General features: G+C 61.9%; 107 protein-coding genes, 1 tRNA gene and 1 pseudogene (2 of these 109 only partly in view). 71 read left to right on the forward strand and 38 right to left on the reverse strand.

The window, feature by feature from the left end; all coding sequences use genetic code 11:
- A protein-coding gene (locus AC1D0N_RS10560; RefSeq protein WP_477243504.1) for an acyl-CoA dehydrogenase crosses the window boundary here: on the forward strand, window positions 1-149 show its final stretch. It extends 1,621 nt beyond the left edge of the window; the window shows 149 of its 1,770 coding nt (coding positions 1,622-1,770); its start codon lies beyond the left edge, outside the window; it ends in the stop codon at window positions 147-149.
- A gap of 35 nt (window positions 150-184) precedes the next feature.
- The gene (locus AC1D0N_RS10565; protein ID WP_477243506.1) at window positions 185-937 is read left to right on the forward strand and encodes a crotonase/enoyl-CoA hydratase family protein; all 753 of its coding nucleotides are present in this window, start codon (window positions 185-187) and stop codon (window positions 935-937) included.
- 32 nt (window positions 938-969) lie between these two features.
- Here AC1D0N_RS10565 and pdxH read toward each other — a convergent pair whose 3' ends face one another.
- The gene (gene pdxH, locus AC1D0N_RS10570; RefSeq protein WP_477243508.1) at window positions 970-1,587 is read right to left on the reverse strand and encodes a pyridoxamine 5'-phosphate oxidase; all 618 of its coding nucleotides are present in this window, start codon (window positions 1,585-1,587) and stop codon (window positions 970-972) included.
- 41 nt (window positions 1,588-1,628) lie between these two features.
- Here pdxH and AC1D0N_RS10575 point away from each other — a divergent pair, with 41 nt between their 5' ends.
- The 4 genes from AC1D0N_RS10575 (at window position 1,629) to AC1D0N_RS10590 (ending at window position 4,692) form a co-directional block, all read left to right on the forward strand.
- Window positions 1,629-2,105, forward strand: a complete 477-nt coding sequence (locus tag AC1D0N_RS10575) for an RT0821/Lpp0805 family surface protein (RefSeq protein ID WP_477243510.1) — start codon at window positions 1,629-1,631, stop codon at window positions 2,103-2,105.
- A 98-nt stretch (window positions 2,106-2,203) separates the two neighbouring features.
- A complete protein-coding gene (locus tag AC1D0N_RS10580; protein WP_477243512.1) occupies window positions 2,204-3,136 on the forward strand; it encodes a DnaJ C-terminal domain-containing protein in 933 nt (310 codons plus the stop codon).
- 108 nt (window positions 3,137-3,244) lie between these two features.
- Window positions 3,245-4,063: an enoyl-ACP reductase FabI gene (fabI, locus tag AC1D0N_RS10585; protein WP_477243514.1), complete on the forward strand. Its 819-nt coding sequence runs from the start codon at window positions 3,245-3,247 to the stop codon at window positions 4,061-4,063.
- Window positions 4,064-4,104: 41 nt separating this feature from the next.
- On the forward strand, window positions 4,105-4,692 hold the full coding sequence (locus AC1D0N_RS10590) for a histidine phosphatase family protein (protein ID WP_477243516.1): 588 nt from the start codon (window positions 4,105-4,107) through the stop codon (window positions 4,690-4,692).
- A gap of 3 nt (window positions 4,693-4,695) precedes the next feature.
- Here AC1D0N_RS10590 and AC1D0N_RS10595 read toward each other — a convergent pair whose 3' ends face one another.
- Both AC1D0N_RS10595 and AC1D0N_RS10600 read right to left on the reverse strand, forming a co-directional pair.
- Entirely contained in the window at window positions 4,696-5,412 is a 717-nt protein-coding gene (locus tag AC1D0N_RS10595; protein WP_477243518.1) for a carbonic anhydrase, read from the reverse strand.
- Window positions 5,413-5,623: 211 nt separating this feature from the next.
- Window positions 5,624-5,878, reverse strand: a complete 255-nt coding sequence (locus AC1D0N_RS10600; protein ID WP_477243520.1) for a DUF1344 domain-containing protein — start codon at window positions 5,876-5,878, stop codon at window positions 5,624-5,626.
- Between the two features lie 182 nt (window positions 5,879-6,060).
- Here AC1D0N_RS10600 and aroC point away from each other — a divergent pair, with 182 nt between their 5' ends.
- Window positions 6,061-7,161, forward strand: a complete 1,101-nt coding sequence (gene aroC / locus AC1D0N_RS10605) for a chorismate synthase (RefSeq protein WP_477243522.1) — start codon at window positions 6,061-6,063, stop codon at window positions 7,159-7,161.
- 36 nt (window positions 7,162-7,197) lie between these two features.
- On the forward strand, window positions 7,198-8,298 hold the full coding sequence (ribB, locus tag AC1D0N_RS10610; RefSeq protein ID WP_477243524.1) for a 3,4-dihydroxy-2-butanone-4-phosphate synthase: 1,101 nt from the start codon (window positions 7,198-7,200) through the stop codon (window positions 8,296-8,298).
- A 329-nt stretch (window positions 8,299-8,627) separates the two neighbouring features.
- Here ribB and AC1D0N_RS10615 read toward each other — a convergent pair whose 3' ends face one another.
- Entirely contained in the window at window positions 8,628-9,851 is a 1,224-nt protein-coding gene (locus AC1D0N_RS10615; RefSeq protein WP_477243525.1) for an MFS transporter, read from the reverse strand.
- A gap of 120 nt (window positions 9,852-9,971) precedes the next feature.
- On the opposite strand from AC1D0N_RS10615, the gene AC1D0N_RS10620 reads away from it, so the two are divergent.
- The 10 genes from AC1D0N_RS10620 (at window position 9,972) to AC1D0N_RS10665 (ending at window position 18,827) form a co-directional block, all read left to right on the forward strand.
- Window positions 9,972-10,577, forward strand: a complete 606-nt coding sequence (locus AC1D0N_RS10620) for a TetR/AcrR family transcriptional regulator (RefSeq protein ID WP_477243527.1) — start codon at window positions 9,972-9,974, stop codon at window positions 10,575-10,577.
- Window positions 10,578-10,661: 84 nt separating this feature from the next.
- The gene (locus AC1D0N_RS10625) at window positions 10,662-11,645 is read left to right on the forward strand and encodes a hypothetical protein (RefSeq protein WP_477243528.1); all 984 of its coding nucleotides are present in this window, start codon (window positions 10,662-10,664) and stop codon (window positions 11,643-11,645) included.
- 71 nt (window positions 11,646-11,716) lie between these two features.
- The gene (locus AC1D0N_RS10630; RefSeq protein WP_477243530.1) at window positions 11,717-12,643 is read left to right on the forward strand and encodes a histone deacetylase family protein; all 927 of its coding nucleotides are present in this window, start codon (window positions 11,717-11,719) and stop codon (window positions 12,641-12,643) included.
- 3 nt (window positions 12,644-12,646) lie between these two features.
- Complete coding sequence (locus AC1D0N_RS10635) at window positions 12,647-12,898, forward strand: exodeoxyribonuclease VII small subunit (protein WP_477243532.1); 252 nt, start codon at window positions 12,647-12,649, stop codon at window positions 12,896-12,898.
- 45 nt (window positions 12,899-12,943) lie between these two features.
- The gene (locus AC1D0N_RS10640; protein WP_477243533.1) at window positions 12,944-13,210 is read left to right on the forward strand and encodes a DUF2277 domain-containing protein; all 267 of its coding nucleotides are present in this window, start codon (window positions 12,944-12,946) and stop codon (window positions 13,208-13,210) included.
- Between the two features lie 9 nt (window positions 13,211-13,219).
- Complete coding sequence (locus AC1D0N_RS10645) at window positions 13,220-14,140, forward strand: pirin family protein (protein ID WP_477243535.1); 921 nt, start codon at window positions 13,220-13,222, stop codon at window positions 14,138-14,140.
- Between the two features lie 209 nt (window positions 14,141-14,349).
- Entirely contained in the window at window positions 14,350-16,263 is a 1,914-nt protein-coding gene (gene dxs, locus AC1D0N_RS10650; protein ID WP_477243537.1) for a 1-deoxy-D-xylulose-5-phosphate synthase, read from the forward strand.
- Between the two features lie 151 nt (window positions 16,264-16,414).
- Complete coding sequence (locus tag AC1D0N_RS10655; RefSeq protein ID WP_477243539.1) at window positions 16,415-16,708, forward strand: hypothetical protein; 294 nt, start codon at window positions 16,415-16,417, stop codon at window positions 16,706-16,708.
- Window positions 16,709-16,794: 86 nt separating this feature from the next.
- A complete protein-coding gene (locus tag AC1D0N_RS10660; protein ID WP_477243540.1) occupies window positions 16,795-17,589 on the forward strand; it encodes a TlyA family RNA methyltransferase in 795 nt (264 codons plus the stop codon).
- The gene (locus AC1D0N_RS10665) at window positions 17,586-18,827 is read left to right on the forward strand and encodes a class I SAM-dependent RNA methyltransferase (RefSeq protein ID WP_477243542.1); all 1,242 of its coding nucleotides are present in this window, start codon (window positions 17,586-17,588) and stop codon (window positions 18,825-18,827) included. The genes AC1D0N_RS10660 and AC1D0N_RS10665 overlap by 4 nt, the downstream gene beginning before the upstream one ends.
- Window positions 18,828-18,834: 7 nt before the next feature.
- Here AC1D0N_RS10665 and AC1D0N_RS10670 read toward each other — a convergent pair whose 3' ends face one another.
- From AC1D0N_RS10670 to AC1D0N_RS10690, 5 genes and pseudogenes are all read right to left on the reverse strand, one after another.
- The gene (locus tag AC1D0N_RS10670; RefSeq protein ID WP_477243544.1) at window positions 18,835-19,485 is read right to left on the reverse strand and encodes a transglutaminase-like cysteine peptidase; all 651 of its coding nucleotides are present in this window, start codon (window positions 19,483-19,485) and stop codon (window positions 18,835-18,837) included.
- Window positions 19,486-19,636: 151 nt separating this feature from the next.
- The gene (gene tldD / locus AC1D0N_RS10675) at window positions 19,637-21,049 is read right to left on the reverse strand and encodes a metalloprotease TldD (RefSeq protein WP_477244016.1); all 1,413 of its coding nucleotides are present in this window, start codon (window positions 21,047-21,049) and stop codon (window positions 19,637-19,639) included.
- Between the two features lie 318 nt (window positions 21,050-21,367).
- A pseudogene (locus AC1D0N_RS10680) lies at window positions 21,368-21,469 on the reverse strand (invasion associated locus B family protein); the annotation flags it as partial.
- Window positions 21,470-21,501: 32 nt separating this feature from the next.
- Window positions 21,502-21,993 (reverse strand): N-acetyltransferase family protein, encoded by a 492-nt coding sequence (locus AC1D0N_RS10685; RefSeq protein WP_477243546.1) that lies wholly within the window; start codon window positions 21,991-21,993, stop codon window positions 21,502-21,504.
- 7 nt (window positions 21,994-22,000) lie between these two features.
- Window positions 22,001-22,465 (reverse strand): invasion associated locus B family protein, encoded by a 465-nt coding sequence (locus AC1D0N_RS10690; protein ID WP_477244018.1) that lies wholly within the window; start codon window positions 22,463-22,465, stop codon window positions 22,001-22,003.
- On the opposite strand from AC1D0N_RS10690, the gene AC1D0N_RS10695 reads away from it, so the two are divergent.
- The 14 genes from AC1D0N_RS10695 to AC1D0N_RS10760 all read left to right on the forward strand — a co-directional run bounded on the left by AC1D0N_RS10695 (window position 22,389) and on the right by AC1D0N_RS10760 (window position 33,337).
- Window positions 22,389-22,592: a hypothetical protein gene (locus AC1D0N_RS10695; protein WP_477244040.1), complete on the forward strand. Its 204-nt coding sequence runs from the start codon at window positions 22,389-22,391 to the stop codon at window positions 22,590-22,592. The genes AC1D0N_RS10690 and AC1D0N_RS10695 overlap by 77 nt on opposite strands.
- Before the next feature lie 322 nt (window positions 22,593-22,914).
- On the forward strand, window positions 22,915-23,826 hold the full coding sequence (gene coxB / locus AC1D0N_RS10700; RefSeq protein WP_477243547.1) for a cytochrome c oxidase subunit II: 912 nt from the start codon (window positions 22,915-22,917) through the stop codon (window positions 23,824-23,826).
- Window positions 23,827-23,863: 37 nt separating this feature from the next.
- On the forward strand, window positions 23,864-25,516 hold the full coding sequence (gene ctaD / locus AC1D0N_RS10705; protein WP_477243549.1) for a cytochrome c oxidase subunit I: 1,653 nt from the start codon (window positions 23,864-23,866) through the stop codon (window positions 25,514-25,516).
- A 70-nt stretch (window positions 25,517-25,586) separates the two neighbouring features.
- The gene (locus tag AC1D0N_RS10710) at window positions 25,587-26,531 is read left to right on the forward strand and encodes a heme o synthase (protein WP_477243551.1); all 945 of its coding nucleotides are present in this window, start codon (window positions 25,587-25,589) and stop codon (window positions 26,529-26,531) included.
- A 2-nt stretch (window positions 26,532-26,533) separates the two neighbouring features.
- The gene (locus tag AC1D0N_RS10715; RefSeq protein ID WP_477244042.1) at window positions 26,534-26,689 is read left to right on the forward strand and encodes a hypothetical protein; all 156 of its coding nucleotides are present in this window, start codon (window positions 26,534-26,536) and stop codon (window positions 26,687-26,689) included.
- Window positions 26,690-26,697: 8 nt separating this feature from the next.
- Window positions 26,698-27,330, forward strand: a complete 633-nt coding sequence (locus AC1D0N_RS10720; RefSeq protein ID WP_477243553.1) for a cytochrome c oxidase assembly protein — start codon at window positions 26,698-26,700, stop codon at window positions 27,328-27,330.
- 1 nt (window position 27,331) lies between these two features.
- Window positions 27,332-28,213 (forward strand): cytochrome c oxidase subunit 3, encoded by an 882-nt coding sequence (locus AC1D0N_RS10725; protein ID WP_477243554.1) that lies wholly within the window; start codon window positions 27,332-27,334, stop codon window positions 28,211-28,213.
- 118 nt (window positions 28,214-28,331) lie between these two features.
- Window positions 28,332-28,823: a L,D-transpeptidase family protein gene (locus AC1D0N_RS10730; protein ID WP_477243555.1), complete on the forward strand. Its 492-nt coding sequence runs from the start codon at window positions 28,332-28,334 to the stop codon at window positions 28,821-28,823.
- Window positions 28,824-28,826: 3 nt separating this feature from the next.
- Entirely contained in the window at window positions 28,827-29,213 is a 387-nt protein-coding gene (locus AC1D0N_RS10735; RefSeq protein WP_477243557.1) for a DUF983 domain-containing protein, read from the forward strand.
- Window positions 29,210-29,965: an SURF1 family protein gene (locus tag AC1D0N_RS10740; RefSeq protein WP_477243559.1), complete on the forward strand. Its 756-nt coding sequence runs from the start codon at window positions 29,210-29,212 to the stop codon at window positions 29,963-29,965. Before AC1D0N_RS10735 ends, AC1D0N_RS10740 begins: the two co-directional genes overlap by 4 nt.
- A 67-nt stretch (window positions 29,966-30,032) precedes the next feature.
- Entirely contained in the window at window positions 30,033-31,043 is a 1,011-nt protein-coding gene (gene ispH, locus AC1D0N_RS10745; RefSeq protein WP_477243561.1) for a 4-hydroxy-3-methylbut-2-enyl diphosphate reductase, read from the forward strand.
- Between the two features lie 7 nt (window positions 31,044-31,050).
- Window positions 31,051-32,013, forward strand: a complete 963-nt coding sequence (locus AC1D0N_RS10750) for a homoserine kinase (protein ID WP_477243563.1) — start codon at window positions 31,051-31,053, stop codon at window positions 32,011-32,013.
- On the forward strand, window positions 32,010-32,549 hold the full coding sequence (gene rnhA / locus AC1D0N_RS10755) for a ribonuclease HI (RefSeq protein WP_477243565.1): 540 nt from the start codon (window positions 32,010-32,012) through the stop codon (window positions 32,547-32,549). The genes AC1D0N_RS10750 and rnhA overlap by 4 nt, the downstream gene beginning before the upstream one ends.
- 128 nt (window positions 32,550-32,677) lie before the next feature.
- Window positions 32,678-33,337, forward strand: coding sequence for a hypothetical protein (locus tag AC1D0N_RS10760; protein WP_477243567.1), 660 nt, complete (start codon window positions 32,678-32,680; stop codon window positions 33,335-33,337).
- Between the two features lie 6 nt (window positions 33,338-33,343).
- On the opposite strand, the gene AC1D0N_RS10765 is transcribed toward AC1D0N_RS10760, so the two are convergent.
- From AC1D0N_RS10765 to AC1D0N_RS10775, 3 genes are all read right to left on the reverse strand, one after another.
- Window positions 33,344-33,820, reverse strand: a complete 477-nt coding sequence (locus AC1D0N_RS10765) for a DUF2938 domain-containing protein (RefSeq protein ID WP_477243569.1) — start codon at window positions 33,818-33,820, stop codon at window positions 33,344-33,346.
- A 9-nt stretch (window positions 33,821-33,829) separates the two neighbouring features.
- Window positions 33,830-34,306, reverse strand: a complete 477-nt coding sequence (locus AC1D0N_RS10770; protein WP_477243571.1) for a redoxin family protein — start codon at window positions 34,304-34,306, stop codon at window positions 33,830-33,832.
- An 86-nt stretch (window positions 34,307-34,392) separates the two neighbouring features.
- Window positions 34,393-35,199 (reverse strand): protein-disulfide reductase DsbD domain-containing protein, encoded by an 807-nt coding sequence (locus AC1D0N_RS10775; protein ID WP_477243573.1) that lies wholly within the window; start codon window positions 35,197-35,199, stop codon window positions 34,393-34,395.
- 149 nt (window positions 35,200-35,348) lie between these two features.
- Between AC1D0N_RS10775 and AC1D0N_RS10780 the strand changes: the two genes are divergently transcribed.
- Window positions 35,349-35,957 carry a YqgE/AlgH family protein gene (locus AC1D0N_RS10780; RefSeq protein ID WP_477243574.1) on the forward strand — a complete coding sequence of 203 codons (609 nt, stop codon included), beginning with the start codon at window positions 35,349-35,351 and terminating at the stop codon, window positions 35,955-35,957.
- Between the two features lie 292 nt (window positions 35,958-36,249).
- Here AC1D0N_RS10780 and AC1D0N_RS10785 read toward each other — a convergent pair whose 3' ends face one another.
- Genes AC1D0N_RS10785 through thrC form a run of 4 tightly spaced genes read right to left on the reverse strand, consistent with a single transcriptional unit; the run spans window position 36,250 to window position 42,458 of the window.
- Window positions 36,250-39,138 carry an EAL domain-containing protein gene (locus tag AC1D0N_RS10785; protein WP_477243576.1) on the reverse strand — a complete coding sequence of 963 codons (2,889 nt, stop codon included), beginning with the start codon at window positions 39,136-39,138 and terminating at the stop codon, window positions 36,250-36,252.
- 3 nt (window positions 39,139-39,141) lie between these two features.
- Window positions 39,142-39,738 carry a GNAT family N-acetyltransferase gene (locus AC1D0N_RS10790; protein ID WP_477243578.1) on the reverse strand — a complete coding sequence of 199 codons (597 nt, stop codon included), beginning with the start codon at window positions 39,736-39,738 and terminating at the stop codon, window positions 39,142-39,144.
- Between the two features lie 15 nt (window positions 39,739-39,753).
- Complete coding sequence (locus AC1D0N_RS10795) at window positions 39,754-41,046, reverse strand: M16 family metallopeptidase (protein WP_477243579.1); 1,293 nt, start codon at window positions 41,044-41,046, stop codon at window positions 39,754-39,756.
- Window positions 41,047-41,060: 14 nt separating this feature from the next.
- Complete coding sequence (gene thrC / locus AC1D0N_RS10800; protein WP_477243581.1) at window positions 41,061-42,458, reverse strand: threonine synthase; 1,398 nt, start codon at window positions 42,456-42,458, stop codon at window positions 41,061-41,063.
- Window positions 42,459-42,586: 128 nt separating this feature from the next.
- On the opposite strand from thrC, the gene AC1D0N_RS10805 reads away from it, so the two are divergent.
- Window positions 42,587-43,354: a hypothetical protein gene (locus tag AC1D0N_RS10805; protein WP_477243582.1), complete on the forward strand. Its 768-nt coding sequence runs from the start codon at window positions 42,587-42,589 to the stop codon at window positions 43,352-43,354.
- Window positions 43,355-43,388: 34 nt separating this feature from the next.
- On the opposite strand, the gene AC1D0N_RS10810 is transcribed toward AC1D0N_RS10805, so the two are convergent.
- Complete coding sequence (locus tag AC1D0N_RS10810) at window positions 43,389-44,075, reverse strand: HAD family hydrolase (protein WP_477243584.1); 687 nt, start codon at window positions 44,073-44,075, stop codon at window positions 43,389-43,391.
- Window positions 44,076-44,268: 193 nt separating this feature from the next.
- Here AC1D0N_RS10810 and AC1D0N_RS10815 point away from each other — a divergent pair, with 193 nt between their 5' ends.
- Window positions 44,269-45,402: a DNA methyltransferase gene (locus AC1D0N_RS10815; protein ID WP_477243586.1), complete on the forward strand. Its 1,134-nt coding sequence runs from the start codon at window positions 44,269-44,271 to the stop codon at window positions 45,400-45,402.
- 25 nt (window positions 45,403-45,427) lie between these two features.
- Here the strand turns inward: AC1D0N_RS10815 and AC1D0N_RS10820 are convergent, their stop codons facing one another.
- A complete protein-coding gene (locus tag AC1D0N_RS10820) occupies window positions 45,428-46,039 on the reverse strand; it encodes an HAD family hydrolase (protein WP_477243587.1) in 612 nt (203 codons plus the stop codon).
- Window positions 46,036-47,166 carry an A/G-specific adenine glycosylase gene (mutY, locus tag AC1D0N_RS10825; RefSeq protein WP_477243589.1) on the reverse strand — a complete coding sequence of 377 codons (1,131 nt, stop codon included), beginning with the start codon at window positions 47,164-47,166 and terminating at the stop codon, window positions 46,036-46,038. Before mutY ends, AC1D0N_RS10820 begins: the two co-directional genes overlap by 4 nt.
- Window positions 47,167-47,217: 51 nt before the next feature.
- On the opposite strand from mutY, the gene AC1D0N_RS10830 reads away from it, so the two are divergent.
- The 6 genes from AC1D0N_RS10830 to AC1D0N_RS10855 all read left to right on the forward strand — a co-directional run bounded on the left by AC1D0N_RS10830 (window position 47,218) and on the right by AC1D0N_RS10855 (window position 54,627).
- Window positions 47,218-47,715 carry a DUF721 domain-containing protein gene (locus tag AC1D0N_RS10830; protein ID WP_477243591.1) on the forward strand — a complete coding sequence of 166 codons (498 nt, stop codon included), beginning with the start codon at window positions 47,218-47,220 and terminating at the stop codon, window positions 47,713-47,715.
- Window positions 47,716-47,848: 133 nt separating this feature from the next.
- Window positions 47,849-48,601, forward strand: coding sequence for a DsbA family protein (locus AC1D0N_RS10835; RefSeq protein ID WP_477243593.1), 753 nt, complete (start codon window positions 47,849-47,851; stop codon window positions 48,599-48,601).
- Window positions 48,602-48,718: 117 nt separating this feature from the next.
- Window positions 48,719-52,177 (forward strand): chromosome segregation protein SMC, encoded by a 3,459-nt coding sequence (smc, locus tag AC1D0N_RS10840; protein WP_477243595.1) that lies wholly within the window; start codon window positions 48,719-48,721, stop codon window positions 52,175-52,177.
- A gap of 111 nt (window positions 52,178-52,288) precedes the next feature.
- Window positions 52,289-53,263 carry an NAD-dependent epimerase/dehydratase family protein gene (locus AC1D0N_RS10845; RefSeq protein WP_477243597.1) on the forward strand — a complete coding sequence of 325 codons (975 nt, stop codon included), beginning with the start codon at window positions 52,289-52,291 and terminating at the stop codon, window positions 53,261-53,263.
- Window positions 53,264-53,723: 460 nt separating this feature from the next.
- The gene (locus tag AC1D0N_RS10850; protein WP_477243599.1) at window positions 53,724-54,071 is read left to right on the forward strand and encodes a hypothetical protein; all 348 of its coding nucleotides are present in this window, start codon (window positions 53,724-53,726) and stop codon (window positions 54,069-54,071) included.
- 268 nt (window positions 54,072-54,339) lie between these two features.
- A complete protein-coding gene (locus AC1D0N_RS10855; protein WP_477243601.1) occupies window positions 54,340-54,627 on the forward strand; it encodes a hypothetical protein in 288 nt (95 codons plus the stop codon).
- A gap of 133 nt (window positions 54,628-54,760) precedes the next feature.
- On the opposite strand, the gene AC1D0N_RS10860 is transcribed toward AC1D0N_RS10855, so the two are convergent.
- Window positions 54,761-54,835 (reverse strand) — tRNA-Gln (locus AC1D0N_RS10860).
- A gap of 121 nt (window positions 54,836-54,956) precedes the next feature.
- On the reverse strand, window positions 54,957-55,301 hold the full coding sequence (locus tag AC1D0N_RS10865; RefSeq protein ID WP_477243602.1) for a VOC family protein: 345 nt from the start codon (window positions 55,299-55,301) through the stop codon (window positions 54,957-54,959).
- 208 nt (window positions 55,302-55,509) lie between these two features.
- On the opposite strand from AC1D0N_RS10865, the gene ppdK reads away from it, so the two are divergent.
- The 3 genes from ppdK to AC1D0N_RS10880 all read left to right on the forward strand — a co-directional run bounded on the left by ppdK (window position 55,510) and on the right by AC1D0N_RS10880 (window position 60,289).
- Window positions 55,510-58,188, forward strand: coding sequence for a pyruvate, phosphate dikinase (ppdK, locus tag AC1D0N_RS10870; protein ID WP_477243604.1), 2,679 nt, complete (start codon window positions 55,510-55,512; stop codon window positions 58,186-58,188).
- Between the two features lie 130 nt (window positions 58,189-58,318).
- On the forward strand, window positions 58,319-59,422 hold the full coding sequence (locus AC1D0N_RS10875; protein WP_477243606.1) for a glycosyltransferase family 9 protein: 1,104 nt from the start codon (window positions 58,319-58,321) through the stop codon (window positions 59,420-59,422).
- 126 nt (window positions 59,423-59,548) lie between these two features.
- The gene (locus AC1D0N_RS10880; protein WP_477243608.1) at window positions 59,549-60,289 is read left to right on the forward strand and encodes a polysaccharide deacetylase family protein; all 741 of its coding nucleotides are present in this window, start codon (window positions 59,549-59,551) and stop codon (window positions 60,287-60,289) included.
- Between the two features lie 117 nt (window positions 60,290-60,406).
- On the opposite strand, the gene AC1D0N_RS10885 is transcribed toward AC1D0N_RS10880, so the two are convergent.
- Complete coding sequence (locus AC1D0N_RS10885) at window positions 60,407-60,796, reverse strand: DUF427 domain-containing protein (RefSeq protein WP_477243610.1); 390 nt, start codon at window positions 60,794-60,796, stop codon at window positions 60,407-60,409.
- 114 nt (window positions 60,797-60,910) lie between these two features.
- On the reverse strand, window positions 60,911-61,267 hold the full coding sequence (locus AC1D0N_RS10890; RefSeq protein ID WP_477243612.1) for a hypothetical protein: 357 nt from the start codon (window positions 61,265-61,267) through the stop codon (window positions 60,911-60,913).
- A 193-nt stretch (window positions 61,268-61,460) separates the two neighbouring features.
- Between AC1D0N_RS10890 and AC1D0N_RS10895 the strand changes: the two genes are divergently transcribed.
- Both AC1D0N_RS10895 and AC1D0N_RS10900 read left to right on the forward strand, forming a co-directional pair.
- Entirely contained in the window at window positions 61,461-63,089 is a 1,629-nt protein-coding gene (locus tag AC1D0N_RS10895) for a fatty-acid--CoA ligase (protein ID WP_477243614.1), read from the forward strand.
- 199 nt (window positions 63,090-63,288) lie between these two features.
- Window positions 63,289-64,074 carry a DUF1499 domain-containing protein gene (locus AC1D0N_RS10900; protein ID WP_477244020.1) on the forward strand — a complete coding sequence of 262 codons (786 nt, stop codon included), beginning with the start codon at window positions 63,289-63,291 and terminating at the stop codon, window positions 64,072-64,074.
- Window positions 64,075-64,140: 66 nt separating this feature from the next.
- On the opposite strand, the gene AC1D0N_RS10905 is transcribed toward AC1D0N_RS10900, so the two are convergent.
- Window positions 64,141-65,154 carry a LacI family DNA-binding transcriptional regulator gene (locus AC1D0N_RS10905; RefSeq protein ID WP_477243616.1) on the reverse strand — a complete coding sequence of 338 codons (1,014 nt, stop codon included), beginning with the start codon at window positions 65,152-65,154 and terminating at the stop codon, window positions 64,141-64,143.
- 201 nt (window positions 65,155-65,355) lie between these two features.
- On the opposite strand from AC1D0N_RS10905, the gene AC1D0N_RS10910 reads away from it, so the two are divergent.
- The 5 genes from AC1D0N_RS10910 to AC1D0N_RS10930 are packed head-to-tail and all read left to right on the forward strand — an operon-like array spanning window position 65,356 to window position 70,076.
- Window positions 65,356-66,399, forward strand: a complete 1,044-nt coding sequence (locus tag AC1D0N_RS10910; protein ID WP_477243618.1) for an ABC transporter substrate-binding protein — start codon at window positions 65,356-65,358, stop codon at window positions 66,397-66,399.
- Between the two features lie 36 nt (window positions 66,400-66,435).
- Window positions 66,436-67,473 (forward strand): ABC transporter ATP-binding protein, encoded by a 1,038-nt coding sequence (locus tag AC1D0N_RS10915; protein WP_477244022.1) that lies wholly within the window; start codon window positions 66,436-66,438, stop codon window positions 67,471-67,473.
- On the forward strand, window positions 67,470-68,357 hold the full coding sequence (locus tag AC1D0N_RS10920; protein ID WP_477243620.1) for an ABC transporter permease: 888 nt from the start codon (window positions 67,470-67,472) through the stop codon (window positions 68,355-68,357). The genes AC1D0N_RS10915 and AC1D0N_RS10920 overlap by 4 nt, the downstream gene beginning before the upstream one ends.
- Window positions 68,350-69,141, forward strand: a complete 792-nt coding sequence (locus AC1D0N_RS10925) for an ABC transporter permease (protein ID WP_477243622.1) — start codon at window positions 68,350-68,352, stop codon at window positions 69,139-69,141. The genes AC1D0N_RS10920 and AC1D0N_RS10925 overlap by 8 nt, the downstream gene beginning before the upstream one ends.
- Window positions 69,142-69,155: 14 nt before the next feature.
- On the forward strand, window positions 69,156-70,076 hold the full coding sequence (locus AC1D0N_RS10930) for a phosphorylase family protein (RefSeq protein WP_477243624.1): 921 nt from the start codon (window positions 69,156-69,158) through the stop codon (window positions 70,074-70,076).
- 36 nt (window positions 70,077-70,112) lie between these two features.
- Here AC1D0N_RS10930 and AC1D0N_RS10935 read toward each other — a convergent pair whose 3' ends face one another.
- A complete protein-coding gene (locus AC1D0N_RS10935) occupies window positions 70,113-71,021 on the reverse strand; it encodes an MBL fold metallo-hydrolase (protein ID WP_477244024.1) in 909 nt (302 codons plus the stop codon).
- 116 nt (window positions 71,022-71,137) lie between these two features.
- Between AC1D0N_RS10935 and AC1D0N_RS10940 the strand changes: the two genes are divergently transcribed.
- The 7 genes from AC1D0N_RS10940 (at window position 71,138) to AC1D0N_RS10970 (ending at window position 81,031) form a co-directional block, all read left to right on the forward strand.
- Window positions 71,138-71,731: a biotin transporter BioY gene (locus tag AC1D0N_RS10940; protein WP_477243626.1), complete on the forward strand. Its 594-nt coding sequence runs from the start codon at window positions 71,138-71,140 to the stop codon at window positions 71,729-71,731.
- 262 nt (window positions 71,732-71,993) lie between these two features.
- A complete protein-coding gene (gene rfbA, locus AC1D0N_RS10945; RefSeq protein WP_477243628.1) occupies window positions 71,994-72,875 on the forward strand; it encodes a glucose-1-phosphate thymidylyltransferase RfbA in 882 nt (293 codons plus the stop codon).
- Between the two features lies 1 nt (window position 72,876).
- Window positions 72,877-73,431 carry a dTDP-4-dehydrorhamnose 3,5-epimerase gene (gene rfbC, locus AC1D0N_RS10950; protein WP_477243630.1) on the forward strand — a complete coding sequence of 185 codons (555 nt, stop codon included), beginning with the start codon at window positions 72,877-72,879 and terminating at the stop codon, window positions 73,429-73,431.
- Window positions 73,432-73,456: 25 nt separating this feature from the next.
- Entirely contained in the window at window positions 73,457-74,539 is a 1,083-nt protein-coding gene (gene rfbB, locus AC1D0N_RS10955) for a dTDP-glucose 4,6-dehydratase (protein ID WP_477243632.1), read from the forward strand.
- The gene (gene rfbD / locus AC1D0N_RS10960; RefSeq protein ID WP_477243634.1) at window positions 74,536-75,510 is read left to right on the forward strand and encodes a dTDP-4-dehydrorhamnose reductase; all 975 of its coding nucleotides are present in this window, start codon (window positions 74,536-74,538) and stop codon (window positions 75,508-75,510) included. The genes rfbB and rfbD overlap by 4 nt, the downstream gene beginning before the upstream one ends.
- Window positions 75,507-80,054 carry a glycoside hydrolase family 99-like domain-containing protein gene (locus AC1D0N_RS10965; RefSeq protein WP_477243636.1) on the forward strand — a complete coding sequence of 1,516 codons (4,548 nt, stop codon included), beginning with the start codon at window positions 75,507-75,509 and terminating at the stop codon, window positions 80,052-80,054. The genes rfbD and AC1D0N_RS10965 overlap by 4 nt, the downstream gene beginning before the upstream one ends.
- Window positions 80,051-81,031 carry an NAD-dependent epimerase/dehydratase family protein gene (locus tag AC1D0N_RS10970; protein WP_477243638.1) on the forward strand — a complete coding sequence of 327 codons (981 nt, stop codon included), beginning with the start codon at window positions 80,051-80,053 and terminating at the stop codon, window positions 81,029-81,031. The genes AC1D0N_RS10965 and AC1D0N_RS10970 overlap by 4 nt, the downstream gene beginning before the upstream one ends.
- A 29-nt stretch (window positions 81,032-81,060) precedes the next feature.
- On the opposite strand, the gene AC1D0N_RS10975 is transcribed toward AC1D0N_RS10970, so the two are convergent.
- The 4 genes from AC1D0N_RS10975 to AC1D0N_RS10990 form a co-directional block, all read right to left on the reverse strand.
- Window positions 81,061-82,032, reverse strand: a complete 972-nt coding sequence (locus AC1D0N_RS10975) for a hypothetical protein (RefSeq protein ID WP_477243640.1) — start codon at window positions 82,030-82,032, stop codon at window positions 81,061-81,063.
- 299 nt (window positions 82,033-82,331) lie between these two features.
- Complete coding sequence (locus tag AC1D0N_RS10980; protein ID WP_477243642.1) at window positions 82,332-83,207, reverse strand: class I SAM-dependent methyltransferase; 876 nt, start codon at window positions 83,205-83,207, stop codon at window positions 82,332-82,334.
- 213 nt (window positions 83,208-83,420) lie between these two features.
- Complete coding sequence (locus AC1D0N_RS10985; RefSeq protein WP_477243644.1) at window positions 83,421-84,557, reverse strand: acyltransferase family protein; 1,137 nt, start codon at window positions 84,555-84,557, stop codon at window positions 83,421-83,423.
- Between the two features lie 144 nt (window positions 84,558-84,701).
- Window positions 84,702-85,685 carry a glycosyltransferase 61 family protein gene (locus AC1D0N_RS10990; protein ID WP_477243646.1) on the reverse strand — a complete coding sequence of 328 codons (984 nt, stop codon included), beginning with the start codon at window positions 85,683-85,685 and terminating at the stop codon, window positions 84,702-84,704.
- A 285-nt stretch (window positions 85,686-85,970) separates the two neighbouring features.
- Between AC1D0N_RS10990 and AC1D0N_RS10995 the strand changes: the two genes are divergently transcribed.
- Window positions 85,971-87,842: an acyltransferase family protein gene (locus AC1D0N_RS10995; RefSeq protein WP_477243648.1), complete on the forward strand. Its 1,872-nt coding sequence runs from the start codon at window positions 85,971-85,973 to the stop codon at window positions 87,840-87,842.
- 176 nt (window positions 87,843-88,018) lie between these two features.
- Here AC1D0N_RS10995 and AC1D0N_RS11000 read toward each other — a convergent pair whose 3' ends face one another.
- Window positions 88,019-88,759, reverse strand: a complete 741-nt coding sequence (locus AC1D0N_RS11000) for an ABC transporter ATP-binding protein (RefSeq protein WP_477243650.1) — start codon at window positions 88,757-88,759, stop codon at window positions 88,019-88,021.
- A gap of 7 nt (window positions 88,760-88,766) precedes the next feature.
- Window positions 88,767-89,975, reverse strand: a complete 1,209-nt coding sequence (locus AC1D0N_RS11005) for an ABC transporter permease (RefSeq protein ID WP_477243652.1) — start codon at window positions 89,973-89,975, stop codon at window positions 88,767-88,769.
- Between the two features lie 247 nt (window positions 89,976-90,222).
- Here AC1D0N_RS11005 and AC1D0N_RS11010 point away from each other — a divergent pair, with 247 nt between their 5' ends.
- The 3 genes from AC1D0N_RS11010 to AC1D0N_RS11020 all read left to right on the forward strand — a co-directional run bounded on the left by AC1D0N_RS11010 (window position 90,223) and on the right by AC1D0N_RS11020 (window position 94,010).
- A complete protein-coding gene (locus tag AC1D0N_RS11010) occupies window positions 90,223-92,211 on the forward strand; it encodes an SDR family NAD(P)-dependent oxidoreductase (RefSeq protein ID WP_477243654.1) in 1,989 nt (662 codons plus the stop codon).
- 201 nt (window positions 92,212-92,412) lie between these two features.
- On the forward strand, window positions 92,413-93,345 hold the full coding sequence (locus AC1D0N_RS11015; RefSeq protein WP_477243656.1) for a glycosyltransferase family 2 protein: 933 nt from the start codon (window positions 92,413-92,415) through the stop codon (window positions 93,343-93,345).
- 122 nt (window positions 93,346-93,467) lie between these two features.
- Window positions 93,468-94,010, forward strand: a complete 543-nt coding sequence (locus tag AC1D0N_RS11020; protein WP_477243658.1) for a sugar transferase — start codon at window positions 93,468-93,470, stop codon at window positions 94,008-94,010.
- Here the strand turns inward: AC1D0N_RS11020 and AC1D0N_RS11025 are convergent.
- From AC1D0N_RS11025 to AC1D0N_RS11035, 3 genes are all read right to left on the reverse strand, one after another.
- Complete coding sequence (locus AC1D0N_RS11025) at window positions 93,998-94,945, reverse strand: NAD-dependent epimerase/dehydratase family protein (RefSeq protein ID WP_477243659.1); 948 nt, start codon at window positions 94,943-94,945, stop codon at window positions 93,998-94,000. The genes AC1D0N_RS11020 and AC1D0N_RS11025 overlap by 13 nt on opposite strands.
- Entirely contained in the window at window positions 94,942-96,132 is a 1,191-nt protein-coding gene (locus AC1D0N_RS11030) for an O-antigen ligase family protein (protein ID WP_477243661.1), read from the reverse strand. Before AC1D0N_RS11030 ends, AC1D0N_RS11025 begins: the two co-directional genes overlap by 4 nt.
- Before the next feature lie 103 nt (window positions 96,133-96,235).
- The gene (locus AC1D0N_RS11035) at window positions 96,236-96,565 is read right to left on the reverse strand and encodes a hypothetical protein (protein WP_477243663.1); all 330 of its coding nucleotides are present in this window, start codon (window positions 96,563-96,565) and stop codon (window positions 96,236-96,238) included.
- A gap of 174 nt (window positions 96,566-96,739) precedes the next feature.
- Between AC1D0N_RS11035 and cysD the strand changes: the two genes are divergently transcribed.
- The 3 genes from cysD to cysQ are packed head-to-tail and all read left to right on the forward strand — an operon-like array spanning window position 96,740 to window position 100,384.
- Window positions 96,740-97,645 carry a sulfate adenylyltransferase subunit CysD gene (gene cysD / locus AC1D0N_RS11040; RefSeq protein ID WP_477243665.1) on the forward strand — a complete coding sequence of 302 codons (906 nt, stop codon included), beginning with the start codon at window positions 96,740-96,742 and terminating at the stop codon, window positions 97,643-97,645.
- Window positions 97,646-97,647: 2 nt separating this feature from the next.
- Window positions 97,648-99,585 (forward strand): sulfate adenylyltransferase subunit CysN, encoded by a 1,938-nt coding sequence (gene cysN, locus AC1D0N_RS11045; RefSeq protein WP_477243667.1) that lies wholly within the window; start codon window positions 97,648-97,650, stop codon window positions 99,583-99,585.
- 10 nt (window positions 99,586-99,595) lie between these two features.
- Complete coding sequence (gene cysQ / locus AC1D0N_RS11050) at window positions 99,596-100,384, forward strand: 3'(2'),5'-bisphosphate nucleotidase CysQ (protein ID WP_477244026.1); 789 nt, start codon at window positions 99,596-99,598, stop codon at window positions 100,382-100,384.
- Window positions 100,385-100,387: 3 nt separating this feature from the next.
- Here the strand turns inward: cysQ and AC1D0N_RS11055 are convergent, their stop codons facing one another.
- From AC1D0N_RS11055 to AC1D0N_RS11070, 4 genes are all read right to left on the reverse strand, one after another.
- The gene (locus AC1D0N_RS11055) at window positions 100,388-101,530 is read right to left on the reverse strand and encodes a DegT/DnrJ/EryC1/StrS family aminotransferase (RefSeq protein WP_477243669.1); all 1,143 of its coding nucleotides are present in this window, start codon (window positions 101,528-101,530) and stop codon (window positions 100,388-100,390) included.
- Between the two features lie 269 nt (window positions 101,531-101,799).
- Window positions 101,800-102,723: a carbohydrate kinase family protein gene (locus AC1D0N_RS11060; RefSeq protein WP_477243671.1), complete on the reverse strand. Its 924-nt coding sequence runs from the start codon at window positions 102,721-102,723 to the stop codon at window positions 101,800-101,802.
- The gene (locus AC1D0N_RS11065; protein ID WP_477243672.1) at window positions 102,720-103,166 is read right to left on the reverse strand and encodes an RbsD/FucU family protein; all 447 of its coding nucleotides are present in this window, start codon (window positions 103,164-103,166) and stop codon (window positions 102,720-102,722) included. Before AC1D0N_RS11065 ends, AC1D0N_RS11060 begins: the two co-directional genes overlap by 4 nt.
- Window positions 103,167-104,390 (reverse strand): ROK family transcriptional regulator, encoded by a 1,224-nt coding sequence (locus tag AC1D0N_RS11070; protein ID WP_477243674.1) that lies wholly within the window; start codon window positions 104,388-104,390, stop codon window positions 103,167-103,169.
- Between the two features lie 245 nt (window positions 104,391-104,635).
- Between AC1D0N_RS11070 and AC1D0N_RS11075 the strand changes: the two genes are divergently transcribed.
- The 6 genes from AC1D0N_RS11075 to glgC form a co-directional block, all read left to right on the forward strand.
- The gene (locus AC1D0N_RS11075; RefSeq protein WP_477244028.1) at window positions 104,636-105,640 is read left to right on the forward strand and encodes a substrate-binding domain-containing protein; all 1,005 of its coding nucleotides are present in this window, start codon (window positions 104,636-104,638) and stop codon (window positions 105,638-105,640) included.
- Window positions 105,641-105,800: 160 nt separating this feature from the next.
- A complete protein-coding gene (locus tag AC1D0N_RS11080; protein ID WP_477243676.1) occupies window positions 105,801-106,862 on the forward strand; it encodes an ABC transporter permease in 1,062 nt (353 codons plus the stop codon).
- A 2-nt stretch (window positions 106,863-106,864) separates the two neighbouring features.
- A complete protein-coding gene (locus AC1D0N_RS11085; protein ID WP_477243678.1) occupies window positions 106,865-107,647 on the forward strand; it encodes an ATP-binding cassette domain-containing protein in 783 nt (260 codons plus the stop codon).
- Between the two features lie 164 nt (window positions 107,648-107,811).
- A complete protein-coding gene (locus AC1D0N_RS11090) occupies window positions 107,812-110,280 on the forward strand; it encodes a glycogen/starch/alpha-glucan phosphorylase (protein WP_477243680.1) in 2,469 nt (822 codons plus the stop codon).
- A 159-nt stretch (window positions 110,281-110,439) separates the two neighbouring features.
- Window positions 110,440-112,653, forward strand: coding sequence for a 1,4-alpha-glucan branching protein GlgB (gene glgB, locus AC1D0N_RS11095; RefSeq protein ID WP_477243682.1), 2,214 nt, complete (start codon window positions 110,440-110,442; stop codon window positions 112,651-112,653).
- A 36-nt stretch (window positions 112,654-112,689) separates the two neighbouring features.
- Window positions 112,690-113,933 carry the 5' portion of a glucose-1-phosphate adenylyltransferase gene (gene glgC, locus AC1D0N_RS11100; protein WP_477243684.1) on the forward strand. 22 nt of this gene lie beyond the right edge of the window, so the window shows 1,244 of its 1,266 coding nt (coding positions 1-1,244); the start codon lies at window positions 112,690-112,692; its stop codon lies off the right edge, out of view.

Genomic DNA, 113,933 nt, shown 5'->3' on the forward strand with positions numbered 1-113,933 from the left:
CGCGGGGCGGGCTTGCCGACCAGAACCGCATCGCCCTTTGCCGCTTCTTCGCCGAAAACCTGCTCGGCGAGACACATGCTTTGAAGGCACGCATTCTCGACGGCGCCGAAAGCCTTGCTCTTGCCGGCCAGACGTTGATCTCCGCCTGAATTCTCCGCTTGACGTTCACCAGGGAAAAAAGACCGTGACAGACCATATTCTCGTCGAGCGCCAGGGCGCCATCCAGATCATCCGCATGAACCGTCCGGACAAGAAGAACGCGCTGACGCGCGCCATGTACGCGACGATGTCGGCGGCCCTGGCGTCGGGCGATGCCGATCCGGCGGTCCGCGTTCATGTCTTCCTCGGCGTTCCCGGTGCCTTCTCGGCCGGCAATGACCTCGCCGATTTCCTGGTCGTCGCCACTGGCGGCGACGGCGGCACCGAGGTCTGGGATTTCCTGATGGCGCTGGCCAAGGTGGAAAAACCTCTAGTCTCCGGCGTCGACGGCATCGCCGTCGGCATCGGCACCACGCTCAATCTTCATTGCGACCTCACCTTCGCCACGCCGCGCACGGTCTTCCGCACGCCCTTCGTCGATCTCGGCCTGGTGCCCGAGGCGGGATCCAGCCTGCTCGCCCCGCAGATACTGGGGCGCCAGGGCGCCTTCGCGCTGCTTGGGCTCGGCGAGGGTTTTTCGGCCGAACGGGCAAAAGCCGCCGGACTGATCTACGAAGTGGTCGAGGAAGACGCGCTCGAGGTTTCGGTTCTCGCCGCTGCCGGCCAGATCGCGGCCAAGCCGCCGCAGGCGCTGAAGATTGCCCGCGACCTGATGCGCGGTTCGCGTGAAGACCTTGTCGCCCGCATCGGCGAAGAGAGCGCCCATTTCCGCGAGCGGCTCAAATCCGACGAGGCGCGCGCTGCCCTAACCGCCTTCATGACGCGAAAAAAAGCCTGAGCCTGTTTTCTCAGGGATAAAGCCCCGTCTTCTCAGGGATAAAGCCTGGTCTTGTCCCAGCCGCCCCTGGCGTTGCGGGAAAAGACGACGCGGTCATGCAGCCGGAACGGCCGGTCGTGCCAGAACTCGATCGTCTGCGGCACGATGCGGAAGCCCGACCAGTGCTTTGGCCGAGGTATCTCGCCGATCGGATAGCGCGCCGTGTATTCGGCAACGGCCTTTTCCAGGGCGAAGCGGCTTTCCAGCGGCCGCGACTGTTTCGAGGCCCAGGCACCGATGCGGCTGCCGCGCGGACGCGTCGCGTAATAGGCATCGGCTTCCGCGTCGCTGACGATCTCCACCGGCCCGCGGATGCGCACCTGCCGGCGCAGCGATTTCCAGTGGAAACACATAGCCGCCTTCATGCTGCCAAGAATCTCGCGGCCCTTGGCGCTCTCGAAATTCGTGTAGAAGACAAACCCCTCCTCATCGAACCCCTTGAGCAGCACCATCCGCACATCCGGCATGCCATCGGCATCGACGGTCGCCAGCGCCACGCCGTTGGGGTCGTTGACTTCGCTCTTCGTCGCATCGTCCAGCCATGCGGCAAAGAGGCGGAAAGGTTCGCCGGCCTCGGTAAAGTCACCGCTTGTTAACTCTGAGTCGCTCATAGTTTTCCCAAATTCTGTCGCTGGCTGGGGGAGATTGCCGATTGTCGCGTATCGCGCAAGCTTTTGACAGCAGGCAATGGAGCGTTATCGCTTCGGCCAGCGTCAACGCTGCGATCATGAGGGTTGCGATCGTGGCGACTGCTTTGCCGCTCGCCGCTTGCGGGGCAGGCGGCTTCAGCCTCGAAAAGGCCGAGGTCGATCGTTCGCTCCTCACCTCAAGTGCGCCTGACCCGACCGCGCCGCTAGATCAGGATCGCGCCTCCGACCAGACCACGATCCGCAACGCCGTGTCTTCCGCCGACATCGAGGAACTTGCCGGACAGGCCGTGCCCTGGGCGAATTCCGGCACCGGGTCGCGCGGTTCGATCACCGAGCTGGTCGAACTCGAGGACAACGGCCAGACCTGCCGTCGTTTCAAAGCCTCGCGCGAAAGCTTCGATGGCGTCGCGATGTTCCAGGGCGAAGTGTGCCTGGCCGGCGCCGGCGCCTGGCGCGTGCAGGACTTCAAGGCGCTCTGATATTCACGTCGATATCAGGTTCACGGCACTGGAATTTCTTCCTATACAGACGCATATAAAAGGCGACTGTAAATTCACCCCTCTTGCAGGCAGGAATCATGCGCGACCCCTATGAGGTGCTGGGCGTTGCCAAGAACGCATCGGCCAAGGACATAAAATCAGCGTACCGCAAACTCGCCAAGAAGCATCATCCGGACCAGAATCCGAATGATCCCAAGGCGAAGGACCGTTTTGCCGCTGCCAACCAGGCTTACGAGATCGTCGGCGACGAGAAGAACCGCGCCGCTTTCGATCGCGGCGAGATCGACGGCGATGGCAAGCCGCGTTTTCAGGGCTTTGAGGGTGCGGCGGGCGGTGGCGGCGATCCCTTCGGCGGCTTTCGCCGGCAGCAAGGCGCCGGCGGCTCGCGATTCGAGTTTCGCTCGGGGCGTCCAGGCGGCGATCCGTTCGATGGCAACAGCGACATCTTCAGCCAGATCTTTGGCGATGCCTTCTCCGGGCAGCGCGGCGCCGGCGCGGGCGATCGCCGCCAGGCGCCGACCGGCGCCGACCTCAACGTGACGCTTGACGTCACCATCGAGGAAGCGGCGACTGCCGAGAAGGTGACGGCGATGTTCCCGGACGGCCGCAAGGTCGCGGTCAAGCTGCCCACCTATGTCGAGGACGGCCAGACCATCCGGCTGAAGGGGCAGGGCGAGCAAGGGCCTGGACAGCCGGGCGATGCGCTGGTCAAGATCCACATCCGTCGCCATCCACGCTACCGCGTCGAGGGCCGCGACCTGCATGCCGACCTGCCGGTGGCGCTGGCCGATGCGGTGCTGGGCGCCAAGGTGCCGGTCGAGACGCCGACCGGCAAGCTGGCGGTCAACGTTCCCGCCTGGTCGAGCTCGGACAAGGTTTTGCGGCTGAAGGGCCGTGGCCTGCCGGAAAAAGCCGGTGGTCACGGCGATCTCTATGCCCATGTGCGGCTGATGCTGCCGGAGGGCGGCGACAGCGAACTTGAGGCGCTGATGCGCGGCCGAAAAGGCTAGAGCCGGCGTTTTGTCCCCCGAACTGTCGGTTTTGTGCGCTTGAAGGGACTCTGTGCCTGTGCGATAGGCTCTCTCCACAAAGCAGAAAATCTTGCGGAGAGCGCTCACATGGCGGGTGGACAGGGCATTATGGCCGGCAAACGCGGGCTTATCCTTGGCGTCGCGAACAACAGGTCGATCGCCTATGGCATCGCCAAGGCCTGCGTCGACCATGGCGCTGAGATCGCGCTGACCTATCAGGGCGAGGCGTTCAAGAAGCGCGTCGAGCCGCTGGCAGCGGAACTCAACGCCCATGTCGCCGGCCATTGCGACGTCACCGATCCGGCAAGCCTCGATGCGGTGTTCGCCGACATCGCCAGGCACTGGGGCAAGCTCGATTTCCTCGTCCACGCCATCGCCTTTTCCGACAAGGACGAGCTGACCGGCCGCTATGTCGAGACGACGCGCGACAATTTCCTGCGCACCATGGACATCTCGGTGTTTTCCTTCACCACTATAGCCAAGCGCGCCGAGCCGCTGATGACCGATGGCGGCTCGCTGCTGACGCTGACCTACTATGGTGCCGAAAAAGTGATGCCGCATTACAACGTCATGGGCGTCGCCAAGGCGGCGCTGGAAGCCAGCGTGCGCTATCTCGCCGTCGACCTTGGCGGCAAGAAGATCCGCGTCAACGCCATCTCCGCCGGGCCGATCAAGACGCTTGCCGCGTCCGGCATCGGCGACTTCCGTTACATCCTGAAGTGGAACGAATACAATTCGCCGCTGAAGCAGACAGTGACGCAGGAGGAGGTCGGTGATTCCGGCGTCTATTTCCTGTCCGACCTGTCGCGCGGCGTCACCGGCGAGATCCATCATGTCGATTCCGGCTATCATGTCGTCGGCATGAAGGCGGTCGACGCACCGGATATTTCGACCGTCAAGGACTAGCCCTCCGCCTCCGCCTGAACGACGTATCTCCGAAAGACCTGATGTATCCGCTCGTCTACATCGTGCGCCACGGCCAGACGCAGTGGAACGCTGACTTCCGGCTACAAGGGCAGGCCGATACAGACATCAACGCGCTCGGCCGCGAGCAGGCGACTGAAAATGGCCGACATCTGGCTGAATTTGTCCATAACCCCGAAGATTTCGACTTTGTCGCCAGCCCGATGCGCCGCACGCGCGAGACGATGGAGCGCATCCGTGCGGCGATGCATCTCGATCCGCACGGCTACCGCACCGATCCGCGGCTGGTCGAGGTGCACTTTGGCGACTGGCAGGGTTTCACCTTTGCCGAACTCGAGGCCAGGAATCCCGGCTCGACCAAGGCGCGCCGTCGGGACAAATGGAATTTTCAGCCGCCGGGCGAGGGCGCTGAGAGCTACCAGATGCTGCTCGAACGGATAAGGCCGTGGCTCTATGCGCTCGACCGCCAGACGGTCTGCGTCACCCATGGCGGCGTCATACGGACCTTGTTTCGTCTGGTGGAAGGTGTTTCCGAACGAGAGGCGGCGCGCCTAGAAGTGCCTCAGGATCGGCTGCTCCGGCTGGATGGCCGGAGCCTGGAGTGGCTGTAGCTGTCAATCGATGTAGGTCACCTCACCCGTTTGTAGGTCATAGATCGCCGCGACGATCTTTAGCGTCCCCGCCGCGGTGAGACCGGCCAACAGCTTGCTCGAAACGGTCAGCCGCCGCGCGGTCCTGCGCGCGCTCTCTTTGGCGGCGTTGTCGACGAAATCGCCCTTTTCGCTTTGCACGGCGATCGCCGCCGGCAGGATTGGTTCGATCATTGGGCCGATCGCGCCCGGATAGGTGGCGTTCTTGGCGACCACGTCGCAAGCCGCCTTGACGGCGCCGCAGCTTGTGTGCGCGAGGACGACGATCAACGGCGAGCCGAGCACCGCCGCGCCGTATTCGACCGTGCCGAGCGTGGCTGTGTCGACGAGATTGCCGGCATTGCGGGCGACGAACAGTTCTCCAATGCCGTGGCCGCCGAAGATCAACTCCGGCGGAACGCGACTGTCGGCGCAACTGATGATCGTGGCCCAGGGCGCCTGATGTGCGGCGACTGCGTTCCGCTGCGCGGCAAGGTCGATCGAGCAGAGTTCCGGGTGGCTGACGTAGCGTTCGTTGCCGGATTTCAGCGCAGCAAGCGCTTCATCGGGGGGCAGTGCGGGCGCAGCTTCTGCGGCGCGTGCCGACCAGGAAACCCCACCAAAACCGATCGCGACGAGCCCCGCGCCGACCTTGAGAAAATTCCTCCGGTCGACCCCTTTGCGCTTGCAGTCGCTGCACATTGTTCGGCTCCATCGCCGATCTTCTGATGGTGGTCGAAATCCACCGTGGCTTTATCTGCGAACTGAGATTGCGCCCAAGAAACGGCGCTGGCAAGGGTCAGCCTTTACCCAAGCGCTTCAGCGCCGGGAGTCGAAACGGGGTGATGACAGACGAAGGCTCAGCCGTTCCAAAATGGCGCAAGCGCCTTGCAAAGGCTGGTGTCGGAAAATCTTACTCGGTATCCGGCAGTTCCATGTCGGTGACGACATTCTCGCCATTGCTCACGTCATAGGCGATGACGATATCCATGCCCGGCTTCAGTGCATCGAGATCGGTTTCAGCGTTCAGCTTGTAGGATTTGCCGTCCTCCAGCGTCAGCGTCAGCGCGTCCTTGTCGATCGTCTTGATCAGGCCTTCGGTCTGGCCGGCATAGGCGGCGGTGGAAATCAGCAACACGGCGGCAACAGCGCCAATCAGGCTACGCATCATCGTCCTCTTGTCATTGCGCCGGCACGATGGCGGCGAGTGTCCAACGGGTGAATGGAACAGAGCAGAAACCAACCGAATGTGTCAAAACTAAATCCGCCAGATCACAGTTTGACCCCTGTGGAAAACGCCAATAGAAGGCAGGCTTGAGCCGGCTCCGATGCCGGGCAGGGCTGTCTTCCATGTCTCACAACACGTTTGGCCATCTTTTCCGTGTCACCACCTGGGGCGAAAGCCATGGCCCGGCGCTCGGCTGCGTCGTCGACGGCTGTCCGCCCGGCATCCGCTTCACCCGTGCCGAAATCCAGGCCGATCTCGACAAGCGCCGCCCGGGCCAGTCGCGTTTCGTCACCCAACGTCGTGAACCCGACGAGGTGAAAATCCTGTCCGGCTTCATCCTCGATGAGGATGGCGAGACGATGATCACCACCGGCACGCCGGTGTCGATGCAGATCGACAATGTCGACCAGCGCTCCAAGGACTATGGCGAGATCGCCCGCCAGTACCGGCCGGGCCATGCCGACTACACCTACGACACCAAATATGGTGTGCGCGATTATCGCGGCGGCGGCCGCTCCTCGGCCCGCGAGACGGCGGCGCGGGTGGCAGCCGGCGCGCTTGCTCGCAAGGTGGTGCCCGGCATGGTGGTGCGCGGCGCGCTGGTGTCGATGGGCGTCAAATCGATCGACCGCGCCAACTGGAACTGGAATTTCATCGGCGACGCCGAAAACCCGTTCTTCACCCCCGATCCGGCCTCGGTCGCAGTCTTCACCCAATATCTCGACGGTATTCGCAAGGCTGGTTCCTCGGTCGGCGCGGTCATCGAGATCGTCGCCGACGGCGTTCCGGCCGGCCTCGGCGCGCCGATCTATGCCAAGCTCGACCAGGACATCGCCTCCGGCCTGATGTCGATCAACGCCGTCAAGGGCGTCGAGATCGGCAACGGTTTTGAGGCCGCCCGCATCACCGGCGAAGAGAATGCCGACGAGATGCGCATGGGCAATGACGGCAAGCCGGTCTTCCTGTCCAACAATGCCGGCGGCATCCTTGGCGGCATCTCGACCGGCCAGGCGATCATCGCGCGTTTCGCGGTCAAGCCGACCTCGTCGATCCTGACGCCGCGAAAGTCGATCGACAAGGACGGAAACGACGTCGATATCATGACCAAGGGCCGCCACGATCCCTGCGTCGGCATCCGCGCCGTGCCGATCGGCGAGGCGATGGTTGCCTGCGCCATTGCCGATCACTATCTGCGTCATCGCGGCCAGACCGGCCGCGTGTGACCTTCAACCTTGCAATTCGAGCGGAAGCGGGACGACATGCCTTACGACCAGAAGAAAATTGTCGAAGCCCTGCGCGCCTTCGAACGCGGCGAGATCGTCGTCGTCATGGATGATGACGGGCGCGAGAACGAGGGTGACCTGATCGTCGCCGCCGTCCACTGCACGCCGGAAAAGATGGCCTTCATCGTCCGCAACACTTCTGGCATCGTCTGCACGCCGATGCCGCGCGAGGAGGCCAAGCGGCTGAACCTGTCGCCGATGGTCGCCGACAATGATTCAGCCCACACCACAGCCTTCACCGTGAGCGTCGATTTCAAGCACGGCACCACGACCGGCATTTCGGCCGACGACCGCACGCTGACCGTGCGCAATCTCGCCAACGGCAACGTCGGCGCCTCCGATTTCGTCCGCCCCGGCCATATCTTCCCGCTGATCGCCCGCGAAGGCGGCGTGCTGATGCGTTCTGGCCATACCGAAGCCGCGGTCGACCTATGCAAGCTCGCCGGCTTGCCGCCTGTCGGCGTCATCTCCGAACTGGTCAACGATGACGGCACCGTCATGCGCGGGCCGCAGGTGCAGGCCTTCGCCGAAAAGCACAGTTTGAAGCAGATTTCGGTCGCCGACCTCATCGCCTATCGCCAGCGCAAGGAAACGCTGGTCGAGCGTGTCGCCTGTTCCGACATCGACACGCCCGGTGGCAAGGCGCAGGTCTTCACCTACACGCTGCCCTGGGATTCGATGCACCATGTGGCGATCGTCTTCGGCGATATCCGCGACGGCGAGGATGTGCCGGTGCGGCTGCATTCCGAGGACGTGGTCAGCGACGTGTTCGGCACCAGCCACAAGCTCGACGGCATCATGCAAGCGATGGGCGACCGCAAGCGCGGCGTCATCGTCTATCTCCGCGAGGGTTCTGTTGGTGTTGCGCATCAGGAGCGCAAGCGTCCCGCTCCCGCCGATCGCGAGGATCACGAAGAGGCGCGCCGCCGCGAAAACGAATGGCGCGAGATCGGACTGGGCGCGCAGATCCTGAAGGATCTCGGCATTTCCTCGATCAACCTGATCGCCTCGCGCGAGCGCCACTATGTCGGCCTCGAGGGCTTTGGCATCCATATCGCCAAGACCGAGATTTTGTAGTTCGTGCAAGAGTGACGCATCGGAAGGATTGCGGGCAGGTCGCATGCGTTGGCGATTGGCTGAAGCCTCCGTGCAGTCGTCATCCTATGGCGAAGCAAGGAGCGCAGCGACGCGGCGCAGACCATAGGATCCATGCCGTGAACTCGACACGCTGCGACGGTTCAGAATTCTGCTCCGCTGCACTCTACGGCAAAGTTCGCGGCATGGATCCCAGGGTCTCCGCGACGGAGCTTCGCTCCTGCTTCGCCCTGGGATGACGACGTCCCGGAGGCCGCTGCCAATTCTGAACGTCGGCACTATCGAGACAAACGGCTGGATGCTTGTCTACGTTATTCCGCAGGAACGGCGGCCGCGTTGCATTCGTCCAGATCGCATGTGTGGGTTGCCAAGCTGTGCTGGCCCGCGAGCACTGTGACCAATGCGATGACCCCCGACGCCACCGAGACCCAGAACCCGTTCTGGGCGCCATACGCATCCACCACCGCGCCGGCGGCGAAGGAACCGAGCGCCATGCCGATGCCAATGCCGGTGGTGACCCAGGTGATGCCCTCGGTCAGCATCGCCTCCGGCACGTGCCGCTCGATCAGGCCGAATGCCGTGATGAAGGTCGGCGAGATTGCTAAGCCGCTGGCGAAGACCGCCAGCGCCAGCAGCGGCACCGTGTCGGCAACCAGCAGCGGCAGCGTGGTGAGCGCGATGACGGCGACGGCAAAGGCAAGCTGGTGCTGCAGCGGCGTTCTCAGGCTCAGCGTGCCGATGATGATGCCGACGACGAACGATCCCAGCGCGTAGACGCCGATGACGAGGCTGGCGGCGCCCGGCAGGCCAAGCGCCTTGGTGATCGCCACGGTGCTCACTTCCGTGGTCGCGAAGGTGGCGCCGATGAAGATCAGGGCGAAGGTGATGATCTGAACCGCGCGCAGGCGGATTGCCGAGCCGCGCGAACCTTGTCCCACCGGTCGCACCCGTGGCTCGGTCGAGCGCTGCAGGATGAAGGCCATCGAGCCGAAGGCGAGGAACAATGTGCTCGCCAGCATGCCCGCTTCCGGAAACAGGGCGACACTCAGACCCACCGATAGCGATGCCCCTGCGACATAGACCAGTTCGTCCGCCGCCGACTCGAAGGCGAAGGCGGTGTTCATCTCGGGGCGATCGCGAAAAATCTCGGTCCAGCGCGCGCGCACCATTGCCGGGATGCTGGGCATGGCGGCGGCGAGCAGCCCCGACACGAACAGCGTCCATATCGGCCAGTGCTGATTGGCGGCCGCAATCAGGATCACGAAAGCGAGCACGGAAAGGACCGTGGTCGGCACGACAATGCGGGTCTGGCCAAGGCGATCCACCAGCCTTGATATCTGCGGCGCGAGAAATGCGTTGGCCAGTGCGTATGTCGCCGAGACGGCGCCGGCCAGCCAGTATTCGCCATGTGTCTGCGACAGCATGGCGACGATCCCGATCGGCGCCATGGCGATCGGCAGTCGGGCAACGAAGCCAGCGGCGGCGAAGCCTTTGGCGCCAGGGGCGCGAAAGATTTCCGAATAGGGGTTTTGCATGGTCTGGCTCCTCGACAAAGGCAGGTTCGACAATTACATACGTGGCGTATGATTGTTAAATAGAGCATACGCCACGTATGTCAATTGGCATACGCAGTGTATGTCAGTAGGGCCAGAACCATGCACAGACCCCGCAAGGAGATGATCGCAGAGACGCGTGCCAAGCTGGTGGCGGCCGCGCGCCAGGCTTTTGGCACCGTCGGCTATGCCGAGGCCTCGATGGATGATTTCACCGCATCGGCCGGGCTGACGCGCGGCGCGCTCTATCATCATTTCGGCGACAAGAAGGGACTGCTGCAGGCGGTGATCGCCGAGATCGACGCTGAAATGTTCGCCCGGCTGAAAGTCGTTTCAGCCAAAGCGGACACGCTCTGGAGCGGCTTTGTCGATGAATGCACGGCCTATATCGAAATGGCCCTGGAGCCGGAAATCCAGCGCATCGTGTTGCGCGACGGGCCGGCGGTGCTTGGCGATCCTTCGCAATGGCCGAGCCAGAACGAATGCATCCGCTTGATGACGGAGAACCTTCAAAGGCTGAGCGACGAGGGAACCATCGTCGGCGTCGATGCCGAAGCTGCGGCAAGGCTGATCAGTGGCGCCTCGCTGCATGCGGCGCAGTGGATCGCAAATTCGGACGATCCCGAAGCCACGTCGAAAAAGGCGGTGAAGGCCTTCAACATCCTTCTGGAAGGGCTGCTCAAGCGAACTGGCGATTTGCCGGGATAATTGGCAGTCGCCGGTCGGCCCGAGATTGACAATCGCCCGCCTGAGTTCATCCTCTGCGACCATCTCTGAGGGGAGATTCGGGACATGTGGGATTTCGAGATCGGCAGGTCGGTGTCCATCATGATCAGGACATGGCCCTTCATCGTCTTTCGCATGATCGTCTATTTCGGCATCACGCTGGCCTACATCGTGGCGACCGGTACTGGTGCCAGCGTCGGCTATGGCGTCGGCCATATCTCGACGGATCCTGACGGGCCGATGTCGTTTGCCCTGTGGGGCGGCGTGGTCGGTATCGGCGTCGTTTCGATCGCCGTCTACTGGATCCGCGAATACATCCTCTACATCGTCAAGGCCGGCCATATCGCGGTGATGGTCCACCTGATCGACGGCCGCGACGTCCCCGGCGGCCAGAGCCAGATCGCCTATGCCAGGGAAGTCGTGACTCAGCGTTTTGCCGAAGCCAACATCCTTTTCGTGCTCGACCAGTTGGTCAAGGGCGCCATCCGCGCCATCACCGGCCTGATCGGCGGCATTGCCGCCTTCCTGCCCATTCCCGGCTTGAGCGGCCTGGTCAGTTTCATCAACACCGTCATCCGCCTGTCGCTGACCTATGTCGACGAGATCATCCTCGGCTACAACATCCGCATCAATTCCGCCTCACCCTTTGAGACGGCGCGGCAAGGGGTCGTGCTCTACGCGCAGAACGGCAAGACCATGGTCAAGAACGCCGTCTGGCTGGCGGTGATCATGTGGGGTGTGTCCCTGGTCATCTTCCTGCTGATGCTGGCACCGGCCGGCGCCATTCTGTACCTCATGCCGGGGCAACTCGCAGGCTGGGCCTTCGTGCTCGCCATCGTCTTCGCCTGGGCCTTCAAGGCCGCCTTCATCGAACCCTTTGCCATCGCTTGCCTGATGCAGGTCTATTTCAAGACCATCCAGGGCCAGGTGCCGAACCCCGACTGGGACCGGCGGCTGGCCGAGGCGTCGTCGAAGTTCAGGGAACTGAAGGACAAGGCACTGGCCTCGTTCGGCGGCTCGCGCTGGACCCAGCCGACGCCCAACAGCTAAACCCTGTTGACCGTCGCCCTTTCCGGGCGTGAAAACATGGTCAAAGCGGCCGGGCGCGCCTATATCGGGACATGGTCACACGGCTCTACACCCACCCGATCTTTCTCGAACACCTGACACCGCCCGGTCATCCCGAGCGGCCCGACCGTTTGCGCGCCATCGAGCGCGTGCTCGACGACGAGGCCTTTGCCGCCCTCGATCGCGTCGAGGCGCCGGAAGGCGACGAGGCAACCATCCTCTATGCCCACCCGCAGGATTTCGTCGCCCGCGTCCGCGCCGCGATCCCCGAGACCGGCATCGTCTCGATCGATGCCGACACCAGCGCCAGCCCGAAAAGCTGGCAGGCCGCGGTGACGGCCATCGGTGCCGCCAACGCCGCCGTCGACGATGTCTTCCAGGGCCGTGCCGACAACGTCTTTGTCGCCGCGCGGCCTCCCGGCCACCATGCCGAAAAGACCACGGCCATGGGCTTTTGCCTGTTCAACACCGCGGCGATTGCCGCCCGCTATGCGCAGAACAAACACGGCGTCGAGCGCGTCGCCGTCGTCGACTGGGACGTGCATCACGGCAACGGCACGCAGGATATTTTCTGGGACGATCCGTCGGTGCTCTACTGTTCGACGCACCAGATGCCGCTTTACCCCGGCACCGGCGCCAAGGGCGAAACCGGCGCCGGCAACATCGTCAACGCGCCGCTGGCGCCGGAGACTGGCTCGGAGGTGTTCCGCGATGCCTTCCTGTCGCGGGTTTTGCCGGCGCTCGACAATTTCGCGCCCGACCTGATCATAATTTCCGCCGGCTTCGACGCGCACCATCGCGATCCGCTGGCACAGATCAACCTGACCGAGGACGATTTCGACTGGGCGACCGGCCAGTTGCTCGAGCGCGCTGCACGTCACAGCGGCAACCGCCTCGTCAGCCTGCTCGAGGGCGGCTACGATCTGCAGGGACTGGCATTTTCGGTCGCCGCCCACGTCGGGCGACTGATGAAAGGATAGAGGATGGCTGGCGAAGTGAACGAAGACGTCAAGGCGATGAGCTTCGAGCAGGCACTCGACGCGTTGGAAAAGATCGTCGATGATCTGGAACGCGGCGACGTGCCGCTCGACCAGTCGATCAAGATCTATGAGCGCGGCGAGGCGCTGAAGCTGCATTGCGACCGGTTGCTGAAGGCGGCCGAGGACAAGGTCGAGAAGATCAGGCTGTCGCGCGACGGCAAGCCGGTTGGCACCGAGCCACTCGACGCGGAATAGGTTGCAAAACGGGGCGGGCAGAGAAAGCAGGTAAGGAGTTCAAGCATGTGCAGAAACATCAAGACCCTGTTCAATTTCGATCCGCCGGCAACCCATGACGAGATCCGCGACGCCGCGCTTCAGTTCGTGCGCAAACTAAGCGGAACGACGCGGCCCTCGCAGCGCAATCAGGCGGCCTTCGACCGTGCCGTCGAGGCGATTGCCGAGTCGGCGCACGAACTGCTGCATTCCATGGAAACCAATCATCATCCGCGCAATCGCGAGGAGGTGGCGGCCAAGGCAAAGGCCAAATCGGCACTGCGCTTTGCCTGAGGACATCCGATGAGCTTCTTCCCCGGCAACGACCCGCAGCCTGGTGACGCCTTCGCCAGCGACCAGATCGAGCTGATGGTCATTCCGAACGCCAAGGACATTGGCGGTTTTCAGGTTCGCCGTGCCTTGCCGACTGCCAAGCGCCGGCTGGTCGGGCCGTTCATCTTCTTCGACCGCATGGGACCGGCCATCCTGCGCGCCGGCCAGGCGCTCGATGTCCGTCCGCATCCACATATCGGCCTGTCGACCGTCACCTATCTGTTCGACGGCAAGATCAGGCATCGCGATTCGCTCGGCACCGAAATGGTGATCCAGCCCGGCGACGTGAATTTGATGACCGCCGGCCGCGGCATCGTCCATTCCGAGCGCACCCCGGAAGAGTTGCGCGGCGCGCCGATGTCGGTCTCCGGCCTGCAGACCTGGCTGGCACTGCCGGATGGCAAGGAAGAGGTCGACCCGGTGTTCGAGAACACGGCGGCGCTCCGTCTGCCCGAAATCGACGCCGAGGGCGTCAACGGCCGCGTCGTCATCGGCGCGTTTTCCGGGCTGCGGTCGCCGGTAAGAGCCGACTCCGAGACGCTCTACGCCGATCTGAGGCTGGCGCCTGGCGCCAGTGTGAAGATCCCGGCCGACGCCGAGGAGCGCGCCATCTACACGCTGGAAGGCGAGGTTTCGATTTCCGGCGATCGCTTCCCGGCCGAGCGGCTATTGGTATTCAAGCCCGGCGACGAGATCATTGTCTCGTCGGAAACTGGTGCCCATTTCATGCTGTTCGGCGGCGCTTCGCTCGGCTCGCCGCGCTACATCTGGTGGAATTTCGTCTCCTCGTCGAAAGAACGCATCGAACAGGCCAAACAAGAATGGAAGACAGGCCGCTTCGATATCGTTCCTGGAGATGAGGAAGAGTTCATTCCGTTGCCGGACAATTAAGACCATGATCCCGAAAAGTGGGACCCGGTTTTCGGAAAAGATCATGGTCAAACAGGAGGACAGAGCCCCATCCCGGCTCTGTTGGGATGGATCAGGCTCTGGATCAGAACCATCCGCGTCACTGACACGCATTTACATTCGCTGGGCGGAGGCATATTTCGCCCATGATCGACGTGCATGAACATCATATCTGAGCAGGCCCCTTAACAGTGAACGCAACGCTGCACACACCGCTTCTCGACAAGGTCCGCATTCCGGCCGACCTGCGCACGCTTGCCGAAAGCGAGCTGCCGCAGCTGGCTGCGGAGCTTCGTGCCGAGCTGATCGATGCGGTGTCCCACACCGGTGGACATCTCGGCGCCGGCCTTGGCGTGGTCGAACTGACGGTGGCGCTGCACTACGTTTTCAACACACCGGACGACCGGCTGATCTGGGATGTCGGCCACCAGGCCTATCCGCACAAGATCCTCACCGGCCGCCGCGACCGCATCCGCACGCTGCGCCAGGAGGGGGGCCTGTCCGGCTTCACCCGCCGCGCCGAGAGCGAATACGATCCGTTCGGCGCCGCGCATTCGTCGACCTCGATTTCCGCCGGCCTCGGCATGGCGGCGGCGCGCGATCTGTCCGGCGGCCGCAACAATGTCATCGCCGTCATCGGCGACGGCGCCATGTCGGCCGGCATGGCCTATGAGGCGATGAACAATGCCGGCGCGCTTGATGCGCGCCTCATCGTCATCCTCAACGACAACGACATGTCGATCGCGCCGCCGACCGGCGCAATGAGCGCCTATCTGGCGCGTCTGGCCTCCGGCAAGACCTATCTGGGACTGCGTGATTTCGGCAAGAAGCTGACCTCCTATCTCGGCAAGCGCGCCGATCGCGCCATCACCCGGGCGGTCGAGCATGCACGCGGTTACGTCACCGGCGGCACGCTGTTCGAGGAGCTTGGCTTCTATCACATCGGCCCGATCGACGGGCACAATCTCGAGCATTTGATCCCGGTGTTGAAGAACGTCCGCGACAATGGCGACGGCCCGGTGCTGATCCATGTCGTGACCCAGAAGGGCAAGGGCTACGGGCCTGCCGAGGCCGCGCCCGACAAATATCACGGCGTCAACAAGTTCGATGTCATCACCGGCGCGCAGGCCAAGGCGCCGGCCAACGCCCCGAGCTACACCAAGGTCTTCGCCGAAAGCCTGGTCCAGGAAGCCCGTGTAGACGACCGCATCGTCGCCGTCACCGCCGCCATGCCGAACGGCACCGGCCTTGACCTGTTCGGCGAGGCGTTCCCGACAAGGGTTTTCGATGTCGGTATCGCCGAGCAGCATGCGGTGACCTTCGCCGCTGGCCTCGCCACCGAAGGCTTCAAGCCGTTCGCGGCGATCTATTCGACCTTCCTGCAGCGCGCCTACGACCAGGTCGTCCACGACGTGGCGATCCAGAAATTGCCGGTGCGCTTTCCCATCGATCGCGCCGGTTTCGTCGGCGCCGATGGCGCCACCCATTGCGGCGCCTTCGACACCACTTTCCTGGCGACGCTGCCCGGCTTTGTCGTCATGGCGGCGGCCGACGAGGCGGAACTGCGCCACATGGTGCGCACCGCGGCAAGCTACGATGATGGCCCCATCGCCTTCCGCTATCCGCGCGGCAATGGCGTCGGTGTCGACATGCCGGAACGCGGCTCGATCCTCGAAATCGGCAAGGGTCGCATCGTCAGGGAAGGCACCAAGGTTGCGCTGCTGTCCTTCGGCACGCGGCTGCAGGATTGCTTGGCTGCGGCTGAGGAGCTTGGCGCGGCCGGGCTTTCGACCACGGTTGCCGACGCCCGCTTCGCCAAGCCGCTCGACGAAGATCTGATCCGGCGGCTGGCCCGCTCGCACGAAGTGCTGGTGACGGTGGAAGAGGGCGCGGTCGGCGGCTTTGCCAGTCACGTGCTGCAGTTCCTCGCCCATGAAGGGCTGCTGGAAAGCGGCCTGAAGGTGCGCCCGCTGGTGCTGCCCGACGCGTTCACCGATCACGCCAAGCCTGAAAAAATGTATGCCGATGCCGGGCTGGATGCGGCCGGCATCGTGCGCACCGTTTTCGTCGCCTTGGGCCACACCGCTCGCGCCCAGCGCGCCTGAATCAAAATCTTAAAGCCCTGAATCGGTTTGTCGGCTGGCGATCGTAACGCGCTGTTTACGTTGCCGTTTGTTGTTTTGCTTACCGTGTCTCTTGGCCGTTTTTCAACGGCGCCCTGCTATAGAACGTGCCCAAGGCAGGGAGTTAAGAACAATGAGAACGCTTCTGTGCGGCGTGGCCCTTTTGGCCGCTATCGCTGCGCCGGCTATGGCCGAAACGCGCTATGATCGCAACCTCGAAAAGGCGGTGATGGGCATCGTCGCCGGCAAGATCGGCGGCATCCGTGGCGGCTTTTCCTACAAGCAAAGGCTACAATTCGTCGTCATTCCGGACGCCGTATCAGTGGCACCCGGCCCCGCTGAGCCCCCGCGCAAGCAGGCTTCTGGCGACAGCAATGACAGTCTGACGCCGGCCGTCGAACGGCAGGTCTCGCGCACCATCTTCTGACACTCATCGACAGCTACGGTCGACCGATGATTGCCGATCGGCCCCAAGGTGCTTGCCATCATCGCCGGCTTTCGCCATGAAGGCCGATGAATTCCCCTCTGCCAACCAGCACACGCCAGCGGCTCGACGAACTGCTCGTCGCTCGCGGCCTGTTCGCCAGCCGTTCGCGCGCCCGTGACGCGGTCGAGCGCGGCACGGTGACGGTCGACGGCACCGTCGCCCGCAAGCCTGGCCAAGCCGTCTTGCCGCAGTGCCAGATCGCTATCGACGATCAGGCGCGGGGCTATGTTTCGCGCGCGGCGCTGAAGCTGATTGCCGGGCTCGATCATTTCGGCCTCGATCCAGCCGGCAGCGAAGCGCTCGACATCGGCGCCTCGACCGGCGGCTTCACCCAGGTGCTGCTCGAACGCGGTGCGGCCCATGTCACCGCGATCGATGTCGGACATGGCCAGATGCATCCCGACATATCAGGCGATCCGCGCGTGACGGCGATCGAAGGGCTGAACGCTCGCGAGCTTTCCGTCGCCGATCTGGCCGGTCGCATTCCGGATTTCATCGTTTCCGACGTCAGCTTCATCTCGCTAAAGCTGGCGCTGCCGCCGGCGCTCGCCTTGGCCCGAAGCGGCGCGAAAGCCGTGTTCCTGGTCAAGCCGCAATTCGAGGCCGGCCGCGAGGCGATCGGCAAGGGTGGGCTGCTGAAAGATCCTTACGATGCCGCGCGTGTTGCCGGCCTGCTGCAGGAGTGGCTCGAAGGCGTCGCCGGCTGGCGCACGCTGGGACTGCATCTGTCGCCGATCGAAGGTGGTGACGGCAATCGCGAATTCCTGCTTGCCGGTATCAAGGACGCCAAGGGCAGCGATCCCAAGGGGCGCGACCAATGAGCGCGCGCTTCACCATCGCGAGACTGGGCTTCCAGGGCGACGGCGTCGCCGAGGCCGAAACCGGCGAGGTGTTCATTCCCTTCGCCCTGCCTGGCGAAATCGTCACCGCCGCACGCGAAAAGGACCGTGCCACGCTGATGGCGGTGCTGGAAACGTCGCCATTGAGGATCGATCCCGCCTGCCGGCATTTCACCGAATGCGGCGGCTGCGCCCTTCAGCATCTGGAAGCCGAAGCCTATCACCAGTGGAAGCGCGAAAAGGTCGTGCAGGCGCTGAAGAGCAAGGGCATAGCCAGCGATGTAGGCGCGCTGGTGCCATGCGCGCCGCATACGCGCCGCCGCGTCGTCTTCACGGCCCGGCGCAGCGAGGCCGGCATGAAGCTGGGTTTCGTTCGCGCGCTGTCGTCGGAAATCATTCCCATCGAGGAATGTCCGATCTCCTTGCCCGAGATCGTCGCAGCGCTCGATCGTCTGAGGGCACTCGCAGAACTCGTATGCGCAACCACCAAATCGTTCCGCATGACGGTGACGTTGACCGGCTCGGGCCTCGACATCGCGGTCCACGAGTCCGGCAAGCTCGGCGAAAACCAGCGCCGCGTCGCTTCCAATTTTGTCATCGGCGAAGGACTGGCCCGGCTTTCGGTCGATGACGAGATCGTCGTCGAGCCGAAGAAGCCGGTGGTCATGTTTGGCGGCATCGCCGTCGCGGTGCCGCCGGGTGCCTTCCTGCAGGCGACGCAGGCCGCCGAGCAGGCGATGGCCGATATGGTCGGCAAGCATCTGTCGCGGGCCAAGAAGGTCACCGATCTTTTCGCCGGCTGCGGCAGCTTTGCCTTGCGCCTGGCGGCGAAATCGGAAGTCCATGCGGTGGAAGGCGATGCGGCAGCCCTTGCGGCGCTCGACCGGGGATTTCGTTTCGCCTCTGGGCTGAAGCGGGTGACCGCCGAACGCCGCGACCTGTTCCGCCGGCCGCTCACCTTCAAGGAGTTGAATGCCTTCGACGGCCTCGTCTTCGATCCGCCGCGCGCCGGTGCCGAGGACCAGTCGAAGCAGATCGCCCGTTCCGACGTGCCGCTGGTCGTCGCCGTCTCCTGCAATCCGGTGACGCTGGCGCGCGACCTGCGCATCCTGATCGATGGTGGCTATACGCTGAAGAGCGTCACCCCGATCGACCAGTTCCTGTGGTCGTCGCATGTCGAGGCGGTGGCGCTGCTGGAGAAGCCGAAACGGCGGCGTTAGCCGTAGGCTAGCTTGGCGACATCCGTTTCGGCGTGCCGCCCCGTTGGTTGATCGATACCCAGGTGTTTGGGTTCTGCTGCGACTGGCGTTTCAGGAAGTAATAGCCCGTCGCGTTCCACGGCCTGATCTCATCGACCAGATTGTCCAAGACAAGATCGCCCTTGTCGGTTTTCACCGTCAGGATGGTGTGGCCTTCATTGTTCAGGTCGCGCACGACCGTCATCAGCAGCGCCTGCCGCGGGAATCCTGCCTGCAGAAGCAGCTTGCGCTTGTAGAGCGCGTAGATCTTGCAGTCGCCCTTGCCGTCCACCGGATAGTCCCAGTGGTCCATCATCGTGCCCCAATGATCGAAATTGCTGACCGGTTTGATGGAGCTGTTCGCCTTCTGATTGACCCGCTTGAGGGTGCGCAGGTTCTGCGCGGTCAGCTTGATATCAGCGGCCGGCAGGGCAGGCACCTTGCACTCTTTTGGCCGGCGATGGCAGAAATCGATCCAGCCGTAGGGGACACTGGTGCTTCCGCCAACGACGGCAGATTGCGTCGGTCGCGACTTGAACCATGTCGACTGTGCTGACGCCGGATTGGCTTGCAGTGATGTCGCGCCAATCAATGAAACCAAGCCAAGCAGGAAAGCCAGGACGCCGGGGGAACGCTGCATTGCCAACACCACCGCAACGAGAAGGCTGGTACAGCGTTTGCGCGGAAACGTGGCCCAGGCGGTTAAACAGTTACCAATTTCCTAACGCCGATTGTGTTCACTTCAAGGTATGGCTGAGATTTAGGCTTGTTGCCGGAACACGGCGGCATCCTCAAACCCTGGTGCCGCCGACCGTCATCTGGTTCATCCTCAGATGCGGCTGGCCGACGCCGACCGGTACGCCCTGTCCGGCCTTGCCGCACATGCCGATGCCGTTGTCGAGCTTCATGTCGTTGCCGATCATCGACACCCGATGCATGGCGTCCGGCCCGTTGCCGATCAGCATGGCGCCCTTGATCGGCTGCGTCACCTTGCCGTTTTCGATCATGTAGGCCTCGGTGCAGCCGAACACGAATTTGCCCGAGGTGATGTCGACCTGGCCGCCGCCGAAGGACACGGCATAGATGCCGTTCTTGACCGAGGCGATGATCTCGTCCGGCTCCATGTCGCCCGAGGTCATGTAGGTGTTGGTCATGCGCGGCATCGGCTGGTGCGCATAGCCTTCGCGCCGCCCGTTGCCGGTGGCCTTCATGCCCATCAGCCGGGCGTTCTGGCGGTCCTGCATGTAGCCGACGAGCTTGCCGTCATCGATCAGCACGTTGCGGGCCGAAGGCGTGCCTTCGTCATCGACGGTCAGCGAACCGCGCCGCTCGGGCATGGTGCCGTCGTCGACGACGGTGACGCCTTTGGCGGCGACCTGCTGGCCCAGCAGGCCGGCGAAGGCCGATGTCTTCTTGCGGTTGAAGTCGCCTTCCAGCCCGTGGCCGACGGCTTCGTGCAGCATGACGCCTGGCCAGCCGCTGGACAGCACGATGTCGAAGGTGCCGGCGGGCGCCGGAATGGCGTCGAGATTGACCAGCGCTTGCCGCAGTGCCTCCTTGGCCGCGAGCTTCCAGCTGTCCTCGGCCAGGAATTCACCAAAGGCCTTGCGTCCGCCCATGCCGTAGGAGCCGCTCTCCTGGCGGTCGCCATTGCCGACGATGACGGACACGTTGATCCTGACCAGCGGCCGGATATCACGCACCATCTGGCCGTCGGCACGCACGATCTCGACATGCTGCCAGGAAGCAGCGAGCGAGGCCGTCACCTGGCGCACGCGCGGGTCCTCGGCGCGCAGCCAGGCATCGATTTCCTGCAGCAGCTTTGCCTTGACCTCGAATGAAGGCGAGGGGATCGGGTTGTCGTCGCCGTAGAGATGGCGGTTGGTGCGCGCGGGTGCCGCGGCGAGCGTGCCGGAATAGCCGCCCTTGACCGTTGCAACGGCGTCGGCGGCGCGCAGCAACGAGTCTTCCGAGAGGTCGCTGGAATGCGCGTAGCCGCTGGCTTCGCCGGCGACAGCGCGCAGGCCAAAGCCTTGGTCGGTGTTGAAATTGGCGGTCTTCAGCCGGCCATTGTCGAACATCAGCGCTTCGCTTTCGCTGTATTCGAGGAACAGCTCGCCATCGTCGGCGCCGTTGAGGGTCTCGGCGACGATCTGCTTGATGCGATCGTCGGAAATGTCGAATTGGCCGATCAGGCTGTTCATGGCAGGCCCGTTCGTGGGAAGAAGAATTGTCTCCCACGATGTAGGCGCGAAGCCGCGCCCAGACAATCGGCAAGATCGATATTGCCGATTGCCGGCGGCCGGCCAGGGCCGCGCTACTTCTGGTTCACGAAATCCTTGATATCGCTGGTCAGCGAATCCCAGGTCGAGAACTGTTTCCTCGAGATTGCCCTTGGTGATGCCGCCGACGAAGCTGACATCCATCTTGAAGTTGGATCCGTTGCCGGAATAGGCCTTGATCCAGCGATATTTCTTGTTCCATTCGTTGGCCTGGTCGGCCGTGAACGCATCTTCCGGCGTCTGGAAGACGATGAACGTGGCCGACGTGCCGGTCTTCAGCGTGTCGAGCAGCGGCTTTTGGAGAATGACCTTGGCATAGCAGCCATCCCGGAAACAGCGCACGAAATAGGCGCGGCCGATGAACGCGGTGGATGCTAAATCAGGCGCCGCGCCATCATGATTTCGTCGATCTCCCGGCCCTGGTGAAGAAAGCCGGCAGGGATGCGACCGATTTCATGAAAACCTTCGCGTTGATAAAATCGTATGGCGGCGGGATTTTCCGCGCTTACGGCCAGTTCAACCTGCCTGATGCCCAGTGCGCGGGCGTGTTCGAGCAAAAGATTGAGCATTGCGATGGCGCGTCCGTCGCCGCGCTCGGTGTCGCGCAAGTAAACCATGATGATGGTGGCGCGGTGCGCCATCTTGCTGGCCTGCTGTCGCATCAGGCCCATTATGCCGACAGGTTCATCGCCGCTAAAGCTGACGACAACCGGGTTGTTCGTCAGGCGCCGACGCCACTCCTCGTCCGGCAGACCTTCCCAATCCGCGAGGCTGCTGGCGAAGGCTTCGGGAGCGGCGCGCAACGCCTCCAGGCGAATTCGCTTGAAGATCTCGAAGTCGTTGGGATGGAGCAGTTTCTGGGCCAAAACAGTCTCAGGGCAGGGCGGCGAAACCGTCGGCGAACCCCTTGAGGTCGACGGGAATGCCGATGCCTTCTTCCGGTGTCTGGAAGACGATGAAGGTGGCCGAGGTGCCGGTCTTCAGCGTGTCGAGCAGCGGCTTTTCGAGAATGACCTCGGCATAGCAGCCATCCTGGAAGCAGCGCACGAAGTAGGCACGGCCGATGTCCTTGCCGTCGACATTGAGGCCAAGTCCGTTGGGCAAAAGCACGCCGAGCGGCGCCAGCACGCGCAGGATCTCGGCCTTGTTGTCGGCGGTGCGCAGCACGACGACGGAAAGCCCCATCTCGGGACGGTCCTCGGCGACGACGTTCTGCATCATCACGCATTGTTCCGACGTGGCGCCTGCTGGTGTGTCGCAGATGATCGACCACGCCCCATGCGTTGACCGCACCGTGCCGCTTGGCTGCGCGGCATTGGCCTGGCTGATGCCGGACAAGCCACCAGACAGCCCGATGCTAAACAGCGCGGCGACAAAGATGACCTTCGCCAAGTTTCTCGAAAGCCCAAAATCTGCCGAAAGCCAAGCGTTCATGACGGCTCCATTGCGAATCACGGCACTTTAAGCCGCGCCAAAGCCAAGTAAAGGATGAGACCGCCGCTGGTCTGCCCCGATAGCGGCCACAATCCGCTTTTCCCTAGCAAATTCGCCCGAATTGCGACCGTCAGGCGCATTCTGCCCGCATGCCTGCGCCGCCCGTCCATCCCCGATCCGCGCAAGGCAAAAAAGCCGCTATGGCACTTGCGCGCAAAAATGCCGCACGGTTTCCTCCGCTCCTTTCTTGCGGAGGCAAATAGAGTATGGTTTGAACCAGCCTTGGGACTGTCCGGGATTCCCATCCCGGCTTTATCAGATATTCTTGCGCTCCGATCGCGAGGAACCGGGAGATGATGAGGGCGATGAGAAAATTCCTAGCTAGCGCCAATTTTCTAGCAAGCGCCAAATCTCTGGCTGGCGCCGCCGCCGCCACAGTCTTTGCCGGTGCGTCCGCCCATGCGGCCCAGCCCCAGCCGTGGGAGACAGGTTTTCAGCCTCCGGCGACCGATATGATGCGGCAGATCGAGTGGTTCGGGAACTACACGCTTTGGTTCATCGTCATCATCACCGCCGTGGTGCTTTTCCTTCTCGCCTATTGCATCTGGAAGTTCCGTGCGAGCGTGAATCCCATCCCTTCGAAGACCAGCCACAACACGTTGATCGAAGTGATCTGGACCATCGGGCCTGTCATCGTCCTGCTCTTGATCGCCATACCGTCGTTCCAGCTGCTGACCGCGCAATACACGCCGCCGGAAGAAGCCAAGCTGACCATCAAGGCGACGGGAAATCAGTGGAACTGGGACTACGAATACCAGGTCGACAAGGCGCTTACCTTCAACTCGGCGATCCTCCAGGACGCTGACCGCGCCGCCGCCGGCAAGGACGATCGCAAGGTCTACCCACGCCTGCTCGCCGTCGACAATGAGATGGTGGTGCCGGTCAACACCATGACCCGCGTGCTGGTCACCGCAACCGACGTCATCCACTCCTTTGCCATGCCTGCGTTTGGCATCAAGATGGACGCGGTTCCCGGACGCACCAACGAGACCTGGTTCAAGGCGGAAAAGGAAGGCCTCTATTACGGCCAGTGCTCGCAGCTCTGCGGCAAGGACCATGCCTTCATGCCGATCGCGATCCGCGTCGTCTCCGATGCGCAGTACACGACCTGGCTGGCAGCAGCCAAGACCGACCTGCCCGGCGCCAACAAGGCGCTGATGGCCGAGGTCGATGGCACAAACAAGGTAGCGGCCGCCGGCAACTGACGCCGCGACCATAAGAGATCAGGGAACGGAGCGGAACATGGCAGACGCTGCAGCTCACGACGATCACGACCACAAGCCGTATCACGGCTGGGTCCGGTGGGTGTATTCGACCAACCACAAGGATATCGGTACGCTCTATCTGATCTTCGCGATCTTCGCGGGCATCGTCGGCGGGGCGCTTTCTGTCGTCATCCGCATGGAGCTGCAGGAGCCGGGCATCCAGATATTCACCGGCCTGGCGCAGATGGTCTACGGCATGAACGGCGATGCCGCCATCGATGGCGGCAAGAGCATGTACAATGCCTTCGGCACTGCGCACGCCCTGATCATGATCTTTTTCATGGTCATGCCCGCGCTGATCGGCGGCTTTGCCAACTGGATGGTGCCGATCATGATCGGCGCGCCGGACATGGCGTTCCCGCGCATGAACAACATCTCTTTCTGGCTGCTGCCGCCGGCTTTCATCCTGCTGATCACCTCGGCCTTCATGCCGAGCGCGCCTGGCGCCTACGGCGTCGGCGGCGGCTGGACGCTCTATCCGCCGCTGTCGACCTCGGGCCAGCCCGGGCCGGCGATGGATCTGGCGATCCTGTCGATCCACATTGCCGGCGCCTCGTCCATCCTCGGCGCAATCAACTTCATCACCACGATCTTCAACATGCGCGCGCCTGGCATGACCATGCACAAGATGCCGCTGTTTGCCTGGTCGGTGCTGATCACCGCCTTCCTGCTGCTTTTGTCGCTGCCGGTTCTGGCCGGCGGCATCACCATGCTGCTCACCGACCGCAACTTCGGCACCACCTTCTTTGCCCCGGATGGCGGCGGTGACCCGATCCTGTTCCAGCATCTGTTCTGGTTCTTCGGTCACCCGGAAGTCTACATCCTGATCCTGCCGGGCTTTGGCATCATCAGCCATATCGTCTCCACCTTCTCGAAGAAGCCGGTGTTCGGCTATCTCGGCATGGCCTATGCCATGGTGGCGATCGGCGCGGTCGGGTTCATCGTCTGGGCCCACCACATGTACACGACCGGCCTGTCGCTCGACACGCAGCGCTATTTCGTCTTCGCCACCATGGTCATTGCCGTGCCGACGGGCGTGAAGATCTTCTCCTGGATAGCGACGATGTGGGGCGGCTCGATTTCGCTGAAGCCGCCGATGCTGTGGGCGCTCGGCTTCATCTTCCTGTTTACGATTGGCGGCGTGACCGGCGTTCAGCTCGCCAATGCCGGTCTCGACCGGTCGTTGCACGACACCTATTTCGTCATCGCCCACTTCCACTACGTGCTGTCGCTCGGCGCGGTGTTCGCCATCTTCGCCGGCTGGTACTACTGGTTCCCGAAGATGACCGGGTACATGTATTCCTTCGCCATCGCCAACACCCACTTCTGGGTCACCTTCATCGGCGTCAACCTGATCTTCTTCCCGCAGCATTTCCTCGGCCTTGCCGGCATGCCGCGCCGCACCATCGACTACCCGGATGCGTTTGCCGGCTGGAACATGGTGTCGTCCTACGGCTCGTATATCTCGGCCGTCGGCGTGGCGATCTTCCTCTATGGCGTGTTCGAGGCTTTCCAGAAGAAGCGGGTGGCCGGCGCCAATCCATGGGGCGAGGGTGCCACGACGCTTGAATGGCAGCTGCCTTCGCCGCCGCCTTTCCACCAGTGGGAACAGCTGCCGAAGATCAAGTAAGGCAGCTTGAATACGAAACCGCCGGCGCGTCCGGCGGTTTTGGCCAACGGAATGATGGACTTAAGTACGCATGGCCCTAGTCGACGACCCATTGATTGACGAAGCGGGCTTTCGCATGTCGGAAGCCACGGCGGGCGATTTCTTCGCCCTGCTGAAGCCGCGCGTCATGTCGCTGGTGGTGTTTACCGCCTTTGTCGGCCTGGTTGCCGCACCGGTGACCATCAATCCGTTGCTGGCGGTGATCGCCATCCTGGCCATTGCCATCGGTGCCGGCGCGTCGGGCGCGCTCAACATGTGGTACGACGCCGACATCGATGCGGTGATGACCAGAACCGCCGGACGTCCGGTCCCGGCCGGCCGCATCCGGCCCGGTGAAGCCCTGAGTTTCGGCCTCGTGCTTTCGGTGCTGTCGGTGATGACGCTCGGCGTCCTGGTCAACTGGCTGTCGGCGACGCTGCTGGCCTTCACCATCTTCTTCTACGCCGTCGTCTACACGATGTGGCTGAAGCGCTCGACGCCGCAGAACATCGTCATCGGTGGCGCCGCAGGGGCCATTCCGCCTGTCATCGGCTGGGCCGCGGCCACCGGAGCGGTCAGCCTCGAAAGCCTCATCCTGTTCCTGATCATCTTCCTGTGGACGCCGCCGCATTTCTGGGCGCTGGCGCTGTTCAAGTCCGAGGACTATGCGAAAGCCGGCATCCCGATGATGCCGAACGTTGCCGGCCAGGCATCGACCCGGCGCCAGATCTTCGCCTACGCGCTGATCCTTGCACCGGTTGGCGTGCTGCCATGGATCCTCGGCTTCACCACATCGGCCTATGGCATCGCCGCATTACTGCTTGGCGCCGGCTTCGTCTGGTATGCCTGGAAGGTGCTGCAGATGACGGACGACGACCGCGTCATGAAGCCGGCCAAGGCCCTGTTCGGCTACTCGCTGCTGTATCTGTTCGCCATCTTCGCGATCTACCTTGCCGACTGCGTCGTCGGTCGCGCGCTCGCCATCGGTGGAGCATGACCATGGTCGACAAGAAGCTTGACCTAGTTACGTTGACGGATCGCCAGCAGAAAGCCCGGCGCAACCGTTCGGCCGCCATCGGCCTGGCGCTGGCCGTGCTTGTCGTCATTTTCTATGTCGCGACCATCGTGAAGTTCGGTCATTCCGGATCGATGTGAGGCTGACGATGAACCGCCAGACAGTCACCGATCCCGGGAAGAAGAACACCAACCGCATCGTCGCCGGCGTCTGCATCGCCTTTTTCGGCGGCATGATCGGCATGGCTTATGCCGCGGTGCCGCTCTATGCGATGTTCTGCAAGGCGACCGGCTATGGCGGCACCACAAGGCGCGCCACGCAGCAATATGCCGATCGTGTGCTCGACCGCGACGTCACCATCCGCTTCGACGCCAACACAGCCGGCGTTCCATGGCAGTTCGAGCCCGTGGCCCGCTCCATCGTCATCAAGATCGGCGAGACGGTTCAGGCGCACTATAGCGCGACCAACAAGTTTGACCGCGCCGTCACCGGCCGCGCCACCTTCAACGTGCAGCCGGAGCTGGCCGGCCCGTACTTCAACAAGGTTGAGTGTTTCTGCTTCACCGACACGACGCTGAAGCCCGGCGAGACGCTGGACATGCCGGTCATGTTCTATGTCGATCCCGACATCGTCAACGTGCCGGAACTGAAGGACTTGAAGACGATCACTCTATCCTACACGATGTTCCCGGTCGAAAAGAGCAGGCCGGTTGCGTCATCAGCGCCGATCGAAGGCAGCAGTAACAAAGTTCCAGATACCGAAGCAAATCTCGGGGGTTGATATGGCAGACGCGCACGCAAAACCACAACATGACTACCATCTCGTCAACCCGAGCCCGTGGCCCTTCCTGGGGGCCATCGGTGCACTGGTCATGGCCATAGGCGGCGTCGCCTGGATGCAGTATCTCAAGGGTGGCGATTTTCCGCTTTTCGGCCACAACATTGCCAATCCGTGGTTGTTCTTCATCGGCCTGGTCATCGTCCTTTACACCATGTTCGCCTGGTGGTCCGACACCATCAAGGAAGCGCATGAGGGGCATCACACGCGCGTCGTGTCGCTGCATCTGCGCTACGGCATGATCATGTTCATCGCCTCTGAAGTGATGTTCTTCGTCGCCTGGTTCTGGGCCTATTTCGACGCCAGCCTGTTTCCGGGCGAGGTCCAGAATTATGCGCGCACGGCGTTTACTGGTGGCGTCTGGCCGCCGAAGGGCCTCGAAGTCCTCGATCCCTTCCATTTGCCGCTCTACAACACCATCATCCTGCTTCTGTCGGGCACCACGGTCACCTGGGCGCACCACTCGCTCCTGCATGGCGACCGCAAGGGGCTGATCAACGGCCTGGTGCTGACCGTTGGCCTCGGCATGCTGTTCACCATGGTGCAGGCCTACGAGTACATACACGCTCCGTTCGGCTTCAAGGACTCCATCTATGGCGCCACCTTCTTCATGGCGACCGGCTTCCATGGCTTCCACGTCATCATCGGCACCATCTTCCTGCTGGTCTGCCTGGTCCGCGCGATGAAGGGCGATTTCACCCCCAAGCAGCATTTCGGCTTCGAGGCCGCCGCCTGGTATTGGCACTTCGTCGACGTGGTCTGGTTGTTCCTGTTCAGCGCGATCTATGTCTGGGGATCGTCCGGCGCTCTGATCGAAGGCCATTGACCGACTTCGCCGGGAGAATCGACCCGAGAAATCAGAAAGGCGGTTGCGACAACGCAGCCGCCTTTCTTCTTTTCGGCGCCATCTTCTTTCCGGCGCAATGATCGCCGATCGGTAGCCAATGCGGCTGACGATTTTCTGGACGATCTGCACATTTCTGTTCGCCGCCTTCCCGGCCTTTGCCATCGAACGCATCGACCTCGTGCGTGTCGACAAGTCGGAACGGCGGCTCCATCTGATCGGAGGAGGCAAGGTCCTCCGCAGCTACAGCATTGCACTGGGTGGCGACCCTGTCGGGCAAAAAAACCGGGAAGGCGACGAGCGCACGCCCGAGGGGCGCTACATTCTCGACTGGCGCAATCCCGGTAGCGTCGCCTACAAGTCGATCCACATCTCCTATCCCAACGCCGCACAAATCGAGGCCGCGAAGGCCGCCGGCATCGACCCCGGCGGCATGATCATGATCCATGGCCAGCCCAACGGCTTCGGCTGGTGGGGCTGGCTGCTTCAATTGGTCGACTGGACGGACGGCTGCATTGGGGTTACCGACTCGGACATGGATGAAATCTGGACTAGGGTGCCGGATGGAACGCCGATCGAAATCGAGCCGTAAAGCATGAGCGAAGACAAGGCTATCTGGCCACCGATCGATCCGATTTCGGCCGGCCTGCACGGCCGCTGTCCGCGCTGCGGCGAGGGAAAGCTGTTTTCCGGATTCCTCACCGTCGGCAAGCGCTGCAGCAATTGCGGCCTCGACTATTCTTATGCCGATGCCGGCGATGGGCCGGCGGTGTTCGTCATCCTGATCATCGGCTTTATCGTCGTTGGGCTGGCGCTGTGGATGGAAGTCACGCTGAATCCGCCGCTCTGGCTGCATTTCCTGCTGTGGATACCGCTGGCGCTGGTTCTGTGCCTGACGGCGCTGCGGCTGATCAAGGGCGTGCTTTTGACGCTGCAATACGCCAACAAGGCGGCCGAGGGCCGGCTGGACAGCGGGCAATGAGCCAGGCATCCGGTTTGGTCGCCGGCCGTTCGCGGCCAAAGACGGTATTGCTGCTCGGCCTTGGCCTGGTGCTGTTCTGTATCCTGCTTGCGCTCGGCACCTGGCAGATCCAGCGCCTGCATTGGAAGGAAGTTCTTCTGCAGACCATCGACCAGCGCACGCATTCCGCGCCGCTGCCGCTGGCGGAGGTCGAGAGACAGTTCACCGCCACCGGCGATGTCGACTACACCCCGGTGACGGTGACCGGCACGTTCCTGCATCAAGGCGAGCGCCACTTTTTCTCGACCTGGGAGGGCGCGTCCGGCTTCGACGTCGTCACGCCGCTGCAGCTGGACGACGGCCGCTTCGTGCTGGTCAACCGCGGTTTCGTTCCCTACGACCTGAAGGACGCGGCCAAGCGCACGCAGGGCCAGGTGGCGGGCAAGGTGACGGTGACCGGGCTCGCCCGCAATCCGCTGTTGGCCAAGCCGTCGATGATGCTTCCCGACAATGATGTGCAAAAGAACATCTTCTACTGGAAGGACCGCGACGCCATGGCCTCGAGCGCCGGCCTGCCGGCTGGTGCTGCGCTGGTGCCGTTCTTCGTCGACGCCAACGCCGCGCCGAACCCCGGCGGGCTGCCGGTCGGCGGCGTCACCATCATCGATTTGCCGAACAGCCACCTGCAATATGCCCTCACCTGGTATGGCCTGGCGGCTGCTCTGGCGGCGGTTCTCATCATCAGGTTGCGCCGTCCGGCGAAAGAGGAATGATCGTCGCCGCCCTTGACAGGGCAGGGGTGCACACCTCATTTCGGCTCTGAACAACGGCCCCGGATTCATGCTTCACACCAAGACCAAGCCACCGCTGACGATCAGGCTCTGCCAGCCGCGCGGTTTTTGCGCCGGCGTCGACCGCGCCATTCAGATCGTGGTGCTGGCGCTGAAGAAATACGGCGCCCCGGTCTATGTCCGCCACGAGATCGTGCACAATCGCTATGTCGTCGAGGGCCTGCAAAGCCTCGGCGCGGTGTTCATCGAGGAGCTGTCCGAGATCCCGGCTCAGCATCGCCAGTGCCCGGTGGTGTTCTCGGCGCATGGCGTGCCGAAATCGGTGCCGGCGGACGCCCAGGCGCGCAACCTCTTCTATCTCGACGCCACCTGCCCGCTGGTGTCGAAGGTCCACAAGCAGGCGATGCGCCATCAGCGCCTTGGCCGCCATGTGCTGTTGATCGGTCATGCCGGGCATCCCGAGGTGATCGGCACCATGGGCCAGTTGCCGGAGGGCGCCGTCACCCTGATCGAAACCGAGGCCGACGCCGCAACCTTTACCCCGGCCGACCCGCAGGCGCTGGGCTTCGTCACCCAGACGACGCTGTCGGTCGAGGATACCGCCGGCATCATCCGCGCCTTGCAGGACCGCTTTCCGCAGTTGCATGCCGCTGCGGCGGAATCGATCTGCTATGCCACCACCAACCGCCAGGAAGCGGTCAAGGAGACCGCTGCCGGTGCCGATCTCTTCCTGATCGTCGGCGCCCCCAACTCCTCCAACTCGCGCCGTCTTGTCGAAGTGGCGGAGCGTGCCGGCGCGACGATGTCGCTTCTCGTACAGCGCGCCTCCGAGATTCCATGGGATGACATCACCGGCATCTCGACGCTCGGCCTGTCGGCCGGCGCGTCGGCGCCGGAAATCATCGTCGACGAGATCATCGATGCCTTCCGGCAGCGCTTCGAGGTGACGATCGATCTGGCGGTCACGGCGACCGAAACGGAGGATTTTCCGGTAATGCGGGTTCTGCGCGATGTCGAACTGACGAAGGCCGACATGGCCTTCGTCAACGGAGCCGCGTGAACAGCCCATGGCGGTCTATACCGATGTCAGCGAAGGCGAGCTTGGCGCGTTCCTGAAGGCCTATCCGGTCGGCGATCTCCTGTCCTACAAGGGCATCGCCGAAGGCACCGAGAATTCGAATTTCCTGCTGCACACCACCAGCGGCGCCTACATACTGACGCTCTACGAAAAGCGCGTCGACAGGGCGGATCTGCCGTTCTTCCTCGGTCTGATGGGCCATCTCGCCAGGAAGGGGATTTCGTGCCCGCTGCCGGTCACCGCGCATGATGGCGGCGTCATCGGCGAGCTGGCCGGCCGTCCCGCGGTCATCATCACCTTCCTCGAAGGCCTTTCGCTGCGGCGGCCAACGGCAGGGCATTGCGGCGAGGTCGGCAAGGCACTGGCTGCACTGCACCTTGCCGGCCAGGACTTCGCCATGACCCGTCCCAACGCCTTGGCCATCGACGGCTGGCGCAAGCTGTGGAACGCGGCCCGCAACCGCGCCGACGAGGTCGAGCCGGGGCTGGCGGCCGAGGTCGATGCCGATTTCGCCGATTTCGAACGGAACTGGCCGACGGGCCTGCCGGAAGGCATCATCCATGCCGACCTTTTTCCAGACAATGTCTTCTTCCTCGGCGAGAAATTGTCGGGGCTGATCGATTTCTATTTCGCCTGCGACGATCTCTACGCCTACGATGTCGCCACCTGCCTCAACGCCTGGTGTTTCGAGAAGGACTTTTCCTTCAACCTGACCAAGGGCACGGCGCTGCTTGCCGGCTATCAGAGCGTGCGCCCGTTGAGCGGCGACGAGAAAGCGGCGCTGCCGATGCTGGCGCGCGGCTCGGCACTGCGCTTCATGCTGACCCGGCTCTATGACTGGCTGAACGTTCCCGATGGCGGGCTGGTGATGAAGCGCGATCCGACCGAGTATATCCGCAGGATGCGATTCCACCGGGCGATCCAATTTCCCTCCGAATATGGGCTGACATGAGCAAGCGCGTTGAAATCTTCACCGACGGTGCCTGTTCGGGCAATCCGGGTCCGGGCGGCTGGGGCGCGATCCTGCGCTTCAACGGCAAAACCAAGGAGCTGTCGGGCGGCGAGGCCGAGACCACCAACAACCGCATGGAATTGCTCGCCGCCATCTCGGCGCTGAATGCGCTGAAGGAGCCTTGCGCGGTCGACCTGCACACCGACAGCAAATACGTCATGGATGGTATTTCCAAGTGGATCCATGGCTGGAAGAAGAACGGCTGGAAAACCGCCGACAAGAAGCCGGTCAAGAACGGCGAGCTGTGGCAGGCGCTGGACGAGGCCAACAGACGCCATCAGGTGACCTGGAATTGGGTCAAGGGCCATGCCGGTCATCCCGAGAACGAACGCGCCGACGAGTTGGCGCGGGAAGGCATGGCGCCGTTCAAGAAAGGCTCGGCGAAGCTTGCGCCGGCTGCTGCCGCGCCGAAGGAAAGCGCGCCGGCCGGGAAGCCTTCGCCAAAGACCGTCAGGCGTTCGACCCAGAGCTACTAGGCCGGTCATGCCGGCTTTGCGCCGCGTCATCTTGCTGAGAAGCATGCAAGTCTAGGCTTTGGCTTAAATCAATCTTACACCCTGCGTGATAGACAGCCGCAATCGACCTGGTGTGAGGTATTGCGGCAATGTTCGGGCGCAGGACTTTCGGCAAGCAGCAGCACAGCTTTGCCGATCTGAAGAAAATGATGCGTCCGACGCCGGATACTGATGGCGTGACGCGCGTTTTCTCAAAAGAGCTTTGGGACGATCCGAAGATCGGCTCACTCCTGCGCGAAGTCGGCTTCGCGCCGGACGATGCGCGCAACATCATGCGAACGGCAGACGACTACATCGCTCTTTTCGCCGCGGCCAAATACCGGCTTCAGCAGCGCACCGAGGCCTTCAACAGCGAGATGGCGGCACGCCACGGCTATTGCCGTGCCACGCCCTTCCTGGTCATCGACGGCACGATCTGGGACGGCGAGCATGGCGCATTCCTCTATGCCCAGATGGATCTCGTCAGCTTCGACGACTGGAACGTCGTCATGTTGGCGGCGGATGCACGGACCACGCAATCATGCGGCCTGCCGGCCCATCCGGGCTCGGTTCCGGCGCTCAACCAGGCAATGACCGGGCACGTGATCCGGTGGAAGGCGCGCTACGAATCAGCACTCGAGGAATTCGGCGTCACCGCCACCGGCGGCCGGAGCATCACGCGGGAGCAATTCGAGGCGGAGAAAGACGCGCTGCGTCAGGAAATCATCGATACCGTCGCCTCGATGAAGCCGCGCACGGTCAGCGAATAGAGTGCCTCAGCGGATCAGTAGGGCCGTGCCGTAGAGGCCGAGCGCAAACACCGTGTGCGACACCAGGTTGAGGGCGCGGATCTGCATCGGATTGGGACGCTTGGATGCGGCCCAGCCGGCGCCCATGCCAGGGGCTAGCAGGAACCAGCCGGCGCCGACCGTGACCATGCCGAGGATGAAGGCGGGCAGGAAGGTCGGCGCGGCCAGCCACGCCGTCCCGGCCAACGCCACCAGGATAATGCCGTAGACGATGCCGACGAGATAGTGGAAGGCCCAGCCGAGCGCCGATTCATGCGCGTAAGGTGCGGCGTCACCGATGTCGTCGTGAAAAACCTTGCTCCTGAGATGCCAGACCCAGCGGCCGACCGGCCCCCAGTTCGGCCGCGGCTGAGCGAACGCCAAGTGCAGGAACATCGCCCAGATATCCATCAGCACCGTGGCGCCGATGCCGATCGCTATCGCGCGCCAAAGGACATCGGCCATGATTGATCCCTAGAGCTGTCCCAGAATGTGGGCCGCACCGGACTCGTCGACACCGGGCTTGGTCTCGACATTGACCGCGGTGACCTTGCCGTCATCCACGATCATCGAGAAGCGCTTCGAACGCAGCCCCATATCGGCGCTGATGTAGTCGAGGCCGATCGACTTGGCGAAATCGCCGGTGCCGTCGGCGAGGTAGAGGATCTTGCCTTCACCGCCGCTGAAGCGCGCCCAGGCGCCCATCACGTGCACGTCGTTGACCGAGACGACAGCGATGGTGTCGACGCCGCGCGCCAGGATGGCGTCATGGTTTTCGAGATAGCCGGGCAGATGGTTGTTACTGCAGGTCGGCGTGAAAGCGCCGGGAACACCAAACAGCACGACCTTCTTGCCCGAGAAAATCTCGGCGCTGGTGATGACCTTGGCGCCATCGGCGGTCATTTCCTTGAAAGTCGCATCGGGTAGTTTGTCGCCAACGGCAATCGTCATGAAATTCCTCGTTCGAAAAGCTGGAAGGACTTGGTCTTCGAGATAGCGAACTCAGGCGTTTCCCGCAACCGCTGACAAAGCCTGGATCAAGGGAAAGGCAAGAGGCCTTCGACGGCACCCTCGGCACTGGTCAGCGTGTAGTGAAGGCCGCCATCCGTCGGCGTCGTCGACGGCCGGTCGAGGATCGGCACCGTAAACACCAGCCTGCCGTCCTTCTCGCTGCGCACCGGGGCGCCGAACATGTAGTCGCGCTCGCCGGCGACGAAGAAATCGGCAGCGTCCGGATTGCCCGGAAAACTTGCCTCAACAACCAGCGTCTCATGGTCGCCCGGCAAAACAACGATGCCGAAATCGGGCTTTGCCTGGGTGGGCAGGGCTGCAAGCGCTGCCGCCACCTGCGCCGCGTCCTCGGCATTGTCCGGGTCAGAGGCAGGATCGACGCTCAGCCTGGTCTGCACCGGAATGCAGATCGTCTCGCAAATACCGAGAAAAATATCGGCGTCGATGACGGTCGCCTCTTTTGGCGCCGACAGCGTGAACGTCACCGGCAACGAAACCGGATGGTCGTAGCCGGCCCATTTGCCGTAGCCGTCATCGTGGCGCTGCGGCGGCGGAAACGACAGCGCGGCGTCGGCAATGTTGGTGCTGGCCGAGATGTCGAGTTGCGGCGGCACGCCGGCGTCACCCGGATCGCGCCAATAGGTCTTCCAGCCGGGCTTCAGCGCAATGTCGAGGACGCCATGGATGCGGCCGGCTTCGTCGGGTTTGCCTGATGTCACCAGCCGCACCTTGCCGCCTTCGCTGTCGTACCAGGCTGACGACGAGGCAGCGGCGGGCAAGCCGGTTCCGCATCCAATGACCGCAGCGAGCAGCATGATTTTCAAGCGTTGCATGGCGGTGATTTGATCGTCCGTTCGTGTCTGCGCAATGGCGTCATGGGATCGCCCGTATCATATTTGCGTGACCTGCGGCAGGGCGGCCAAATCCGAATCGCGCGTGTCGCATCTTTTCGGCGCTTTGGAAACGCGTTACGCTCCTGTCCATGGACTTGTTGCGGCACAAGAAGACGGCGGCCCAGCGCGGCTTTCTCGACGACCAGTTCCTGATTGCCATGCCTGGCATGAAGGACGACCGCTTCACGCGCTCCGTCATCTACATTTGCGCGCACAGCGACGAAGGCGCGATGGGCCTGATCATCAACCAGACGCAGCAGATGCTGTTTCCGGACCTCCTGGTGCAGCTCGGCATCATGAACGAGCAGGAGGCGATCCGCCTGCCCGCGCAGGCCCGCGATTTCGTCGTGCGCAATGGCGGCCCGGTTGACCGCAGCCGCGGCTTCGTCCTGCATTCGGGCGACTACCGGGTGGAATCGTCGCTCACCGTCTCCGACGACATCTGCCTGACGGCGACCGTCGACATATTGCGTGCCATCTCGTCGGGCCGCGGTCCCAGGCATGCGCTGATGGCGCTTGGCTATTCAGGCTGGGGCGCCGGCCAACTGGAAACCGAGATCGCCGAGAATGGCTGGCTGACCTGCCCGGCAAATGCCGAGCTTCTGTTCGACACCGATATCGAGCGCAAATACGACCGCATCCTCGCCTCGATCGGCATCGATCTGGCGCATCTCAGCCTGGCTGCCGGTCACGCTTGAAGTCTCGCTTTCGTCAAACCTCCGAGATTGGCCGAAGCCTCCCCAACTTCGTCATCCTAGGGCGAAGCAGGAGCGAAGCTCCGTCGCGGAGACCCTAGGATCCATTCCGTGAACTCGATCGAAGAGCGCAGCGGAGCAGAATTTCTGAACCGTTGCAACGCCTTAACCTCCCGGCATGGATCCTAGGGTCTGCGCCGCGTCGCTGCGCTCCTTGCTCCGCCCTAGGATGACGAAGGGATAGGCGTCTCGGCCAATCGCCGAACTCCGCGCCCAGGCAACGCGCCTGAACGCGTCACGCCTGCGTCATCGGATACTGTTCCTTCAGCGTCTTCAGCACCTGGTCGGCGGGCATCGGGGCGCCGAACATGAAGCTCTGCACATATTCGCAGCCCATCTGGCGCAGCTCCAGCGCATCGCTTTCGTCTGAAATGCCCTCGGCCACCACCGACAGGCCGAGTTCATGCGCCATGTTGACCATGGACTTGAGCAGCACGGCGCGCTTCGGCGTCGCGTCGTCGACAAAACTCTTGTCAATCTTGATGGTGTCGAAGGGGAAGCGCGTCAGATAGGCCAGCGACGAATAGCCGGTGCCGAAATCGTCCAGCGACAGGCCGATGCCGAGCTGCTTCAGCTTGGTCAGCACATGCGAGGTCTGCTCGGGATTGTCCATCACCAGCGATTCGGTGAGTTCGAGGCGGAAGCAGCGCGGCTTCAGATTGGCGCGCGCGATGACGGAGCGCACATCGCTGACCAGATCGCGGCGGATCAGCTGGCGGCTGGACAGGTTGACCGAAACCGACAGCGGCGTGTCGCCGATCTGTTTTTGCCAGCCGGCGAGGTCTTCCGCCGCCTGCTGCATGGCGAACAGCCCAAGCTGCACGATCAGGCCGCAGCTTTCTGCGACCGGGATGAAATCGCCCGGCGGGATCATGCCGCGGCGTGGATGGTCCCAGCGCAGCAACGCCTCGAAGCCGGCCGTGCTGCCGTCCTCCAGCCGCACGATCGGCTGGTAGGCAAGCGTGAATTCGCGCCGCTCGATGGCGCGGCGCAAATCGGACTCGAATTGCAGCCGGTCTGTGCCGACGGTGCGGAAGGCCGGCCGGAACGGCTCGATCCTGTCGCCGCCGAAACGCTTGGCCTGGTGCATGGCAAGCTCGGCATCCTTGACCATGTCCTCGGCCGAGGTCTGCGCCGAGGTCCAGGTGATCAGCCCGATCGAGGCGGTCAGCACGATCTCGCGCTTGGCGAAGGTGATCGGGTTGTTGATCGCATGCTTGATGGCGTCGGCAACGCCGGCGATGCGGGCCGGGTCCTGTTCGGACAGCAGCATCAGCGCGAACTGGTCGCCGGCAAAGCGCGACAGCGAATCCTTCGGCTTGAGCAGCCGGTGCAGCCGGCGCGCAATGGTCAAAAGGATGGTGTCGCCAGCCGAGATGCCGAGCCCGTCATTGACCTGCTTGAAGCGGTCGATGTCGATGACGAAGACGGTTGGCCGCACCTTCTCTTCGGTGCGGGCGATCGAGATGATCGCCTCCAGCCGGTTCATCAAAAGTTCGCGGTTGGGCAGCCCGGTGAGATTGTCGTGCACGGCGTCGTGCAGCAGCCTTTCCTCGGACTTCTTCTGCTCGGTTACGTCGATCATCGTGCCGACGCAGCGAATCACCTCGCCGTCCGAGCCGATCACCGGCCGGGCGCGCAGCGAAAACCAGTGATAATGGCCGTCGGCGCCGCGCAGGCGGAAATTCTGCGACACCCGGCCGCGCCGGTGTTCGAGCACCACGTCGAGCGTGGTGCGGAACGTGTCGCGGTCGTCGGCATGCAGCACCGGCAGCCAGTTGCGGGCAGCGCCGCCAAGGCTGTTGGGTGCCAGGCCAAGCTGGATGCTGACGTCGGGCTTGGTGACGACGCGGTCGCGCAGCACGTCCCAGTCCCACACCGTGTCGCCCGAGCCGGCAACGGCCAGCGCCTGCCTCTCCAGGTCGGAAAACAGGCCCTGATGCAGCGCGCCACCGGCAAAGGCGTGCTGCATGACGGTGAAGCCGATCAAAAGGATGATCAGGATCAGCCCGCCGCCAAGTGCGGGCTGGGCGATATCATTGTCGAGCATGCCGGTGATCGCCATCCACGACCCGCACAGCCACAACAGCACCATCACCCAACTGGGCACCAGCATGATCGCACGATCGTAACCACGAATACCGAGGAAGATGATCAGGCCAAGTCCGGTCAGCGCGGTGGCGGCAAACGAGATGCGGGCGATGCCGGCGGCAACCGCCGGGTCCACGATGGCCACACCGGCGATCAGCACCAGCCCGAGGATCCAGACCAGTGCACCGTAGCTGAAATGGCCGTGCCATCGGTTGAGGTTGAGATAAGCAAACAGGAACACCACGAAGGTCGCCGCCAGCGCCACCTCCGTTCCCGCCCGCCACATCTGCTCATTTCCGGGTGATATCTCTATGATCTTGTTTAGAAAGCCGAAATCGACGCAGATATAGGCCAGCACCGCCCAGGCAAGGGCCGCGGTTGCCGGGAACATCGAGGTTCCCTTGACGACGAAAAGGATGGTCAGGAACAGCGCCAGCAGGCCGGCGATGCCGATGACGATGCCGCGAAACAGCGTGTAGGAATTGACCGAGTCCTTGTATTTTTCCGGGTCCCACAGATAGACCTGCGGCAGCTTGGGGGAGGCGAGTTCCGCGATGAAGGTGATCACCGTTCCGGGGTTCAGCGTCACCCGGAACACGTCGGCGTCGGGGCTGGTCTGGCGGTCGAGCGCGAAGCCTTCGCTGGGCGTGATCGCGGCGATGCGGGTCGAACCGAGATCCGGCCAGAAGATGCCGGAATTCACCAGCCGGAAATGCGGCGCGACGATCAGCCGGTCGAGCTGCTGGTCGGTGGTGTTGGCCAGCGCGAACACCGCCCAGTCGCCGGTCGAGCGCGCATCATTGGCCTCGACCTCGATGCGTCGCACGATGCCGTCCGGCCCAGGCGCGGTCGAGACCTGGAAATTCTCGCCCTGGTTCCGGTAGATCTCGACGGCGCCCGAAAGGTCGAGCGCCACGTCGTCGCGGGCAATCTTGATCGGTTCGACGGCGAAGGCCGAGACCGCCGCACACAGCGTGACGATTGCCGCCAGGGCGAAGGCCAACAGCGACCTGTTTCGCAGGATATTCGTCAAAAATCAGCCCTTCGTTCCAGCGCCCGGCGGATCGTCCGCGATCCGGGCGTAGAGGTAGTGGTCCTGCCAGATGCCGTTGATCCTGAGATAGGATCGAAGAAGTCCTTCGCGCCGGAATCCGGCTTTTTCAAGCACGCGGATCGACCGGGCGTTGTCGGGAATACAGGCAGCTTCGATCCGGTGCAACCTCAGCGTATCGAAGGCAAAGCGCGACACCACCTTGACCGCGTCGGTCATCAGGCCACGGCCGCCAAAGCGCTCGCCGATCCAGTAGCCGATATGGCCGCTTTGCGAAACGCCGTGGCGGATGTTGCCGAGGGTTATGCCGCCGGCCAGCTTGCCGCTGCTCTTCTCGAAGATGAAGAAGGCGATCGCGGTTCCCTGCGCATAGTCTTCGCGGTAGCGGCTGATGCGAAGCCGCCATGCCGTGCGGTCGAGCTCGTCAGGCGTCCAGCGCGGCTCCCACGGTTCGAGGAAGCCGCGGCTTTCGCCGCGCAGTGCCGACCACTCGCGGTAGTCGTTGGTGAACGGCACGCGCAGCGTGACGTGGTCACCTTTCAGCGCCGGCAGGTCTCGGCGAAAGAAAGGGAGCGCGAACACAACGCCTGGACTGATTTAGACGGCGAGCTTGCGGGCCGTGGTCTGCGTGCCCGAGAGCGAGTCGAGGATAGACTCGTAGGGTGCAAGCGTACCCACCGGTCCGACAGCGGTAAGCGTCGGCTTGGTCGAAAACAGCCGCGACGAGAGATCAGTCAGTCGCTCGATGGTCAGCGCCGACAGCCGCTCCATCAGCTCCTCCTTGGCGATCGGCCGGCCGAACAAAAGCAGCTGCCGGGCGATCTGCGAGGCACGGCTGGCCGGACTTTCGGCCGACATGATCAGCCCGGCGCGGTATTGCGCGCGCGCCCGGTCGAGTTCCTCCTGCAGGATGTTTTCACCGGCTTTCTGCAACTCGTCGATGATCACAGGCACCAGTTCGGCAATGTCGCTCTGCCCGGTCGCGGCGTGGACGCCGAATATGCCGGTATCGGAAAAGCCCCAGTGGAAGGCATAGACCGAATAGCACAGGCCGCGTTTTTCGCGGACTTCCTGGAAAAGCCTGGACGACATGCCGCCGCCAAGGATCATCGACAGAACCTGCGAGGCGTAGAAGTCGCGCACATGATAGGCGCGGCCCTCGAAGCCGAGCACGATCTGCGCGTCCATCAGGTCGCGATCCTCGCGGAAATCGCCGCCGACATACTGCGCATATTGCGGCATTGTGCTGTCGGCCTTGCTGCGGAAGCCGCCGAGATGCTTCTCGACCTCGCGCACGAAATTGTCGTGCTTGATGTCGCCGGCAGCGACGACCACCATACGCTCGGCGCCGTATTGCCGCTCGATAAAATCGTGCAACTGCTTGGAGGTGAAGGATTTGACGGTTTCCGGCGTGCCGAGGATGGAGCGGCCGATCGTCTGATGGCGGAAGGCGGTCTCGGTGAAGCGGTCGAAGACGATGTCGTCGGGCGTGTCGTGCGCGGCGCCGATCTCCTGCAGGATCACATGCTGCTCGCGTTCCAGCTCCTGCGGGTCGAACTCGGATTCCTGCAGGATGTCGGAGAGGATATCGACCGCCAGCGGCACGTCGTCGGAGAGCACCCTGGCATAATAGGAGGTGGTCTCGACGCTGGTCGCGGCATTGATCTCGCCGCCGACATCCTCGATTTCCGAGGCAATCTCGAATGCGGTTCGCCGCTTCGTTCCCTTGAACGCCATGTGCTCGAGCAGATGGGCCATTCCGTGCTCGTCGTCACGCTCATTGCGTGCGCCTGACTTGACCCAGGCACCAAGGGCAACGGATTCAAGACTTGGAAGGGTTTCGGTGGCGACTGTCAGGCCGTTCGACAGACGGCTTACCTCAACACCCATATGGCTAGTACTCCCTAACGCGCCGCCCGCGTGTGGCGGCCGACATAATCTTCCACCATTTTCAGGTCGGATGGAAGTACCGTGTATTTTTCCTCCGCTGTCATCAACCCGCCTAGCCATGCGGGCAGGGCGGGCGATACGCCGCAGGCGGCTTCGACGGCGGCCGGGAACTTGGCCGGATGGGCGGTGCCAAGCACCACCATCGGCACCGCGCCGTCGGCCTTGCCGGCGGCAACATGCATGGCCGCGGCCGTGTGCGGGTCGAGCAGATAGTTGCTGGCGCCAAGCGTCGAGCGGATCGTGGCGGCGACTTCGTCCATGGTCGAACGGCCGGCGTCGAATTCGGCGCGGATTTTTGCGATCTCGCCGTCTTCGATGGTGAAGGCGCCGGACTGCTTGAGGCCGTTCATATAGCGCCGCACCGTCGCCGCATCACGGCCGGCGGCCTCGAACAGCAGGCGCTCGAAATTCGACGAGACCTGGATGTCCATCGACGGCGACGTGGTCGGGAACACGCCTTTCATGCGGTATTCGCCGGTCGCAAGCGTGCGCGCCAGAATGTCGTTGTCGTTGGTGGCGATGATCAGCCGCTCGATCGGTAGGCCCATCTGCTTGGCGGCGTAGCCGGCGAAGATATCGCCGAAATTGCCGGTCGGCACGGTGAAGGAGACCGGCCGGTCGGGAGAGCCGAGCGACAGCGCCGACGAGAAATAATAGACGATCTGCGCCATGATGCGGGCCCAGTTGATCGAATTGACGCCGGACAGCGCCACTCGGTCGCGAAAGCCGTGATCGTTGAACATGTCCTTCAGCAGGCCCTGGCAATCGTCGAAATTGCCCTCGATCGCCAGCGCATGGACGTTTGCGGCGGCCGACGTCGTCATCTGCCGCTGCTGCACCGGCGACACGCGGCGATCCGGGAAAAGCACGAAGATGTCGGTGCGGTTGCGCCCGGCAAAGGCATCGATGGCCGCCCCGCCGGTATCGCCCGATGTGGCGCCGACGATGGTGGCGCGCTGGTCGCGCTCGGCCAGCACGTGGTCCAGCAGCCGCGCCAGAAGCTGCATCGCCACATCCTTGAAGGCCAGCGTCGGGCCGTGGAAGAGTTCCAGGACGAAGATGTTCGGGCCGGTCTGCACCAGCGGACAAACGGCGTCATGACGGAAAGTGGCATAGGCTTCGCGCACCAGGCGCTCGAACACCGGCATCTCGATCTCGCCGCCGAGAAACGGCGACAGCACGCGGATGGCGAGATCGGGATAGGCAAGGCCACGCATGGCGCGGATTTCGGCGGCGGAGAACTGCGGCCAGGTGCCGGGCACGTAAAGTCCGCCGTCGCGCGCCAGTCCAGCCAGCACCGCGTCGGAAAATCCAAGCACGGGCGCTTCCCCGCGGGTACTCACATATTGCATCGTCACATTCCGTTGATGCCGCGCGGTTTCGTTCACGGCAAGGTGGTTAATTTCTACGCTGGCTCAGTCGCATTTTTGCCGCGTCGCTGATATAGGGCACCAGCTTTGCGAGAGGGAAGTGCAGTTTCATGGCGTTTCATTCGTTAAACAACCGCTTTGTCGCGGGTCTGGCGCTTACCGGCTTTATGCTTGCCGCCGCCGGCTGCCAATCGAGCGACAATGGCGTTCTCAACCTCGGCTTCGGCAAGAAGGACACGACGCCTCCGCCGCCGCAGGATCCCAAGGTTCTCGCCAGCCAGCTGCAGGCCTACTGCCCGAAAGTGACGCTGCGCGACGGTACGGCCTACTTCAACACCTATGGCAAGGGTAGCCAGAAGCCGAAGAAGAAAACCGACGCCGCCGCTGCGGATGCTGCTCCTACGGCGCCGGACGGGACCATCGTTGACCCGAACAAGGATCCGACGAAGATCATCTACCAGGCCTCGATCACCGATGTGACCCGCGACTGCAGTCGCGCCAACGGCCAGCTGTCGATGAAGATTGCCGTCGCCGGCAAGGTTGTGCCGGGACCGCTGTTTGCCCCCGGCACCATCACCATGCCGATCCGTGTCGCCGTCATGCACGGCACCGAGGTTCTTTACTCGCAGATCCACCCGTATCAGATCCAGGTCAGTGACCCCTCGACCGCCACGCAATTCGTCTTCACGGATTCCAATGTCGTCGTTCCCGAGCCCACCGCGCCGGACTATCAGGCCTTTGCCGGCTATGACGAAGCCACGCCGAAGGCGGTGACGGACAAGTCGAAGAAGAAGCCGGGGCGGAAGAAAGCCAAACCCGCTCCTCCTCCTCCTGCTGCTCCTGCTGACGACAACACAACCCTGATCCCGCGAGGCTAGCATTCGGGCCGTGCGCCAGCCAGGCGCGCGGCTCTCAGGCGTCCGACCATTCCGACAGGGCCGCAATCACTCTTTTCAGCTCGGCCCAGCGGCGGATGACGGTTTCGGCGCCGGCCTCGGTCAGCGTGTCCGCATGGCCGGGATAGCTGTGTGATGCGCCGATAAAGCCGATCACCCGCATGCCCGCGGCCCTGGCGCCGGCAACGCCGTGCACGGAATCCTCGATGACGAAGGTGTTGGCCGGATCGGCGTTGAGCTTTTGCGCCGCAAGCAAGAACACGTCGGGCGCCGGTTTGGTCTTTTTGCTCGGTATTTCCAGCGCGGAAAAGATCCGGCCGGCAAAGAACGGCAGCAATTGCACCTTCTCCAGCATGAATTCGATCCGCTCGGATCGCGAATTCGAACAGATGCAGCGCGGCACCGTTACCGCGGCGACCGCCTCGCGTGCGCCGTCTATGGCGCGCACGTCGCTGCGCAGCTTGCGGTCGACCAGGTCTTCGGCGCGGTCGATCAGCGAGGCCTGGAAGGGGATGCGCGACTTTTCCTCGACCCGCATCATGATGTCCTTGAAGGTCAGCCCGGCATAGGTCTCGGCAACCTCCTCAGCCGAGATTTCGAATCCCGCCGACGTCAACAGCTCGGCCTCGATGCGCGCGGCGATGATTTCGGAATCGACGAGCACGCCGTCGCAATCGAAGATGACAAGTTCAGGCTGGGGCATGGTGATCCGCAACAAGGGAGGGGAAGGGCCCCAGGGGACCCAGTAAGGCTCAGGCGGCGCGGCATACACCAACAGGCCGGACTGCGCAAATCGAGAGGGTTTCGACCGTCGCACCGATCCCCTTCACTGAATATTTACGCTGATCGGTAACCATAACGGGGAGTAAACAGTAACGCGTGCTTTGGGTGTATCAATGTCTGCCGTGCGTCTTCTCGACGACCTTTCCCACGCTCCCCAGCAATCCGAGTGGCTGGATACGATCCTCAAGGGCGATTGCGTCGCAGCACTCGACCGGCTGCCCGAAAAATCCATCGACGTGATCTTTGCCGATCCGCCCTACAATCTGCAGCTCGACGGTGACCTGCACCGGCCCGACCAGTCCAAGGTCGATGCCGTCGACGACGACTGGGACCAGTTCGAGAGTTTTGAGGCCTACGACGCCTTCACCCGCGCCTGGCTGCTGGCGGCGCGCCGCGTCTTGAAACCCAACGGCACCATCTGGGTCATCGGCTCCTACCACAACATCTTCAGGGTCGGCGCCAAGATGCAGGATCTCGGCTTCTGGATCCTCAACGATGTCGTCTGGCGCAAGACCAATCCGATGCCGAATTTCCGCGGTCGCCGCTTCCAGAACGCCCATGAGACAATGATCTGGGCCTCGCGCGACCAGAAGGGCAAGGGCTACACCTTCAACTACGAAGCCATGAAGGCATCGAACGACGACATCCAGATGCGGTCCGACTGGCTGTTTCCGATCTGCACCGGCGGCGAGCGGCTGAAGAACGACGATGGCGACAAATTGCATCCGACACAGAAGCCGGAAGCGCTGCTCGCCCGCATCATGATGGCCTCGACCAAGCCCGGCGATATCGTGCTTGATCCCTTCTTCGGTTCCGGCACCACCGGCGCGGTGGCAAAACGCCTCGGCCGCCATTTTGTCGGCATCGAGCGCGAGCAGGCCTATATCGACGCCGCCAATGAGCGCATCGATGCGGTGCGGCCGCTGGACGAGGCCGACCTGACGGTGCTGACCGGCAAGCGCGCCGAACCGCGTGTTGCCTTTGTCAGCCTCATCGACACCGGGCTGATGCAGCCCGGCGCCACGCTCTACGACGCAAAAAAGCGCTGGGCCGCCAAGGTGCGCGCCGACGGCACGGTGGCGATCGGCGACAGCGCCGGCTCGATCCACAAGATCGGCGCCGAGGTGCAGGGCCTGGACGCCTGCAATGGCTGGACCTTCTGGCACTATGAGCGCAGCGGCGGCCTGACCCCGATCGACGAGCTTCGCCGCATCGCGAGGCTCGGCATGGAGCGGGCAGGGGCCTGATTGCCCCTCCTGCAAGCGCCTGAGATCAGACTTTGATCCCCAAACGCTCGAGGTCCGCCTCGAGCGTTTTTGCGTCGGTGAACAGCACCGCCTGCCAGCCGGCCGCCTTGGCGCCGTCGACGTTTTTCTGGCTGTCGTCGATGAACAGCGTGGCTCCGGGTTCGAGGCCGAACGCGGCGACGTGATGATCGTAGATGGCGCGGTCCGGCTTGATCTGGCCGATATCGCCCGACACCGTCACCCCGCGCGGGCGGTCGAGAAAGTCAAAGCGTTGCCGGGCCTCAGTAAGCGTGTCAGCGGCGAAGTTGGTCAGCATGGTCACATCGTGGCCGGTTTCGATCAGGCCCACCATGATGGCGACGCTGTCGTCATAGGCATGCGGCACCATTTCGTGCCAGTAGCGGCGGAAATTGCGAATGTTTTCAGCATGATCGGGATGCTCGGCGATCAGCAGCGCCTCAGCCTCTTCCCATTTGCGGCCACGGTCCTGCTCGATGTTCCAGTCATGCGTGCAGACATTGTCGAAAAACCACTTGCGCTCTTCGGCATCGGGAATGAGGCGGCTGAACGGAATGTTCGGGTCGTAGTGGATCAGCACGCGGCCGATGTCGAAAACGATGTGGCGGACTTCAGTCATGCAGGCCTCTTTGCACTCTGTGGCGACGGCTTTTTCGTCGCCCCCGGTATCGCTGCTTCAATTGCCTTTTTCATGACAGTCGGCAGCGCTTCCCCGGAAATTTCATGGACCAGCGACCAGAAATGCCCCGCAGGCGCGGCGCCGTTCACCTCGGCACGAAAAACCTCGAGCTCAAGCGCGAAATGGGTGAAGACATGCCCAATCTGGCCGGCACGCCGCCAATCGGCGGTGAACGGCGCGGCCGCATCCGTCGTCGCGCCGTCGTTCCGCGCGGTCCAGCCCGTCGTCGGCACCTCGGTCATGCCGCCAAGCAGGCCTTTGTCCTGGCGCTTGCGCAACAGGATGGCGCCGTCGCTTCTCACCGCGACGAAGGCGGCGCCGCGCCGCAATGGCTTTTCGGCCTTCGGCAAGCGCACCGGGAAGTGTTCGGGATCGCCCGAGACAGTCGCGCTGCAATCCTCGCGCAGCGGGCAAAGCATGCAGCGCGGCCGCCGCGGCGTGCAGATCGTCGCCCCCAGATCCATCATCGCCTGGGCGAAATCGCCCGGCCTTTCCTCAGGAACCATGCCTTCGACATGGGCGCGTATCTCGGCCTTGGCTTCGCTCAGCGGCGTGGCGATCGAATACAGCCGTGAGACAACCCGCTCGACATTGCCGTCGACGACCGCGGCCGGGTGGTCGAAGGCGATCGCCGCTATCGCCGCCGCCGTATAGGCACCGATGCCTGGCAATTCCCGCAGACCGGCTTCCGTTTCGGGAAATCGGCCGCGTCGAAGTGCCACAAGATCGGCGCAAGCCTTGAGATTGCGCGCCCTGGAATAGTAGCCGAGCCCAGCCCAAGCCTTCATGACGTCTTCGGTCTCAGCCTCGGCAAGGGCGTTTACATCAGGCCATTTCGCGACAAAAGCGCGGAAATAGGCCTTTACCGCTTCAACCGTGGTCTGCTGCAGCATGACTTCGGACAGCCAGATGCGGTAGGGGTCGGGCCGTGCCCCACGCGCATGCTCGCGGGGCGTGATCCGCCACGGCAATTCGCGGTGATGCACATCGTACCAGGCGAGGAGCCGGGACGCGATGTCGCCATCATCCGGAGATGCAACCTTGCGGGTCTGGTCGTGCAGTGCCATTGATCGAGAACTGGCCCTAAGCTTGGTGAGGGGCGTGGCTGGAGAACGCACATGGCAGGGAAAAGGCCCTACGGCAATCCCGTTCCGGTGAGCGATCTGGCGACCGCGATCCTCGATCCGGTGCTGCGCAAGCGGGCTGGCATTTCGATCGGGCTGGTCCAGTCCTGGGAAGAGATCGCCGGGCCAAGGCTCGCCGGCCATTCGCGCCCCGAAAAGATCCAGTGGCCGCGCCGCATGCATGAGGACGATCCGTTCGAGCCGGCGGTGCTGGTCATCGCCTGCGAGGGCATGGCGGCTCTGCATCTGCAGCACGAGACCGGCGAGATCATCAACCGGGTCAACGCTTTCCTCGGCTTCAACGCCGTTGGCCGCATCAGGATCGTGCAGAAGCCGGTGACGAAGGACAAGGGCCGGCCCAAACCAAGCTTCCGGCCGCTGACCGCGGCCGAAAAGACAAAACTGTCTGATACCGTCGGACTGATCGAGGATGACGGGCTGCGCGCCTCTCTGGAGCGGCTCGGCGCTACCATTCTTGGCGAAAGGAAGTGACAATCTCGCGCATTCGTGATCATGCGCATCAAGTTTGGCGATTGGAATGGGGACGGCGATGCCTTAATTCGCGCCAACTCTCGCCTTTTCTAGCCTTTGCATTGCAAAATCCAACCATAGTCAGGTGATTCGCATGAACCGTCCCCCGTTTGACAAAAGCTTGTCTCGCAGAACAATCCTGTCGTCGCTGGCCGCCGTCCCGGTGGTGGTTCTGCTCGCCGCATGCAGCGACTCGGACGAGGAAGCCAAGGCGGCGGATGTGAAGCCTGCAGCTCCGGCAACGCCGGCAGCCCCTGCAAACCCGGCCAAGCCGGCCGCCGTCACGGCGCCGGAATCCACGGGCGCGGTGGATATGGCGACATTGCTGAAGCCGGGTGCGCTGCCCGACAAACAGTTGGGCAAGGACGACGCCAAGGTCACCATCGTCGAATATGCCTCGATGACCTGCCCGCATTGCGCGCATTTCGCCGCGACCACCTTCCCTGAGTTGAAGACGAAATACATCGACACCGGCAAGGCCCGCTACATCCTGCGCGAATTCCCGTTCGATCCCAGCGCCGAGGCCGGTTTCATGCTGGCGCGCTGCGCCAAGGATAACTATTTCCCGATGGTGGACGTGCTGTTCAAGCAGCAGCCGGCCTGGGTGGGCGTCAACAATACCAAGGACGCGCTGCTGCAAATCTCGAAGCTCGCCGGTTTTACACAGGAGTCCTTCGAGGCCTGCTTGACGGACCAGAAACTTCTGGACGATGTGAGATCGGTCCAGAAGCGCGGCGCCGACGAATTCAAGGTCGACTCGACGCCGACCTTCTTCATCAATGGAAAGACCTACAAAGGGGCGATGTCGATTGAGGAAATGTCGGCCATCATCGACCCTCTGCTCTGACGTCCAGGCGACGCCGGAGCGGCTGCGCTTCGGCGTGCGCGTCGCTATGCCTTGCCGTGGGTTCTCTTCGCAAAACCGCGCAACACTTTTGCGGAACCCACCTGTGGAGCGGCGCGAATGAAGTTTTCGCGCCTTCGCCTCCTCGGTTTCAAGTCTTTCGTCGAGCCCGGCGAGTTCGTCATCGAGCGCGGGCTGACGGGCATTGTCGGGCCGAATGGCTGTGGCAAGTCGAACCTGGTCGAGGCGCTGCGCTGGGTGATGGGCGAAAGCTCCTACAAGAACATGCGCGCGTCCGGCATGGACGACGTCATCTTCTCCGGTTCGGGAACGCGCCCCGCTCGCAACACCGCCGAAGTCACGCTTTTCCTCGACAACAGCGACCGCACGGCGCCCGCCGCCTTCAACGACGCCGATGAATTGCAGGTGTCGCGCCGCATCGAGCGCGAGGCCGGCTCGCTCTACCGCATCAACGGCAAGGAAGCTCGAGCCAAGGACGTGCAGCTGCTGTTCGCCGACCAGTCGACCGGCGCCCGCTCGCCGTCGATGGTTGGCCAGGGCCGTATCGGTGAACTGATCCAGGCCAAGCCGCAGGCGCGCCGCGCGCTGCTCGAAGAAGCCGCCGGCATTTCCGGCCTGCACACCCGCCGCCACGAGGCCGAGTTGCGGCTGAAGGCGGCCGAACAGAATCTCGAACGGCTGGACGACGTCGTCGGCGAACTGGAAAGCCAGATCGAAAGCCTGAAGCGCCAGGCGCGCCAGGCCTCGCGTTTCAAGAACCTTTCGGCCGATATCCGCAAGGCCGAGGCGACGCTGCTGCATCTGCGCTGGACGCTGGCCAAGACACAGGAAGGCGAGGCGCGCTCGGCGCTGGCGATCGCCACTGCCCTGGTCGGCGACCGCGCCGCGTCGCAGATGAATGCCGCCAAGGAGCAAGGCATCGGCGCGCACAGGCTGCCCGATTTGCGCGACGCGGAAGCCGCCGCTGCCGCCGCCTTCCAGCGGCTGTCGATCGCCAAGGCGCAGATCGAGGAGGAAGCCGGCCGCATCCGCGCCCGCCAGGCCGAGCTCGACCGCCGGCTGCAGCAGCTCGACGGCGACATCGCCCGCGAAGAGCGCATGGTCCGCGACAATGCGGATATCCTTGAGCGCCTGCGCACGGAAGAGGCCGCGCTCAATTCCGAAAACGCCGGTGCTGCCGAGCGCGAGGCCACCACCCGCGCGGCTTTCGAGCAGGCGGCATCAACGCTTTCGCAGAGCGAAGCCAAGCTCGCGGCGCTGACTGCCGAACGCGCAGAGGCCGCCGCCTCGCGCAACCAGATCGAACGCACACTGCGCGACACAGCCGAGCGTCGTGATCGCTTTGCCCGCCAGCTCGCCGATGTCGACCGGGAACTTTCCGAGATCATTTCGAAGGTCGCCGGCCTGCCCGATCCCGTCGAGAAGCGGCAGCTGGTCGAACAGGCGCTGGCGCTGCTGGAGGAAACCGAGGCTGCCGCGATATCAGCCGAACAGGCGGTGGTGGAGGCGCGCGCGGCGGAAAGTGCCGCTCGTCCGCCGCTCCAGGACGCCAGGGCCGAACTAGCGCGCATCGAAACCGAAGCCCGCACGCTGGCCAAGATCCTGAACGCCGCCAGCGGCGACCTGTTTCCATCGGTGCTTGAACAGATCAGCGTCGAGCGTGGCTACGAAACAGCACTTGGCGCTGCCTTGGGCGAAGACCTCGACGTGCCGCTCGACCGCAGCGCCCCGGTGCATTGGGGCGAGAGCGAAGTCCGGCCCGGCGATGCGGCTCTGCCTGAAGGCCTTAGGAGCCTTGCCAGCGTGGTACGCGCCCCGGATCAGCTTGCCCGCCGCCTGGCGCAGATCGGCATTGTCGAGGCCGGCGACGGACGACGGCTGCAGACGCTGCTGGCTCCCGGGCAGCGGCTGGTCAGCCGCGAAGGCGCGCTCTGGCGCTGGGATGGTTTTACCGCCAGCGCCGACGCGCCGACTGCGGCCGCGCAAAGGCTGGCGCAGAAAAACCGGCTGGCCGAGCTCGACGCCGAAGCGGTCCATGCCACCCTCATCCTGCGCGAGGCCGAGGCGGCGCTTGCCCAGGCCGAACAGGCGCTTGCCCGCGCCAGCGAAGCCGAACGCCGCGCCCGCCAGGCCGGGCGCGAGGCCCAGCACGGACTGGACGCCGCCCGCAACGTGCTGGCCGATGCCGAAAAGGCCGGCGGTGAATTGGCGAGCCGGCGCGCCGCGCTGGACGAGGCGCGGGCGCGCATTGTCGACAGCCACGAGGAAACCGCGACGGCCTTCGTCGAGGCCGAGATGCTGCTGCAAAGCGCACCGGATCTCGGCGACCTGCAATTGCAGCTCGAACAGTCATCGGCCAATGTCGCCCGCGACCGCGCCAGTCTTGCCGATGCCCGCGCCGTTCATGAAGGCTTGAGGCGCGAAGCCGAGGCGCGTGTGCGTCGCCTCGATGCCATCGACGCCGAGCGCCGCAACTGGCTGGAGCGCGCCGAAAACGCCTCGACGCAGATCGCCTCGCTTGGCGAACGCAAGGCCGAGGCCGAAGCCGAGCGCGAAAGGCTGGCCGACGCCCCTGACGAGATCGACGCCAGGCGGCGCGCGTTGCTGTCGCAGCTGGCCGAGGCTGAAAGCCTGCGCCAGACGGCGGCCGACCGCTTGCAGGAAGCGGAAAACCGCCAGTCCGAACTGGACAAGGCCGCTACATCAGCCATCCAGTCGCTGGCCGAAGCCCGCGAAACCCGCGTCCGCGCCGAGGAGCGGCTGACCGCCGCCGACGAGCGGCGGCTGGAGGTCGAGGCGCGCATCCAGGAAACGCTGAACACGCCGCCGCATCTGGTCATCCGCCATACCGGGCTGGAAGTCGACAGCCCGATGCCTGAGATGGCCGAGATCGAGCGCCAGCTCGACCGGCTGAAGATCGAGCGCGAGCGGCTTGGCGCCGTCAATCTGCGCGCCGAGGAAGAACAGAAGGAACTGTCCGACAGGCTGGAGACCATCGTTTCCGAGCGCGAGGACATCATCGAGGCTATCCGCAAGCTCAGGCAGGCGATCCAGAGCCTGAACCGCGAAGGCCGCGAGCGGTTGCTGGCCGCCTTCGACGTCGTCAACGCCCATTTCCAGAGGCTGTTCTCGCATCTGTTCGGCGGCGGTACTGCTGAACTGCAGCTAATCGAGTCCGACGATCCGTTGGAGGCCGGCCTCGAAATCCTCGCCCGCCCGCCTGGCAAGAAGCCGCAGACGATGACGCTGCTGTCCGGCGGCGAGCAGGCGCTGACGGCGATGTCGCTGATCTTTGCCGTGTTCCTGACCAATCCGGCGCCGATCTGCGTGCTCGACGAAGTCGACGCGCCGCTGGACGATCACAATGTCGAGCGCTTCTGCAATCTGATGGACGAGATGGCCGCCACCACCGAGACGCGCTTCGTCATCATCACCCACAATCCCATCACCATGGCGCGCATGAACCGGCTGTTCGGGGTGACCATGGCCGAGCAAGGCGTCAGCCAACTGGTCTCGGTCGACCTGCAGGCCGCCGAGGCGATGCGCGAGGCGAGCTGACGCGTCAGCGTGGCCAGTGGCCTCAATTCAGGCTTTCGACTATAGCACGAACTGAAAATCGTCGGCTCCATAGAGGGAAGGCCGACCTGACCGTGCCTATGGAGAACCCTGTTGCCTGTACTCGTCACCGGAGCCGCGGGGTTCATCGGAAGCCATGTCTGCCATCACCTGCTCGACAGGGGAGAAGCGGTCGTCGGCGTCGACAATATGAACGACTACTACGATCTGGCGCTGAAGCAGGGGCGGCTCGCCCGCCTCCAGCCCCACAAGGGCTTTTCATTTCATCAGCTCGACATCGCCGAACAAGGAGCGCTGAGCGCGGCTTTGGCCGGGCAAGGCATCACCAAAGTCGTCCATCTGGCCGCGCAGGCGGGGGTGCGTCATTCGCTCGAAAATCCCAGGCTCTATGTCCGCTCCAACGTCGTCGGCCATCTCGAAGTTCTCGAATTCTGTCGCGCGGCAGTCGGCTTCGAGCATCTGGTCTATGCCTCGTCGAGTTCGGTCTATGGCGGCAACACCAAGGTGCCGTTCTCGGAGACCGATCAGGTCGACCGCCCTGTTTCGCTCTACGCCGCGACCAAGAAGGCCGACGAGCTGATGAGCCATACCTACGCCCATCTGTTCGGCGTGCCGCAGACCGGCCTGCGGTTTTTCACCGTCTACGGTCCCTGGGGTCGGCCCGACATGGCTTATTGGATGTTCACCAAGGCGATGCTCGAGGGCAAGCCGATCCGGGTGTTCAACAATGGCGAGATGTGGCGCGATTTCACCTATGTCGACGATGTGGTGCGGGCGGTCGTTGCCGTGCTCGACAAACCGCCCGTGACGGAGGTTCCGCCGAGCCGGCTCTACAATGTCGGCAACAACAGCCCGGTGCGGCTCGCCGACTTCATCGACACGCTGGAAAAGCTGCTCGGTGTAAAGGCGATCCGCCAGTATGAGCCGAAGCAGGACAGCGATGTCGAGCAGACCTTTGCCGACATGACCGCGCTTGAGAGCGATTTCGGCTTCAGGCCGAGCGTCTCGATCGAGGCTGGGCTGAAGAAGTTTGTCGACTGGTACCGCTCGGAATGGACGGCGGGATAAGCGACATGTGATGGCAGCTGCCGGCGCGACCCGACCTATGATGGATCACGGAAATCAGTCAGTGGTCGGATTTTCGCCAACCGGCTGCTGGGACGCATGGCGCCCCAGCGCAAACTCGCCATACGAAAAACGGGGCCGCGTGTTTGTTGCCGATTCCGCCGAGGCCGCCTTTATCGGAGGCCAAGGAAGCTCAGTATCGCAACCACGATGACGACTGCTCCGACGAGCCAAATAATGCTGTTCACGATATCTCTCCCAAAATCAGTTGCTGGGAATGAACTCGTTAGAGCCTACTAATGTTCCCACATTTTCTGCTGTCGAAAGAATGGCCCGCCATGCCTTTCGTCGGCCGGCGGGCTAAGGTCCGAACAGGGTACGACTGAAGTCCTAGCGTCAGAGCCATAGGTCTGAGGGCAGGCAACCTATGCCCTCCCGACACATTGGAGCCGGGCTGCCGAGTATGAGTCCCTTCATCGGCGGTCAATCGGGTGCCCGCAATTCTCCAGAGACTGGCGGGCACCCGGTTTCGGTGGCACCGCCAAACGGCATGGCGTTTTCGACAGCGAGGCTAACAGTGACCTTTGTCCAGAGATCAGTGCATGACGACGCAACCCGACCCGCAAACGACAACGATAGTCGTGCGCCCGAAGTCTCTTCGATCCTTGACCTCATACCGTCGACTGACGACGACAAGGTCGCTGAAATTGTCAGGCGAACAGAGCGCCAGGCAATCGCAGTGGTTATTGGTATGGCGATTTTGCTGATCTTGGCACCGGTGGTCTATTTTGCACTCATTTACGGGATCTGAGACGGCCTGAATGGTCGTCCTGTCGGAAATCCTGAAAAGATGCGTGTCGACGGTCTTCCCCACACCGCAGACGCTTCACAGCACAGACCCGGAGACCGTGGTCGTGCGCGGCGCTTCGTTGTCGACTTGCGCAGCCCCGACACATGCCCTGTGGCGCGGGAATAGCCGCCACTGATGGCGCCGCGTGAACTGACGACGCCAGTCGGAACCAAAGAGATGGGAAGCGGTTATCCCCACGAAGGGAAAATTAGCAGATGGAGATATTGCAATGAAAACAATGATCGTGAGCGCTTTGGCGCTGTTCATGGCGATGCCGGCGATAGCTTCGGCGGCCGAAGCTGACGTAGTCATCAAAACCCACCATCGGCACCATCACACCAACGTCAAGATCATCAATGACCAAGGTCAGCGCCTTCATCACCGTAAACACGGCACGGTTGCCTTCTACGACCACGGCCGCCGGCACCGTCCGGACACTGTTGTCGTGACCGGCTCGATCGATCGTCGTCATCATCGTCATCATCCCGTCGTCATCCTGGACGACAGCGATTACTGATCCTCATCGCACGGCCCGGCTCTGTGGATGGAGTCGGGTCGCGCGCCCCTAAAAAGAGTGAAAAGAATGAGATAACGGCTGACGGCAGCCATTCATGGCGTCAGCACATTACAGGATTGAAAGGCATATGGATTGGCTGGGGCGCCAGGATTCGAACCTGGGAATGTCGGTACCAAAAACCGATGCCTTACCACTTGGCGACGCCCCAATAGCCATAAGAGTCGCTTGCGCGGCGCGTTATTAGCAGAGCAGCCGAAAAGCACAATGGCAATGAAGCGCGGTTTTTGGCCGCCTGATTTCGCGCCCGACAAAGCCCGTCGAGGGGCGTGCTACTCGCCCCAGACCGCCATTTCATTGCCGGCCGGATCGACGAAATGGAACCGCCTGCCGCCTGGGAATGAAAAGATCGGCTTGACGATGGTGCCGCCAGCGCTTTCGACAGCGCTCACCGTTTCTTCCAGATCTTGCGAATAGAGTACCGGCAGCGGCTTGGCGGGCGCTTCCGCGGCATCGGCCTGAAAGCCGCCGTCCAGTCCCTCGGCAAAGGCCGAATAGGTTGGCCCATAGTCCGTGAACGACCAGGAGAAAGCGGCGCTGTAGAAAGCTTTCAGCCTGTCCAGCGTGCCGCCGGTAGCCGGCAATTCGAGATAATCGAGCTTTCCGGGCAGTTTCATAACGTCACTCCATACAATGTTCTTGTTATGTTCTATTCCGTTGCCTGCGATGCCGCAAGTCTTTTTGACGCAGCTTTTGCTTAATCGATTGTAGAGGCCGGCGGGCTTTGCCGACGCCTTGCCTTTCGCAGTGCAGCATCATATCGCTCGGTCTCGACACTGGCGGACCTCGCCAATCCTTAGAGTCTCCCGCAACCGGAGAGCAGGCATGACCAAGTGGGTTTACACCTTTGGCGATGGGGCGGCGGAAGGTCGCGCCGGCGACAAGAATCTGCTGGGCGGCAAAGGTGCGAACCTGGCTGAAATGTGCAGCCTCGGCCTGCCCGTGCCGCCTGGTTTCACCATCACTTCAGAGGTTTGCAACGCCTACTACGCCAATGCCCGCACCTATCCCGGCTCGTTGGAAGCGGATGTGGCTGTCGCTCTCGACCATATCGGCCGGCTGACCGGACGCCGCTTCGGCGATCCGTCGAAATTGCTGCTTGTGTCGGTGCGTTCCGGCGCCCGCGCCTCGATGCCGGGCATGATGGACACCGTGCTCAATCTTGGCCTCAACGACGAGACGGTCGAGGCGCTGGCCGCCGATTCCGGCGATGCCCGCTTTGCCTATGACAGCTACCGCCGCTTCATCCAGATGTATTCCGATGTCGTCATGGGCCTCGACCACGAGGTGTTCGAGGAAATCCTCGAAGACCAGAAGGGCGGGCTCGGCCATGAGCTCGACACCGAACTGACGGCCATCGAATGGCAGGGCGTCATCGCGCTCTACAAGGCCAAGGTCGAGGAAGAACTCGGCAAGCCGTTCCCGCAGGATCCGCACGAGCAGCTGTGGGGCGCGATTGGTGCCGTGTTTTCGAGCTGGATGAACAACCGCGCCATCACCTATCGGCGCCTGCATGACATTCCCGAAAGCTGGGGCACCGCGGTCAATGTCCAGGCCATGGTGTTCGGCAATATGGGTGAGACCTCGGCCACCGGCGTCGCCTTCACCCGGAATCCGTCGACCGGCGAAAAGATGCTCTATGGCGAGTTCCTGGTGAACGCGCAGGGCGAGGATGTCGTCGCTGGCATCCGCACGCCGCAAAACATCACCGAGGCTGCGCGCATTGCCGCTGGTTCCGACAAGCCGTCGCTGCAGAAATTGATGCCGGAAGCGTTCCAATCCTTCGTCGCCATCTCCGACCGGCTGGAGCAGCACTACCGCGACATGCAGGATCTCGAATTCACCATCGAGCGCGGCAAACTCTGGATGCTGCAGACGCGATCGGGCAAGCGCACCGCCAAGGCGGCGCTCAAGATCGCCGTCGAAATGGCGCGCGATGGACTGATCACGAAGGAGGAGGCGGTTGCCCGCATCGATCCCGCCTCGCTCGACCAGCTGCTGCACCCGACCATCGATCCGAAAGCGGCGCGCGATGTCATCGGCATCGGCCTGCCGGCCTCTCCGGGTGCCGCCACCGGCGAGATCGTCTTTTCCTCCGGCGATGCCGAGGAATTGAAGACGCAAGGTCGCAAGGCGATCCTGGTGCGCATCGAAACCAGCCCGGAAGACATCCACGGCATGCATGCGTCGGAAGGCATCCTGACGACGCGCGGCGGCATGACCAGCCACGCGGCCGTCGTCGCCCGCGGCATGGGCAAGCCTTGCGTGTCCGGCGCCGGCTCGCTGCGCGTCGACTACAAGGCCGGCACGCTGATGGCGATGGGCTCGACCTTCCGCAAGGGCGACATCATCACCATCGACGGCAGCAATGGCCAGGTTCTGAAGGGCGCCGTGTCGATGCTGCAGCCGGAACTGTCCGGCGATTTCGCCGCCATCATGGAATGGGCCGACGCGGTGCGCCGCATGAAGGTGCGCACCAATGCCGAAACGCCGCTCGATGCGCGCATGGCGCGTTCCTTCGGCGCCGAAGGCATCGGGCTTTGCCGCACCGAGCACATGTTCTTCGACGGCGAGCGCATCGTCGCCATGCGCGAGATGATCCTGGCCGACACCGAGAAGGAGCGGCGCACAGCCCTTGCCAAGCTGTTGCCGATGCAGCGCTCGGATTTCCTCGAACTGTTCGAGATCATGGCCGGCCTGCCGGTGACGATCCGTCTGCTCGATCCGCCGCTGCACGAATTCCTGCCCAAGACCGAGGAAGAGGTGGCCGAAGTCGCCGCTGCCATGAAGGTGTCGCCCGAGAAGCTCAGGCAGCGCACCGAGGCCTTGCACGAGTTCAACCCGATGCTTGGCCATCGCGGCTGCCGGCTTGCGGTTTCCTATCCCGAGATCGCCGAGATGCAGGCGCGCGCCATTTTCGAGGCCGCCGTCGAGGCGGGCCACAAGGCTGGCGCGCTGGTGGTTCCCGAGATCATGGTGCCGCTGGTCGGACTGAAGAAGGAGCTCGACTACGTCAAGGCGCGCATCGATGCCGTCGCCAAGAGCGTCATGGAGGAGACCGGGGTCAAGATCGAATACCTGACAGGTACGATGATTGAGCTCCCCCGCGCGGCCATCCGCGCCCATGTCATTGCCGAGTCTGCCGAATTCTTCTCCTTCGGCACCAACGACCTGACCCAGACCACCTTCGGCATCTCGCGCGACGATGCGGCCTCGTTCCTGGAAACCTATCGCCAGAAAGGCATCATCGAACAGGATCCGTTCGTGTCGCTCGACATCGAGGGTGTCGGCGAACTGGTGCGCATGGCGGCGCAAAAAGGCCGGGCGACGCGGCCCGACATCAAGCTCGGCATTTGCGGCGAACATGGCGGCGATCCGGCGTCGATCCGCTTTTGCGAAGAGGTCGGCCTCGACTACGTCTCGTGCTCGCCCTACCGCGTGCCGATCGCCAGGCTGGCCGCCGCGCAAGCGGCGGTGCAGGTTGCAAAGGCTGGCCGGACGTAGCGATCCAGCCGTCCGGATTTCGTCTTACCGATTTGTAATGAACCTCACGCGAAGTTGCGCGTGAGAGCGCGCAATCTCGACATCGTTTCTGCCCAATTTTGCGGCCCCGAACCCCCGGTGCCCAGAACAGATGTTACAGATCTCGCCCAAACCCTTCCGCTCGATCCTGATCCTGCAAACCAAGTTCATCGGCGATATCGTTCTCGCCTCTGCACTCGCCAGGAACCTGCAGCTCGAATATCCCGGCGTCAGGATCGTCTTTCTTTGCGAGGCCCATCTCGGCAAATTCGTCACCGCGCACGGCATCGCCTCCGAGGTTGTGGCCTTCCGCCGTGCCAAGATGCGCGGCAGCCTGCTGGAGCGGGGTCGCGAGCTCTACGCCACGATACGCAAGCTGCGCGCCTTTCGCTTCGACCTGACGATCGATCTGACCGATTCCAAGACGTCGCGCATCATCGTCGGTTTCATCAATGCCAAAACCCGGGTCGGCTACAATCCGCCAGAAAGACCTTTGCGCTGGCTGGAACGTCAGCCCGCCAATGTGTTTGCCAAACCGTTCGGCTTTGGCGAGCGGCATTTTCTCTATCGCTATCTGTCGCCGCTCGAGGCGCTTGGCGTCGATCTGCGCGTGCGCGTTCCGTCGATCCGCCCGTTGCCCCTGGAGACGGCGAAAGCTTTGGCGTTGCTGGACAAATACCGTCTCAGGCCAAAGGGCTTCATCGCGGGGCATGCGGGAGCGAGCTTCAGGGGGCGGCGATGGCAGCCGGAACGCTTTGCCGCCGCGATCGACACCATTTCGCGTGAGACCGGGCTGGATTTCGTGCTTGTCGGTGGTCCCGATGAGCGCGAGCTGGCCGAGCAGATCGTTGTCGGGACCGCGGCGCCGGTCGTCAATCTCGTCGGCGCCTTGTCGCTCGAAACGCTGCTGGCGGCGCTGAAACAGGCGCGGCTGTTTCTCGGCAACGAGAGCGGCCCGATGCATATGGCAGCCGCCGCGGGAACTCCGGTTGTCGGCCTCTTCGGGCGCACCAAGCCGTCAAAATGGGGGCCGGTAGGCGTGCCCAGCATCACGCTCCAGCCTTCCATGCCTTGCACCTGCGTGGCGAGCGAGCTCTGCCGATTGCGGGACTCGAGCAAGGCTTGCTGTGTCTGGCGCCTGGACGTCGAACCTGTCGTCGGTGCGTTGCGCGAAATCCTGGCGCGAACACAGATGGACAAGGAATACACACTTTGACCGCGGGCCGATGGAGGGTACGGCGGTCAATTTGTCACGGCTGCTGCCTTTGCCATCATCCCGATTTCCGCCTTGTTGCGGGCCTTGGGATGACCGACTAAGACAGTGCCGATCCGGAAGCCAAACATGCGCCTGTTCCAGAAATACCTTTGCGCCATCGCCATGGCGATGTCGGCTGCGTCCGCGGCCCGTGCCGTGCCGCTGGTCGAGCCGACGCTGCACCTCAAGCCGGATGCAGGTGGAGCTGGCCGCGTCGCGCTGACGCTCGATGCCTGTGGCGGCCAGACCGACACACGCATTCTCTCGGCGCTGGTCGACAACAAGATTCCGGCCACCATTTTCGTCACCGGCATCTGGCTGAAGCGCAACGCTGCCGCCGTCGAGATCATGCGGGCGCATCCCGATCTGTTCGAACTGGAAAACCATGGCGGCCGTCACATTCCGGCTGTCGACACGCCGCAGAAGATCTACGGCATCCGCAGCGCCGGCAGTCCGGATGCGGTGCTGGCCGAAGTCGAATCGGGTGCGGCGGCCCTCGCCGGAACCGGCGAGCCGGCGCCGAAATGGTTTCGTGGCGCGACCGCCGAATACAGCCCGTCGGCCATCGCCATGATCCGCAAGCTCGGCTTCAAGATCGCCGGCTTCTCGATAAACGGCGACGGCGGTTCATTGCTTGGCGCCAGGCAAACCGCCCGGCGCATTGCCGCCGCCAAGGATGGCGACGTCATCATCGCTCACATCAACCAGCCGACCCATGCGGCTGGCGAAGGCGTGGTGCAAGGCCTTCTGGCACTCAAGGACAAGGGCCTGACCTTCGTGCGGCTCGACGACGCCGATGGGGTCGGCAACGACGGGACGACTGATTAGCCGCAACTTCGTCATCCTATGGTCTGCGCCGCGTCGCTTCGCTCCTTGCTTCGCCATAGGATGACGAAGCGATGGGCGTTTTGGCCAACCTCCAAGGCATGCAGCCCGCCGATCCAACTAAACCGGCGTGGCTTCGATTGTCACCTTGCTGGCATAGAACGCGCCGTGATTGCGTATTTCCGTCATCTCGTCGAATGGCCGCTCATAGGCCCACATCGCATCCTTGCCGGTCTCGCCGGCGGGCAGCACGCTCCAGTAGCTGGCGTCGCCCTTGTAGGGGCAATGGGTCGACCGTTCGCTCTTGCCGAGCTGGTCGAAATCGATGTCCTCGAACGGAATGTAGAAAACCTTGGGGTAGGGGGTTTCTGACAGGAGTTTTGCCTTCGTCGACGAGGCGACAATCGTGTTGCCGGCGCGAACGACGACGGTGCCGTGATAGGGCTCGACAGTGATGACCTTGCCCGGGTTGCGTTGAAAGCCTGGCGCCGGGTTTGCAATCTGATCCATGACGGGTTCTCCTTGTCCGGCTTTAGGTGTGTCGGACGAGGGCGTTGTGCAATGCACCACCTGAAAGGCCAGGTTAGGCCTGGTCTCTCGTCAAACGGTCGTGCCGGTGAGCCGTCAGGCAGCAGTCTGGAACACGTCCATGAGGCCGGCATAGGCAGCAGCGATACCGGCGACCGGGTTGGTGCTTCTCGCTGTGGTCTCGACCTTCAGCGCACCACCGCCTGTCGGCAGGGTGAGCAGCAGGAACTGGCGGTTGCCGCCATCGCCGATGGATGCCGCGGCGACATGCTGGCCTTCGCCTTCGTTGTGGACGCACATCTTGAACAGCAGCGTGCCACCGACCGCCTCAAGGGCGCCGCCGACGACCTCGACGAATTCATCTTCGGAAATGGTTTTGGGATCCGGCGTCAAATCGGCCAGGCTTTCGGCAAGCGAATCTTCGAGAATCTTGTCATCGAGCTGCGCGTCCATGCGAACCTCTTTCAGTCGCCAATCGCACCCTGCCCGTTAACGGAGATTAACGCCGACGATGGCCGGATTGTGGCGGTTTTCCCGGTGTTTTCGATGAATGCACCTGATGTACGAGGGTATGGCTGGACAATCTGCCGGTTCGTCCCACAATGGAACGAAAACAACAGACGCAAAAAGCGTAGGGGAGGAACACATGCTCGGACTGATGCAGGAATGGCCGCTGCTCTGCCACAAGCTCATCGACAACGCAGAAAGGCAGCATGGCAAACGCGAGATCGTGTCGCGCTCGATCGAAGGCCCGATCGTCCGCACCACCTACGCCGAAATTCATCGTCGCGCCCTGAAAGTCGCTCGGCGGCTCGAGCGTGACGGGTTTGGGCTTGGCGACCGCATCGCCACGCTGGCCTGGAACAGCGCGCGCCACATCGAGGCCTGGTACGGCATCATGGGCATCGGCGCGATCTACCACACGCTCAATCCGCGGCTGTTTCCCGAGCAGATCGTCTGGATCATGAACAACGCCGAGGACAAGGCGATCTTCGTCGACCTGACATTCATGCCGCTGCTTGAAAAGATCGCCGGCGCGGTCAAATCGCTGAAAAGAATCATCGTGCTGACCGACAGGGCGCACATGCCGCAAACGGCGCTGCCCAACGTCGTCGCCTATGAGGAATGGCTTGACGAAGCCGATGGCGACTTCGCCTGGAAGAGCTTCGACGAAAACACCGCTGCGGGCATGTGCTACACCTCGGGCACCACGGGCGATCCCAAGGGCGTCCTCTACAGCCATCGCTCGAACGTGCTGCACGCCATGATCGCCGCCTTGCCCGACGCAATGGGCATATCCGCGCGGGACACGATCCTCCCTGTGGTGCCGATGTTCCATGCCAATGCCTGGGGCCTCGGCCAGAGCGCGCCGATGATCGGCGCCAAACTGGTGATGCCCGGCTGCAAGATGGACGGCGCCTCGATCTACGAGTTGCTCGACACCGAGAAGGTGACCTTCAGCGCCGCGGTGCCGACCGTGTGGATGATGCTGCTGCAATATCTGGAGGAGAACGACAAGAAACTCCCCCATCTCAAAAAGGTCGTCATCGGCGGCTCGTCCTGCCCGCGCGCCATCACCAAGAAATTCCAGGACAATTACGATGTTGAGGTCATCCATGCTTGGGGCATGACCGAGATGTCGCCGCTCGGCACGCTGTGCACGCTGAAGCCGGAATTTACCGGGCTCGAAGGCGATACCCGGCTCGACCTGCAGCAGAAGCAGGGCTATCCGCCCTTCGGCGTCGAAATGAAGGTGACGGATGACGACAACAAGGCGCTGCCATGGGACGGCAGGACCTTCGGGCGGTTGAAGGTGCGCGGGCCGGCGATCGCCCGCGCCTATTATGGCGGCGTGGGGTCCGAGCAGTTCGACGCCGACGGCTGGTTCGATACTGGCGATGTCGCCCATATCGATGCCGGCGGCTACATGCAGATCACCGATCGCGCCAAGGACGTCATCAAGTCGGGTGGCGAGTGGATCTCGACCATCGACCTCGAAAATCTCGCCGTCGGTCATCCCGACGTGGCCGAAGCTGCCGCCATCGGCGTTGCCCATTCGAAATGGGGCGAGCGGCCCTTGCTTGTCATCGTGCGCAAGCCGGGCAAGGATCCGAGCAAGACCGATATTCTGGCTTTCATGGACGGCAAGGTGGCCAAATGGTGGATGCCCGACGACATCGCCTTCGTTGGCGAAATTCCTCACACGGCGACCGGCAAGATCCAGAAGATCACCTTGCGCCAGCAGTTCAAGGACTACCGCCTGCCAACGGATTGACGGGGATGGCGCGCCTTTTCGCCTTCAAGCCGGCCGCAAAAGTCATCGAGCCTGTTCCATCACGATTGGATCGGGATGGGGCTCTATTCCTGTGTTGAACATGATCTTTTTCCGAACCGAAGGTCAGCGAAGCAAAAACCGGATTCCCCTTTTCGGGATCATGCTCTAAGTCTCTATCCGGGTTGGGGTGGCACGGAACATAATGGAAATTCCTGAACGGCAAACGGCCAGGTCGGCCGGCTGGTCGCGGCGCATAGCTGCTTTTGCGGTGGTCCTGCTGCTGACCGTCCTTGTCGGCCATCGCTACGACCTTGTGGAAACACCGGCTTTCCTGTGGGTGCTGGCGATTGTCGCATTGCTTGCCGCCTTTGCGCTGCTGCTGGCCGGGCTGGCCTTCTCCCGGCTGTGGAATTTCGGCGATCGCGGTGGTCGCGACCTGACCGTCGGCGCCTTGCTGGCGCTTCTGGTGCTGGCGCCCTATGGCGTTGCCGCCTACTGGGCGGCGACATTCCCGCCGCTGCGCGACATCTCGACGGATTTCGACAACCCGCCGGCGCTAGACACGGCTGACCGCACCAGGGAAATGAACGTGCTTTCACCGCCCACGCCAGGCGAGCAGCGCCTGCAGACCGAGGCCTATCCGCTGGTCACCGGGCGCAGCTACAATCTGCCTTTCGAAACCGTCGTCGACGCCGTCGAAACCGTGCTCGACCGGCGCGACTGGGAGCTTGCCGGGCCATACCCCGCAACCGACGGGCAGAGCGAGGTGACGATCGACTCCGTGGCCAAGGGCTTCTTGCTCGGTCTTCCCGCCGACGTTGCCGTGCGGGTGACCGACGATGGCGATGCCGTCATCGTCGACATGCGCTCGGCTTCGCGCTACGGCCGCTACGACCTCGGCGACAACGCCGCGCGTATCGTCGAATTTCTCGCCGAGCTTGACCAGGAGGTTGCAGGCCAGGTGGGGCCGGCGCCGGCTGAGTGATATGCAGAGCAGCTGGCAACCAATCGGAATCGCTTGCCAAAAATGCGGATTGAGTCTGCGGCCAGACTATTCGGCCGGCTCGTATCTTCCTTGCAGCAAGAATGTCTCCACCGGCCCGAGCGGATTGATGATCCGGCGCTCCAGAATCTCGATAAGTTTGCGTCCGACCCCCGCCATGTCCACGAAATGAACTTCAATCTTCGCCGGCAGGAAGCGGGCAAGCCGCGTGCTGTCACGAGTGACGATGTGGACGTCACGGCCAGGCTCAAGACCCCGCTTGCCGAGAGCGTGCAGCGCTCCCAGGAGGCCCAGTTCGTTGGCACATGCCAGGCCCGTCGGCGGATCTGACGACGCCAGCAGGCGATCGAACCAGGCCGCGCTCGATTCCATGGTGAACATGCCATGACCGATCAGCGATTGGTCGATAGGAAGTCCAGCCTCGGCCATCGCCCTTTTATACCCGGAAAGACGCATGGCGCTCGCCTGATCCTCCGGAACGAGAAGTTGCAGAGCAATGCGTCGACAGCCCTTGTCCATGAGCCGACGGGCCGCCTCGTAGGCAATCTGTTCATTGTCGACATCGACATAAGGATACGCGGTATCCAGGTCGGTTCTTCCAAATGCGACGAATGGCATGCGTTCATCCAGCAGCAGCTTGACGCGCGGATCACCCGACACCATGCGGGTGATGATCAGTCCGTCTGAGCTGCGCGCCTGAAGCTGCCGCTGCACACTCTCGACGGGATCGTCGTCGGGCGTGGTCGAATAGATGGACAGACTATAACCCGCTTGCCGCGCCGCCAGCGTCATGCCTTCGATCAAGGGAAGCTTCAACAGATCGGAAAGGTAGTCGCGTGTCTCCATCGGCAGCACTGCCGTCAGCGTCAGGGTTCGTCCGGTTTTCAGCGCGCGACCATGATGATTTGGGACATAGCCGACCCGCTTCGCCGCCTCCTTGACCCGGGCTATGGTCGAGGGCAGCACTTCCGGCCCATCCTTCAGAGCGCGGGACACCGTGGTCACCGAAAGGGAAAGTTCCGCCGCGATCTGTTTTAGATTGGCCATATCGCCCGACTTCATTTGCGAGAGCGCCGGCTGATCTTGCTGGGCATCGCAACGTTACCGGATTCGATCCGAGGGTCAAATCCAGGCTCGGCGAACCTGAACCGACCTGCCTGGCACCAGCTTGACTCGCGGACTGTTTTCGGCAATCGTAACGTTACGATTAACAAAAAAAGCCGATCTTATCGGCATTTTGATGAATCCGGAGGAGGAGAAACCATGTCCCGTTTACTACGCATTTCCCTGGCAGCAATCGCGGTCTCGGCAGCCTTGCCCGTCTATGCCCAGACAGTCACCATCACCACCGCGGGCGGCGACTACGGCAACGCCATCAAGGAGGCCATGTGGGCCCCCGCTGCAAAAGAGCTCGGCTATGATGTCCGCGAGGAGACGCAAAGCGACGGCTTGGCCGCGCTGAAGATGCAGGTCACCTCGGGGGCTATTACGACCGACATCATCCATCTCGGCTCGCCGGAAGGCGCGCAGGCGGCCGCACAGTCGCTGCTGGAGCCGCTCGACTACAAGATCATCGATGCCAACTCCGTGCCGGCCGGCGCGAAGTCCGACTACTGCTATCCGTTCGACTCCTATGGCACCGTCATGTCGTGGAACACCAAGACCTATGGCGAGAATTCGCCGAAGACCTGGGCCGAGTTCTGGGATGTTGCCAAATTCCCGGGCCGTCGCGCCCTGCGCGCCAATGCGCAGGACTTGATCGAGATCGCGCTGCTCTCCGATGGCGTGGCGCCGGCCGACGTCTATCCCGTGCTCAGCACGCCGGAGGGTCTGGAGCGCGCCATCAAGCGGCTTGAGGCGATCAAACCGAATGTCTCGGTCTGGTGGACTTCGGGAGCGCAGTCCGCGCAGTTGCTGAAAGACGGCGAGGCGGATCTGGTCGTTACCTGGAACGGCCGGGCGCAGACCGTGAAAGCCGATGGCGGCACGGTTGACTACACGTTCAAGGGTTCGGTCATCGGCACCGACTGTCTGGCGGTGCCGAAGGGAGCGCCGAACAAGGAAGCAGCCATGAAGCTCATCGCGGCGATGACGCAGCCCGCGCGCGTGGCGAAGCTGACCGACTTCATCGCCTATGGTCCGGTCAATCCTGCTGGCTATGAGGGTGGCCTTATTCCCGAGGACCGTCTGAAGACCCTGGCGACCGCGCCTGAAAATGCCGGCACTTCGGTGTTCTCGAACGCAGACTGGTGGGTCAAGAACGGCGAGGCCGCCCAAAAGGCCTTCGATGAAATGATGAACCGCTGAGTCTCGAATTCATCAGCTCCAAGGCTGCAGCTCATGATGAAGTCGCTCCCGATCACCATCGACAGCGTGCGCAAGACCTATGGGTCGTACGTCGCGCTGGACGATGTCTCGCTCGACATTCAGGCTGGCGAATTCCTCACGCTGCTCGGGCCATCCGGATCCGGCAAGACCACGCTGCTCATGGCTCTGGCCGGGTTTGTCCGGCCCGATTCCGGCAGGCTCCTGTTGGACGATCGCGACATTACCCGTCTGGCCCCCAACAAGCGCGACATCGGCATAGTGTTCCAGAACTACGCCTTGTTTCCCCACATGAACGTTCTGGCAAACGTCGAGTATCCCTTGGTGCTGCGCAAGACTCCGAAAGCCGAGGCCCGCCAGCGGGCACTCGACACCTTGGCTCGCGTGAAGCTCGAAGGTTTGGCCGAGCGCAACATTGCCGCATTGTCCGGCGGACAGCGCCAGCGAGTGGCGCTGGCACGGGCGATCGTCTTCGAACCACGCGTGATGCTGATGGATGAGCCGTTGTCGGCGCTCGACAAGAATCTGCGCGAAACAATGCAGTACGAGATCCGGCGTCTGCACGATGATCTGGGGATCACCACCATCTATGTGACGCATGACCAGCGCGAAGCGCTGATCATGTCCGACCGGGTTGCGGTGATGAATTCCGGCCGCATTCAGCAGATCGACACGCCGCAGCGGATTTATGATCGTCCATCGACCCGCTTCGTCGCGGAGTTCATGGGCGAGGCCAACATTGTGGCCCCGGGCTCGCTGCGCAGAATAGACGGCACCGATGCGTCAAGCGAAGCTCTGATGATCCGCGCGGAAAGCTTCCACCTCGATGCAAAGCTGGTTGGGCGAGACGGGGTGGCGCTTGAGGGAACGCTACGCGCCAAGGCGTTTCGCGGCGAAAACTGGCTTTTGACGCTGGCGCTTGACGGCGGGCAGGAGATTCTTGTCTGCATTCCGGCGGCGCTGGCCAGTGGCTGCGCCGAACTTGCCGCCGGTCAGCGGGTGACCGCCTATGCACCAGCAGCGAAAGTTCACGCGATACCGGGAGCGAGAGCGTGACCGTCATCGCCGATCCCGCGCTGGCGGCAGACGCTCGACGCGAGCGGCGGTTCTTCCTCTCGCTTTCACTGCCCGCGCTTGTCATCGTTGGACTGGCGGCGATCCTGCCCATCGTCTGGATCATCCGGCAATCCTTCCTGACCACGGGGGGCGAATACACGGTCGGCAATTACGAGAAGGTGCTTTCGAGCGGACTGACATGGTCGGCGCTCGTCACAACGCTTGAGCTATCCCTGGGCACGCTGGCGATCTGCATTCTACTCGGTACCCCCCTGGCACTCGCCCTGGCCAGCGCCAGACCGAGGGTGGCCAATCTGCTGATGGCCTTCGTCATGCTGCCCTTGTGGACCTCCATTCTGGTGCGCACCTATGGCTGGCTCGTGCTCTTGCGGCGCGATGGCCTGATCAACGCGGCTTTGACCGGCTCAGGCCTGACAGCCGAGCCATTGCCGCTGGTCTACAACTTCACGGGAACACTCATCGGCATGGTTCACTACATGCTGCCGCTCTTCCTGCTGCCCGTTTATGCCGCGATGCGCGATATCGACGCAAACCTCGTCCGCGCGTCGGCGAGCATGGGCGCCACGCTCGGGCAAACGATCCGCACCGTCATTCTGCCGCTTTCAGCCGGCGGCATCTTCTCGGGTTCGATCATCGTCTTCATCTACACCATAGGTTTCTTCATCACGCCGGCGGTGCTTGGCGGCGGCAAGGTAAATCCTCTCTCCATCCGGATAGAGCGCACGCTGTCGACCTTTCAGGATTGGGGATCGGCGAGCGTCCTGGGTATTCTGCTCCTCATCTTGATGGCGTTGGTGGGTGTGATGTTCCTGGCTGCACGGCGGCTGATTGCCGGGCTCAAGATCGGTACAGCCCATGCTTGAAGCCTATCCAGACAACAGGCTGGCCCGCATCCTCCTGTGGAGCTTTTGCGCGCTCGTGATGGCGTTCCTGATGCTGCCGACGCTGGTCGTCGTCCCGCTCTCCTTTTCGTCGTCCAATCTTCTCGAGTTCCCACCACGCGCATACTCGTTGCGCTGGTACGAGACTTTCTTCGGTTCGGCGACATGGATGGCCGCACTCAGGACGAGCCTGATCCTCGGGACATTGACGGCGATGATCGCAGTGCCCCTGGGGTTGCTGGCCTGCATCTCGATGAACAGGCTCGGCGGAAAGGCCGCCGTAGCCATTCAGGGCGTTCTGCTCACCCCGTCCGTCGTGCCGGGCATCCTGCTGGCGATCGGTCTGTTCTTTGTTCTGGCGGCGCAACGCCTGGTCGGAACGCTGTTCGGTGTGCTGGTCGGACACGTGGTGCTGGCCATTCCGGTCGCGTGCATTGTGTTGCTGCCGGCTCTGGCCCGCTTTGACTGGAACCAGGTTCAGGCGGCGCGCAGCCTCGGCGCAAACTGGGCGAGAGCCATTGGCGGCATAATTGTCCCGCAGCTTCAGATCAGTCTGCTGTCGGCCACGCTGATGGCCTTCCTGACCTCGCTTGACGAGTCCGTGATTTCGATCTTCGTCGCCAGCGGTCAAAACAGCACGCTGCCGAAGCTCATGTTCCTGTCGCTGCGCGATCAGATCGATCCGACCATTGCGGCGATCTCGACATTATGGACCGTCATCGTCGTGGCCGTCGTCCTGATTGTGACCCTTCGCCAAAAATCCTGACCGAGACTGGAAAAATGCCCACAAATCATCGCGCAGCCGGTGCTCCGGCGGACCAATCACCAGACATACCCCAGGTCGGGTTGGCGATCATCACCGGCTCGGCAAACTGGGGGCTTGCCTTCCCGGAAGATGTCGAATTCGAGGGCGTGCACACCTTGCGGCGCGACATGAGTTTTGAAACGCCTTTCGGCCGTTCCGACAACTGGAAGCTTCTTGAGTTCGATGCATCGATTACAGCCGAAGGCCAAGCGAAACGTGCCTTGTGCATGTATTCGCACGGCAATCCGCGCGACCATATCGACCATTCCTGCCATCGCCGCGCGTTCTGGGTCTTGATGCAGGCGGGTGTAAGGCAAGTGCTGGCCTGTTCGACCATCGGCGCCGTCAACAAGGCGATCCAGCCCGGAGACATGGTGGTGAACGCCGATATCATCGAACTGTCGCAGACCCCGTTTTCACTGCTGCCTGGCCGCCAGAGCTTCGACTGCTCGGGCAAGCAGATCGTATGTCCAAGATGTGCGGCATTGTTGGTCGAAACCGCCCGGCGCCATTGGCCTGCCGAATGCCGCGTTCATGGCATCGAACAGCAATTGGTCGCTGCCCACTGCTACGGGCCGCGACTGACAACTCCCGCCGAAGCCTTGGCGTTTCGCAGCATGGGGGCGGATGTGCTCAACCATTCTATCGCCCCAGAGGCGACCTTGTCGCGCGAGATCGGTGCATGTTTCGTGCCCTTGGCATTCGTCACCGCCGGCTTCAACGACTACATGGACCGCAATCGCCAGAAATTGCTGCAGGAGGACGTGTTGCCGAGCCTCTCCATGACGGCATCGCGGGTCGCGCTGGACACCGCGGCACGACTTCCGGTCAATCCGGAATGCTCTTGCCATGGTTTGAAATCGCCTCAACCAGCAGAGCGCTCCAGCCGTTTCTGAGTTTGTCAGCGGTGTGGCGCGAACGCGTGCCGAGGTCTAACCCACCGGCACAAAAATGCTGTCGATGGCCGGGTCGCCGTCGGTGCTGACCAGGCCGCGCGCCACCAAGTCTTCCAGATGGGCAAGCACCGACAGGCCGGCGGCGCCATGCAGGCGCGGGTCGGTGTCGCGATAGATCGCCTCGACCATGTCCTTGATCGTCCGGTCGCCGCCCCTGATCCGCTCCAGGATTGCCCGCTCGCGCATCTTGCGATGGGTTTTCAGGCCACGCATGAAGCTGCGCGGGGCGCCGACCGGCCCACCATGGCCGGGCAATAGCAGGCGGTCGCCGCGCTCGATCAGCCGGTCGAGCGAGGCCATATAGTCGGCCATGGCGCCGTCCGGCGGCGCGACGATCGAGGTCGCCCACGCCATCACGTGATCGGCCGGGAACAGGATACCGGTTCCTTCCAGCGCAAAAGCCGCGTGATTGGCGGTATGGCCTGGCGTCAGCACCGTTCTCAGCGCCCAGCCGTCGCCGTCGACCACCGTATCGTCGGCGAGTGCGATATCCGGAACGAAAGCGGTGTCGGCGCTGGCGTCGAGCGGATTGAGCTCGCCGATCCGCAACGGTCGCGCCGGGCGGTGCGGACCTTCGGCCAGCACGATTGCGCCGGTGTGCTGCTTCAGCCGGGCTGCCAGCGGGGAATGGTCGCGATGCGTGTGGCTGACGAAAATATGGCTGACCGGCCGGTTTGCGATCACCTCGAGCAATGTCTTGAGATGCGCGTCGTCATCCGGACCCGGATCGATCACCGCCAGCGTCTGGCGTCCGATGACGTAGCTGTTGGTGCCGTGAAAGGTAAACGGGCTCGGGTTTTTGGCAGTGACGCGCTGGACGTCGGGCGCGACAGTGACGCCATGGCCGTAGCGGGGATCGAAGCTCGTATCGAATTTGAGGGCCATGAGGACGTTGTTCAACCCTGTTTCCGGTGACGGCAAAACCGATTGCCGCATAGCACGGAAGCCAATATAGGAAAACGCGAGGCCGCAATCAGCGGCAATCCGGAATGGGGTAGACCATGGCAATTGCAACGACGATGCGTCCGCTTGTTTCTCTCGCTCTGCCGCAAGAGGGCGCGGCCCGCCTGGCGACGCAGCTTTTGCTGGCGATCGCCGGCACTCTGCTCTTGACCTTGTCGGCAAAGACGAAAGTTGTGCTCGGGCCGGTCGACATCTCGATGCAGACACTCGCCGTCCTGCTGATCGCCGCGGCGTTCGGCCTGCGCCTTGGCGTCGGCACGCTGCTTCTCTACATGGCCGAAGGCGCCATGGGCTTCCCGGTCTTTCAGGGCACGCCGGAAAAGGGCATCGGCATCGCCTACATGCTCGGCTCGACCGGCGGCTATCTCGCCGGCTTCGTCGTCATGGCGGCGATCGTCGGCTGGGCGGCCGATCGCGGCTGGGATCGCCATCCGGTCAAGCTCTTCAACGCGATGCTGGTCGCCGAAATCGTCATGATGGCGATGGGCTTTGCCTGGCTGGCGTTTTTGATCGGCCCGGAAAAGTCGTGGCAGTTCGGCGTCCTGCCCTTTATCGTCGGCGACCTGATCAAAGTTGCGCTCGCCGCGAGCCTTGTGCCGGCCGCCTGGTCGCTGCTGCCGAAAAGCTCCTGAAATCATCCGATCCATGAAAAAGCCGGCAGGCGCCAGGCCTGCCGGCTTTTTTCATGCCGCCGCCTGCCGGGCCGCCGATCAAACGGGGCAGGTCGGCGTTACGCGTGTGAGCCCCGGTTCAGGATGGATACCGACGCCCATCTTGCAATCGCCATCATCTGGCGGATGATGGTCGGTCGAGATTGACAAGCCATGGCGCGAAACCCTAAGCACGAGCAACTTGATTTCCTGGCGGGGGCCTCGGCAATTCAAGGAGAGCTTTTTGAAAGGAATAATCCTTGCTGGAGGCAGTGGAACGCGTCTTTATCCGCTAACATTAGCGATCTCTAAGCAAATCCTTCCAATATATGACAAGCCGATGATCTATTACCCGCTGAGCGTATTGATGCTCGCGGGAATTCGCGAGATTCTGATTATCTCGACACCGCGAGACTTGCCGATTTTCCGGGAGTTGCTCGGCGACGGTTCGGAATTCGGGCTCGACCTGTCCTATGCCGAGCAGCCTCATCCCAACGGCCTTGCCGAAGCCTTCATCATCGGCCGCGATTTCATCGGTCAGGACAGCGTGTCGATGATCCTTGGCGACAATATCTATTTCGGCGAGGGCCTGTCGCAGCTCTGCCGCGACGCGGCGGCGCGCGAAGGCGGTGCATCGGTGTTTGCCTATCATGTCGACGACCCGCAGCGCTACGGCGTGGTCTCGTTCGACAAGGCCAGCGGCACGGCGTTGACGATCGAGGAAAAGCCACAGAAACCCAAGTCCAATTGGGCCGTCACCGGCCTCTATTTCTACGACAACCAGGTCGTCGACATCGCTTCGACGATCCGCCCCTCGGAGCGAGGCGAGCTGGAGATCACGGCGGTCAACAACGTCTACCTCGAACGCGGGCTGCTGCATGTTCATCAACTCGGCCGTGGCTATGCCTGGCTCGACACCGGCACGCATGACAGCCTGCATGAAGCCTCTTCCTTCGTGCGCACGATCGAGCACCGCCAGGGCATCAAGGTCGCCTGTCCGGAAGAAATCGCTTTCGAGCAAGGCTGGCTGACGGCGGACAAGGTTCTGCAGCGCGCCACGCGGCTGGGGAAGAACGAATATGCCGCCTATCTGCGCAGGCGCGTCACCGAGTTGACGGAGAACTAGGGTGCTGGAGATCAGGCCACTCGGCCTCGACGGAGTGCTGGAGATCGTCCCCAGGCGACACGGCGACGCGCGCGGCTTCTTCATCGAAACCTGGAATGCCGAGAGCTTTGCAGAGGCCGGCATCGACTTGCGTTTCGTGCAGGACAATCATTCCTATTCCGCTGCCGCCGGTGTTTTGAGGGGGCTGCACTATCAGCTCTCACCACGCGCGCAGGACAAGCTGCTGCGTGTTATCCGCGGCAGCATCCTCGACGTTGCGGTCGATATCCGCCGCGGCTCGAAAGGTTTTGGAAAATGGGTCGCTCTGGAAATATCGGCCGAGAAAGGCAACCAGATTCTGGTGCCAAAGGGCTTCGCGCACGGCTTTGTCACGCTCGTACCGGACACCGAGGTTCTGTATAAGGTAACCGACACCTATTCACCGGCGCATGACCGATCGATCCGTTTCGACGACCCTGCCATCGGCATCGAATGGCCTTCGATCCCTGGCGGGTTTCAGCTTTCGGACAAGGACCTCAAGGCGCCGGCGCTTGGCATGGCGGAGGTGTTTGCGTGAGAGATGCTCGCATAGGGAGAGCGGCATGAATTTTCTGGTGACTGGCGGTGCCGGCTTCATCGGTTCGGCGGTGTGCCGGCATTTGTGCGCCAATCCGGCCTACCGGGTGACCAACCTCGACAAGCTGACCTATGCGGGAAACCTTGCCTCGCTGCGGCCGATCGAGAATGCGCACAACTACAAGTTCGAGCGAGCCGACATTTGCGACGAGCGAGCGGTTCTCGAGATCCTGCATCGCGACGAGATCGACGTCGTCATGAATCTCGCCGCCGAAAGCCATGTCGACCGCTCGATCGACGGACCCGGCGCCTTCATCGAGACCAACATCGTCGGCACCTATCGCATTCTGAATTCCGCCCTGGAATATTGGCGTGGCCTTCCCGAAGAGCGGCAAGGCCGCTTTCGCTTCCATCATGTTTCGACGGACGAGGTGTTTGGCGATCTTCCCTTCGACAGCGGCATGTTTGTCGAGGAAACGCCCTACGCGCCGTCCTCGCCATACTCCGCCTCGAAGGCGGCCTCGGACCATCTGGTAAGGGCCTGGCACGAGACCTATGGCCTGCCGGTCGTGCTCTCCAATTGCTCGAACAATTACGGGCCTTACCATTTTCCCGAAAAGCTCATCCCGTTGGTCATCCTGAACGCGCTCGACGAGAAGCCGTTGCCGGTCTATGGCGCCGGCGCCAATGTGCGCGACTGGCTTTTCGTCGAGGACCATGCGCGTGCGCTGGAGCTCGTGGCGACCAAGGGAAGGCCGGGCGAAAGCTACAATGTCGGTGGCAATTCGGAGCGGACGAATTTGAGCGTCGTCGAGACCATCTGCGACCTGCTTGACATCAGGCGGCCTCGAAAGGGCGGCAAAAGCCATCGCGAACTGATCAATTTCGTCACCGACCGCCCCGGCCACGACCGCCGCTATGCGATCGACGCCTCCAAGATCGGCCGTGACCTCGGCTGGACGCCGGCTGAGAGTTTCGACAGCGGCCTGGCAAGGACGGTCGACTGGTTCCTCGGCAACAAATGGTGGTGGGCGCCGATCCGCGAACAGCGCTATGCCGGCGAGCGGCTGGGCCACGGCCAGGCCGAAGGCAGGAAGGGCGCGGCGTGAGGCTGGTTGTCACCGGACGCGACGGTCAGGTCGCCGCCAGCCTGCTGGAGGCCGGACAACGGCGCGATGGCGTCGAGGTCGTCGCCATCGGCCGGCCGGCGCTCGATCTGGCGCGGCCAGACACGGTGTTCGACGCACTCGCGGCATCGCGACCGGACATAGTGGTGTCGGCTGCCGCCTACACCAATGTCGACCAGGCCGAGGACGAGCCTGATCTCGCCTTCGCGGTGAACGCCGTCGGTGCCGGCAACGTCGCCGAAGCGGCAGCGCGACTCGGCGTGCCCGTCATCCACCTGTCGACCGACTATGTCTTCGACGGCACAGGGGCGGGCGCCTATGTGGAGACCGACGCGCCCGCGCCACGCAGCGTCTACGGCGCCTCGAAGCTTGCCGGCGAGCAAGCGGTGGCAGCAGTCAATCCGCGCCATCTGATCCTGCGTACGGCCTGGGTCTACAGCCCGTTCGGCAGGAATTTCGTCAAAACCATGCTGCGGCTCGCTGCTGATCGCGACGAGATAGCGGTGGTGGCCGACCAGTGGGGGAACCCGACGTCGGCGCTTGATATCGCGGATGCGATCTTGCGTGCGGCGGCGAAACTTGGCGACGACTGCTTCGACGGCTATGGTATCTACCATCTGGCGGGAACCGGTGACACCAACTGGAGCGGTTTTGCGCGCTACATATTCGAGATCAGCCGGACGCAAGATGGCCCGCACGCGCGAGTGCGCGACATCACGACCCGGGACTACCCGACTAAGGCAAAACGCCCAGCCAATTCGCGGCTGTCGAGCGTGAAATTCGCAGCCATGTTCGGGTGGTCTGCGCCGGAGTGGCAGGTTTCCGCCCAAATTGTGGTCCCCCGCTTGGTGGAAGGGAACCTGGGACTTCGATCGCGAGATGGCGCCACGAATTTGTTTCCCGATCCCGATCCGAGTGGTTTGACGCCAGTCAAGGACAGTCTGCGACAATGAAAAAACCAACAAGCTCGCGGAGGAGCCGCAGTCTGCAAGAGAATGTGGTATCGACGGACGCCGGCGAACAGTTGCTTCGCCAGATCTACGACGTCCATGACGGAAAAGTCTCGGACAAATGGTCGATTTATCTCGACGAGTATGATCGGATTTTTTCGAAATATCGAAATGAACCAGTTCGGATACTAGAAATTGGAATCCAGAACGGCGGCTCGCTTGAGATATGGAGCAAATATTTTCCCCGCGCAGAGGTTATCGTCGGCTGCGATATCAACCAAGCCTGCGGTCTGTTGAATTTTGATGATAAGAGAATCTGCGTTGTTGTCGGCGATGCTAACGCCGATGGCACCCAACGCAATATCCTTGAGAAGTCCGAGGCATTCGACATCGTCATCGATGACGGCTCACACAGATCTTCGGATATCGTGCGAACCTTCTCGCGTTATTTCCCTTATCTTGCTGAAGGCGGGGTTTTTGTCGTTGAAGATCTGCACACAAGCTACTGGCAGGACTTCGAGGGCGGTCTCTATGATCCGCTTTCCTCGATGTCGTTCTTCAAGCGGCTGCTTGATCTGATCAACCACCAACATTGGGGGCTGGACCACAGTCGAACCGATGCCCTCGCGGCTTTCGCCAGCCGCTACGGAATTGCATTCGATGAGACGTCGCTAACGTCGATCCATTCCATCGAATTCCTGAACTCGCTCTGCATCATAACCAAAAGGCCGCCCCTGGAAAACCAACTGGGTCCCCGGTTCGTAGCCGGTCGGAGCGCTCTCGTTGCGCCAGACATTTTGACCGTAGATGGCGCAGTCGCCGCTGCCGCCGACGAGTCCAGAAATTCATGGTCCCTTCAGTCGGTGACAATCGAGCAGGAGATTGCGGAAAATCGGAAAGCAGTCAGCCGACATGCTGCACATCTGCGGGCGCTTGTCGACGAGCTTGTCGAAGCAAGAGAAATGATGAGAAGCAGGGAAGCCGAGACGGCCCGTGCAAAGGCCGAGGCCGCCGGAATTGCCGAGCAATTGCAAGTCCTTGCGGGTGAGACAGCCGGCGCGAAAGCCGACGCTGCCAGAGCGGCTGAGGAGCTTCAAGCCATCAAGAGGCAGCTCTCGATCGTACATGCGGCTTCCAGCTCGTTGCTCTCCGATCGCGATCATGCCCGTTCGGAAGAGAAGCGCCTGCATGATGTGCTAGATGCCGTCTACGCCAGCACGTCCTGGCGTGTGACCCGCCCTTTCCGCGGGGTCCGGCGCAGTGTCGGTTCAATTGGTGACGCGCGGGGCAAGGTCCGCAAGTCGGCCACGCGCGGAGCTCAAAAAGGCTGGCACTGGCTTCCGCTCCCGACGGGCGTCAAGCAGAGAGTGAAGAGCGCCGTTTTTTCGACGTTCCCGTCGTTGTTCAAGGCAACAAATGCCTACCGCGCCTGGAAGAATCTCCAGCCGCTCGGTGGCCAGGGAAGCGCCCCTCCGTCGTGGCAACCTGCATTGTCCGGCTCCGACCATCACGTGGCGCGCACGGCAACCTATGTTCCGCGTCTTGAAGCCCCGCCGCTGCTGCGAAAACCCGTTCGGATGATCGCTTTCTACCTGCCGCAATTTCATCCGATCCCGGAGAATGATGAATGGTGGGGAGAGGGTTTTACCGAGTGGACGAATGTCGGCCCGGCTCAGCCGCAATTCGTTGGTCACCATCAGCCGCACGTGCCCGACGAGTTGGGCTACTACGATTTGCGCGACGTGGCCGTGCAGCGCCGGCAGATTGAACTCGCGAAGCTCTATGGCATCGAGGGGTTCTGTTTTTATTTCTATTGGTTCGGCGGCAAAAGGCTGCTCGAAGAGCCGCTTGAAAACTGGCTGGCCGACCGCAGTCTCGACCTCCCGTTCTGCCTGTGCTGGGCAAACGAGAACTGGTCGCGCCGATGGGATGGGCTGGACCAGGAAATCCTCATCGCGCAAAACCATTCTGCTGAAGACGACCTCGCTTTCATTGCAGAAGTCGCCCCCTATCTTCGTGATCCGCGCTACATTCGTATCGAGGGCAAGCCATTGCTGCTTGTCTATCGACCGAGCTTGCTCCCGGCGTCGGATCAAACAGCACGGCGGTGGCGCACCTGGTGCCGCGAAAACGGCATAGGCGAGATATTTCTCGCCTACACCCAATCGTTTGAGGCGGGGGACCCGGATCAGTATGGGTTCGACGCGGCTGTTGAGTTTCCACCGAACAGATCATCACCGCCGAACGTCACGCATGCCGTGGTTCCGTTGCGAGAGGATTTTTCGGCGAACGTCTTTGACTGGTCGGTCTTTCCCCAGCGCAGTGAAAACTATCAGCCCCGCCACTACAAACTCTTTCGTTCCGTTTGCCCCGGCTGGGACAACACCGCGCGTCGCAGGCATGGTGCTGGCGTATTCATCAACAACACTCCGGACCTTTACCGAACGTGGCTTGAGAACGCCATTGAGGATACGCTCAACCATATCAACTCGCCGAGTGAGCGGCTCGTCTTCGTCAACGCATGGAACGAGTGGGCGGAAGGCGCCCATCTGGAGCCGGATGCGGCAACCGGTTTTGCTTATTTGCAGGCGACCCGCGATGCATTGGAGGCGGTGAATAGGAAACGCAAGCCTCGGATCGTCGTCGTTTCCCATGACGCTCATCCGCACGGTGCGCAGTATCTGGCTCTGGCGATGGTTCGCGAGTTCGTATCGTTGGGATTCGACATCGACATGATCGTCCTGGGCGACGGTCCCATGCTGCCCCGCTTCGCCGAAGTCGCAACCGTTCACCGGATTGCCCTCGATACCGAACCGGCGAACTGGGTGCTTGCAAAACTGCAGGCTATGCAGAGAGGCGCCGACGTCGCTATTGTAAACACGGCGGTATCTGGTCTCATTGTTCCAATCTTAAAGGAGGCGGGCTTCCGTACGGTGGCGCTGGTCCACGAACTGCCAGGGGTTTTGCAGCAGTACCATCTCGAGAAACACGCCGCGGCCATTAACCGGTACGCCGACATCGTTGTCTTTGCGGCTCCTATGGTGCAGTCGGGGTTTGAGCAATTCCTGGGTGAGCCACTCGGCAAGGCCGTCATCCGCCCGCAAGGCCTGGTGCGGAAAAACCCGTTCAAGCATCGGGCCGAAGAAGCCCGCCGCTTGGTCTGCGAGCAGCACGGGCTCGCTCCAGACACTCGCTATGTTCTTGCTGTAGCCTTTGTCGACCACCGCAAGGGGCCGGACATTTTCATCGACATGGCGCAGGAAGTGCTCCGCACACATCCCGATACGGCTTTCATCTGGGTTGGTCACTTCGATGCCGGCATGGAAGAAGAGATTGCGTCCATACTGGACAAGCGGAAGTTGACGGAGCGGGTGAAGTTCGTCGGTTTCGTCCAGGAGCCAATGGCATATTACGCAGGCGCATCCGCCTACGCACTGACCTCGCGCGAAGATCCGTTTCCGAATGTCGTTCTGGAATCTGCGGAAGTCGGAGTGCCGGTTGTTGCCTTTCAAGGGGCAACTGGCGCGGCGGATTTCATACTCGAACATGGTGGGCTGCTCGCAGAGAACCTGGACAGCAAGGATTTTGCGGCGAAAGTGCGGGATGTCCTGAACGGCCCGGCTCAACCGAACGTCGATGGCGTAGGATCCATGCGACAATACCTGCTGGATCTACTTCACTACGCGACCGGGCTTCAGCGGGTATCTGTAGTGGTTCCAAACTACAATTACGCGCATCACCTGATGCAGCGGCTGAACAGCATCGCGGACCAGACCTGGCCAATCTATGAGCTGGTCGTGCTTGACGATGCCTCCACCGATGGAAGCGCCGGCATTGTCGACACATTCCTGGCCGAGCGATCGGAACTTGATGGTGAGTTGATCGTCAACGAGCAAAACTCCGGTTCCGTGTTTCGGCAATGGGCAAAGGGGATCGCGCGGTGTCGCGGCGATGTCGTCTGGATTGCGGAGGCGGATGATTTTGCGGCGCCTGATTTTCTGAAGGAACTCGTGCCGGCCTTCAACGATGCTTCTGTGGTGATTGCCTACAGTCAGTCTCGCCAGGTGGATGGCGCCGGGTTTGCGCTTGCAGAGGACTACACTGCCTACACCAGGGATATCTCCAACAAGTGGTCCGCCGATTATGTGCGCAACGGTTCCGACGAAATCAGCGAAGCGATGGCGGTCAAGAACACGATCCCGAATGTCAGCGCCGCAATCTTTCGCCGCACGGCTCTGAACAGGGTGGTCGCCGACCTGGGTGAAGAGTTGTTCAGCTATCGCGTGGCGGGAGACTGGCTCGTTTACCTGCGGGTGCTGTTGCAAGGCAAGATCCGGTTCAGCGCAAAGCGCCTCAATTCTCACCGGCGTCACGCAAGCAGCGTGACGAGGGCGGAAATGGCGGCGAGGCACCTCGATGAGGTGCAGCGGATGCAAGAGCTCGCGCGCTCTTTTGTGGGCATCTCAGCTGAAACACGACGTAAGGCCGATGCCTGGCTGGAACACGTTCGCAGCCATCTCGGTATTCAAGGTGCGGATGCGGCATGACATATGAATACAAGCCGCAGCCCAATCTGCGGAAAAAAGCAGTCATCCTTGGCGCCTCGGGCTTTATCGGGGTTAATCTCGCACGCAAGCTCGCGAAAGAGGGTTTCGACTTGACCTGCTTCGCGCACAGGGCATCCGAGAACTGGCCGGCTTCGGCGCGGGTCATCCTTGGCGATCTGGTTGCCCCACCCCGTCAGCTTCTGGAGGCAATGGAGGGAGCCATTGTCTTTCATCTCGTCAGTTCGACGCGTCCGACGGCAAAAACCGAAATGGCTGTAGCCGAGATCGCAACCAACCTGATGGCGACGGTAGGCTTGCTCGAGACCACGCAGGGCGCAGGCTGCCGTTGGGTCTTTTCATCGTCAGGCGGGACCGTCTACGGCGAGACCGATGCCGCGCTGATTTCCGAGGAGCATACGAACGTTCCGATCTCGTCCTACGGAACGGTCAAGCTTGCAATCGAGCGATATTTCAGTCTCTACCGAACCTTGCATGGTACCGACTTCGTGGTAGCGCGAATATCGAATCCATTTGGCCCCTTTCAATCGGCAGCGAAAGGTCAGGGGCTGATCGCCGCGTTGTTCGAGAGAATTGGCAACGGGGCGCCGGTCGAAATCTGGGGCGACGGCGAAAATGTTCGCGACTTCGTTTACATCGACGACGTTACCGATGCTCTGACCGTGCTCGGGGAGCGCGGGACACCGGGAGAGGTCTACAATGTTGGCTCAGGTGTAGGCACAAGCGTAATCGAGCTGGTGACCAAGATTTCCGCCATTCTTCGCGTTCCGGCGGAACTTGTCTACGCGCCGGCCCGTGGAGTCGATGTCCACCGAAACGTTCTCGATATACAGAAGATCGAACGTGAACTCGGTTGGCGCCCGGCTCATACGCTTGATGAGGGCGTCGCTCTCACGTATCGCTGGCGGCAGAGCCAAAGCCCAATCCCTGGGGAGTTCGCGACAGCGGGCAACGGCTGAGCCACACGCCGCCCCCCAAAGGGACACGTCTAAGAAACCTGTGCCGAGCGCTGGAACGCACGGACGGCCATCTTTGCAAGCGATCTTACCGCTCCTGAGATGCTTGGCTTGATCGGGGGCGATGCGGCGGTGGCGGTGATCTCAGCGCCCTCAGAGTAGGATGCGCCAGGCGCCGGCCGCGGCTCGAGAAGGAACGCTTCTTGAAAGCCAGAGCGAAAATGGGGGCGATAGGAGGGCAATGCCTCGCGCATCCGCTCGATACATATTTTGACGTTTTTTGGCGTCAGCGGATATTCCCCCGGCTCGCCTCTTAAGGTCCGCAGAATTTCGACAACAGCGCGATGCTGATCAGCGGAAGGATTGGCGCTGTTCACAAGCCGGAGCGCTTCGACCAGCGGATATGGCAGTGATTCATTGCCGCCAGCCTGGCTGTGGTCGAAGCCGTCGCCTGAGACACCGATCATGGCCAGAAAATCGGCAAAGAGCGAACCTCCCACCCACTGGGCGCGATCGTAGGGAGCCAGTATGAGATTGGGTACTTTCAGCCAACGCCGGAGGATGTCGATCTGAGATGGGTCGTAGGCGAACGGCCTTTCATTTAAGGGCCGCGTCCAGTACTGGTCGTAGTGTCTGACCACTTCGTTAAAGGCCGAGATGACAATATCGCTGGGATGGCGGATATAAGCGATAGTGCGAACGTCGTGACCCTTGAGGCACGACAGAAACAATTCAATGTCGACGGTGGGCTCGCACAGCATTTCCGAGCTAATGAGCAGCGTCCGTTCCCCTGCTTCCTCCAGCGTCTTTGCTAGTCGGTCGGGACCGAAGTCCGGTGAATTGGGCATGAACGCTGCAGCCAACGGATTGTGGTTCGGCCAGTCGGTGCTGGTCGGTTTGTAAGAGACGCCTCGGTCTGAAAGGAGCGCGGCGTTCCGGAGCAAAAAGGACTGCAGCGCGCTTGTGCCCGTTTTGTGGACGCCGATGTGGAGAATGACCTTCATTGTCCAGGGCAATCCTCAAGTCGAAACTTGCCAGTCCGCCGCCGGGAAGGAAATAGATATTGGATCTCAATCCCAAACATTCCAAGGCTCCCGCCCAGCTAATGCAATAACCTCGACAATTGCGCCCGGTTCATCGCAACTCAGTCAAATTAGCCGCTATCGATGTACCTTGGCACGTCAAGCCTATGCCGTCGGCATAGAGCGGCAACGGGCTCTCCTTCGCCCCCGTCAATTCAGGGAGAATAGCATCGGCCGAAATTTTCATAAACCGTGATTCATGGTTATCCGCAAGCCCATCGCTAACTGGCAGGCTGCATCAGGACCGACACCTGGAATGGATCGAGTATCGATCGGTCATGTCCCACGATTTTCCAACCGTCTCCACCCAAAAAGCCTATCTCGCAGGAGATGTCGCCGTATGTTTCGCCTTCGATGCCACCATGAGGAAGATAGGCAAATCCGTTGACGCGGTGGTTTGACTGCATTTTCGCAGCAATGGAAGTCTTTCGAATTCCATCGATGAATGGCCAGAATTCGATTGGTCGAATGGTGGCCACGAACAACCCGCCAGGCTTGATGTATTTACGAACTGCCGCGAGGCAGGCTTTTGCGGTTGAAGGCGCAAGGTGTGTGAAGACCGAGAAGGCGAAGATCAAATCGAATTTTTGGTCGTCGACCGGTAGATCAGAAGGTATCCGCTCCGATTGAGCAAATTTTCCAGGCAATCTTGCCTCTCGACACAGGTTGAGAGAGTTGTCCCACGCGTCGACCCCCCATATGCGTGATGGGTCGCTGTAGTAGTACATCATGCGCAGGATACGGCCGTAGCCGCACCCGAAGTCGAGGATATCAGAGCCTGCCAAGGGCTTCTTCGTATACCGGGTGAAGTTATTTTCGAGCTGGCGGGCAAACGAACTGGTTTGTCGATAGAGATCGATGCCAGTTGCTCCGGTCCACGTCTTCTGCACTTCGTCATTGGCCATCGCGGGGAGGAGACGCGACAAGCCAGGATAGTCCTCGTTCGGCAGTGAGATCAAAAAGAGGCCGAAGTCGTCTAGACTCATCAGGCGTAGGAAAGTGAGCGCCTCTTCAACCGTGCATCCGCCAATCGCCGCACGTTCTGCGGCCTTGATGTGGGGAACAGCAGTGGAAAACATGCGAATATTCTCGCTCAATCTGGCATTCTCGTGAGGCGCGCGACCATGTAACACGCGCCTAATTCCAGTCAACCAATCAATCGTCAAACGGATCACCTCAAACTACCAGCCAAGCGGATCGTCATTCCGGGGTCTCAGGGTTTGGTCAACATTCTTAATTCAGCGTCCTTGGCACAGACTTTGCGGTAGCGCTACTGGAGAAGGAGTGCTTAGCAGAATGAACCGGTCACCCTATCTAAAGCGGATAATGTGGGCTCCTAAAGCCATGCCGGGCCGCTCGATGTAGCGATAGCTCAGCAACGACAGCGGGATCAAAATCGTAAGCGTCGCAAGGACAGAGGCAAAGAACGGCGCCGACCTCCCATCCAAGGATGCGTAGAGTGCCCGGTACACACCAAGGCGATCCAGAATGACGATAACGACCGGATGCCAAAGATAGATGCTGAAACTGGCGTTGCCGATCAGTTTCGCAACCGAGTTCACGAGCCACTTCTGCGGATTTAGAGAAACCCCAACGATTGCGCTCGCCAAAGTCACCGCCCAGATGGTTTTAACGCCGGAACTGACACTAGGCCCCAGAATTGACCCAAGGAACGCTGCGATCTGGTTTGCGAAAGCGATCAGGCCAACGATTGTTAAGAGGCTGGTGACCAAGACCAGTGGGCCGATATGAGGCGAACTGCGGCGAAGCCTAAGCCACGTATAGTATCCTGCTATTCCTGCCGCGAAATAGAACAGGTGAGCCATGACAGAGAGTTGAGAAAAGGTTGCCAGCGGCCCTTCCGTTCCCTGGAATGCCAATGCCCATTTTGCCGCCAGGAAGATTGCTACGGCAAGGAAGATCAAGGACCGCGCAAGTCCAGTGATTGCGAAAACCAATAGCGGCAGGATTGCGTAGAATGCCATCTCCACGCCGATCGACCAGGAAGCCATGACGAAGCCGGTGACCTGTTGCGGTAGGAAATTGAAGATGAACAGCGCAGAACTGACAAATTGCGAAAGCGGAAACGGCTTTCCTCCCAACATCCAGAAAAGCGGATAGTAAAAAATCATCATAAAATAAAATAGCGGCGCAATACGCAAAAAGCGTCTGGTGTAGAATTCGCGCAAATCGGCGCGCGATTGAATCCGGCCGGCGTAACCAACGAACAAACCAAACGCGCTGACGATGTAGAACAGTGGCACACCAAACCCGAAATGTGTGGGGATGAAAGACAGATAGTCCGGTATCTGCAGCTTCGGCAACGCGACCAGATGGAAAAGCATGATCGCCATGGCTGCATAGCAACGCATCGCCAAGAGTCCGGGCAATTCGATCCGGGCTCGATCTGCTTCTGCGGCTTCTCCTTTAAATGCCTCGGCGTCCATTCCATCCCCGATCGTTTGGCGGTCCAGCTTCTCTAACGGCGATAACCGATGCTCGCAATCTTCATGAACCGTGGCTCGCGCGCAGGCAGCACGTTCCCACGATTGCAATGGGCGTCCCGTCCTCTGCAAACTGTGAACTCGAGTCTAAGAACGGGCAGAAGCGTCGATCACAGATGACAAAAGGTCATCCGCCGAACGCGGCCTTTCCTTGAAACCGGGAACGAAAACAAGCTCTTGGTCACAAACGCGGCAAAGCTCGCTCTGCATGGGATCCGCAGTTTGCCGTTCAGAGCGGTCTCCAATCTCTATCACTTGCGTGCCCCTGGCCATGAAGACAGAATTATGAAGGACACTTCCGGTGAAACCAATGAGCGTCCTTGCCCGGGAAATGGATGCAACCTGCGCCTCGGCCCCCATGTTTTGAGGCAGAATGGTTACAGCGCCGCGGCTGGAGAGCGCATAGTAAACGGATCGTTCTGAAGGGTGCCAGCGTCGATGGTCCTCCGATCGCATGACCACCACCGTCTCGTCGCTTTGCTGCCGAGCCAATTTGGATCGGACCCGATCGTAGATGGTGGCCATCGCTGGATGGACTGTCGGGCTTGCGACGCCGAACGATGTGAGGCGCTGGGGTACATATAGGCGATCTACCGACATCGGTTTCGGAGAGACAATGATCTCCCGTTCGCCCCAACCAGCCGCTCGAAGGATTGGATTTGTGTGCCGTTGGTAATCTTCCGTCCAGTCGTTTTGCCCCACGATCTCGTACGGCGAGAAGATCACTGGGACATTTGGGAGCTCGTCCGCCAGGGCCGCGGTCGAAAGCGTTTCGATCAGGAAGTGACCCCACGCATAGAAAAAATGGCCCCCATAGATCGCCGCGTCGAAGCGCAAAGGATCAGGTACAGGGTCGCGGCTTCGTGAAATTGAGATGTCCGGCCGGTAACTTGAGACAGGCGAACCTGGTCGCACTGAATGGAACACTAGCGCTCCGGCCTGATCGTAGACCGCGCCCTGATAGGTCATAGACGCCCTTTCGAAGACGGTCTGGGTTATTGTTGCGTGATTGATGGTTCGATACGTCGCCGTCACATCATGATGGAAAGCCGATTGGGTCGCCGAGGTCATGCTCTAAATCCCATACGGAGGTCCTCGCGGGCATACTCATTTTGTCGGGTGCGCATGTAGCACGCACCGTGCTCCAATCAAATACGTGCCTCATCGCCTGAGATCGCAGGCGTGGCATTCAACGGTTTCGGGCGACCTATCGCGGGGTTCAAATAAATTCCCAAGCGCCGCCCTGGCAAGTAGATCCCTGTGAACGGTGGTAGGCTTTGTCAGTAAGAGGTCAGAACTGTCCTTGACGGGTGAAAATCTCGCCGATATGCGATTGGTCTCAATTTGATGGGCGCAATGCGACAAAGAATCCGGCAAGAGATCGAAGGTCTGCGGGCACTGGCAGTCCTGTCCGTCGTGCTATTTCATTTCGGTGTTGCATGGCTCTCTGGTGGGTTCTTGGGCGTAGATGTATTCTTCGTTATTTCGGGATTTTTGATAACGAGAAATATAATCCTAGAAGAGGGGAGTGGAAATTTCTCTCTTAAAGATTTCTATGTCCGTCGGTTTCTTAGACTTTTTCCGTCCGCTGCAGTCACTATATTTACTACATTGGTGGTGAGTTTTATATTTCTTCCACCAGACGAAATTATCGATCTAGCGCAATCTGCATTTGCGGCAACATTTGCAGTGTCGAATATCTATTTCTGGGGGGAAGTCGGGTATTTCGATGTTGATGCCCATCTCAAGCCTTTGCTGCACACATGGTCGCTTGGAGTGGAGGAGCAGTTTTATCTGATTTGGCCGATGGCATTGGTTACTACTGTGCGTCTGAGCGGAGTGAAGGGTGCCGCTTGGAGAATTTGTTTTCTGGGTGCCTTGGCATTGGTCGTTTCGCAACTGGTTTCTGAAAATAGCCCAAGTACTGCGTTCTATTGGATGCCTTTTCGAATATTCGAGTTCGCCTTCGGAATCCTGGTGGCACTCCCGTGGTACTCTAGGCGGTTGACAGGAAAATGGGCCGATCTTGTCGGCCTGATCGGCCTTGCCTCCGTCTCCGCTTCGATCCTGTTCTTGCGCGACTCTATGCCAATGCCATCTGTTTGGTCTCTCTTTGCCTGTGCCGGCACCGCAGCGATCATCTATGTCGGAGATGTAAGACCGGTTGCTCTGCTATTGTCCAACCGTGTTATGTCCTTCATAGGGAAAATATCCTACAGTTTCTATCTGGTTCATTGGCCCGTCGCCGTTTTCATGCCATTGGGGAATTGGCGAGCCAAAATCGGTGCTCTAGTCGTATGTTTTGTGGCTGCGATCGCTCAATTCTATATGGTCGAGCAGCCGTTGCGTCGTGGTGACAAAGTCAACAGATTAATAGGTGCTTCAGCATCGGTCTGTATCGCTGTGTCGATGGTAGCAGCTGCGTTCCTGGCCTCGGGATATGCCCTCTATAGCGATGGCCTCAGGTTTCGGCTGCCACCTGAATTGCAGAACATCCAATCTGCAAACGATATGTGGGGAGAACGCAATCCGACGGTTCGAGTGGGAAAGTGTTTCATCATGCCTGAACAAACCTTTGAGGATTTCGATCAGGTTGAATGCATGGGTATCAAAGAGGGCGAAAAAAACATTCTGGTAGTTGGGGATAGCTTCGCGGCTGATCTGTATTCTGCGCTCAGGCAGGCCTATCCGGACATTAATTTCTTGGAGGCAACATCGGCAGCCTGTGTCCCGATTGTGGGAAATAGAAAGGATGCGAATTGCGAAAAACTTATGCGCTTTGTTTTCGATGATTTTGTCGGACGAGGCGGTTTGGATGCCGTCGTGCTTATGGGTTCATGGGACCCTTATAACATCTCTCCGGGCGTTCAGAGAACGCTCGATGCGCTCGCCGGTAAAGTTAAGCGTGTAGTTCTATTTGGCCCGCCGGTGAGATTCAGCGAGAGTGCACCCGCGCTCATCTTTGAATCGCGCGCGGTCACTTTGACTGCCGCCGAGCAATTCGTATTCTCTCATCGCCACCCATCCGACGTGGCGAACAAGCTACTACTCGAGAGATACAGCAAAGTATCTGAGACGATAAATCTTCAAGAGCTAATATGTCTCGGGCGTTGTCACCTGTTCGATGGTCAAGGCAGATTGATCTTCCTCGACTTTGGCCACTTGACTAAGGCAGGTGCAAGCTACTTGGCAGCCAATATTAAGGCCGCCCATCCCCAGCTGTTTTAAGTTAGGCATCACCAATCCCGCTGACATCTATCGACACCGCCGCGCGACATCGCCGATATGCATCAACGCTATGTCAAACGGGCCAATCTAACGGACACTGTCGGCCTAGCCAGCGCGATGATCGTTCGGAGAAGGGGGTGCTGTCAGTCTGGCAGTCGAAATCCCCGCGAATAGGATCACGACTTGGCCGCTGTTTCCACCCGATTGACCGGCTCTGTCGTGAACGAATCGATCCGACCACTCCTGAGCGTCAATTTCTTCGTGCATACGCTTTGGATAAGCGCCTCACTATGGCTGGCCAGAACGATAATGCCGGCCTTTTCCGCGAGCTCGTCCATGCGCCTTTTGGCCTTGTCCTGGAAAGAGGCGTCGCCGGCGCCAATCCACTCATCCATCAACAGAATCTCGGGATCGAGCGCTGTCGCCGCCGAAAAGGCCAGCCGCGCTGCCATACCCTGGCTGTAGGCCTTGAACGGCAGATCGATGAAATCGCCGAGCTCGCTGAAAGCGATAATATCTTCCATCTTCTCTTCGATCTCGGCTTCCGTCCATCCGCTGATCAATCCGCGCAGCACGATATTCCGGCGGCCGGTGGCCTCGCGGCGGAAGCCTATGTTGATGTTGAAGAGAGCGTCGACCTTGCCCTCTATCGCGACGCTTCCCGCGGACGGCTCGTAGATTCCATAGAGCACCTTGAGAAGGGTTGTCTTGCCGGCGCCATTTGGGCCGACAAGGCCCAATCGGTCGCCCGCCTTGAGTTCGAAACTAACGCCGTCGAGCGCTTGGACAAACTGCTTTCTGCCCGAGCCTTCAATTCTGCCGCCAGGGCCACTCACGCGCTTGTCTGGCGCGGAAAGCGTCAGCTTCTCGTGCAGCTTGTAAACAAGACTAACATTGTTCAGTTTGATAGAAACCATTGAGAACTCAGATTAGAAAGACGACTTGTTTGCGGTACCGGCCAAGCAGCAGCAATGCAATCACCCATGTAAGCAACGATGCGATGATGGTTACAACAAAGGCGTGAGTTGGAAATTCTCCATTTATGATTGGCAGGCGGACAATTTCCAGGAAATAGGTGAAGGGGTTCCATTCATAGGCATATTTTTGGATGGGGTCTTGACCGTTGTTCATCCAGAAGACCGGTGTGAAGAACATGCCGACGCGCAGCAAATTGCCGACTATGAACTGACTGTCAGGGAAGAAGGTCCCGAGAAACGCGAAGACGGTGGTAAGGGCGGGCGTGACGAACAAGATCAGCAACAATCCTGCCAACGACCACAGCCATGGAACGGCGACCGGTGAGCCACTCAAGATCAGTATGACAACGCAACCAGCGATCGCGTAGCCGGCTCGGATGACAGACTGCAACCCCAATCGCATCACATACACAAACAAGGGCAGCGTCGTGCCTTCGATGAAGCTCTCTTCGCGTTGAAAGAGCGCCACGCTCGTCGACATAACCTCCATCAGATAGAACCATACCAGGAGGCCTATTGCGACATAGGCGGAATAACCCGAGGCATCCTTGCCGGCAGGCTTGAACACGAAAACGAATGTGCCCACGAAAGCGACGTAGTTGACCAGAAGCCAAAGGGGTCCAAGCGTCGTGCGTCTGTGCTGATCGCCGATATCTTCGCGAGCAAGCGCTACCCACACCCGATGCAGCTTCATAGCCTTGCTGATATCGTCGACAGCGCCGTTCAGTGCTGCAATCATCGTTCCTGGTGCCGCAATCTCTGTTGTTCTGCTTAATGGCCCATAGCTTCGAAACGCCGCCAAAGGCGCCTCTTCATAGCCATTGCGGCGCGCATTTAGCAACGTATTGCGTCGCAATGAAGTCAGCATCGGGCACGAATCTCTTGCGACATGTCGACTCTCTTGTGACAAGTCGACGCCCGCAAGCCCCGGGATCGCAATCCGCGCGCGATAGCCCGACTGTCGAAAGACCTTGGCCCGGTGCGTCCGACTTGACCACTCCGGCGAGAAACAGTCGGTACGGTTCGACGCGTCTCGGATCGCTTCATAAACGGCGCGAATCACCAAGTTCGCGGACTTTCGACCACAAACAGGCGGCGCATCCTCGGACTCGGCCGCACTCGCTTCGCCAGCGCCGCCGCTGCAGGTCGAACGCACGAAAGTCGGCCCTGTGGCTCGACTTTTTGCCAAACCTCACGAAAATATCGCCCGACCGAGCGCCCAATATCTTAACCAGGCAGGCTTCCAAAAAAATATCTGGCGATGACCGCAAGTCCACGCTATGCGATACAAAGGCGGCGGGGCTGAGGATTGGCACTCTAAACAGGTAGTCGGTGACGAATGATATTCGCGCTCGCGCCACGTTAGTGTCCAAGTCCTTGCGCCTGGAGTTCAGTACTACCCGATGACATCCTACGTAGAAGTCGTGTCCGGACTTCGGCCGAAGCTGCGGCGCGCCATTATCATGATCCAGGACATCGTCATGGTCCTGGTCTCGGTGGCGCTCAGCCTGGTGCTGTCGAGGTCGGATCTGTCGTTCGGGGTGCTCTCTCCCACGGGTCTGGTATGCTGGGCGAGCATCGTCGTTCTCAGCCATCTTTTGTTCAGATATTGCGGCCTCTACAACACGGTGTGGCGGTTCGCCTCGACGCCCGACTTCTTCAACATCCTGAAGAGTTGTGCGACTTTGACTGTCCTGCTCTATGCCGCCTCGCTGACGTTTCGTGCCTTCCAGCCTGTGATCGGCCTCAATGAGCGCCAGTTCATCGTCTTCTTCCTGGTCTCGTTCACCGTCATATCGGCGCCCCGGCTCTACTACCGGTTCCTACGCGACGGCGCGAGCTGGCGAATCCTGAGCCGCGGCGCAGATAATGAACTGGTCAAGCAGGCGCTGTTCGTCGGCAGGCTGGGCGAGGCCGACGTGATCATCCGCTTCACGCGCACTGCGGAGCCGGCGGAATACGCCATCGCCGGGATCATGGCGATCGAGAACGGAGCGCCGTTGGGCACCCGGATTCAAGGGGTTCCCGTGGTGGCCATCCGGCCGCGCCTGGTGGAAGTGCTGGAGGAGTATGCCAAAGGCACGCAAAGCCTCGACATGCTGATTTTCGGCAACGGGGCCGAGCGTGAGATCGAAGAATATTCCGAACTGGTTCGCGTCGCCCGCCATAGCGGCATAGCCGTTGTGCAGTTCTCCGGCTTTTCCGAGCTCGGGCAGGGGGGAAAGCTGGTTCTCGACGCCGTCGAGATGGAAACCATCCTGCGCCGCTCGACGGTTCCTTCCGACATCGAGCGTATCGGCGCTTTTGTCGGCGGCAAGCGCGTCCTGGTGACTGGGGGCGCCGGCTCCATCGGCCGTATTCTGGTCAAACGCTCGCTGGAACTCGGTGCCGAGGCGGTTCTGGTTGCCGATATTTCGGAGTTCGGGATATTTCAGCTCGACCAGTATATCGACGAAAAGGACCACGATCGTCTCAAGAGCCGCATCATCGATGTCACCGACCGGCGGCAGATGACCCGCGTCGTCAGCGAGTTCAAGCCTGATATCATCTTTCATGCCGCCGCCCTCAAGCATGTCCCGCTGCTTGAGGAAAATTGGGAATCGGCGATCCAGACCAACATTTTTGGCACGCTGGTCTGTGCCGAGGTCGCCGCCAAATGCGGAGTTCCGCAGTTCCTGCTCATTTCGAGCGACAAGGCGGTCGACCCGACCTCCGTGCTTGGCATGACCAAACGGGCAGCCGAGCAGATCGTCAGCTCGCTGCACGAAACGCACGAAACGGAGCCGAACGGGCATCGTTCCGGCACCAAGTTCATCGCCGTGCGGTTCGGCAATGTGTTTGGCTCCAATGGGTCGGTGGCAACCATATTCCAGGCGCAGATCGAGGCCGGCGGCCCCGTCACCATCACCGATCGGCGTATGACCCGCTATTTCATGACGGTGGCGGAAGCCGTTGACCTCGTCATCATGGCGGCAGCCGATGCCGAGACCCGCCAGGGCAAGGACGATTATGCCATCTATATGCTCGACATGGGCAAGCCGGTACCGATCCTTGAAGTCGCTGAAACGATGATCCGCATGGCCGGCAAGAGCCCTTACACCGACATTCCGATCCGTTTCACCGGCATCAGGCCGGGAGAGAAGCTGCATGAGGTGCTTCATGGCGAGAACGAGGAAGTCGTTGCGCTCGACATCTCGAAGATTTTTGGCCTGAGCACGGATGTCGTGGAATGGTCCAGGGTCCAGGCCGCGCTGACGGCCCTGCAGGCGGCAATGTGCGATCAGGACAAGGCATCGGCACTCGCCGTCCTGGCAGGGCTCCATCAGGTAGAAGCACCTGCCAGCGACGCGCATCGGGAAACACGCGCGAAAACAGTCGGACAAGCAAGCTAGAGCATGATCCCGAACCGAAGGTGAGCGCAGCAAAAAGTGTGAACCGGTTTTCGGAAAAGATCATGCTCGAACAAGAAGATAGAGCCCCATCCCGATTCCGTCGGGATGGAAGAGGCTCTAGAGCCTGTTGCGGGCTGCTGCGATTGGGTATTGAAACCAATCCGATAGCCGCTCGCGCGCATTGCAGGTGATTCGAAGCCGGTGAACAAACAAGATCAGCGCGTGGCCATATTGCTGGCCACGAAAGATGGCGCACCCTTCATCGGCGAGCAGTTGGACTCCCTGCTTGCGCAGTCGCATCCGCTTGTCGATTTGTGGGTTTCCGACGATGGCTCCACCGACGGCACGGATGCCGTCATCGGCTCTTGGCAGGCCCGTTGGCACAAGGGTCGATTGACACTGGTGAACGGGCCCCGCCAAGGGTTCGCGGCCAATTTTCGCTCGATGATCGTCGATCCACGCATCGACGCCGATTACTACGCCTTCTGCGATCAGGACGACATCTGGGAGCCGGACAGGCTGGAGAGCGCGATTGCCTGGATGCAGGCGCAGGATGCCGCAATTCCGCTGCTGTTTTGTTCCCGGACCGCAACCATGTCCGAAACCGGAGCAGCGCTAGGGCATTCGCCGCTTTTCCAAAGGCCGCCGTCGTTTCGCAATGCGCTCGTGCAAAGCATTGCCGGCGGCAACACGATGACGATCAACCGCACGGCGCGACAGCTGCTGGCAAAGGCATCGGCAAGGACCGAGTTCGTCAGTCATGACTGGTGGACCTATCTCATCGTCACCGCCGCCGGCGGCATGGTCCGCTATGATCCGCGGCCGCTGGTGCGATACCGGCAGCACGAGGCAAATCTGGTCGGCGCCAACGTGTCGTGGAAGGCAAGGCTGTCGCGACTCGGGCGCCTCTTCAGGGGCGAATTCGCCAGCTGGACCGATTACAATCTCAGCGGTCTGGCGGTCAATCGCGACATCCTCACCAAGGATGCGGCCGCCTGCCTTGGCCTGTTCATCAGGTCGCGCAAGGGCGGCGTGCAGCGGCGCCTGCGTCTTCTGCGCCGAAGCGGCGTCTATCGCCAGACGCTTGCTGGAACACTGGGGCTGTACCTGGCATTCATCTGGCGCCGGATCTAGACCGCAAATGCATCTGTCGTGCTTGCCTGACGGGCGGATGGCGGCGTACTACCCGACCGTGATTTTGCCTCCGGCGTCGGCCGGCATTATTGTTTGACCAGGGAGCATGCCGGGGGATGGCCATGAAAGGACCGAAGCGCGCCTTCGATCTTGTCCTGGCAGCTGTGCTGCTACCGCTGTCCTCTCCCGTCCTGTTGCTGGCCATGCTGGCCATCAGGCTGTCGTCGCCAGGACCGGCACTGTTTTCTCAAATCCGGGTTGGGCGCGACGGCGTGCTTTTTCGCTGCCACAAGCTGCGAACGATGTATCTGGGAACGCCGTCACTGCCCTCGCACCAGGCGCCGGCAAATTCCGTCACTGCCGCCGGCCAAGTGTTGCGGAAGTTCAAGATCGACGAGCTGCCGCAGCTCTGGAACGTGCTGAGGGGCGAGATGAGCCTGGTCGGACCGCGCCCCTGCTTGCCCACGCAAACCGAGTTGATCGAACGCCGCAGGAAATTGGGTGTTCTTGCAGCGCTTCCCGGCATCACCGGCCTGGCGCAGATGCGGGCCATCGACATGTCCGACCCGAAACTCTGCGCCGAAACCGATGCCGAATATCTCAAGACGGCCTCAATCGGCCTCGATATCCGCATTCTCATAGGCACGATTTTCTACCGCGGCTGAGCAGCGCCTGATTTACTCCGCCGCGCGAGTTCGGCCAGCTGTTCGAGCGTATCGGTCCGCGACACCCAGCCTTCGGTAACCAGCAGGGACGGATCGCAAATCTGCGTCGCGGTCATGCTGTCCCACAAAGTGCCTTTGCCGAGCACTGTCGCGGCCGCCCGCAGCAGGCCGGCGGGCATGGCAAACTGGCATGGCGCCCGCCCTAGGCCTTTTCGAAAAGCGGCGATGATTGCGCCGATCGGGAGAGGAGGAGCATCGCAGGCGACATAGGCGGGGCGAAGCGGGTGCGAACGGGTCAGCAGGTGCAGCACCGTCCCCGCCGCGGTTTCGCGCGACATCAGCGAGCGCATGCCGGGCAGAGCGGCAACCGGCAGCGGCAGGGCAGTGTCGGCCATACGCATAAGCGTCGCCAGGTTTCCCTTCATGCCTTCGCCATAAACCGGCGGCAGGCGCAGCGCCGTGGCATCGGCGGGCCTGGACGCATAGGCGTCCAGCATCCTGATCTCGCCTTCGCGTTTCGAGCGCCCATAGGCGCATTGCGGAGCAGGGGGCGTCGCCTCGCTGATTGTGCCGCTGAAGCCGGGACCGGCCACCGCGCGGATCGACGACAAATAGATGAAGCGCCCGCTTGTCCGCCAGGCGGCCGCGCGCGCCAGCTGTGCGGTCAGCGTCCCGTTGGCGGCCAGAAAATCGGCCTCGCTTGCCTTGCGGTCATTGTTGAGAGCCGCACAATGGACGACATGGGTAATATCTAGCATCAGCGCCTGGAACGCCTTGGCCGGCGCGTCGACGTCCGGCAACAGGACGGCATCGCTCGCGCGATCGAGCCGTTCCGGGTGGCGCGACGCCATGCGCACCTCGAACCCGGCCTCGCGAAGCTGCTTGACGACCTGGCGCCCGACGAAACCTGTCGCGCCTGTCACCAGCACTTTCATGGCGAGCTTGGCGGCGGCGTCATGGCCGGTGCTGGTCGTTCCGACAACATCTGTTGCCGGCCCGAAGCAAGATATGTCCCGGCCACCAGAAAGACCATCAGCGTCGAATCGAGAATGTCGTGGCCAACCAAGATGCCGGTCAATCCGCCTGTCAGGTAAGTGATCACGGTGACCACAATCATCGTGGCGCCGAACCGCTCGACCGGATCGCTGCTGATGCGCAGGACCCTCGCCGCGTTCCGCGCGGCAACCACGAAGATCGCCGCGAGCGTGATTGCGCCCAACAGGCCGGCCTGTACCAGCGCGGTCAGGAAACCGTTGTGGAAATGGCTAAAACCCCGGTCCAAGCCGAACTGGTCCTGGAACCCCTGATGCATGAGCGCCTGGCTGGCGGCGATCCCATGTCCAAAGATCGGAGCGTCCCGGAAGGCGTCGAGTCCGATCTGCCACAGTGCCACGCGCAGCCCAAGCGCCGTCGAGTGGTCGCCCTTGGTGGCGAGCGCGTTCCAGTCGCTGAAGAGGAAATCGGCGCGTTCCGATATGATGGGGTATCCGACGGTGACGATCGCTATCAAGAGGGCGGCGGCGACCGCCAGCAGGCGAATCGAGTTCAGGCCGGCGAGCCTGCGCCGGTTGACCAGAAGAACCGCGATGCCGGCAATCAGCATGGCCAGCCAAATGATGCGCGTGCCCGAAAGAAGGATGGCGATTGTTCCGGCCAGCGCCGCCGAAATGAGCAGAACCCTCGCCTTTTCGATGCCCGACTGCGCGCCGGCCAGGCAGATCAGGACGCTAAGGCAGGCAACAGTCGCGAACGGGATCGCATTCCCGGCGCCGCCTTCGGCCCGCATGCCAAGCCAGTAATATTGCACGACGGCCAGCACGAGCGCGCCAAAACATGCCGCCGCGCTGGCGACCACGACGATGCGGGCGAGAGTAGCCTTCGCAGTGATGCTCCATGTCGAATAAGAGATCGGGAAGAACAGGAAGGTGATCAGCGCCGCAAGATGCGGCGCATCCACCTTGAGCGCGTTGTTGGCGATCGACGCCAGGACATAGGCGGCGCAATAGGCATAGATCGCGACCGTCATCGCAAGCATCGGTCGGTCGAAATTGAAGCGCCGCCGCTTCAGGGCAAGCAGAAACACCGACCACACGCCGCCGCCATTGAACACAAAACTGACCACCGATCCCAGGACAGGTGGAGAAAAAAAGCAGACCACGGAAAAGTAGACATTGATCCGCGAAGGCGTGAAATGTTGTTTCAGGGACGACAGACGGTTCAATGCTCTAATTCACAATTTTCTGGGTCTTCGGCACGACGGATCTATTCGGCGGAAGCGAACGCGTTGACTTCGAAATTCGCTTGGGATCGCGACAAGCCTGGTGCGCCGGATTTCCGGATCGGGTATAGCTGCTGGGTACGGTTTTCGATAGTGCGGGCGGGGCCGGGCCAACATCAAAAATCGACAGCGCGGCCGGTGCGGCCATGACGGCGCGCCGCTGCCGCCGGCTGACGAGCATCTTTCCCGGTCTAGGCAATATTTTCCCAGCCATTGCCAGCGCATCCGCCCGTTGAGCAGAAATTTCCGAGTTCGGGTCCTTGCGTGGAAAATTCATTCCCGATCCACCCCGTGGCAGGCCTGTCTTGCGTTGTTATGATCAAGGACGATCTGCTAGAACGCCGGCACGAAAAATATTGTCCAGAAGTGAAGCTTGAACCGGGTGGCTGAAAAAACCGCGCCTGATGCATCGAGACAAGGTCTGGATGGCACGAGAGAACGCTCACAGTCCATGAATATCGCGCTTACGCACCTGCAGCGGCTTGAAGCCGAATCCATCCATATCTTCCGCGAGGTCGCAGCCTCGTTTTCCAAACCGGTCATGCTCTATTCGGTCGGCAAGGATTCGTCGGTGCTGATGCATCTGGCGATGAAGGCGTTCTACCCGGCCAAGCCGCCTTTTCCGTTCCTGCATGTCGACACCACCTGGAAGTTCCGCGAGATGATCGCCTTTCGCGATCAGATGGCGCAAAAGCTCGGCTTCGATCTGCTGGTCCATGTCAACGCAGATGGCGTGCGCGACAACATCAATCCCTTCGACCACGGCTCGAACACCCACACCCATGTCATGAAGACCGTGGCGCTGCGCCAGGCGCTCGACAAATACGGTTTTGACGCAGCCTTTGGCGGGGCGCGGCGCGACGAGGAAAAGTCGCGCGCCAAGGAGCGCATCTTTTCCTTCCGCAACGCCCAGCATGTCTGGGATCCGAAGAACCAGCGGCCGGAGATGTGGAAGATCTTCAACACCCGCATCGCCTCGGGTGAATCGATCCGCGTGTTTCCGCTGTCGAACTGGACCGAGCTCGACATCTGGCAGTACATTCTGCAGGAAAACATCCCGATCGTGCCGCTCTATTTCGCCAAGGAGCGGCCGGTGGTTGAACGCGACGGCATGCTTATCCTGAAGGACGACGACCGCATGGTGTTGCGCCCCGGCGAGACGGTGGAGAACCGGCTGGTGCGCTTCCGCACGCTTGGCTGCTATCCGCTGACCGGCGCCATCGAATCCGACGCCGATACGCTGGAGGCCATCGTCGGCGAAATGCTCACCGCACGCACCTCCGAGCGGCAGGGCCGCCTGATCGACCGTGATGAAGCCGGCTCGATGGAAAAGAAGAAGCGCGAGGGGTACTTCTGAGCATGCGCCACATCATGGCCAAGAGCCTCGCCCCCACCGACGGCGTTCGCGACTATCTGGCGGCGCAGGAGAAAAAGTCACTTCTGCGCTTCCTGACCTGCGGTTCGGTCGACGACGGCAAATCGACGCTGATCGGTCGCCTGCTTTCGGACACCAAGCAGATTTTCGAGGACCAGCTCGCCGCGCTCGAGCGCGATTCGCGCAAGCACGGCACGACCGGCGACGACATCGATTTCGCATTGCTGGTCGACGGCCTCGAGGCTGAGCGCGAGCAAGGCATCACCATCGATGTCGCCTACCGCTTCTTTGCCACGCCGAAACGCAAGTTCATCGTTGCCGACACGCCCGGCCACGAACAGTACACGCGCAACATGGCGACGGGTGCCTCGACCGCCGATCTCGCCATCGTGCTGATCGATGCCCGCCAAGGCGTGCTGCGCCAGACACGGCGCCATTCGATCATCGCCTCGCTGCTTGGCATCCGCCACGTCGTTGTGGCCATCAACAAGTTCGACCTCGTCGGCTTCGACAAGGCGGTCTTCGAACGGATCATCGAAGATTACGGGCAGTTCTCGAAAGAACTCGGCTTCCAGACCATCGTGCCGATCCCGATGTCGGCCCGTTACGGCGACAACGTCACCAGCCGTTCGGACAAGACGGAATGGTATTCCGGCCCGACGTTGATCGAACATCTCGAAACCGTGTCGGTCGACGAAGCCGCGGTCGAATTGCCGTTCCGCTTTCCGGTGCAATATGTGAACCGTCCCAATCTCGACTTTCGCGGTTTCGCGGGCACCATTGCGTCGGGCTCGGTTTCGCCGGGCGACGAGGTCGTTGTCGCCAAATCCGGCAAATCCTCGCATGTCAGGCGCATCGTCGCGCATGGCGGTGACCTGCAGAAGGCGGTCGCCGGCCAGGCCATCACGCTTGTCCTCGATGATGAGGTCGAGGTTTCCAGAGGCAACATGCTGGTGTCGCCGGCAGCACGGCCGCAGGTCGCCGACCAGTTCGCCGCCAACATCGTCTGGTTCGACGAACATGCGCTGCTGCCCGGCCGCTCCTACATCCTGCGCACCGAGACCGACCAGACCAGCGCCACCGTCACCGATCTGAAATACCGGGTCAATGTCAACGACTTTGCCCATGAGGCGGCCAAGTCGCTGGAAATGAACGAAGTCGGCACCTGCAACATCTCGACGCGGGCGCCGATCGCCTTCGACACCTTCGCCGAGAACCGCACCACCGGCGCCTTCATCCTGATCGACCGCATCACCAACGCCACGGTCGGCGCCGGCATGATCCTGCATTCGCTGCGCCGGGCCGAAAACATCCACTGGCAGTCGCTCGATGTCGACAAGCGCGTCCGCGCCGACATGAAGCACCAGCGGCCCGCCGTGTTCTGGTTCACCGGGCTCTCCGGCTCTGGCAAGTCGACCATCGCCAATCTGTTCGAAAAGAAGCTCTACGCCACCGGCCGCCATACCTACATTCTGGATGGCGACAATGTCCGTCACGGCCTCAACCGCGATCTCGGCTTCACCGACGCCGACCGTGTCGAGAACATCCGCCGCGTTGCCGAGGTGGCACGGCTGATGGCCGATGCCGGACTGATCGTCATCGTCTCCTTCATTTCTCCGTTCAGCGCCGAGCGGCGCATGGCGCGCGAGTTGATGGCCGACGGCGAATTCGTCGAAGTGTTTGTCGACACGCCGTTCGAGGAATGCGCCAGACGCGATCCGAAGGGCCTGTATGCGCGGGCGCTGAATGGCGAGATCAAGAATTTCACCGGCGTCGATTCACCGTATGAAGCTCCGGAAAAACCCGAAATCCATCTCAAGACACTCGGCAGATCGGCCGAGGAGATGGTAGAGGCCCTGGAACTCTGGCTGATCGAGCGCGACATTGTTGAAGACCAATATGACAACGGCGGCGGCATCTGACGACGAACTGATGCTCGCCGTGTTCGAGCGCCTGGCGCTCGCGGCCGGACGCGAAGTCATGCGCGTCTATCGCGACGGCTGTGCGGTCGACCGCAAGTCAGACAGTTCGCCGGTGACGGAAGCCGACCGCGAAAGCGAGACAATCATCCTGGCCGGCCTGCGCTCGGCCTTTCCCGATATTCCTTGCGTTGCCGAGGAAGAGGTGGCCGCCGGCATCCTGCCACCTGATCTCGACGGCGCCTTCTTCCTGATCGATCCGCTCGACGGCACCAAGGAATTCGTTAACCGCAGGACCGATTTCACCGTCAACATCGCGCTGGTCCGCCATGGCGTGCCGGAGATCGGCGTCGTCTTTGCGCCTTGTACCGGACGCTTCTTTTCCGGCCGGCCGGGCAGGGCGGAATCTCTCGAGATCGATGGTGACTACCAGATCGTCGGTCGCCGGGTTGTTGCGGCAAGGACCGGTGTGGCACCGCTGACCATTGTCGCCAGCCGCTCGCACAACACACCTGAGACCGATGCCTATATTCGCGATCTTGGCGTTGCCGAGCTTGTCTCCGTCGGCTCGTCGCTGAAGTTCTGCCTCGTCGCAGCTGCCGAGGCCGACGTCTATCCGCGCTTCGGCCGCACCATGGAATGGGACACCGCGGCAGGCGACGCCGTGCTACGCGCCGCCGGCGGCATGACGCGCACGCTCGACGGCCAGCCGCTCGCTTATGGCAAGCGCAAGCAGAGCGACGACGAGGACTTCGCCAATCCGCATTTCATCGCCAGCGGTAAGGCTGCTGAGCCGGTTTGAAGCCTACGCCGCGGCGACGTGAGCCGAATTCGAGCCGATATAGTTCCGGATCGTCTCGATGATCCGGTCCTGGTCGGCTTCGCTCAGATAGGGGTGCATCGGCAGGCACAGGATCCGCTTCGGCAAGTCCTCCGAAACGGCCAGGCCAGTCGGCGTGCGCGGATAGTCGCGATAAGCGATTTGCGCATGCAGCGGCTTCACATAGTAGATCACCGACGGAATGCCCTTTTCGCCGAGATGCGCCTTCAGCCCGTCGCGCTTCGGCGTCTCGATCGCGTATTGCGCCCAGGCCGAGCGGCTACCGTCCAGATTGCGGGCTGCGGTGACGATGTCGCCGAGACCTTCGGCATAGCGCTTTGCCACCACCTGGCGGGCAACCATCTCGTCTTCGAGAATGGCCAGCTTCTCGATCAGGATCGCCGCCTGGATCGTGTCGAGCCGTGAATTGATGCCGACACGGACATTGTCATATTGCGTCTCGCCCTTGCCGTGGAAGGCAAACGAACGGAGCTTTTCCGCCATTGCATCGTCATTGGTGAACATCGCGCCGCCATCGCCGTAGCAGCCGAGGGGTTTCGCCGGATAGAAGCTGGTCGACCCGACATGGCCGAACGCGCCGCACATCTTGCCATCGGCCGAACCGCCCATCGACTGGGCGGCGTCCTCGATCACCATCAGATTTTCCCGGTTGGCAATCGGCATGATCGCCTCGTAATCGGCGGAAAGGCCGAACAGGTCGACGGGGATGATCGCCTTCGGCTTCAGCCGGCCTTCCTTCTTGATCATGGCGATCGCCGCTTCGAGGCTGGCGATATCAATGTTGTAGGTCGCCGGGTCGACATCGACAAAAACCGGCTCGGCCTTGGCCAACGCCACCACTTCGGCCGTGGCGGCAAAGGTGAAGCTCGGCACGAACACCGCGTCGCCCGGGCCGATGCCGGCGGCAAACAGCGGCAGCAGCAGCGCGTCGGTGCCGTTGGCGCAGGCCACGACATGCTTGGTGCCGATATAGGCGGCGAGCTTGTTTTCGAATTCGGTGACCTGAGGCCCGAGAATATAGCGGCCGTCCTCGACGACGCGGTCGATCGCCGCTTTCAGCCGGTCGCGGATTCGTTCGCGCTGCGCGCCAAGATCGATGAACTGCATGTCGGCCTCAAACTGTTTAGCCAGGCGGTTTAGCCAGATAGTTGGCCGCTGGTACCAGACTTGGCGCGGCCGAGAAAGCCGCAGGAGCAAAACCGCGAATTGCCTATGTGTCGCAGTCTGTTACCCCAAATTTCCGGCCTGTCCTCGCCGGATGCCGGAAATCAGGGCTTCGGCGGGCATCATCCGGCCTTTTTATCGCATTCATCCGGCCCGGCGAAACATAAAGTGATCAGCCGGCAGCGCACATTCTTGACCAAATGGTCATCGGATCAGGCGATTTCATGCCGCCAGGGCGGATTGGCGCCGGCCCGCGATACCGTCACCGCAGCCGCCTTGGCGCCGAGCGCCAGCGCCTTGTGGATGGCGTCCTTCGACAGGCCGGCAATCGCCATCTTCGACAGCAGGCCTTGCTCATGCAAGGAGGCGAGGATGCCGGCGTTGAACGTGTCCCCGGCGCCGACCGTATCGACCACCTTGACCTTTTCCGGCATCACCGTGACGGCGTGATCTCGGGTGTAGCCGACAGCGCCTTCGCTGCCATGGGTGACGACGATCAGCTTCGGACCGCGATCCAGCCAGTTGCGAATGACGTCTTCGTGCGACCCGGCTTCGCCGAACCAGTTCAGGTCCTCGTCCGACAGTTTGACGATGTCGGCAATCGCCATCATCGAGCGGATGCGCCTTAGATGCTTGGCCTTGTCGGGGATGAAGTTCGGCCGGATGTTGGGGTCGAGCATCATCACGCGACGCTCATGCCCGCGTTTCATGAACTCTTCATAGGCCCCTCCGGCCGGCTCCGAGATCAGGCTGATGGCGCCGAACAGCATGGCTTCAATCTCTGGGCCAAGCTCCGGCAGGTCGTCGATGGTCAGCATGCGGCCGGCGGTGTTCTCGTCATAGAAGGTGTAGGTCGCCTGGCCGTTGTTCAGCCGCACGAAGGCAAGCGTCGTCGGCCGCGGCGAGGTGTGTGCGTAGGTGGAGCTGACCTTGCTCGCCCCCAGCGCATCCCGGAACTGGCCGCCGAACAGGTCCGACGACAGGCCGGAAAAGAACCCCGCGGGCGCACCCAGCCGGCCAAGCGCGATGGCGGTGTTGAACACCGCGCCGCCGACATAGGGGGCAAAGGCCGGCTCGCCCTCCGTCGTGGTACGCGGCAGCATGTCGATCAGGGCTTCGCCGCAGCAAAGGATCATGGCTTCTTGTCCTCCGGCGGATAGATCACGCCCTTGCGGATGATGATGTTGGCATAGAGCCGCGGCTCGCTGGTGGCGACTATCGCATGCGCCGACCTGACCCGTGCATAGAAGTCGGCGCCGGCCAGCGCAACCACCTTGCGGCCCGGCGCATGCTTGGCGCAGATCGCCTCTATCTCGTGATGGACGGGATCGGCGAGGGAGGGGTTGCCTTTGACCGAGGCGCGAAACAGCGCTTCCGGCACGGCGTCGTCGACGGGCAAGACGCTCAATATCGCATCAAGCACCGGAATAAGCTGATGACCATCGGCCCGGATGAGCCGGTTTGCCTGTTCTTCGGCCGGGTAATTGCCGTCGACAAGGGCGATCTCGTCGCCATGGCCCATGGCGCGCAACGTCGCCAGAAGCTCCGGACCGAGCAGCGCCGGGATTCCGATCAGCATTCAGGTGCTCCTGGAAATGGTCGTCGAGCCGATGAGGAAACGTTCGGAGAGCGGCAGGCTGGCACCGCCCAGTGCGCGCGCATGAATGCCGACGGTGCCTTCGCGAACGGTTGGCAATTTCAGGCCTTCGCCGTCGATCGTGGCGATGGCCTCGATGACGGCATCGACAAGCCGGCGGCGGACGGTGAGCGGCATCCATCCATCGATCACCGCGGCCTCGAAATCAATGACCGATGATGCCGAAACGATCGCATAGGCCAGCGCCTGCGCGGCAGCAATGATCCAGTCGTCGAGCTCGACGCCGATCTCGCCCCAGTCCTCCGGCGAGGTCCAAAGATGCGAAGCTTCGACGCCGCGTGCGTTGAGCGCCTTCTCCAGCATGGCGATTGACGCCACGTCGATCAATTGCGCCGGCTTGCCATCGGGTCCAGGCACCGGCATCGAACCCAGCGCGCCTGCATTGCCGGTCGGGCCGCCAAAAAGCCGGCCGTTCAGCACGATGCCGCCGCCGGCAAAGGCGCCGATATAGAAATAGACGAAGTCACGCGCGCTCGCCTGGCCGAACACCAGCTCGGCGCCGCAGGCCGAGGTGGCGTCGTTCTGCAGATAGACCGGGAATTCGCATTGCGACTGGATGTCGGCACGGATGTCGCGATGGCGCCATTCGTCCATGATGTCGCGCGGCGCGCCTGCTGTATCGGCCCAGTTCCAAAGTTCGAACGGCATGGCGATGCCAAGTCCGGCAATGCGCTTGTCCTGCGCCGGGGTGAGTTCGCCGCGCATCTTCTTCATGCCGGAGGTGACGAATTCCACCGTCTCGCGCGGCGCCGGATAGCGGTAGGAATGCTGCAGCATCGAGCGCACATGCCCGAGGAAATCGATCAGCACCAGCTCGGCGCTGCGGCGGCCGATCTTGAGGCCGATGAAATAGGCGCCGTCAGGATTGAGCGCCATCGGGATGGAGGGTTGGCCGATCTTGCCGCGCAAAGGCGCCTGCCGGACAAGCAGGCTGTCCTCCTCGAGCTCGCGCATGATCACCGAAACCGTCTGGGCCGAAAGCCCGGTCATGCGCGCAATGTCGGATTTGGCCAGACTGCCGTGCTGACGCACCAGCGACAGCACCAACCGCTCATTGTGGTCGCGCATGCCGCTCTGGTTGGTGCCGCGATGCAGATGGCTTTCGGCCGCCTCGGGCGAACCGTGCCTCGCAATGCCGGTCTCCACCCTTGTTTCCTCCCGTCGTTTCCCCTCAATGCTTTTGGGCCAGAATGAGTGAACGGAGCAATGCTGTCAATAATAAATAAGAGTGATTTAATTATTGACAGAGGTTTCGGACTGGTGTCTGTTGGAGACAGCGTCCACGCTGGGAGAACTTCGTTGGATGTGCTGCAGGATGCCGGTTGGCCGGCATCCGGAATGGTTCCACTGGGAGGAAAATCGTGACCAAGTCAAAATTGTTGAAGTCCACCGTGTTTGCCGCTGCCGGGTTGGGTCTGCTGGCATTTGCGTCGTCCGCATCGGCAGCCGGCGTCGGCGCCTGCCTGATCACCAAGACCGACACCAACCCCTTCTTCGTCAAGATGAAGGAAGGCGCGACCGCGAAAGCCAAGGAACTCGGCGTCGAACTCAAATCCTACGCCGGCAAGGTCGACGGCGACAGCGAGAGCCAGGTGGCGGCAATCGAGAGCTGCATCGCCGACGGCGCCAAGGGCATCCTGATCACCGCGTCCGACACCAAGGGCATCGTCCCAACGGTGAAGAAGGCGCGCGACGCCGGCCTGCTGGTGATCGCGCTCGACACGCCGCTTGACCCGATCGACGCTGCCGACGCAACCTTCGCGACGGACAATCTCGAAGCCGGCAAGCTGATCGGCGCCTGGGCTGCGGCGACGCTCGGTGACAAGGCCAAGGACGCCAAGATCGGCTTCCTCGACCTGACCCCCTCGCAGCCGACCGTCGACGTGCTGCGCGACCAGGGCTTCATGATGGGCTATGGCATCGATGTGAAGGACCCCAACAAGATCGGCGACGAGGACGATGCGCGCATTGTCGGCCATGATGTCACCAACGGCAACGAAGAGGGTGGCCGCAAGGCGATGGAGAACCTTCTCCAGAAGGACTCCGGAATCACCGTTATCCACACCATCAACGAGCCGGCCGCTGTCGGCGCCTATCAGGCGCTCAAGGCTGTCGGTCTTGAAAAGCAGGTGCTGATCGTGTCGGTCGACGGCGGCTGCCCCGGCGTGAAATCGGTTACCGAAGGCGTTATCGGTGCGACCTCGCAACAATATCCGCTGCAGATGGCGGCACTCGGCATCGAGGCGATCGCCGCCTTCGCCAAGGACGGCACCAAGCCGAAGCCGACCGAAGGCAAGAACTTCTTCGACACCGGCGTCAACCTCGTGACCGACAAACCCGCCGCCGGCGTGAAGTCCATCGACACCAAGGAAGGCCTCGCCAAGTGCTGGGGCTGATGCTGGTCTGACCGGCAAAAAAGAACCGATCGGCCGGGGGGCTTGATCCCCGGCCGTTTCGGGTGGACGATGTGTCACTGTAGACGCGAATAATCCCGGCGGCAGACCGGAAAGGCGTGGACGGGTCTCAGCGCGCGGCTGAGCCCCACGGGGAGGAAACATGGCTCAAGCTCAGGAATTCGAGAAAGTTCTCTCGAGCAGCGACACAAGCGTTGCCGCTTTTGACGAGCACAAATCGGCCGTCAAGCGCATCCAGCATTTCCTGCATTCGACGCCGGCCGCGGTGCCGCTGATCGTGCTGGTTCTGGCGATCATTGTCTTCGGCATCACCATCGGCGGGCGGTTCTTTTCGTCCTACACGCTGACGCTTATCCTGCAGCAGATCGCCATTGTCGGCATTCTCGGCGCCGCGCAGACGCTGGTCATCCTGACCGCCGGCATCGATCTGTCGATTGGCGTGATCATGGTGATTTCGGCCGTGATCATGGGCAATTGCGCTGTCAGCTACGGTATGCCGGCCATTCTCGCCGTGCCAATCGGGCTTGCCGCCGGCGCGGCCTGTGGGCTGCTCAACGGGGTGCTGGTCGCCTACATGAAGCTGCCGCCCTTCATCGTGACGCTCGGCACCTGGAATATCGTCATGGCCACGAACTTCATTTATTCGGCCAATGAGACGATCCGCGACACCGACGTCGATGCTCAGGCGCCGCTGCTGCATCTTTTTGCCATGAGCTTCAAGATCGGCTCTGCGGTGCTGACGCTCGGCGTCATTGCCACGGTCGTGCTCGTCATGATCCTCTGGTACGTGCTCAATCACACCGCATGGGGCCGCCATGTCTACGCCGTTGGCGATGATCAGGAGGCGGCAAAGCTGTCGGGCATCCAGACCAAAAAGGTGTTGATGACGGTCTACACCCTTGCCGGGTTGATCGCCGCTTTCGCCGCCTGGGTCTCCATCGGCCGCAACGGCTCGATCTCGCCGTCAGCCGCCGTCACCGACTACAATCTGCAGGCGATCACCGCGACGGTGATCGGCGGCATCTCCCTGTTCGGCGGGCGCGGCTCGATCCTGGGCACGCTGTTCGGCGCCATGATCGTCGGCGTCGTCTCGATGGGCCTCAACATGCTGGGCGCCGATCCGCAATGGAAAGTGCTGCTCACCGGTATGCTGATCATCGGCGCCGTTGCCATCGACCAATGGATCAGAAAGGTTTCGGCATAACCATGACCCAGGAACCCATCCTCACCGCTCGCGGTCTGATCAAGCGCTATGGCCGCGTCACCGCCCTCGACAGTGCCGATTTCGACCTTTATCCGGGCGAAATCCTCGCCGTCATCGGCGACAATGGCGCCGGCAAGTCGTCGCTCATCAAGGCGATTTCCGGCGCGGCCCTGCCCGACGAGGGCGAGATCCGGCTCGAAGGCAAAGCCGTCGCTTTCAAATCGCCGATGGAGGCCCGCGAAGCCGGCATCGAGACCGTCTACCAGAACCTGGCGCTGTCGCCGGCACTGTCGATCGCCGACAACATGTTCCTCGGCCGCGAGATCCGCAAACCCGGTTTCCTCGGCGACTGGCTGCGCATGCTCGACCGGCCTGCGATGGAAAAGCGCGCCCGCGACAAGCTCACGGAACTGGGGCTGATGACCATCCAGAACATCAGCCAGGCAGTGGAAACGCTCTCGGGCGGCCAACGCCAGGGCGTGGCGGTGGCGCGCGCTGCCGCCTTCGGCTCAAAAGTGGTGATCATGGATGAGCCGACAGCAGCACTTGGTGTCAAGGAAAGCCGCCGCGTGCTCGAACTGATCCTCGACGTCAAGAAGCGCGGCCTGCCGATCGTGCTGATCTCGCACAACATGCCGCATGTCTTCGAAGTGGCGGACCGCATCCACATTCACCGTCTGGGCCGTCGCCTGTGCGTCATCGATCCCAAGCAATACACCATGTCCGACGCCGTCGCCTTCATGACCGGGGCGAAGGTTCCGCCGGAGGCGGCGCTGGCGGCCTGAGCAACTGGCGGCCTGGGCACTGGCGGCCCGGATTGCCAAATTGCCGCAGGGCCGGTTGGAGCGGTGGCCGGCTAAATCGATTGAATATATAATAAGATGCAGTAGCATGGGCTGGGAGGAATGGTGAAAGCCGGTATGATCATGGCAACCGCACGAGAGGCAGCATGACGCGCGCGATGACATCCCAAGCCCCCAAGCCCATTCTTGAAAACCCAGATCCAAAGACGCTCGCTGACGAAGTCTTGAAGGCCCTTAAATACCGGGTCGGCAAGGACACCACCGTCGCCACCCAGTACGACTGGCTCACCGCCTCGATCAAGGTCGTGCGCGACCGCGTCGTCGATCATTGGATGCAGGCGACGAAAGAGGCCTACGACCAGCAGGAAAAGCGCGTCTACTATCTGTCGCTGGAATTTCTCATCGGTCGCCTGATGCGCGACGCCTTCTCCAATCTCGGGCTGATGGACAATATGCGCGAAGCGCTGTCGTCGCTCGGCGTCGACCTCGACCTCATCGCCGCGCTCGAACCCGATGCCGCCCTTGGCAATGGCGGTCTCGGCCGTCTCGCCGCCTGCTTCATGGAAAGCATGGCGACGGTCGACATTCCCGCGCACGGCTACGGCATTCGCTATGCCAACGGCATGTTCCGCCAGGAGATCCATGACGGCTGGCAGGTGGAACTGCCCGAGACCTGGCTCGACCACGGCAACCCTTGGGAGTTCGAGCGCCGCGAACGCTCCTTCGAGGTCGGCTTTGGCGGCTCGGTCGAATCGATCACCTCGAAGACCGGCCGGCTCGAGCGTCACGTCTGGAAGCCGACCGAGCATGTTCTGGCGGTCGCCTATGATACGCCGGTAGCCGGCTGGCGGGCCAACCGCGTCAACACGCTGCGGCTCTGGTCCGGCATGCCGATCGACCCGATCCTGCTCGACAAATTCAACGCCGGCGACCACATCGGCGCGCTTGCCGAAAGCAACAAGGCCGATGCCTTGTCTCGCGTGCTTTACCCCGCCGATTCCCACAAGGCCGGGCAGGAACTGCGGCTGCGGCAGGAGTATTTCTTCTCCACCGCCTCGCTACAGGACATCGTCCAGCGCCATCTCAGCCAGTATGGCGATTTGCAGTCGCTGCCCGACAAGGCGGCGATCCATCTCAACGACACCCATCCGGCCATCGCCGTTCCCGAGTTGATGCGGCTTTTGATGGATGTCCACGGCATGGATTTCGACCAGGCCTGGAGTGTCACCAAGCGCACCTTCGGCTACACCAACCACACGCTACTGCCCGAAGCGCTGGAAAGCTGGCCGGTGCCGCTGTTCGAACGGCTGCTGCCGCGCCACATGCAGATCGTCTACGCCATCAACGCCGAGGTGTTGCTCGAAGCGCGTGCGTCCAACCAGTTTTCGGACGAGCAGATCAGCCGCATCTCGCTGATCCAGGAAAACGGCGACCGCCGCGTGCGCATGGGCAATCTGGCTTTTGTCGGCTCGCATTCGATCAACGGCGTCTCGGCGCTGCATACCGAGTTGATGAAGGAGACGGTGTTTGCCGACCTTCACAAGCTCTATCCCGATCGCATCAACAACAAGACCAATGGCATCACGCCGCGGCGCTGGCTGATCCAGTGCAATCCTGGCCTCACCGCACTGACCCGCGAGACGATCGGCGATCGCTTCCTGGATGACATCGACGCCATCAAGGGCCTCGAAGCCTTTGCCGGCGACGCCGCCTTCCGCGACAAGTTCGCCGCCGTCAAGCGGGCCAACAAGGCGCGGCTGGCCAATCTCGTCGCCGACCGGCTCGGCATCAAGGTCGATCCCTCGGCGCTGTTCGACATCCAGATCAAGCGCATCCATGAATACAAGCGCCAGCTTTTGAACATCCTCGAAGCGATCGCGCTGTATGACCAGATCCGCTCGCATCCGGAGCGCGACTGGATGCCCCGCGTAAAATTCTTCGGCGGCAAGGCGGCGCCCAGCTACCACAACGCCAAGCTGATCATCAAACTCGCCAACGACGTCGCCAAGGTCATCAACAGCGACCCGTCGGTTCGTGGCCTGCTGAAAGTGGTGTTCGTGCCGAACTACAATGTCAGCCTGGCCGAAATCATGATGCCGGCAGCCGATCTGTCGGAGCAGATTTCGACCGCCGGAATGGAAGCGTCGGGCACCGGCAACATGAAGTTCGCGCTGAACGGCGCGCTCACCATCGGCACGCTCGACGGTGCCAATGTCGAGATCAAGGAGTGCGTCGGCGACGACAACATCTTCATCTTCGGCCTGACCACCGCCGAAGTCGCCGAGCGGCGCGGCAACGGCTACAATCCGCGCGCCGTGATCGAGGCATCATCGGAACTGGCGCAGGCGGTGTCGGCCGTTTCGTCGGGCGTCTTCTCGCCTGACGATCCCGATCGCTATCGCGAGCTGATCAACGGTCTCTATCAGAGCGACTGGTTCATGGTCGCCGCCGATTTCGACGCCTACGCCACAGCCCAGCGCGAGGTCGACGCCGTCTGGCGCAACAGTCCCGACTGGTACGCGAGAGCAATCCGCAATGTCGCCCGCGTCGGCTGGTTCTCTTCCGATCGCACGATCCGCCAATACGCGAAAGAAATCTGGAACGTGCCCGTCTGATATGCTTGCATGAGGCCACGAACAATGTGGTCCAGTGCATGTCGCCCTAAAGTGCCCAGCGGTTTTGGGGTCACGACATGCACAACAACAAAGAGGTGCATGTCGGCGCAACGACATGCACAACAACAAGACTAGGTACCCAGGGAGGGTCACTGCCTGATGAGGAAGCCGCGCGCGACCGCGACGACAAGCGGGTCGGACGGACTGGCACCAGCCAGCGATGTCGCGGCGATTGTTGCCGGCACGCACGGCGATCCGTTTGCAGTGCTCGGTGTGCACGAGGTGGGCAAGGGCTTCGTCGCCCGCTGTTTCGTCCCGCATGCCGAGTTCGTCACGGCCTATACGCTGACCGGCAAGAATGCCGGCGAGCTGTCGAGGCGTGACGATCACGGTTTCTTCGAGGGCAAGCTCTCGCTGCGCAAACGCCAGCCGCTGCGCTATCACGCCAGGAATGCCACTGCCGACTGGTGGCTGACCGATCCCTATTCCTTCGGCCCTGTGCTCGGACCGCTCGACGACTACTACATCGCGCAAGGGTCGCATCTCAGGCTGTTCGACAAGCTCGGCGCCCATCTCATCGATCATGAGGGTGCGTCCGGCGTGCATTTCGCCGTCTGGGCGCCCAATGCCAAGCGGGTGTCGGTGGTCGGCGACTTCAACGAGTGGGACGGCCGCCGGCACACCATGCGCGACCGCCGCGACACCGGCATCTGGGAGCTGTTCATTCCCGACATCGGCGCCGGCCGGCCCTACAAATACGAGATCATCGGACCCGATGGCGTCAGGCTGCCGCTGAAGGCTGATCCCTTCGCCTTCAAATCCGAACTGCGGCCAGCCACCGCCTCGGTGACGGCGGTGCCGCCGGCGCATGAATGGGGCGATGAGGCGCATCGCAATTTCTGGCGCAACGCCGACCATAGGCGCGAAGCGGTGTCGATCTACGAGGTCCATGCCGGTTCGTGGCAGCTGCGCGACGACGGCAGCTTTCTGTCATGGGACGAACTCGCCGACCAGCTGATCCCTTATGTGGTCGAGACGGGTTTCACCCATATCGAATTCATGCCGATCTCCGAACATCCCTATGACCCGTCATGGGGTTATCAGACAACCGGACTTTACGCGCCGTCGGCCCGCTTCGGCGATCCCGACGGTTTTGCCCGTTTCGTCGACGGCGCCCACCGCGCCGGCCTCGGCGTCATCCTCGACTGGGTGCCGGCGCATTTTCCGGTCGACGCGCATGGGCTGGCCAATTTTGACGGCACAGCGCTCTATGAGCATGCCGATCCGCGCAAGGGTTTTCATCCCGACTGGAACACCGCGATCTACAATTTCGGCCGCCGCGAGGTGGTCTCGTTCCTCGTCAACAACGCGCTGTTCTGGGCCGAGAAATACCATGTCGATGGTTTGCGCGTCGATGCGGTGGCGTCGATGCTCTACCTCGATTATTCGCGCAAGGCCGGCGAATGGATTCCCAACGAGAAGGGCGGACGCGAAAACCTCGAGGCGGTCAGCTTCCTGCAGAAGATGAACAAGGAGGTCTACGGCCATCATCCCGGCGTCATGACGATCGCCGAGGAATCGACCTCATGGCCGAAGGTTTCGGCACCGGTGCATGAAGGCGGGCTGGGGTTCGGCTTCAAGTGGAACATGGGCTTCATGCACGACACGCTGGAGTATTTCGCCAAGGAGCCGATCTTCCGCAAGCACCACCACAACGAACTCACCTTCGGCCTGACCTACGCCTTTTCCGAGAATTTCGTGCTGCCGCTCTCCCATGACGAGGTCGTGCACGGCAAGGGCACGCTGCTCGGCAAGATGGCTGGCGACGACTGGCAGAAATTCGCGACGCTGCGCGCCTTTTACGCCTTCATGTGGGGCTACCCCGGCAAGAAGCTCTTGTTCATGGGCCAGGAATTCGCCCAGCGCCGTGAATGGAGCGAGGCGCGCGCGCTCGACTGGAACCTGCTCGAGTTCCGCCTGCACCGCGGCGTCTGGCAGACGGTGCGCGACCTCAATTATCTCTACCGCTCACGCCCGGCGCTGCATGCACGCGACTGTGAGCCGGAGGGCTTCTCCTGGCTGATCGTCGACGACAGCGCCAACTCGGTCTTTGCCTGGCTGCGCAGCGCGCCGGGCGGCAATCCGGTCGCCGTCATTTCCAACTTCACGCCGGTGCCGCGTGACAATTACCGCGTACCGTTGCCCCAGGCCGGCAAATGGCGCGAGATCATCAACACCGATGCTTCGGACTATGGCGGTTCGGGCAAGGGCAATGGCGGCGTGGTCGAAGCCAGGGCGGAAGGGGGAGGCATCTCGGCGACGCTGCTTTTGCCGCCGCTGTCGACGATCATGCTCGAATTTGTTCCGGACTGAGCGATGTTCCAGACTGAGTGATTTGGGAGGGTAAAAATGGCAGAAACGAAACGAACCCAGCCGCTGGCCCGCGACGCCATGGCCTATGTGCTGGCCGGCGGTCGCGGCAGTCGCCTTAAGGAATTGACCGACCGGCGCGCCAAGCCCGCGGTCTATTTCGGCGGCAAGACGCGCATCATCGATTTCGCGCTCTCCAACGCGCTCAATTCCGGCATTCGCCGCCTCGGCGTCGCCACCCAGTACAAAGCGCATTCGCTGATCCGCCACCTGCAGCGCGGCTGGAACTTCCTGCGGCCCGAACGAAACGAAAGTTTTGACATCCTGCCGGCCAGCCAGCGCGTTTCGGAAACGCAGTGGTATGAAGGCACGGCGGACGCGGTCTACCAGAACATCGACATCATCGAGGCCTACGGGCCCGAATACATGGTCATCCTCGCCGGCGACCACATCTACAAGATGGACTATGAGCTGATGCTTCGCCAGCATGTCGACGCCGGCGCCGACGTCACCGTCGGCTGTCTCGAAGTGCCGCGCATGGAAGCCACCGGCTTCGGCGTCATGCATGTCGACAAGAAGGACAACATCATCGCCTTCGTCGAAAAGCCGGCCGATCCGCCAGGCATTCCCGACAAGCCGGAATTCGCCCTGGCCTCGATGGGCATCTACGTCTTCAAAACCAAGTTCCTGATGGAGCAGTTGCGCCGCGATGCGGCCGAGCCGGGCTCAAGCCGCGACTTCGGCAAGGACATCATCCCCTACATCGTCCAGCACGGTAAGGCGATTGCGCACCGCTTCGCCAAATCCTGCGTGCGCTCGACGATGGAAAACGAGGCTTACTGGCGCGATGTCGGTACGGTCGATGCCTATTGGGAAGCCAATATCGACTTGACCGACATCACCCCGGAACTCGATCTATACGACCGCGACTGGCCGATCTGGACATACGCAGAATTGAAGCCGCCGGCAAAGTTCGTGCATGACGAGGATGGCCGCCGTGGTTCGGCCGTGTCCTCGCTGGTGTCGGGCGATTGCATCGTCTCGGGCGCTTCGCTGAAGCGTAGCCTGATCTTCACCGGCGCGCGCATCAACTCCTATTCGACGCTCGAGGAAGTCGTCATGCTGCCCGACGTTCATGTCGGCCGGAACGCAAAGTTGAAGCGCGTAGTCATCGATCATGGCGTAAGGATACCGGAAGGGCTGGTGGTTGGCGAAGACCCCGTCCTCGACGCCAAGCGCTTCCGCGTTTCCGAAAAAGGCATCTGCCTTGTCACGCAGGACAT

This window comes from Mesorhizobium sp. P2_E10 (genome assembly GCF_056404235.1).

Bases quoted from the DNA above. Each gene is read 5' to 3' on its own strand.
- pdxH (WP_477243508.1), bottom strand. From the start codon at position 1,587: ATGAGCGACTCAGAGTTAACAAGCGGTGACTTTACCGAGGCCGGCGAA.
- AC1D0N_RS10580 (WP_477243512.1), top strand. From the start codon at position 2,204: ATGCGCGACCCCTATGAGGTGCTGGGCGTTGCCAAGAACGCATCGGCC.
- fabI (WP_477243514.1), top strand. From the start codon at position 3,245: ATGGCGGGTGGACAGGGCATTATGGCCGGCAAACGCGGGCTTATCCTT.
- AC1D0N_RS10590 (WP_477243516.1), top strand. From the start codon at position 4,105: ATGTATCCGCTCGTCTACATCGTGCGCCACGGCCAGACGCAGTGGAAC.
- AC1D0N_RS10595 (WP_477243518.1), bottom strand. From the start codon at position 5,412: ATGTGCAGCGACTGCAAGCGCAAAGGGGTCGACCGGAGGAATTTTCTC.
- AC1D0N_RS10600 (WP_477243520.1), bottom strand. From the start codon at position 5,878: ATGCGTAGCCTGATTGGCGCTGTTGCCGCCGTGTTGCTGATTTCCACC.
- aroC (WP_477243522.1), top strand. From the start codon at position 6,061: ATGTCTCACAACACGTTTGGCCATCTTTTCCGTGTCACCACCTGGGGC.
- ribB (WP_477243524.1), top strand. From the start codon at position 7,198: ATGCCTTACGACCAGAAGAAAATTGTCGAAGCCCTGCGCGCCTTCGAA.
- AC1D0N_RS10615 (WP_477243525.1), bottom strand. From the start codon at position 9,851: ATGCAAAACCCCTATTCGGAAATCTTTCGCGCCCCTGGCGCCAAAGGC.
- AC1D0N_RS10620 (WP_477243527.1), top strand. From the start codon at position 9,972: ATGCACAGACCCCGCAAGGAGATGATCGCAGAGACGCGTGCCAAGCTG.
- AC1D0N_RS10625 (WP_477243528.1), top strand. From the start codon at position 10,662: ATGTGGGATTTCGAGATCGGCAGGTCGGTGTCCATCATGATCAGGACA.
- AC1D0N_RS10630 (WP_477243530.1), top strand. From the start codon at position 11,717: ATGGTCACACGGCTCTACACCCACCCGATCTTTCTCGAACACCTGACA.
- AC1D0N_RS10635 (WP_477243532.1), top strand. From the start codon at position 12,647: ATGGCTGGCGAAGTGAACGAAGACGTCAAGGCGATGAGCTTCGAGCAG.
- AC1D0N_RS10640 (WP_477243533.1), top strand. From the start codon at position 12,944: ATGTGCAGAAACATCAAGACCCTGTTCAATTTCGATCCGCCGGCAACC.
- AC1D0N_RS10645 (WP_477243535.1), top strand. From the start codon at position 13,220: ATGAGCTTCTTCCCCGGCAACGACCCGCAGCCTGGTGACGCCTTCGCC.
- AC1D0N_RS10655 (WP_477243539.1), top strand. From the start codon at position 16,415: ATGAGAACGCTTCTGTGCGGCGTGGCCCTTTTGGCCGCTATCGCTGCG.
- AC1D0N_RS10660 (WP_477243540.1), top strand. From the start codon at position 16,795: ATGAATTCCCCTCTGCCAACCAGCACACGCCAGCGGCTCGACGAACTG.
- AC1D0N_RS10665 (WP_477243542.1), top strand. From the start codon at position 17,586: ATGAGCGCGCGCTTCACCATCGCGAGACTGGGCTTCCAGGGCGACGGC.
- AC1D0N_RS10670 (WP_477243544.1), bottom strand. From the start codon at position 19,485: ATGCAGCGTTCCCCCGGCGTCCTGGCTTTCCTGCTTGGCTTGGTTTCA.
- tldD (WP_477244016.1), bottom strand. From the start codon at position 21,049: ATGAACAGCCTGATCGGCCAATTCGACATTTCCGACGATCGCATCAAG.
- AC1D0N_RS10695 (WP_477244040.1), top strand. From the start codon at position 22,389: ATGATCGACCACGCCCCATGCGTTGACCGCACCGTGCCGCTTGGCTGC.
- coxB (WP_477243547.1), top strand. From the start codon at position 22,915: ATGATGAGGGCGATGAGAAAATTCCTAGCTAGCGCCAATTTTCTAGCA.
- ctaD (WP_477243549.1), top strand. From the start codon at position 23,864: ATGGCAGACGCTGCAGCTCACGACGATCACGACCACAAGCCGTATCAC.
- AC1D0N_RS10710 (WP_477243551.1), top strand. From the start codon at position 25,587: ATGGCCCTAGTCGACGACCCATTGATTGACGAAGCGGGCTTTCGCATG.
- AC1D0N_RS10715 (WP_477244042.1), top strand. From the start codon at position 26,534: ATGGTCGACAAGAAGCTTGACCTAGTTACGTTGACGGATCGCCAGCAG.
- AC1D0N_RS10720 (WP_477243553.1), top strand. From the start codon at position 26,698: ATGAACCGCCAGACAGTCACCGATCCCGGGAAGAAGAACACCAACCGC.
- AC1D0N_RS10725 (WP_477243554.1), top strand. From the start codon at position 27,332: ATGGCAGACGCGCACGCAAAACCACAACATGACTACCATCTCGTCAAC.
- AC1D0N_RS10730 (WP_477243555.1), top strand. From the start codon at position 28,332: ATGCGGCTGACGATTTTCTGGACGATCTGCACATTTCTGTTCGCCGCC.
- AC1D0N_RS10735 (WP_477243557.1), top strand. From the start codon at position 28,827: ATGAGCGAAGACAAGGCTATCTGGCCACCGATCGATCCGATTTCGGCC.
- AC1D0N_RS10740 (WP_477243559.1), top strand. From the start codon at position 29,210: ATGAGCCAGGCATCCGGTTTGGTCGCCGGCCGTTCGCGGCCAAAGACG.
- ispH (WP_477243561.1), top strand. From the start codon at position 30,033: ATGCTTCACACCAAGACCAAGCCACCGCTGACGATCAGGCTCTGCCAG.
- AC1D0N_RS10750 (WP_477243563.1), top strand. From the start codon at position 31,051: ATGGCGGTCTATACCGATGTCAGCGAAGGCGAGCTTGGCGCGTTCCTG.
- rnhA (WP_477243565.1), top strand. From the start codon at position 32,010: ATGAGCAAGCGCGTTGAAATCTTCACCGACGGTGCCTGTTCGGGCAAT.
- AC1D0N_RS10760 (WP_477243567.1), top strand. From the start codon at position 32,678: ATGTTCGGGCGCAGGACTTTCGGCAAGCAGCAGCACAGCTTTGCCGAT.
- AC1D0N_RS10765 (WP_477243569.1), bottom strand. From the start codon at position 33,820: ATGGCCGATGTCCTTTGGCGCGCGATAGCGATCGGCATCGGCGCCACG.
- AC1D0N_RS10770 (WP_477243571.1), bottom strand. From the start codon at position 34,306: ATGACGATTGCCGTTGGCGACAAACTACCCGATGCGACTTTCAAGGAA.
- AC1D0N_RS10775 (WP_477243573.1), bottom strand. From the start codon at position 35,199: ATGCAACGCTTGAAAATCATGCTGCTCGCTGCGGTCATTGGATGCGGA.
- AC1D0N_RS10780 (WP_477243574.1), top strand. From the start codon at position 35,349: ATGGACTTGTTGCGGCACAAGAAGACGGCGGCCCAGCGCGGCTTTCTC.
- AC1D0N_RS10795 (WP_477243579.1), bottom strand. From the start codon at position 41,046: ATGGGTGTTGAGGTAAGCCGTCTGTCGAACGGCCTGACAGTCGCCACC.
- thrC (WP_477243581.1), bottom strand. From the start codon at position 42,458: ATGCAATATGTGAGTACCCGCGGGGAAGCGCCCGTGCTTGGATTTTCC.
- AC1D0N_RS10805 (WP_477243582.1), top strand. From the start codon at position 42,587: ATGGCGTTTCATTCGTTAAACAACCGCTTTGTCGCGGGTCTGGCGCTT.
- AC1D0N_RS10810 (WP_477243584.1), bottom strand. From the start codon at position 44,075: ATGCCCCAGCCTGAACTTGTCATCTTCGATTGCGACGGCGTGCTCGTC.
- AC1D0N_RS10815 (WP_477243586.1), top strand. From the start codon at position 44,269: ATGTCTGCCGTGCGTCTTCTCGACGACCTTTCCCACGCTCCCCAGCAA.
- AC1D0N_RS10820 (WP_477243587.1), bottom strand. From the start codon at position 46,039: ATGACTGAAGTCCGCCACATCGTTTTCGACATCGGCCGCGTGCTGATC.
- mutY (WP_477243589.1), bottom strand. From the start codon at position 47,166: ATGGCACTGCACGACCAGACCCGCAAGGTTGCATCTCCGGATGATGGC.
- AC1D0N_RS10830 (WP_477243591.1), top strand. From the start codon at position 47,218: ATGGCAGGGAAAAGGCCCTACGGCAATCCCGTTCCGGTGAGCGATCTG.
- AC1D0N_RS10835 (WP_477243593.1), top strand. From the start codon at position 47,849: ATGAACCGTCCCCCGTTTGACAAAAGCTTGTCTCGCAGAACAATCCTG.
- smc (WP_477243595.1), top strand. From the start codon at position 48,719: ATGAAGTTTTCGCGCCTTCGCCTCCTCGGTTTCAAGTCTTTCGTCGAG.
- AC1D0N_RS10850 (WP_477243599.1), top strand. From the start codon at position 53,724: ATGAGTCCCTTCATCGGCGGTCAATCGGGTGCCCGCAATTCTCCAGAG.
- AC1D0N_RS10855 (WP_477243601.1), top strand. From the start codon at position 54,340: ATGAAAACAATGATCGTGAGCGCTTTGGCGCTGTTCATGGCGATGCCG.
- AC1D0N_RS10865 (WP_477243602.1), bottom strand. From the start codon at position 55,301: ATGAAACTGCCCGGAAAGCTCGATTATCTCGAATTGCCGGCTACCGGC.
- ppdK (WP_477243604.1), top strand. From the start codon at position 55,510: ATGACCAAGTGGGTTTACACCTTTGGCGATGGGGCGGCGGAAGGTCGC.
- AC1D0N_RS10875 (WP_477243606.1), top strand. From the start codon at position 58,319: ATGTTACAGATCTCGCCCAAACCCTTCCGCTCGATCCTGATCCTGCAA.
- AC1D0N_RS10880 (WP_477243608.1), top strand. From the start codon at position 59,549: ATGCGCCTGTTCCAGAAATACCTTTGCGCCATCGCCATGGCGATGTCG.
- AC1D0N_RS10885 (WP_477243610.1), bottom strand. From the start codon at position 60,796: ATGGATCAGATTGCAAACCCGGCGCCAGGCTTTCAACGCAACCCGGGC.
- AC1D0N_RS10890 (WP_477243612.1), bottom strand. From the start codon at position 61,267: ATGGACGCGCAGCTCGATGACAAGATTCTCGAAGATTCGCTTGCCGAA.
- AC1D0N_RS10895 (WP_477243614.1), top strand. From the start codon at position 61,461: ATGCTCGGACTGATGCAGGAATGGCCGCTGCTCTGCCACAAGCTCATC.
- AC1D0N_RS10905 (WP_477243616.1), bottom strand. From the start codon at position 65,154: ATGAAGTCGGGCGATATGGCCAATCTAAAACAGATCGCGGCGGAACTT.
- AC1D0N_RS10910 (WP_477243618.1), top strand. From the start codon at position 65,356: ATGTCCCGTTTACTACGCATTTCCCTGGCAGCAATCGCGGTCTCGGCA.
- AC1D0N_RS10915 (WP_477244022.1), top strand. From the start codon at position 66,436: ATGAAGTCGCTCCCGATCACCATCGACAGCGTGCGCAAGACCTATGGG.
- AC1D0N_RS10925 (WP_477243622.1), top strand. From the start codon at position 68,350: ATGCTTGAAGCCTATCCAGACAACAGGCTGGCCCGCATCCTCCTGTGG.
- AC1D0N_RS10930 (WP_477243624.1), top strand. From the start codon at position 69,156: ATGCCCACAAATCATCGCGCAGCCGGTGCTCCGGCGGACCAATCACCA.
- AC1D0N_RS10935 (WP_477244024.1), bottom strand. From the start codon at position 71,021: ATGGCCCTCAAATTCGATACGAGCTTCGATCCCCGCTACGGCCATGGC.
- AC1D0N_RS10940 (WP_477243626.1), top strand. From the start codon at position 71,138: ATGGCAATTGCAACGACGATGCGTCCGCTTGTTTCTCTCGCTCTGCCG.
- rfbB (WP_477243632.1), top strand. From the start codon at position 73,457: ATGAATTTTCTGGTGACTGGCGGTGCCGGCTTCATCGGTTCGGCGGTG.
- AC1D0N_RS10965 (WP_477243636.1), top strand. From the start codon at position 75,507: ATGAAAAAACCAACAAGCTCGCGGAGGAGCCGCAGTCTGCAAGAGAAT.
- AC1D0N_RS10970 (WP_477243638.1), top strand. From the start codon at position 80,051: ATGACATATGAATACAAGCCGCAGCCCAATCTGCGGAAAAAAGCAGTC.
- AC1D0N_RS10975 (WP_477243640.1), bottom strand. From the start codon at position 82,032: ATGAAGGTCATTCTCCACATCGGCGTCCACAAAACGGGCACAAGCGCG.
- AC1D0N_RS10985 (WP_477243644.1), bottom strand. From the start codon at position 84,557: ATGGACGCCGAGGCATTTAAAGGAGAAGCCGCAGAAGCAGATCGAGCC.
- AC1D0N_RS10990 (WP_477243646.1), bottom strand. From the start codon at position 85,685: ATGACCTCGGCGACCCAATCGGCTTTCCATCATGATGTGACGGCGACG.
- AC1D0N_RS10995 (WP_477243648.1), top strand. From the start codon at position 85,971: ATGCGACAAAGAATCCGGCAAGAGATCGAAGGTCTGCGGGCACTGGCA.
- AC1D0N_RS11000 (WP_477243650.1), bottom strand. From the start codon at position 88,759: ATGGTTTCTATCAAACTGAACAATGTTAGTCTTGTTTACAAGCTGCAC.
- AC1D0N_RS11010 (WP_477243654.1), top strand. From the start codon at position 90,223: ATGACATCCTACGTAGAAGTCGTGTCCGGACTTCGGCCGAAGCTGCGG.
- AC1D0N_RS11020 (WP_477243658.1), top strand. From the start codon at position 93,468: ATGAAAGGACCGAAGCGCGCCTTCGATCTTGTCCTGGCAGCTGTGCTG.
- AC1D0N_RS11025 (WP_477243659.1), bottom strand. From the start codon at position 94,945: ATGAAAGTGCTGGTGACAGGCGCGACAGGTTTCGTCGGGCGCCAGGTC.
- AC1D0N_RS11035 (WP_477243663.1), bottom strand. From the start codon at position 96,565: ATGAATTTTCCACGCAAGGACCCGAACTCGGAAATTTCTGCTCAACGG.
- cysD (WP_477243665.1), top strand. From the start codon at position 96,740: ATGAATATCGCGCTTACGCACCTGCAGCGGCTTGAAGCCGAATCCATC.
- cysN (WP_477243667.1), top strand. From the start codon at position 97,648: ATGCGCCACATCATGGCCAAGAGCCTCGCCCCCACCGACGGCGTTCGC.
- cysQ (WP_477244026.1), top strand. From the start codon at position 99,596: ATGCTCGCCGTGTTCGAGCGCCTGGCGCTCGCGGCCGGACGCGAAGTC.
- AC1D0N_RS11055 (WP_477243669.1), bottom strand. From the start codon at position 101,530: ATGCAGTTCATCGATCTTGGCGCGCAGCGCGAACGAATCCGCGACCGG.
- AC1D0N_RS11060 (WP_477243671.1), bottom strand. From the start codon at position 102,723: ATGATCCTTTGCTGCGGCGAAGCCCTGATCGACATGCTGCCGCGTACC.
- AC1D0N_RS11065 (WP_477243672.1), bottom strand. From the start codon at position 103,166: ATGCTGATCGGAATCCCGGCGCTGCTCGGTCCGGAGCTTCTGGCGACG.
- AC1D0N_RS11080 (WP_477243676.1), top strand. From the start codon at position 105,801: ATGGCTCAAGCTCAGGAATTCGAGAAAGTTCTCTCGAGCAGCGACACA.
- AC1D0N_RS11085 (WP_477243678.1), top strand. From the start codon at position 106,865: ATGACCCAGGAACCCATCCTCACCGCTCGCGGTCTGATCAAGCGCTAT.
- AC1D0N_RS11090 (WP_477243680.1), top strand. From the start codon at position 107,812: ATGACGCGCGCGATGACATCCCAAGCCCCCAAGCCCATTCTTGAAAAC.
- glgB (WP_477243682.1), top strand. From the start codon at position 110,440: ATGAGGAAGCCGCGCGCGACCGCGACGACAAGCGGGTCGGACGGACTG.